This window comes from Streptosporangium sp. NPDC002607 (assembly GCF_053592655.1).
The window spans coordinates 1-102,846 of record NZ_JBSFWD010000036.1 but is presented as its reverse complement, the minus strand read 5'-3'; the positions used below and the strand labels follow the sequence as shown (position 1 = coordinate 102,846).

General features: G+C 70.5%; 93 protein-coding genes, 3 tRNA genes and 1 riboswitch. Of the genes, 59 read left to right on the top strand and 37 right to left on the bottom strand.

Annotated features, from left to right (window positions below):
* Nucleotides 1-143 precede the first annotated feature (143 nt).
* Complete coding sequence (locus ACWD3H_RS32860) at nucleotides 144-1,037, bottom strand: CAP domain-containing protein (RefSeq protein ID WP_451957740.1); 894 nt, start codon at nucleotides 1,035-1,037, stop codon at nucleotides 144-146.
* Nucleotides 1,038-1,371: 334 nt separating this feature from the next.
* Here ACWD3H_RS32860 and ACWD3H_RS32855 point away from each other — a divergent pair, with 334 nt between their 5' ends.
* Nucleotides 1,372-2,769 carry an MFS transporter gene (locus tag ACWD3H_RS32855; protein WP_451957739.1) on the top strand — a complete coding sequence of 466 codons (1,398 nt, stop codon included), beginning with the start codon at nucleotides 1,372-1,374 and terminating at the stop codon, nucleotides 2,767-2,769.
* Between the two features lie 64 nt (nucleotides 2,770-2,833).
* Here ACWD3H_RS32855 and ACWD3H_RS32850 read toward each other — a convergent pair whose 3' ends face one another.
* Nucleotides 2,834-3,382: a DUF1707 and FHA domain-containing protein gene (locus ACWD3H_RS32850; RefSeq protein ID WP_350914725.1), complete on the bottom strand. Its 549-nt coding sequence runs from the start codon at nucleotides 3,380-3,382 to the stop codon at nucleotides 2,834-2,836.
* An 88-nt stretch (nucleotides 3,383-3,470) separates the two neighbouring features.
* Here ACWD3H_RS32850 and ACWD3H_RS32845 point away from each other — a divergent pair, with 88 nt between their 5' ends.
* The 3 genes from ACWD3H_RS32845 (at nucleotide 3,471) to ACWD3H_RS32835 (ending at nucleotide 7,507) form a co-directional block, all read left to right on the top strand.
* Nucleotides 3,471-3,992, top strand: a complete 522-nt coding sequence (locus tag ACWD3H_RS32845; RefSeq protein ID WP_350966208.1) for a PadR family transcriptional regulator — start codon at nucleotides 3,471-3,473, stop codon at nucleotides 3,990-3,992.
* A 139-nt stretch (nucleotides 3,993-4,131) separates the two neighbouring features.
* The gene (locus ACWD3H_RS32840) at nucleotides 4,132-4,839 is read left to right on the top strand and encodes an ABC transporter ATP-binding protein (RefSeq protein WP_355568004.1); all 708 of its coding nucleotides are present in this window, start codon (nucleotides 4,132-4,134) and stop codon (nucleotides 4,837-4,839) included.
* A 40-nt stretch (nucleotides 4,840-4,879) separates the two neighbouring features.
* On the top strand, nucleotides 4,880-7,507 hold the full coding sequence (locus tag ACWD3H_RS32835) for an FtsX-like permease family protein (RefSeq protein ID WP_451957738.1): 2,628 nt from the start codon (nucleotides 4,880-4,882) through the stop codon (nucleotides 7,505-7,507).
* A gap of 89 nt (nucleotides 7,508-7,596) precedes the next feature.
* On the opposite strand, the gene ACWD3H_RS32830 is transcribed toward ACWD3H_RS32835, so the two are convergent.
* Nucleotides 7,597-8,451 (bottom strand): hypothetical protein, encoded by an 855-nt coding sequence (locus tag ACWD3H_RS32830; RefSeq protein WP_350914735.1) that lies wholly within the window; start codon nucleotides 8,449-8,451, stop codon nucleotides 7,597-7,599.
* Between the two features lie 232 nt (nucleotides 8,452-8,683).
* On the opposite strand from ACWD3H_RS32830, the gene serA reads away from it, so the two are divergent.
* Complete coding sequence (gene serA, locus ACWD3H_RS32825; protein WP_451957737.1) at nucleotides 8,684-10,273, top strand: phosphoglycerate dehydrogenase; 1,590 nt, start codon at nucleotides 8,684-8,686, stop codon at nucleotides 10,271-10,273.
* 595 nt (nucleotides 10,274-10,868) lie between these two features.
* Here serA and ACWD3H_RS32820 read toward each other — a convergent pair.
* A complete protein-coding gene (locus ACWD3H_RS32820) occupies nucleotides 10,869-11,465 on the bottom strand; it encodes a C40 family peptidase (RefSeq protein WP_355568163.1) in 597 nt (198 codons plus the stop codon).
* A riboswitch (cyclic di-AMP (ydaO/yuaA leader) is annotated at nucleotides 11,453-11,683 on the bottom strand. (Overlaps the previous gene by 13 nt.)
* Nucleotides 11,684-11,824: 141 nt before the next feature.
* Between ACWD3H_RS32820 and ACWD3H_RS32815 the strand changes: the two genes are divergently transcribed.
* Both ACWD3H_RS32815 and ACWD3H_RS32810 read left to right on the top strand, forming a co-directional pair.
* Nucleotides 11,825-12,871 carry a 3-isopropylmalate dehydrogenase gene (locus ACWD3H_RS32815; protein ID WP_451957736.1) on the top strand — a complete coding sequence of 349 codons (1,047 nt, stop codon included), beginning with the start codon at nucleotides 11,825-11,827 and terminating at the stop codon, nucleotides 12,869-12,871.
* A gap of 171 nt (nucleotides 12,872-13,042) precedes the next feature.
* Nucleotides 13,043-14,137, top strand: a complete 1,095-nt coding sequence (locus ACWD3H_RS32810) for a branched-chain amino acid aminotransferase (protein WP_355568156.1) — start codon at nucleotides 13,043-13,045, stop codon at nucleotides 14,135-14,137.
* A 318-nt stretch (nucleotides 14,138-14,455) separates the two neighbouring features.
* On the opposite strand, the gene ACWD3H_RS32805 is transcribed toward ACWD3H_RS32810, so the two are convergent.
* Both ACWD3H_RS32805 and ACWD3H_RS32800 read right to left on the bottom strand, forming a co-directional pair.
* On the bottom strand, nucleotides 14,456-15,049 hold the full coding sequence (locus tag ACWD3H_RS32805; protein ID WP_355568153.1) for a Uma2 family endonuclease: 594 nt from the start codon (nucleotides 15,047-15,049) through the stop codon (nucleotides 14,456-14,458).
* Nucleotides 15,050-15,151: 102 nt separating this feature from the next.
* Nucleotides 15,152-15,805 (bottom strand): O-methyltransferase, encoded by a 654-nt coding sequence (locus ACWD3H_RS32800; protein WP_355568150.1) that lies wholly within the window; start codon nucleotides 15,803-15,805, stop codon nucleotides 15,152-15,154.
* A gap of 277 nt (nucleotides 15,806-16,082) precedes the next feature.
* On the opposite strand from ACWD3H_RS32800, the gene cimA reads away from it, so the two are divergent.
* Complete coding sequence (cimA, locus tag ACWD3H_RS32795; protein ID WP_350914750.1) at nucleotides 16,083-17,657, top strand: citramalate synthase; 1,575 nt, start codon at nucleotides 16,083-16,085, stop codon at nucleotides 17,655-17,657.
* 153 nt (nucleotides 17,658-17,810) lie between these two features.
* On the opposite strand, the gene ACWD3H_RS32790 is transcribed toward cimA, so the two are convergent.
* Nucleotides 17,811-19,448, bottom strand: a complete 1,638-nt coding sequence (locus ACWD3H_RS32790; protein WP_451957735.1) for a heparinase II/III family protein — start codon at nucleotides 19,446-19,448, stop codon at nucleotides 17,811-17,813.
* Between the two features lie 256 nt (nucleotides 19,449-19,704).
* Between ACWD3H_RS32790 and ACWD3H_RS32785 the strand changes: the two genes are divergently transcribed.
* Nucleotides 19,705-20,301, top strand: coding sequence for an HD domain-containing protein (locus ACWD3H_RS32785; protein ID WP_451957734.1), 597 nt, complete (start codon nucleotides 19,705-19,707; stop codon nucleotides 20,299-20,301).
* A 102-nt stretch (nucleotides 20,302-20,403) separates the two neighbouring features.
* Here the strand turns inward: ACWD3H_RS32785 and ACWD3H_RS32780 are convergent, their stop codons facing one another.
* The 7 genes from ACWD3H_RS32780 to ACWD3H_RS32750 are packed head-to-tail and all read right to left on the bottom strand — an operon-like array spanning nucleotide 20,404 to nucleotide 24,047.
* Nucleotides 20,404-20,805, bottom strand: coding sequence for an antibiotic biosynthesis monooxygenase family protein (locus ACWD3H_RS32780; RefSeq protein WP_355569973.1), 402 nt, complete (start codon nucleotides 20,803-20,805; stop codon nucleotides 20,404-20,406).
* Between the two features lie 52 nt (nucleotides 20,806-20,857).
* The gene (locus ACWD3H_RS32775; RefSeq protein ID WP_355569970.1) at nucleotides 20,858-21,445 is read right to left on the bottom strand and encodes an alkaline shock response membrane anchor protein AmaP; all 588 of its coding nucleotides are present in this window, start codon (nucleotides 21,443-21,445) and stop codon (nucleotides 20,858-20,860) included.
* 5 nt (nucleotides 21,446-21,450) lie between these two features.
* The gene (locus ACWD3H_RS32770) at nucleotides 21,451-22,146 is read right to left on the bottom strand and encodes a DUF6286 domain-containing protein (RefSeq protein ID WP_451957733.1); all 696 of its coding nucleotides are present in this window, start codon (nucleotides 22,144-22,146) and stop codon (nucleotides 21,451-21,453) included.
* Nucleotides 22,143-22,742, bottom strand: coding sequence for an Asp23/Gls24 family envelope stress response protein (locus ACWD3H_RS32765; protein WP_451957732.1), 600 nt, complete (start codon nucleotides 22,740-22,742; stop codon nucleotides 22,143-22,145). The genes ACWD3H_RS32770 and ACWD3H_RS32765 overlap by 4 nt, the downstream gene beginning before the upstream one ends.
* Entirely contained in the window at nucleotides 22,739-22,927 is a 189-nt protein-coding gene (locus ACWD3H_RS32760; RefSeq protein WP_350914766.1) for a hypothetical protein, read from the bottom strand. Before ACWD3H_RS32760 ends, ACWD3H_RS32765 begins: the two co-directional genes overlap by 4 nt.
* A complete protein-coding gene (locus ACWD3H_RS32755; RefSeq protein WP_451957731.1) occupies nucleotides 22,924-23,493 on the bottom strand; it encodes a hypothetical protein in 570 nt (189 codons plus the stop codon). Before ACWD3H_RS32755 ends, ACWD3H_RS32760 begins: the two co-directional genes overlap by 4 nt.
* Before the next feature lie 53 nt (nucleotides 23,494-23,546).
* Nucleotides 23,547-24,047 carry an Asp23/Gls24 family envelope stress response protein gene (locus ACWD3H_RS32750; protein ID WP_433365859.1) on the bottom strand — a complete coding sequence of 167 codons (501 nt, stop codon included), beginning with the start codon at nucleotides 24,045-24,047 and terminating at the stop codon, nucleotides 23,547-23,549.
* A 261-nt stretch (nucleotides 24,048-24,308) separates the two neighbouring features.
* Between ACWD3H_RS32750 and ACWD3H_RS32745 the strand changes: the two genes are divergently transcribed.
* Together ACWD3H_RS32745 and gltX are read left to right on the top strand one after the other, a co-directional pair.
* Nucleotides 24,309-25,085 carry a fumarylacetoacetate hydrolase family protein gene (locus ACWD3H_RS32745; protein WP_350954330.1) on the top strand — a complete coding sequence of 259 codons (777 nt, stop codon included), beginning with the start codon at nucleotides 24,309-24,311 and terminating at the stop codon, nucleotides 25,083-25,085.
* 28 nt (nucleotides 25,086-25,113) lie between these two features.
* Nucleotides 25,114-26,445: a glutamate--tRNA ligase gene (gltX, locus tag ACWD3H_RS32740; protein WP_451957744.1), complete on the top strand. Its 1,332-nt coding sequence runs from the start codon at nucleotides 25,114-25,116 to the stop codon at nucleotides 26,443-26,445.
* A gap of 151 nt (nucleotides 26,446-26,596) precedes the next feature.
* Here gltX and ACWD3H_RS32735 read toward each other — a convergent pair whose 3' ends face one another.
* Together ACWD3H_RS32735 and ACWD3H_RS32730 are read right to left on the bottom strand one after the other, a co-directional pair.
* Nucleotides 26,597-28,270, bottom strand: coding sequence for a carboxylesterase/lipase family protein (locus ACWD3H_RS32735; protein WP_451957730.1), 1,674 nt, complete (start codon nucleotides 28,268-28,270; stop codon nucleotides 26,597-26,599).
* A gap of 108 nt (nucleotides 28,271-28,378) precedes the next feature.
* On the bottom strand, nucleotides 28,379-30,358 hold the full coding sequence (locus tag ACWD3H_RS32730; protein ID WP_451957729.1) for a M3 family metallopeptidase: 1,980 nt from the start codon (nucleotides 30,356-30,358) through the stop codon (nucleotides 28,379-28,381).
* Between the two features lie 174 nt (nucleotides 30,359-30,532).
* Between ACWD3H_RS32730 and ACWD3H_RS32725 the strand changes: the two genes are divergently transcribed.
* From ACWD3H_RS32725 to ACWD3H_RS32715, 3 genes are all read left to right on the top strand, one after another.
* Nucleotides 30,533-30,604, top strand: a tRNA-Gln gene (locus ACWD3H_RS32725).
* Between the two features lie 62 nt (nucleotides 30,605-30,666).
* Nucleotides 30,667-30,742 (top strand) — tRNA-Glu (locus ACWD3H_RS32720).
* 13 nt (nucleotides 30,743-30,755) lie between these two features.
* Nucleotides 30,756-30,828 (top strand) — tRNA-Glu (locus tag ACWD3H_RS32715).
* 247 nt (nucleotides 30,829-31,075) lie between these two features.
* On the opposite strand, the gene ACWD3H_RS32710 is transcribed toward ACWD3H_RS32715, so the two are convergent.
* The gene (locus ACWD3H_RS32710; protein ID WP_355564224.1) at nucleotides 31,076-32,815 is read right to left on the bottom strand and encodes a hypothetical protein; all 1,740 of its coding nucleotides are present in this window, start codon (nucleotides 32,813-32,815) and stop codon (nucleotides 31,076-31,078) included.
* A gap of 79 nt (nucleotides 32,816-32,894) precedes the next feature.
* On the bottom strand, nucleotides 32,895-33,611 hold the full coding sequence (locus ACWD3H_RS32705) for an IclR family transcriptional regulator (protein WP_030913609.1): 717 nt from the start codon (nucleotides 33,609-33,611) through the stop codon (nucleotides 32,895-32,897).
* A gap of 70 nt (nucleotides 33,612-33,681) precedes the next feature.
* On the opposite strand from ACWD3H_RS32705, the gene leuC reads away from it, so the two are divergent.
* The 4 genes from leuC to ACWD3H_RS32685 all read left to right on the top strand — a co-directional run bounded on the left by leuC (nucleotide 33,682) and on the right by ACWD3H_RS32685 (nucleotide 36,352).
* Complete coding sequence (gene leuC, locus ACWD3H_RS32700; RefSeq protein ID WP_451957728.1) at nucleotides 33,682-35,058, top strand: 3-isopropylmalate dehydratase large subunit; 1,377 nt, start codon at nucleotides 33,682-33,684, stop codon at nucleotides 35,056-35,058.
* Nucleotides 35,059-35,070: 12 nt separating this feature from the next.
* Nucleotides 35,071-35,658 (top strand): 3-isopropylmalate dehydratase small subunit, encoded by a 588-nt coding sequence (gene leuD / locus ACWD3H_RS32695; protein WP_451957727.1) that lies wholly within the window; start codon nucleotides 35,071-35,073, stop codon nucleotides 35,656-35,658.
* A complete protein-coding gene (locus tag ACWD3H_RS32690) occupies nucleotides 35,637-35,891 on the top strand; it encodes an SCO5555 family protein (RefSeq protein ID WP_350914783.1) in 255 nt (84 codons plus the stop codon). The genes leuD and ACWD3H_RS32690 overlap by 22 nt, the downstream gene beginning before the upstream one ends.
* A gap of 161 nt (nucleotides 35,892-36,052) precedes the next feature.
* Complete coding sequence (locus ACWD3H_RS32685) at nucleotides 36,053-36,352, top strand: HU family DNA-binding protein (protein ID WP_350914785.1); 300 nt, start codon at nucleotides 36,053-36,055, stop codon at nucleotides 36,350-36,352.
* 201 nt (nucleotides 36,353-36,553) lie between these two features.
* Here the strand turns inward: ACWD3H_RS32685 and ACWD3H_RS32680 are convergent, their stop codons facing one another.
* Together ACWD3H_RS32680 and cofC are read right to left on the bottom strand one after the other, a co-directional pair.
* On the bottom strand, nucleotides 36,554-36,760 hold the full coding sequence (locus tag ACWD3H_RS32680; protein WP_355564215.1) for a hypothetical protein: 207 nt from the start codon (nucleotides 36,758-36,760) through the stop codon (nucleotides 36,554-36,556).
* A 44-nt stretch (nucleotides 36,761-36,804) separates the two neighbouring features.
* Nucleotides 36,805-37,500 carry a 2-phospho-L-lactate guanylyltransferase gene (cofC, locus tag ACWD3H_RS32675; RefSeq protein ID WP_451957726.1) on the bottom strand — a complete coding sequence of 232 codons (696 nt, stop codon included), beginning with the start codon at nucleotides 37,498-37,500 and terminating at the stop codon, nucleotides 36,805-36,807.
* Between the two features lie 67 nt (nucleotides 37,501-37,567).
* Between cofC and ACWD3H_RS32670 the strand changes: the two genes are divergently transcribed.
* From ACWD3H_RS32670 to ACWD3H_RS32655, 4 genes are all read left to right on the top strand, one after another.
* The gene (locus tag ACWD3H_RS32670) at nucleotides 37,568-38,281 is read left to right on the top strand and encodes a lysophospholipid acyltransferase family protein (protein WP_451957725.1); all 714 of its coding nucleotides are present in this window, start codon (nucleotides 37,568-37,570) and stop codon (nucleotides 38,279-38,281) included.
* 293 nt (nucleotides 38,282-38,574) lie between these two features.
* A complete protein-coding gene (locus tag ACWD3H_RS32665) occupies nucleotides 38,575-39,585 on the top strand; it encodes an NAD(P)H-dependent glycerol-3-phosphate dehydrogenase (RefSeq protein ID WP_355622676.1) in 1,011 nt (336 codons plus the stop codon).
* 16 nt (nucleotides 39,586-39,601) lie between these two features.
* On the top strand, nucleotides 39,602-40,828 hold the full coding sequence (locus ACWD3H_RS32660) for a trans-sulfuration enzyme family protein (protein ID WP_451957724.1): 1,227 nt from the start codon (nucleotides 39,602-39,604) through the stop codon (nucleotides 40,826-40,828).
* A 50-nt stretch (nucleotides 40,829-40,878) separates the two neighbouring features.
* Entirely contained in the window at nucleotides 40,879-41,988 is a 1,110-nt protein-coding gene (locus ACWD3H_RS32655) for a D-alanine--D-alanine ligase family protein (RefSeq protein ID WP_451957723.1), read from the top strand.
* On the opposite strand, the gene ACWD3H_RS32650 is transcribed toward ACWD3H_RS32655, so the two are convergent.
* Nucleotides 41,971-42,417 (bottom strand): DUF3515 family protein, encoded by a 447-nt coding sequence (locus ACWD3H_RS32650; protein WP_451957722.1) that lies wholly within the window; start codon nucleotides 42,415-42,417, stop codon nucleotides 41,971-41,973. The two genes, ACWD3H_RS32655 and ACWD3H_RS32650, sit on opposite strands and share 18 nt — an antisense overlap.
* A gap of 28 nt (nucleotides 42,418-42,445) precedes the next feature.
* Entirely contained in the window at nucleotides 42,446-42,679 is a 234-nt protein-coding gene (locus tag ACWD3H_RS32645) for an Lrp/AsnC family transcriptional regulator (protein ID WP_350949356.1), read from the bottom strand.
* A gap of 51 nt (nucleotides 42,680-42,730) precedes the next feature.
* Here ACWD3H_RS32645 and ACWD3H_RS32640 point away from each other — a divergent pair, with 51 nt between their 5' ends.
* From ACWD3H_RS32640 to thiD, 3 genes are all read left to right on the top strand, one after another.
* Nucleotides 42,731-43,687 carry a thiamine-phosphate kinase gene (locus ACWD3H_RS32640; protein ID WP_355564193.1) on the top strand — a complete coding sequence of 319 codons (957 nt, stop codon included), beginning with the start codon at nucleotides 42,731-42,733 and terminating at the stop codon, nucleotides 43,685-43,687.
* Nucleotides 43,688-43,912: 225 nt separating this feature from the next.
* On the top strand, nucleotides 43,913-44,830 hold the full coding sequence (locus ACWD3H_RS32635; protein ID WP_451957721.1) for a hypothetical protein: 918 nt from the start codon (nucleotides 43,913-43,915) through the stop codon (nucleotides 44,828-44,830).
* Between the two features lie 183 nt (nucleotides 44,831-45,013).
* The gene (thiD, locus tag ACWD3H_RS32630; protein WP_355564187.1) at nucleotides 45,014-45,814 is read left to right on the top strand and encodes a bifunctional hydroxymethylpyrimidine kinase/phosphomethylpyrimidine kinase; all 801 of its coding nucleotides are present in this window, start codon (nucleotides 45,014-45,016) and stop codon (nucleotides 45,812-45,814) included.
* 120 nt (nucleotides 45,815-45,934) lie between these two features.
* Here thiD and rpmB read toward each other — a convergent pair whose 3' ends face one another.
* Entirely contained in the window at nucleotides 45,935-46,120 is a 186-nt protein-coding gene (rpmB, locus tag ACWD3H_RS32625; protein ID WP_012894387.1) for a 50S ribosomal protein L28, read from the bottom strand.
* Nucleotides 46,121-46,476: 356 nt separating this feature from the next.
* Here rpmB and ACWD3H_RS32620 point away from each other — a divergent pair, with 356 nt between their 5' ends.
* The 10 genes from ACWD3H_RS32620 to ACWD3H_RS32575 all read left to right on the top strand — a co-directional run bounded on the left by ACWD3H_RS32620 (nucleotide 46,477) and on the right by ACWD3H_RS32575 (nucleotide 55,180).
* Nucleotides 46,477-48,054: a DAK2 domain-containing protein gene (locus ACWD3H_RS32620; RefSeq protein ID WP_451957720.1), complete on the top strand. Its 1,578-nt coding sequence runs from the start codon at nucleotides 46,477-46,479 to the stop codon at nucleotides 48,052-48,054.
* A 131-nt stretch (nucleotides 48,055-48,185) separates the two neighbouring features.
* On the top strand, nucleotides 48,186-50,357 hold the full coding sequence (recG, locus tag ACWD3H_RS32615; RefSeq protein WP_451957719.1) for an ATP-dependent DNA helicase RecG: 2,172 nt from the start codon (nucleotides 48,186-48,188) through the stop codon (nucleotides 50,355-50,357).
* A 463-nt stretch (nucleotides 50,358-50,820) separates the two neighbouring features.
* Nucleotides 50,821-51,399 (top strand): 16S rRNA (guanine(966)-N(2))-methyltransferase RsmD, encoded by a 579-nt coding sequence (gene rsmD, locus ACWD3H_RS32610; protein ID WP_451957718.1) that lies wholly within the window; start codon nucleotides 50,821-50,823, stop codon nucleotides 51,397-51,399.
* 16 nt (nucleotides 51,400-51,415) lie between these two features.
* Nucleotides 51,416-51,892, top strand: a complete 477-nt coding sequence (gene coaD, locus ACWD3H_RS32605; protein ID WP_030913570.1) for a pantetheine-phosphate adenylyltransferase — start codon at nucleotides 51,416-51,418, stop codon at nucleotides 51,890-51,892.
* A gap of 66 nt (nucleotides 51,893-51,958) precedes the next feature.
* On the top strand, nucleotides 51,959-52,513 hold the full coding sequence (locus ACWD3H_RS32600) for a YceD family protein (protein WP_350914817.1): 555 nt from the start codon (nucleotides 51,959-51,961) through the stop codon (nucleotides 52,511-52,513).
* 1 nt (nucleotide 52,514) lies between these two features.
* Nucleotides 52,515-52,694 (top strand): 50S ribosomal protein L32, encoded by a 180-nt coding sequence (gene rpmF / locus ACWD3H_RS32595; protein ID WP_012894381.1) that lies wholly within the window; start codon nucleotides 52,515-52,517, stop codon nucleotides 52,692-52,694.
* 267 nt (nucleotides 52,695-52,961) lie between these two features.
* Nucleotides 52,962-53,633 (top strand): ribonuclease III, encoded by a 672-nt coding sequence (gene rnc / locus ACWD3H_RS32590; RefSeq protein ID WP_350914927.1) that lies wholly within the window; start codon nucleotides 52,962-52,964, stop codon nucleotides 53,631-53,633.
* A 22-nt stretch (nucleotides 53,634-53,655) separates the two neighbouring features.
* A complete protein-coding gene (gene mutM / locus ACWD3H_RS32585) occupies nucleotides 53,656-54,522 on the top strand; it encodes a bifunctional DNA-formamidopyrimidine glycosylase/DNA-(apurinic or apyrimidinic site) lyase (RefSeq protein ID WP_451957717.1) in 867 nt (288 codons plus the stop codon).
* Nucleotides 54,519-54,794, top strand: a complete 276-nt coding sequence (locus tag ACWD3H_RS32580; protein WP_350914822.1) for an acylphosphatase — start codon at nucleotides 54,519-54,521, stop codon at nucleotides 54,792-54,794. Before mutM ends, ACWD3H_RS32580 begins: the two co-directional genes overlap by 4 nt.
* 191 nt (nucleotides 54,795-54,985) lie before the next feature.
* The gene (locus ACWD3H_RS32575; RefSeq protein WP_084195478.1) at nucleotides 54,986-55,180 is read left to right on the top strand and encodes a hypothetical protein; all 195 of its coding nucleotides are present in this window, start codon (nucleotides 54,986-54,988) and stop codon (nucleotides 55,178-55,180) included.
* A gap of 90 nt (nucleotides 55,181-55,270) precedes the next feature.
* On the opposite strand, the gene ACWD3H_RS32570 is transcribed toward ACWD3H_RS32575, so the two are convergent.
* A complete protein-coding gene (locus tag ACWD3H_RS32570; RefSeq protein WP_355622856.1) occupies nucleotides 55,271-56,065 on the bottom strand; it encodes an alpha/beta hydrolase-fold protein in 795 nt (264 codons plus the stop codon).
* A 164-nt stretch (nucleotides 56,066-56,229) separates the two neighbouring features.
* On the opposite strand from ACWD3H_RS32570, the gene smc reads away from it, so the two are divergent.
* The gene (gene smc / locus ACWD3H_RS32565) at nucleotides 56,230-59,916 is read left to right on the top strand and encodes a chromosome segregation protein SMC (protein ID WP_451957743.1); all 3,687 of its coding nucleotides are present in this window, start codon (nucleotides 56,230-56,232) and stop codon (nucleotides 59,914-59,916) included.
* A gap of 306 nt (nucleotides 59,917-60,222) precedes the next feature.
* Nucleotides 60,223-61,404: a signal recognition particle-docking protein FtsY gene (ftsY, locus tag ACWD3H_RS32560; RefSeq protein WP_451957716.1), complete on the top strand. Its 1,182-nt coding sequence runs from the start codon at nucleotides 60,223-60,225 to the stop codon at nucleotides 61,402-61,404.
* Nucleotides 61,405-61,525: 121 nt separating this feature from the next.
* On the opposite strand, the gene ACWD3H_RS32555 is transcribed toward ftsY, so the two are convergent.
* From ACWD3H_RS32555 to ACWD3H_RS32545, 3 genes are read right to left on the bottom strand one after another with little or no spacing between them, the layout of a single operon-like run.
* Nucleotides 61,526-62,320 (bottom strand): ABC transporter ATP-binding protein, encoded by a 795-nt coding sequence (locus tag ACWD3H_RS32555; RefSeq protein WP_355553894.1) that lies wholly within the window; start codon nucleotides 62,318-62,320, stop codon nucleotides 61,526-61,528.
* Nucleotides 62,317-63,396, bottom strand: coding sequence for a FecCD family ABC transporter permease (locus tag ACWD3H_RS32550; protein ID WP_451957715.1), 1,080 nt, complete (start codon nucleotides 63,394-63,396; stop codon nucleotides 62,317-62,319). The genes ACWD3H_RS32555 and ACWD3H_RS32550 overlap by 4 nt, the downstream gene beginning before the upstream one ends.
* Nucleotides 63,393-64,445 (bottom strand): FecCD family ABC transporter permease, encoded by a 1,053-nt coding sequence (locus ACWD3H_RS32545; protein WP_451957714.1) that lies wholly within the window; start codon nucleotides 64,443-64,445, stop codon nucleotides 63,393-63,395. The genes ACWD3H_RS32550 and ACWD3H_RS32545 overlap by 4 nt, the downstream gene beginning before the upstream one ends.
* 100 nt (nucleotides 64,446-64,545) lie before the next feature.
* Between ACWD3H_RS32545 and ACWD3H_RS32540 the strand changes: the two genes are divergently transcribed.
* On the top strand, nucleotides 64,546-65,556 hold the full coding sequence (locus tag ACWD3H_RS32540) for an ABC transporter substrate-binding protein (RefSeq protein WP_451957713.1): 1,011 nt from the start codon (nucleotides 64,546-64,548) through the stop codon (nucleotides 65,554-65,556).
* A gap of 638 nt (nucleotides 65,557-66,194) precedes the next feature.
* Entirely contained in the window at nucleotides 66,195-66,794 is a 600-nt protein-coding gene (locus ACWD3H_RS32535) for a sigma-70 family RNA polymerase sigma factor (protein WP_355553882.1), read from the top strand.
* A 129-nt stretch (nucleotides 66,795-66,923) separates the two neighbouring features.
* Here ACWD3H_RS32535 and ACWD3H_RS32530 read toward each other — a convergent pair whose 3' ends face one another.
* A complete protein-coding gene (locus tag ACWD3H_RS32530; RefSeq protein ID WP_355553879.1) occupies nucleotides 66,924-67,760 on the bottom strand; it encodes an EamA family transporter in 837 nt (278 codons plus the stop codon).
* Between the two features lie 85 nt (nucleotides 67,761-67,845).
* Between ACWD3H_RS32530 and ACWD3H_RS32525 the strand changes: the two genes are divergently transcribed.
* From ACWD3H_RS32525 to ACWD3H_RS32510, 4 genes are all read left to right on the top strand, one after another.
* The gene (locus ACWD3H_RS32525; protein WP_451957712.1) at nucleotides 67,846-68,421 is read left to right on the top strand and encodes a helix-turn-helix domain-containing protein; all 576 of its coding nucleotides are present in this window, start codon (nucleotides 67,846-67,848) and stop codon (nucleotides 68,419-68,421) included.
* A gap of 248 nt (nucleotides 68,422-68,669) precedes the next feature.
* Nucleotides 68,670-69,605 (top strand): polysaccharide deacetylase family protein, encoded by a 936-nt coding sequence (locus tag ACWD3H_RS32520; RefSeq protein WP_451957711.1) that lies wholly within the window; start codon nucleotides 68,670-68,672, stop codon nucleotides 69,603-69,605.
* A 92-nt stretch (nucleotides 69,606-69,697) separates the two neighbouring features.
* Entirely contained in the window at nucleotides 69,698-70,219 is a 522-nt protein-coding gene (locus tag ACWD3H_RS32515; RefSeq protein ID WP_355553870.1) for an RNA polymerase sigma factor, read from the top strand.
* Entirely contained in the window at nucleotides 70,216-70,668 is a 453-nt protein-coding gene (locus tag ACWD3H_RS32510; protein WP_451957710.1) for a hypothetical protein, read from the top strand. Before ACWD3H_RS32515 ends, ACWD3H_RS32510 begins: the two co-directional genes overlap by 4 nt.
* Here ACWD3H_RS32510 and ACWD3H_RS32505 read toward each other — a convergent pair.
* Entirely contained in the window at nucleotides 70,610-72,043 is a 1,434-nt protein-coding gene (locus tag ACWD3H_RS32505; protein WP_451957709.1) for a hypothetical protein, read from the bottom strand. The two genes, ACWD3H_RS32510 and ACWD3H_RS32505, sit on opposite strands and share 59 nt — an antisense overlap.
* Before the next feature lie 153 nt (nucleotides 72,044-72,196).
* Between ACWD3H_RS32505 and ACWD3H_RS32500 the strand changes: the two genes are divergently transcribed.
* Both ACWD3H_RS32500 and ACWD3H_RS32495 read left to right on the top strand, forming a co-directional pair.
* Complete coding sequence (locus ACWD3H_RS32500) at nucleotides 72,197-72,853, top strand: response regulator transcription factor (protein ID WP_350914853.1); 657 nt, start codon at nucleotides 72,197-72,199, stop codon at nucleotides 72,851-72,853.
* A gap of 49 nt (nucleotides 72,854-72,902) precedes the next feature.
* Nucleotides 72,903-74,057: a sensor histidine kinase gene (locus ACWD3H_RS32495; protein ID WP_355553860.1), complete on the top strand. Its 1,155-nt coding sequence runs from the start codon at nucleotides 72,903-72,905 to the stop codon at nucleotides 74,055-74,057.
* A gap of 223 nt (nucleotides 74,058-74,280) precedes the next feature.
* On the opposite strand, the gene ACWD3H_RS32490 is transcribed toward ACWD3H_RS32495, so the two are convergent.
* Nucleotides 74,281-74,901 carry a superoxide dismutase family protein gene (locus tag ACWD3H_RS32490; protein ID WP_451957708.1) on the bottom strand — a complete coding sequence of 207 codons (621 nt, stop codon included), beginning with the start codon at nucleotides 74,899-74,901 and terminating at the stop codon, nucleotides 74,281-74,283.
* Between the two features lie 311 nt (nucleotides 74,902-75,212).
* Between ACWD3H_RS32490 and ACWD3H_RS32485 the strand changes: the two genes are divergently transcribed.
* From ACWD3H_RS32485 to ACWD3H_RS32465, 5 genes are all read left to right on the top strand, one after another.
* A complete protein-coding gene (locus tag ACWD3H_RS32485; protein WP_451957707.1) occupies nucleotides 75,213-76,421 on the top strand; it encodes a heparin lyase I family protein in 1,209 nt (402 codons plus the stop codon).
* A gap of 79 nt (nucleotides 76,422-76,500) precedes the next feature.
* Nucleotides 76,501-77,826: a discoidin domain-containing protein gene (locus tag ACWD3H_RS32480; RefSeq protein WP_451957706.1), complete on the top strand. Its 1,326-nt coding sequence runs from the start codon at nucleotides 76,501-76,503 to the stop codon at nucleotides 77,824-77,826.
* Nucleotides 77,827-77,950: 124 nt separating this feature from the next.
* Nucleotides 77,951-79,306, top strand: a complete 1,356-nt coding sequence (locus ACWD3H_RS32475) for a discoidin domain-containing protein (protein WP_451957705.1) — start codon at nucleotides 77,951-77,953, stop codon at nucleotides 79,304-79,306.
* A gap of 90 nt (nucleotides 79,307-79,396) precedes the next feature.
* On the top strand, nucleotides 79,397-80,614 hold the full coding sequence (locus tag ACWD3H_RS32470; protein WP_355553845.1) for an MFS transporter: 1,218 nt from the start codon (nucleotides 79,397-79,399) through the stop codon (nucleotides 80,612-80,614).
* On the top strand, nucleotides 80,611-81,603 hold the full coding sequence (locus ACWD3H_RS32465) for a hypothetical protein (RefSeq protein WP_451957704.1): 993 nt from the start codon (nucleotides 80,611-80,613) through the stop codon (nucleotides 81,601-81,603). The genes ACWD3H_RS32470 and ACWD3H_RS32465 overlap by 4 nt, the downstream gene beginning before the upstream one ends.
* 89 nt (nucleotides 81,604-81,692) lie before the next feature.
* Here the strand turns inward: ACWD3H_RS32465 and ACWD3H_RS32460 are convergent, their stop codons facing one another.
* Nucleotides 81,693-84,497, bottom strand: a complete 2,805-nt coding sequence (locus ACWD3H_RS32460) for a LuxR C-terminal-related transcriptional regulator (protein ID WP_451957703.1) — start codon at nucleotides 84,495-84,497, stop codon at nucleotides 81,693-81,695.
* Between the two features lie 208 nt (nucleotides 84,498-84,705).
* On the opposite strand from ACWD3H_RS32460, the gene ACWD3H_RS32455 reads away from it, so the two are divergent.
* The gene (locus ACWD3H_RS32455; protein WP_451957702.1) at nucleotides 84,706-87,477 is read left to right on the top strand and encodes a LuxR C-terminal-related transcriptional regulator; all 2,772 of its coding nucleotides are present in this window, start codon (nucleotides 84,706-84,708) and stop codon (nucleotides 87,475-87,477) included.
* Nucleotides 87,478-87,543: 66 nt separating this feature from the next.
* On the opposite strand, the gene typA is transcribed toward ACWD3H_RS32455, so the two are convergent.
* Nucleotides 87,544-89,397: a translational GTPase TypA gene (gene typA / locus ACWD3H_RS32450; protein WP_355553833.1), complete on the bottom strand. Its 1,854-nt coding sequence runs from the start codon at nucleotides 89,395-89,397 to the stop codon at nucleotides 87,544-87,546.
* A 179-nt stretch (nucleotides 89,398-89,576) separates the two neighbouring features.
* Here typA and ACWD3H_RS32445 point away from each other — a divergent pair, with 179 nt between their 5' ends.
* From ACWD3H_RS32445 to ACWD3H_RS32435, 3 genes are read left to right on the top strand one after another with little or no spacing between them, the layout of a single operon-like run.
* Nucleotides 89,577-90,356, top strand: a complete 780-nt coding sequence (locus tag ACWD3H_RS32445; RefSeq protein WP_451957701.1) for an alpha/beta hydrolase — start codon at nucleotides 89,577-89,579, stop codon at nucleotides 90,354-90,356.
* A 28-nt stretch (nucleotides 90,357-90,384) separates the two neighbouring features.
* The gene (pta, locus tag ACWD3H_RS32440; protein WP_355553827.1) at nucleotides 90,385-92,430 is read left to right on the top strand and encodes a phosphate acetyltransferase; all 2,046 of its coding nucleotides are present in this window, start codon (nucleotides 90,385-90,387) and stop codon (nucleotides 92,428-92,430) included.
* The gene (locus ACWD3H_RS32435; RefSeq protein WP_451957700.1) at nucleotides 92,427-93,563 is read left to right on the top strand and encodes an acetate/propionate family kinase; all 1,137 of its coding nucleotides are present in this window, start codon (nucleotides 92,427-92,429) and stop codon (nucleotides 93,561-93,563) included. The genes pta and ACWD3H_RS32435 overlap by 4 nt, the downstream gene beginning before the upstream one ends.
* Nucleotides 93,564-93,740: 177 nt before the next feature.
* On the opposite strand, the gene ACWD3H_RS32430 is transcribed toward ACWD3H_RS32435, so the two are convergent.
* Complete coding sequence (locus ACWD3H_RS32430; RefSeq protein ID WP_451957699.1) at nucleotides 93,741-95,174, bottom strand: aldehyde dehydrogenase; 1,434 nt, start codon at nucleotides 95,172-95,174, stop codon at nucleotides 93,741-93,743.
* Nucleotides 95,175-95,543: 369 nt separating this feature from the next.
* Between ACWD3H_RS32430 and ACWD3H_RS32425 the strand changes: the two genes are divergently transcribed.
* Both ACWD3H_RS32425 and ACWD3H_RS32420 read left to right on the top strand, forming a co-directional pair.
* Entirely contained in the window at nucleotides 95,544-96,455 is a 912-nt protein-coding gene (locus ACWD3H_RS32425) for a coiled-coil domain-containing protein (RefSeq protein ID WP_451957698.1), read from the top strand.
* A 149-nt stretch (nucleotides 96,456-96,604) separates the two neighbouring features.
* Nucleotides 96,605-97,036 (top strand): hypothetical protein, encoded by a 432-nt coding sequence (locus ACWD3H_RS32420; protein WP_451957697.1) that lies wholly within the window; start codon nucleotides 96,605-96,607, stop codon nucleotides 97,034-97,036.
* 76 nt (nucleotides 97,037-97,112) lie between these two features.
* Here ACWD3H_RS32420 and ACWD3H_RS32415 read toward each other — a convergent pair whose 3' ends face one another.
* Nucleotides 97,113-97,676 (bottom strand): tyrosine-type recombinase/integrase, encoded by a 564-nt coding sequence (locus tag ACWD3H_RS32415; protein ID WP_451957696.1) that lies wholly within the window; start codon nucleotides 97,674-97,676, stop codon nucleotides 97,113-97,115.
* A 135-nt stretch (nucleotides 97,677-97,811) separates the two neighbouring features.
* Here ACWD3H_RS32415 and ACWD3H_RS32410 point away from each other — a divergent pair, with 135 nt between their 5' ends.
* The 3 genes from ACWD3H_RS32410 (at nucleotide 97,812) to ACWD3H_RS32400 (ending at nucleotide 99,757) form a co-directional block, all read left to right on the top strand.
* Nucleotides 97,812-98,051, top strand: coding sequence for a hypothetical protein (locus tag ACWD3H_RS32410; RefSeq protein WP_451957695.1), 240 nt, complete (start codon nucleotides 97,812-97,814; stop codon nucleotides 98,049-98,051).
* Complete coding sequence (locus tag ACWD3H_RS32405; RefSeq protein ID WP_451957742.1) at nucleotides 98,011-98,562, top strand: tetratricopeptide repeat protein; 552 nt, start codon at nucleotides 98,011-98,013, stop codon at nucleotides 98,560-98,562. Before ACWD3H_RS32410 ends, ACWD3H_RS32405 begins: the two co-directional genes overlap by 41 nt.
* A 407-nt stretch (nucleotides 98,563-98,969) precedes the next feature.
* Nucleotides 98,970-99,757, top strand: a protein-coding gene (locus ACWD3H_RS32400) for an IS5 family transposase (protein ID WP_451957741.1) whose coding sequence is annotated in 2 segments (ribosomal slippage) — nucleotides 98,970-99,303 and nucleotides 99,303-99,757 — 789 coding nt in all. Because the reading frame shifts where the segments join, the coding sequence is not laid out codon by codon here.
* A 287-nt stretch (nucleotides 99,758-100,044) separates the two neighbouring features.
* Here the strand turns inward: ACWD3H_RS32400 and ACWD3H_RS32395 are convergent.
* The 3 genes from ACWD3H_RS32395 to ACWD3H_RS32385 all read right to left on the bottom strand — a co-directional run bounded on the left by ACWD3H_RS32395 (nucleotide 100,045) and on the right by ACWD3H_RS32385 (nucleotide 102,429).
* Nucleotides 100,045-100,407, bottom strand: coding sequence for a nuclear transport factor 2 family protein (locus ACWD3H_RS32395; protein WP_451957694.1), 363 nt, complete (start codon nucleotides 100,405-100,407; stop codon nucleotides 100,045-100,047).
* A gap of 760 nt (nucleotides 100,408-101,167) precedes the next feature.
* Complete coding sequence (locus tag ACWD3H_RS32390) at nucleotides 101,168-101,773, bottom strand: DUF1707 SHOCT-like domain-containing protein (protein WP_451957693.1); 606 nt, start codon at nucleotides 101,771-101,773, stop codon at nucleotides 101,168-101,170.
* A gap of 185 nt (nucleotides 101,774-101,958) precedes the next feature.
* Nucleotides 101,959-102,429: a hypothetical protein gene (locus tag ACWD3H_RS32385; RefSeq protein WP_451957692.1), complete on the bottom strand. Its 471-nt coding sequence runs from the start codon at nucleotides 102,427-102,429 to the stop codon at nucleotides 101,959-101,961.
* Nucleotides 102,430-102,846: the final 417 nt, after the last annotated feature.

Below are 102,846 nucleotides of genomic sequence, written 5' to 3'. Positions count from 1 at the left end.
CGACGAGTTCACGTCGCGGGGGCGCGGGCCGTTCCGGTGAGAGTGGCCGACCGGCCCTCCCGCCCTGGCCGGGGCGGGAGAGCCGGTCGGACGCCGGGTCCGGCCGGGCTGGGCGCCCGCCCGGATCCGGTGCCCGGTGGTGCTCAGTGCTTGGCGAAGTTCTGGGTCCAGTAGATGCCCTGGGAGCCGGTGGCCACGCCCACCCCGAGATGGGTGTAGGCGCAGTTCATGATGTTGGCCCGGTGACCGGAGCTGTCCATCCAGCCCTTCACCACTTCGGCAGGGGTGCGCTGGCCCCTCGCGATGTTCTCGGCCCAGGCACGCATCGGGCTGAACCCGCTCGCCTTGATGCGGGCGGTCATGTCCCGGCCGTCGAGTGAGGTGTGGCTGAAGTAGTTCTTGGCCGCCATGTCGGCGGAGTGGCCCTGCGCGGCCGAGCGCAGCTGGGGGTCGGAGACGAGTGGAGCGCAGCCGCCCTTCTGCCGCTCGGCGTTGGTCAGGCGCACCACCTCCTCGGAGACGGCGGACCCTCCTCCCGGTGCGGGGGTGGGGGCGGTGGTGGTGGGGGACGGTGCCGGTGTCGGCTTGGTGGTGGCAGTCGGGCTGGGGACCGGGCCGGGGGTCGGAGCGGTCGCGGTGGGGCTCGGGGCCGGGGTGGCCGCGGGGGAGCAGGCCAGCCTGGCGGCCTTGGAACGGCTGACGTTGCCCCGGTAGTCGGTGACGACGGAGTAGTAGACGCCGGGGGCGCACGCCAGTCTCACGGTCACCCGCCCGTTGGTCCCGCGCAGGGAGGCGCTCTTGACGACCGGGTCGGCGCCGGCCACGGCGCGCTTGATGCGGATGCGGACCAGCGCGGTGTCGTCGCAGCCCAGCCGGGCGGCGGAGGCCTGGATCCGTCCCGCCGCGGTGACGTACGGCTTGGCGGCGTACACGCGGCACTCGGCCGGTGGGGCGGCCGCGGCGTGCGCGGTGGCGATCGGCGTGCTGAGGGCCGCCAGGCTCCCGAGGCACAGCAGTACCCCTAGCGGTCTGCGCATGTCGGTTCCTCCAGTTGGTGAGACGCTGGACGGTTCCGCATTCTGTCGGGGACAGATCGGCCTTGTCAGCAAATTACCGACATTAATTATGGGCTCCAGGTAAACCGGAGTGATCACATAGGCGTCTGGGGCCGATGATGCACCGGTCCAAATTTGGGGCGATCTACCGTGGAAAGTCCCTTTGTGGCCTGCCTGAGCTGGACATTCATGACATCGGCCGGTATGGAGATCGACTGGGCCGGGTGCGGCGAAGGGTGCCCCTCGGAGCGGAAGGGAAAAATATTCACGTTGCCCGGGGCCTACCAAGCGGTCACTCGCTGCGATTGAATGTGGCATGATCTCCCCGGCGCCATCCCCCGCCGTCGTCACCGTGCCGCGCGGCGTGCGCATCGGCTACGGTGTCGGCTCAATCTGCACCGCGACCTTCTCCACCGTCCCCGGGCTGCTGCTGCTCTTCTACATGACGAACGTGCTGGCGGTTCCCGCCTGGATCGCCGGGGTGGTGGCCTTCCTCCCCAAGCTCTGGGACATGTTCATCAACCCCTGGGTGGGTCAGCGCTCCGACCGGACGGTCTCCCGCTTCGGGGCCCGCCGCCCGTGGATGCTGCTGGGCGCGCTCACCCTGCCGGTGACCTTCGCGCTCACCTTCGCGGGCCCTCCGCTCACCGGCCTGTCCGCCGCGCTGTACGTCGGCCTCTGTTACTTCCTCACCGCGACGGCCTATGCCTTCTACGAGGTGCCGTACAAGGCGATGCCGGCGGAGATGACCGACGACTACCACGAGCGCTCCTCCCTGCTGCAGTGGAAGATGGTCTTCGTCGGTCTGGGGATCCTGCTCTCCGGGGCCATCGCGCCGATGATCGCGGGCACCGAGGTCTCCGGCTACCGGACGATGGGGCTGGTCGTCGGCGCGGCGCTGCTGCTGTCGATGCTCGCCGCCTTCTTCGGCACGGCCCGCGCCCCGATGGTCGCGCGGGCCGAGGCGGAGCCGTCGCTCGGCGCCCAGTTCACCGCCGCCCGCTCGAACGGGACGTTCATGGTGCTGCTCGGCCTGAGCTGCGCCCAGATGCTCGCGGCCGGGATCATGCTGGCCGGCTCGCCGTACTTCGCCACCTACACGCTGGGTGATCCGGCGGCGACCACCACGCTCTTCCTGGGCATCGTCGGCCCGCTGCTGATCACCATGCCGCTCTGGGTCTGGCTGTCCAAGCGTTACGACAAGCGCGGGGCGATGATCCTGTCGTCGGCGCTGTTCACGGTGGGCACCGTCGGGATGGCCTTCTCGGGGCCGCTCGGCTCGGCGTACGCGCACGCCTGCGTGCTTCTCGTCGGCATCGGTTACGCGGGTTTCCAGCTGCTGCAGTTCTCGATGCTCTCGGACGTGATCGTCCATGACACGCTGGTCACCGGAAAGCGGCGTGCGGGGGTGTTCACCGGGCTCTGGACCGCCGCCGAGACCGTGGTCTTCGCGTTCGGCGCGCTCATCCTCGGCTGGCTGCTCGGCGCGACCGGATTCGTGGAGTCCGACCCCGCCACACCGGTCGCGCAGCCCGAGTCGGCGACCACGGCCGCGCTGTATGGTGCGACGCTGCTGCCCGCGCTGCTGATGGTGGTCAGCATCCTGCTGACCACGCGCTACACCCTGACCGCGGAGAAACTCAGGGAGGCCGGAGCCGGGGTGACCAAGGCAGCGGAGCCCGAGGCCGGAGCGGCGGAGACCCAGGCCGACTGAGGAAGATGACCGGGCCCGGTTCGGGGCGATCGCGGCCCGGCCCCGGGAGGGCCGGGCGGTGGGGTCATGACAACAGCTGAGGCGTGATCATCAGGAAGCCGCAGTCGCCGAAGGAGACGACGTCGCCCGGCCGGACCTTCGCCGGGCCGACCAGGCGCCAGTCGTTCAGCCGGGTGCCGTTCAACGAGCCGAGGTCGACGAGGACCCAGCCGTCCTCGTCGCGGCGGAGCTCGGCGTGCACCCGGGAGACGGTCAGGTCGGCGAGGACCAGGTCGCAGGCGGAGCCCCGGCCCACCACGTAGCGGGCCCGGTCGTCGGCGGGCAGTGCCAGCCTGGGCAGTCTGGGACGCCGCCAGGCCGACTCCACCCGCTTGGTGAAGTCGGAGGCCGAGGCGACGACCTCGGTGATCATGCGGCGGAACCGGCCGCGTTGCGGCAGGTCGGCGACGAGATTGTCGAGTTCACCCTGGTTGCGCGCGCGCAGGGCCATATCGACGCGACCGAGGAACGTGTCGTGCGACAGATGCCCCTCGACAGCACGGTCACGGAGCTCGTTGATCGCACGATCGCGATCCCCGTCGGAGGCGCGGGACGGGGGATGCGTCGAGCTCATCCTCCGAGTATCGGCCCCAAGGGCGGAACCTGTCCAGAATATGCAGATCTCTTGCAACTGACATACTGGGTATGCATACTCAGTATGTATGGCGATTCGACAAGGGCTCCTCGCCCTGCTGAGCCAGGGACCTCGCTACGGCTACCAGTTGCGCGCCGAGTTCGAGGCGTCGACGGGGGCGACCTGGCCGCTCAACATCGGTCAGGTCTACACGACGCTCTCCCGGATGGAGCGCGACGGCCTGGTGAGCCCCGGCGAGCAGGACGAGCAGGGCCGGGTCGTCTACTCGATCACCGAGGCCGGTCGGGCCGAGATGGAGCGATGGTTCGGCACCCCCGTCGTCCAGTCGGACCGGCCTCGGGACGAGCTGGTCATCAAGCTCGCGATGGCGGTCACCGCCGCCGCGGACGTACGGCCGATCATCCAGGCCCAGCGCACCGCGACCATGCGCACGCTGCAGGAGTTCGTCCGCGCCAAGCGCGCGAACGTCGAGGGCCCCGCCCAGCGGCTGGTGCTCGACTCGATGATCTTCCAGGCCGAGGCCGAACAGCGCTGGCTCGACCACTGCGAGGCCGTGCTCACGGCCACTGCCGAACCTCCGACCCCCTAGGCGCGGGCTTTCCGGAAACAGGCCCGGGAACGCCAGGTCCCGGCCACGGGATCTCGACGCGGGCCCTTCAGACGTAGGAGACAGACTTGACATCCTTCCCCCACTCGAATCCAGCGCTCCGGATGCCGGAGGGACCCAGATGACACTCGGCCCCGTCGTGCGGCTCGCCGAGGTGACCCGTACGCACGGTGAAGGCCCGCAGGCCGTGACGGCACTGCGCGGGGTGAGCCTCGACGTCGAGGCCGGAGAGCTGGTCGCGGTGATGGGCCCCTCCGGGTCGGGCAAGTCCACCCTGCTCAACCTCGCCGGGGGGCTGGAGAGGCCCACTTCCGGATCGGTGACCGTCGAGGGCACGCCGCTGGCGAGCCTGTCGGTACGGGAGCTCGCCGGGCTCCGGCGCAGGCACGTGGGCTACGTCTTCCAGGACCTCAACCTGATTCCCTCGCTCACCGCGCTGGAGAACGTGACCCTCCCGCGCGAGCTGGACGGGGTCGCCTTCAAGGCCGCCCGCCGAGAGGCGCTGGAGGTGCTCGCCGAGGTCGGCGTCGGCGAGGTCGCCGACCGCTTCCCCGACGAGATCTCCGGCGGCCAGCGCCAGCGGGTCGCCATCGCCCGCGCGCTGGTCGGGGAGCGGCGACTCCTCCTGGCCGACGAGCCCACCGGCGCGCTGGACACCCCGACCGGCGACGACATCCTCCGGCTGCTGCGCACCCGCTGCGACGCGGGAGCCGCCGTGCTGCTCGTCACCCACGAACCCCGCTACGCCGCCTGGGCCGACCGGGTGGTCTTCCTGCGCGACGGCGAGATCGCCGACTCCACCGCCGTCCCCCTGGAGAGCGCCCGATGAGCGCGCGAACGGACATCCGGCTGCGAGGCGGGAGGAACACATGAGCGCCCTCCTCGCCGCGTTGCGGATCTCCCGCAGGGACGCCCTGCGGGCCGGCGGCCGCAGCGCGCTGATCATGCTGATGATCGGTCTGCCCGTCCTCGTCATCACGGGTTTCCTGACCCTGGTCGAGACCGCCGACATCAACCCCCGCGAGGGCCTCGGCGCGGAGCTCGGCACGGCCGACGCCCTGATCCGGGTCGCCTCGGTACAGGGGGAGGTGAGGCAGGACATCAGAGGCCGGATGTGGTCGAGTAACGGCGAACTCAATGGCCGCGCACCGTTCTGGACGCCGGCCGAGCTAGGAAAGCTCCTCGGGCCCGGGGTCCGGTTCCTCCCGGCGAACGAGGGCAGCGTCGACTACCTGGCCGCCGACGGCCGCGACCACGTGAGCGCGCGCGAGGTGGACCTGCGAGACCCTCTGACGGCGGGAATGTACCGCCTGCTTGAGGGCCGGTTCCCGGCCTCCGCCCAGGAGATCGCGGTGACCTCGGAGCTACTGGGGCGGGGGGCTCGCCTCGGCGCGCCGCTGGGGGTCACGCGGGACAGGAAACCGATGAGGGTCGTCGGTGTGCTCGAGCACCCGCACCGGACCCGTGCCACGGAGATCGTCGGGCTCCCCGGCACCCTGCTCTTCGCCCGGCCAGGAACCCAGGGCACGAACTGGCTGGTCGACACCCCGGGACCGGTCACCGGGGCCGTCGTCCAGCGGCTGAACGCGGTCGGACTCCTGGTCCAGTCCCGCGCCGTCATCGAGAACCCGCCCGACCGCGACTGGCTCACGCTCACGCCTTCGGGCAATGAGAACCGGCCCGTGGCGATCGGACTCGCCGGGGTCATGATCGTGCTGGAGGTGGTGCTGCTGGCCGGCCCCGCCTTCGCGGTCGGCCTCCGGCGCCGCCACAGGGAACTCGCGCTGATCGCCGCCCAGGGCGGCTCACCGAGGCAGCTGCGCCTGATCGTCCTCGCTGACGGTGTCGTTCTCGGCGGCGGGGCCGCGGCGCTCGGTCTGGTCCTCGGCGTGGGCCTGGCGTCGCTCTCGGCCGCCCTGGAGGCGGGCCGGCTGATCGGCGCGATCGGCCCACTGGAGATCCCCTGGCTCCCGATCGTGGGCGTCACCCTGCTCGGCGCGGGAAGCGGGGTGGTCGCCGCCCTGGTGCCCGCCGTACAGGCGGCCCGGCAGGACGTGGCGGCGGTGCTCGGCGAGCGCCGGAGCATGGTGCGCGACCGGGTGGGCCGCCCGGTGCTGGGCCTGATCCTCCTCGCGGCCGGAGTCGCGGCGACCGTCCTGTCCATCAGGTACGACGTGGTCTGGGTCTTCGCCGCCGCGGTCCTCACCCAGTTCGGGCTGGTCGCACTGGCACCGAGGCTGGTCAGGAGTGCCGCGGCCCTGGCCGCCCGGCTCCCGCTGCCCTTCCGGCTGGCCGCCCGCGACGCCTCCCGCCACCGGGGCCGCACCGCTTCCGCCGTCGCGGCGGTGATGACCGCCACGGCCACGGTCGTCGCGGCCGGCATCGCGGTGAACAGTAACTTCGCCCAGAACCGGGACGCCTTCCAGGCGGTCGTCCCGGCCGGGAGCACGACGATCGAGGCCGGTGACCTCGACGACGACCGGTGGGCCACGCTGAGAGCCACCGTCGGGCGCGTGCTGCCCGGGGTGCCACTGGTCGAGGCCGCCGTGGTCAAGGACACCAGGGGGGCGTCCGTCTGGATGGAAATCCAGCCCACCGCTGAGAACGCCGAGGACGAGAGGAGACGCTTCTATGGAAATCTTCCCATCGGAGACGAACGGCTGCTCACGCTCGTGCAGGGACGGCGGGACCCCGTGGCGGCGGCCGCGCTCGCCTCGGGAAAGGCAGTGGTGTTCGATCCCCGCCTGGTGCGGGACGGGAAGCTCACCCTGAACCCCGTCGTGACGGCGACCGCGGCCCCCTTGGGAGAGGCCGTGGTGTTCGACGACGGAATCGCGATACCCAGGAAGATCGTGGTTCCCGCCGTCCTGGCCAGGGCCGCCGATCCCCGGCACGCCGTCGCGGTGCTGCCGCTCGCCGCCGTACGGAACGCCGGGCTGAAGACCGAGCCCCGCGTCCTGTACGTCGACCCGGCCGCACGCCGGCTAACCGAACGGCAGGGAGTGGCGCTGAAATGGGAACTCGCGGCAGTGGTTCCCGGGGCCGACCTCTACGTCGCCGTCGAGCGCGGATTCCAAGGCGACATCGCCCCCGAGATGTGGCTGCTCCTGGGCGCGGCGGTCATCCTGGTGCTGGGTGGCACGTTCGTCGCCACCGGGCTCGCGGCGGCGGACATGCGGCCCGACCTCACCACGATGGCCGCCGTCGGGGCGCCGCCAGGCACACGCAGGCTGGTCGTCGCCGGGCAGGCCGGGTTCATCGCGGGGCTTGGCGTGCTGATCGGCGCGGTGGCTGGCGCCGTGACGGGAGTCGCCGCGACCTGGCCTATGACGGTTCGGACACACGGGGTCTTCTCATTCCTCCCGCCGGGCGTGCCGACGGTCGAGATCCCCTGGCTTCTCCTCGCGGCCGTGGTGATCGGTCTGCCGGTGCTGGCGGCTCTGCTGGCGGGGGCGTTCACCCGTGCGAGGGTGACCCTGACCCGCAGGACCGGCTAGCGCCCGCGGCCTCTCGCGGCACGACGCGCTACCTGCCGGTCCCGACCCGTGGGACCGGCGGGAACGTGCGGTGTCCCGCGGGCCCGGAGTCAGTCGGTGACGTCGGCGCAGACCACGTGCGCGCCCAGCTCGACCATCCGCTGCTCGCTGCGGGCGTCGGCGACCCTGGCCATCAGGATCGGCGCCTCGCTCGCGGCGAGCTGCGGCAACCGGGCGCGCACCCCGCGATGGATGTCCCTGACCACGTCCTCGGCCGCCGACATGTGCACCTTCACGTGCAGCATGATTCCCGGGGCGCCGGAGGAGGTGCTGGCCTCGGAGATCCACACGTGATGGACGAGCGGGTAGTCGACGAGCAGGTGCGAGATCGCGGCGCGCAGCGCGGGCAGGATCGGGTGCTCGCACCGCCGGTAGCCGGGATCCACCATCTGCATCGGCCCCGACAGGTGGGGCCGGGGCGCGGGGATCCACGGCTGGGCGGGCGCGGCGGGCACCGGCGTTCTCTGCGGGCGCACCGGCGCGGGACGCGAGACCGTGGCCATCGCCCCGGTCGCGTACGCCGTCGGCGTCGCGCTCGACAGCACGGGCGCGGGGCCGCTGCGCTTCGAGAGCAGGTACCGCTGGAGATCCTCGATCGGCACGGCCGCGGCCGCGGGTCCCGCCGCGTCGATCACTATCTCCCGCACGCCGGTGACCCGCTGGATGTCGAGGACCGTGTCGGCGTCGCACGCCGACAGTGAGTGGCCGCCACGGTGCCGCGCGTAGGTGTCCGCCGAGGTGTACCCGAGCAGGACACGCTCACCGGCCTGCGTCGTGCCGAGCACGACGGAGCGGTCAGGTCGCACGGCGACCAGGAGTCCCCATTCGGCAAGCGCCGCCAGCAGCCGGTGCGGCTCGCCGTGCTGCGCGAGTACGTTGCCGAGAGCGGGGTTCCCGATGCTCATATGAGGAACGATAGGTAGTGACCCACGGCTTATCAGGGTAATCGCGAAGTTTTCTTAGGATCAAGACCAACTTGAATTTTTGGCGCATGGGATGCGTCAGGGGCGGGTACCGGCGTGCTGGATCATGGAGGCGGTCGCGTCTCGCATCTCGGGACACTCGTGAATACGTTCACAAGCGCCGATAGACTACGTGAGGTCCGTGCACCCTCACCGCCTAGTAAGGATCCAGCCTGTGAACAAGCCCGTCGTACTGGTCGCCGAGGAACTTTCCGAGGCCGGTCTCGCGGTCCTGGGCGCGGACTTCGAAGTCCGCCACACCGACGGCGCCGACCGTGCCCAGTTCCTGCCCGCGCTCGCCGACGTGGACGCGCTCATCGTGCGCAGCGCCACGCAGGTCGACGCCGAGGCGATCGCCCACGCGCCCAAGCTCCGCGTCGTCGCCCGCGCCGGTGTCGGTCTGGACAACGTCGACGTGGAGGCCTCCACCAAGGCAGGCGTCATGGTGGTCAACGCGCCGACCTCCAACATCACCAGCGCCGCCGAGCACACCGTCGCGCTGATCCTCGCCTCCGCCCGCAACGTCGCCCAGGCGCACTCCGCGCTCAAGGGCGGCGAGTGGAAGCGCTCGAAGTACACCGGCGTGGAGCTCGACGAGAAGGTCGTCGCCATCCTCGGTCTCGGCAAGATCGGCCAGCTGGTCGCGCAGCGCCTCCAGCCGTTCGGCGTCGAGCTGATCGCCTACGACCCCTACCTGCAGCCGGCCCGCGCCGCGCAGATGGGCGTCCGCCTGGTCACGCTGGAGGAGGCCCTGCGCGAGGCCGACTTCATCACGGTGCACCTGCCCAAGTCCAAGGAGACCATCGGCCTCATCGGTGACAGGGAACTGCACGCGGTCAAGCCGAACGTCCGCCTCATCAACGTCGCCCGCGGCGGCATCATCGACGAGAACGCCCTCTACTCCGCGATCAAGGAGGGCCGCGTCGCCGGGGCCGGCATCGACGTGTTCCCGAAGGAGCCGGTCACCGACAGCCCGCTCTTCGAGCTCGACCAGGTGGTCGTCACCCCGCACCTGGGCGCCTCCACCCACGAGGCCCAGGAGAAGGCCGGCACCCAGGTGGCGCGTAGCGTGAAGCTCGCCCTGGCCGGGGAGTTCGTGCCCGACGCGGTCAACGTCCAGGGCGGCGCCGTCGCCGAGGACGTCAAGCCGGGCCTGCCGCTGGCCGAGAAGCTCGGCCGGGTGTTCACGGCTCTCGCGGGCGAGGTCGCCACCAAGCTCGACGTCGAGGTACGCGGCGAGATCGCCGCCCACGACGTCCGCGTGCTGGAGCTGGCCGCGCTCAAGGGTGTCTTCACGGACGTGGTCGAGGACTCCGTCACCTACGTCAACGCCCCGCTGCTGGCCAAGGACCGCGGCGTCTCGGTCGAGCTGGTCACCAGCGCCGAGAGCCCCGACTGGCGCAACGTCGTGACGGTCCGCGGCGTCCTCGCCGACGGCCGTGCGGTCTCGGTCTCCGGCACCCTGTCGGGTCCGCGGCAGATCACGAAGATCGTCGAGGTCAACGGCTACCAGATGGAGATCGAGCCGACCGACCACCTGTCGTTCTTCACCTACACCGACCGCCCCGGCGTCGTCGGCGTGGTCGGACGCATCCTCGGCGACCACTCGATCAACATCGCCTCGATGCAGGTGGCCCGGGACGTCAAGGGCGGTAAGGCTCTCATCGCGCTCACCGTCGACACCGCCATCCCGGCCGACGTGATCGACCAGATCGGCGCGGAGATCGGCGCTGACAGCGGCCGCTCGGTCGACCTGGCCGACTAGGGCCTGTCCCGCGGATCTTGCCGTGGCGAGGATCGGCCAGGTGGTGTCTCGCAAGGCGGAGGAGGGAGCCGTAGCGTGCTGCGGTGACCGACGACAACGCGGCGAGGCGCCGCCTGGGCGACCGCAGTAGGCAAAAGATCCACCGAGGTGGCCGCCGCCCCGCACTGTGGGGCGGCGGCCACCTTTCGTCTCAATATGTGAGAAGTGTGTACGCCGGGCGAGACGGTGTTCCGGCCGCCAGGTAGCCTGGGATGAAATGCGCCAGGTCCCAGCCTGCCGCGACGGGGCCTGACAGGGGTGGGCCGGCAACTCTCCGGCGCCACGCCCCAGATCACCGGTCCGTGATCCGGACCCGTGACATCAGGCCTGGTCGGAGCCCTGATCGGAGTCTCGACCATTGCCCCTGCTCGCATGCGACCGAGACGAGATTCGCCATGTACGACATGTATCCCTGGAACCACGCCGAAGAGGTCAAGGACGAGGCCGCCGAGGCGCTCCAGACCGCCCTGGACCGCCGGGACAACGGTGGTTCCCCCATCCACTGAACCTGTTCCCAGTGCCGGCGGGGGTCCCGCGGCTGATCAGCCGGTGTGTCTCATCCGCCGGTCGCGATCTCGATCTGCTCGGTCGACTTGACCCCCTGCGGATCGGGGCGCACCGCGCCGACGAAGGAGGACCGGCGCCAGGCGCTGAGCTTCTCCTCCTTGACCACGTCGCCGCTTCGCGGGGCGTGGACCATGTAGCCGGGTCTGGTGATCATGCCGACATGGCCGAGGCCGCTGAAGAAGGCCAGGTCACCGGCCTTGAGGTCCTTCCAGGCGATCTTCTTGGAGAAGGCGGCGTACTGGTCGGTGGTGACGCGGGGCAGCTTGATCCCGGCGGCGCCGTAGGCGCGGAGCATCAGGCCTGAGCAGTCGAAGCCGCCGTTGCCGGTGCCACCCCAGACGTAGGGCGTGCCGCGCTTGGACATGGCCCACTTCACGGCCTTCTGCCAGGCGGGCCTGGGGGTCGCGCTTTTCAGTGCCGCCTTCAGCCTGACGGTGCCGAGCGCGGGAACTTCGGGGGAGGGGAGAGGGGAGGCGGCCAGGGCCGCAGTCGGCGCCATGGCCGAGGCCGCGAACACCGCGGCACCTGAGACGAGAATGGACAGGACGCGGGAGTACATCTTGCCGGACAGGATGATTCCTTCCATAAGGCCGGCCGGGTGAGCTGTCGGGCTCGGGCGTGGAGGCCGCCCTACGGCGCGAGAGTGCGCCGATTCGCCCCAAGGAATCCCGTGATGGCGGCCGGGAGCGCGCTCCGGGGGAGGAGCGGGTTCCCGGGGGCCCGGTGGATCCCGGAAAAAGTGGTTCCCCGGCTCCGTACGGGCCGGTAAGGGGATGGTCCGTACGGATTAGGCGTCGATGTGAATGGGGAGGACGATAACGAAACCTCGCGAAACGGTCAATAGGGAGCAAAAAAGGACAAAGTGATCACACGGGTGGACGCGCGGACACGTCCGAAGAGTGAGACCGGTGTTCGATCACCGAGACGGACAGGTAAGGTGCCTGCATGGATTCGCGTAACATTCGCCTGGCGGTCATCCCCGGGGACGGGATCGGAGTCGAGGTCGTCACCGAGGGCCTGAAGGTCCTCGAAGCGGTCGGCACCAAGGTGGAGACCACCACGTACGACCTCGGAGCCAAGCGCTACCACGAGACCGGCGAGACCCTGCCCGACCCGCTGCTCGACGAGCTACGCGGATACGACGCGATCCTGCTCGGCGCGGTCGGCGACCCCAGCGTGCCCCCGGGCATCCTGGAGCGCGACCTGCTGCTCAAGCTCCGCTTCCAGCTCGACCACTATGTGAACCTCCGCCCGGTCAAGCTCTTCCCCGGCGTCGAGACGCCGCTGGGCAAGGCCCGCCCCGAGGACATCGACATGATCGTCGTCCGGGAGGGCACCGAGGGCCCCTACGCCGGTGCCGGAGGCGCCATGCGCCGCGGCACGCCGTACGAGATCGCCACCCAGGAGTCGCTGAACACCGCCTACGGTGTCGAGCGCGTGGTGCGTTACGCCTTCGAGAAGGCGGTGGCCCGCCCCCGCAAGAAGCTGACGCTGGTCCACAAGACCAACGTGCTCACCTACGCCGGTGACCTCTGGGCCCGCACGTTCGACCGGGTCAGCGTGGAGTACCCCGAGGTCCAGACCGACTACTGCCACGTCGACGCGGCCTCGATGTTCTTCGTCAGCCAGCCGGAGCGCTTCGATGTGATCGTCACCGACAACCTCTTCGGTGACATCCTCACCGACATCGGCGCGGCGATCGCCGGTGGCATCGGCCTGGCGGCCAGCGGTAACGTCAACCCCGACCGCACCGCGCCGAGCATGTTCGAGCCGGTCCACGGCAGTGCCCCCGACATCGCGGGCCAGGGCAAGGCCGACCCGACCGCCACCATCCTGTCGGTCGCCATGCTCCTGGACCACCTGGGACTGGCCGACGAGGCGGCCCGGGTCGAGCAGGCCGTCGCCGACGACCTGCTCGAGCGGCTGGCCGGCTGGGCCGGCCGGACCACCCAGGAGATCGGTGACGACATCACCGCGCGAGTAGCCGGCTGAGGAAGCCGCCCCCTCGACCCCGATGCGCCTGGCGGCTCCTACGAGCCGCCGGGCGTTTTTTGTTTCCCACGCACTGCCGGTTTTCGGCATGGATGCAGTAGTTTCCCGTTACCCGGTCCAACGCAGAATGGACCCGAGGGTAAGCCAGACATCAAGATAAGGATCCGCGTCATGACCACCGCTCAGAAGCTCAGCTTCGACGTGCAGCTCTCCGACCACGCTCGCACCGCGGCCGAGCGCGAGCAGGTAATGGTGGCTCCGGGGTTCGGCCAGGTCTTCACCGATCACATGATCTCGATCGACTACACCGAGGGCGAGGGCTGGCACGACGCCCGGCTCATGCCGTACGGCCCGCTCAGCCTCGACCCCGCGACCGCGGTCTTCCACTACGCGCAGGAGCTCTTCGAGGGCATGAAGGCGTACCGCCAGCAGAACGGCGCGATCGTGACGTTCCGCCCCGAGGCCAACGCCGCCCGCTTCAACACCTCCGCGCTGCGGATGGCCATGCCCGAGCTGCCCGAGGAGACGTTCGTCGAGTCGCTGGAACTGCTCGTCCAGACCGACCGCGAGTGGGTGCCGACCACCCCCGGACACAGCCTCTACCTGCGCCCTTTCATGATCGCCACGCAGCCTGCGCTCGGGGTCAACTACCCCTCCAGGAGCTACAAGTACATGGTGATCGCCTCTCCGGCGGCGGCCTACTTCGGTGGCGGGCAGGCGGTCAGCGTCTGGCTCTCCACCGAGTACACCCGCGCGGCCCCCGGCGGCACCGGCTTCGCCAAGTGCGGCGGCAACTACGCGGCGGCCTTCGTGGCCCAGCGCCAGGCCGTCGAGCAGGGCTGTGACCAGGTGGTCTGGCTGGACGCGAGCGAGCACCGCTACGTCGAGGAGATGGGCGGGATGAACCTGTTCTTCGTCTACGGCGACCGCCTGCTGACCCCGGCGCTCACCGGCACGCTGCTGCCGGGCATCACCCGCGACTCGATCCTCGCCCTGGCCTCGGACCTCGGCCTGCGGGCGGAGGAGGGGCGGCTGTCGATCGAGGAGTGGCAGCGGGGCTGCGAGTCGGGCGAGCTCACCGAGGTCTTCGCCTGCGGCACCGCCGCGGTGGTCACCCCGGTCGGCTCGGTCAAGGGCGCCGACCGCGCCTGGACGATCGGCGACGGCACCCAGGGGCCGGTCACCGAGCGGATCCGCGAGGAACTCGTGGGCATCCAGTACGGTTCCCGCCCGGACCCGCACAACTGGGTCCACAAGATCTGCTAGTCCCGTTTTCCGCATGTGCTGCATCGTTGCAGGTCAGCAGCTATATCTGATCTCAGTGCCGCGGGTAATCACCCCGGGTCAACCGGGGTCACGTGCGGAACACAGGGCCAGTCCCGCGTGCGACCTTGATGGGTTTTTGCTCTTGTGTGGCACCTGACCTGTGACGGGATCCCCAGGTGTGAAGTGGGAACGATGCGGTGACAGGTGCTGCGTAAGGGGGCGAGGAGATCCGGCCAACACGTTCATGCCGGTCACCGTGGGGGCCCCAGCCGGAGGAGGCCCGGTCTCCAACTGGCCAGGCCTCCTCCGCGGGCAGGGCTATCCTTCGGGCAGTTCGTCGGTGTCGATCGTGAGGTTCCACGGCTCGGGAAGTTTCAGGGAGCCGCCGAACTTGACGATGTTTTCCTGCTGGTACCCCTTAGGGCTGGGGCTGCTGAGAAGCCGGATCTGCTCGTCGAAAGCATCGATGACGAGATAGAGCGGGACACCTGCCAACGCGCAGTTTTGCGGCTTGACGACGTGATCGTCGTTGACGCTGCTTGGGGAGACCACCTCCACCACGAGCAGCGTGACGTCACCGTAGACCTCGTTCTTGTCCCACATCCTTGGATTACGTGGCACGACGGTGAGGTCGGGGCGGTAACGTTCGGCTTGAGGGCCGAGATGGATCTTGATGTCGTTCCAGATCTTCCAGCCATGCTCGGTCACCGTGCCGAGAAGGTGGGTGAGAACCCAGAAGACGATGTTGTTGTGGCTGTCGGTAGGCAACTCCCTCACCACGATCCGGCCGTTGATGAGCTCGACGCGCCGGTCAGGCCATTGCTCGCACATCTCTGGGAGTCGCCTGACAAGTTCATCGCGGAGATCTTCTTGTGGTGCTCTCTCGGTTGGTCGATCCAGAACCTTGGCCATGCGGTCATCCTTCCCTCCGTGCGGATGGGCGCAACGTGTTTGCCATGTCGCTTAAAGTAATCGGAAAGATTCCCGCCCGCCCGGGATTCGGAAAAGTTCTCGTCAGTGCTTTCGAATCATGGTGAGGCCGTCGGCGATGGGGAGCATGATCGAGGTGACCCGCCCGTCGGCGCTGACCATGTCGTTGAACTCGCGGATGTGCCTGACCGTCTCGTCGTCCCTGCCGGGATCGGCGACGTGGCCGCTCCACAGCGTGTTGTCGACGAGGATCACCCCACCGGGGACCAGCCGCGACATCAGGATCTCGTAGTAGACGGGATAGTTGACCTTGTCGGCGTCGATGAACGCCAGATCCACCCCGGGGTGCTCGGGGAGCTCGCGCAGCCGCTCGGCCGCCGGGCCGATCCTCAGCTCGATGCGGTCGGAGACCTGCGTCTTCTCCCAGTATCTCCGGGCGACCGCCGTCCACTCCTCGCTCACGTCGAAGCAGGTGAGCCGGCCGCCGGGGGCGAGCCCACGGGCGAGGCAGATGGAGGAGTAGCCGGTGAAGGTGCCCACCTCCACCGCGTTCCCGGCGCCGCCGATCTGGGCGATCATGGTGAGGAAGCGCCCCTGGTCGGGGGAGATCTGCATTCCCGCGCTGTCGCCGGTCAGCTCGCGGGTCTCGACGGCGAGCGCGTCGAGGACGTCGTCGGGCAGGGTGGTGTGCGCGAGCAGATACTGCCCCACGGCGGGGTCGAGGTAGGTCGCCTTCATGGGCCTCATTCTGGTCGGTACGAGGTGGTCGCGGGGGGTGAACCCGAGCCGTGTCGGCGGATCGCGGGTCTCAAATCCTAAGATCGATGTGTCAGATGCTGTCAGCGTGTGGCAGACTCCAAAGCATCATGTTCTACGGTCTGCTCATTATCGGCAGGCGCGCTGGCTGAAAAGGGACACCGCCAGCGCGCAGACCTCTCACGTCCGTGAGGGGTTTTTTTGTTTCTCGGAGCCGAATGAGCGCGCGGCGAATCATCGAACCGCGAAGGAGAACGACATGGCCGACGACCGCTTCCACGTGTACGACACGACCCTCCGTGACGGAGCCCAGCAGGAGGGGCTCAATCTCACGGTGGCCGACAAGCTGGCCATCGCGCGTCACCTGGACGGCCTGGGCGTCGGTTTCATCGAGGGTGGCTGGCCGGGGGCCAATCCCAAGGACACAGAGTTCTTCAGGAGAGCTCAAACAGAGCTCGACCTGAAGCACGCGCAGCTCGCCGCGTTCGGCGCGACCCGCCGGGCAGGTGTGAAGGCAGCCGACGACCCGTTGGTGGCCGCGCTGCGCGAATCCGGCGCGCCGGTCGTGACCCTTGTCGCCAAGAGTCACGACCGGCACGTGGAGCTGGCCCTCCGCACGACCCTGGAGGAGAACCTCGCGATGATCCGCGACACGGTCTCCCACCTGCATGCGGAGGGACAGCGGGTCTTCCTCGACGCCGAGCACTTCTTCGACGGCTACAAGTCCAACCCGGCGTACGCGCTGGAGGTGCTGCGCACCGCCGCCGAGGCGGGAGCCTCGGTCATCGCGCTCTGCGACACCAACGGGGGCATGCTCCCCGACGAGCTGGCCGAGGTCGTGCAGGCCGCCGTCGGCACGTCCGCCAGGATCGGCATCCACTGCCACGACGACACCGGCTGCGCGGTCGCCAACTCCCTGGCCGCGGTGAAGGCGGGCGCGACACACGTGCAGGGCTGCGCCAACGGCTACGGGGAGCGCTCGGGCAACGCCAACCTGTTCACGGTCGTGGCCAACCTGCAGCTCAAGCGGGGATTCGACCTGGTGCCGAGGGAGGCGCTGGCCGACATGACCAGGATCGCCCACGCGATCACCGAGGTCACCAACGTCACCCCCAACTCCCACGCCCCCTACGTCGGGGTCTCCGCCTTCGCGCACAAGGCCGGGCTGCACGCCAGCGCGATCAAGGTCGATCCCAACCTCTACCAGCACATCGACCCCGCCGAGGTCGGCAACGACATGCGCATGCTCGTCTCCGACATGGCCGGACGCGCCTCGGTCGAGCTCAAGGGCCGCGAGCTGGGCTACGAGCTGGCCCCCGACACCTCTCGGGAGCTGGTGATGCGGGTCAAGGAGATGGAGTCGAAGGGCTACACCTTCGAGGCCGCCGACGCCTCCTTCGAGCTGCTGCTCCGCGACACCGTCGCGGGCGAGCGCAGGCGTCACTTCCAGGTCGAGTCCTGGCGAGTGATCGTCGAGCAGAACCGCGGCGGCGAGGTCGTCAGCGAGGCCACCGTGAAGCTGCACGCCAAGGGCGAGCGGATCGTCGCCACCGGCGAGGGCAACGGTCCGGTCAACGCCCTCGACCGGGCCGTACGGCAGGGACTTGAGCGGCTCTACCCCGAGCTGGCGGGGGTCGAGCTGATCGACTTCAAGGTGCGCATCCTGGAGGGCACGCACGGCACCGACGCCGTCACGCGCGTGCTGATCACCTCCAGCGACGCGGCCGGGGAGTGGTCCACCGTCGGTGTCGACGAGAACATCATCGAGGCGTCCTGGCAGGCGCTGGAGCAGGCCGTCACCTACGGCCTGCTGCGCGCCGGCCACACCGACTGAGGCGGCCCCCGAAGGGCGCGTACGGGAGACCCTCCGGAGGGCGTGGCCGGGCGGCTCAGGTCGGGGTCGCCCAGCCGGGCGCCCTCCTGACCCGGCGGGCGTGAGCGGCCCCGGGCGCCCCCGGCCGGGCCGGTCCTGCCGGGGGCGAGGCCGTCAGGAGAGGTCGGCGCCGCCGACGCGGAAGCTCACCGGGCCCTCGGAGGTCTCCACGCTGACCTTGCCGCCCGCGCAGGAGAGCGACGGCGTGCCGGTGCCGGGCACCAGCACGGTCAGCACGGAGTCGCCCGAGGCGGGGGCGACGACCGCGGGCGCGGGGTGCCTCTGCAGGTAGGCGGAGGAGACCCAGCCCTGGTAGGGGTTCTTCTGGCCGCGGATCACCTTGAGCCCGCCGACCGGCTTGCAGGAGGGCATCGAGACCTGCACGAGCGTCGCCTTCCAGCCTGCCTTGTCCTTCACCACGACCTGGCCGCCGCTGTTCGAGACGGTGGACAGGTCGCGGGAGAAGTGCCAGATGTTGCGGACCGAGGAGCCCTTGGGGACCGTGTCCAGCACGGCCATCAGGTCATTGCCGTGGTTGACGAGCACCGAGCGGGTCCTGGGCACGCCGTAGGCCCTGTCGGTCAGCCGGTAGCTCTGCCGCTCGGACCCGATCGAGGATCTGCTCAGGGTGGTGGCGGTCTTGCCGCGGAACCCGGCCCCGGACACGATCGAGGTGTTGTGCGCCTCGGCCGACATCGTCCAGTGCCGGTAGCCGCTGTTCTCGTACGAGTCGAAGCCGACGTCGACCAGGACGTCGCGGCCCTGGGCGTAGTAGGTCACGCCCAGGTGGTCCTCGTGGCCGTGGTACTTCATGCCGGGCCCGAAGCGGATGGAGTAGAACGCCGACTCGGGCTTGTCCCAGGCGGTGCGCCCGTAGACATAGCCGTTGCCGAACACCCGCACCGTCTTCTTCGGGTGGGAGTAGCCGACGGGCCGCACGTCCGCGCCGCCGTCGCCGATCGGGACCATGAACCCGTCGGGCTGGGTGGAGTGGGAGATGAAGTCCTCCAGCGACTCCCAGCGGCGTGCGATGTCGGCGGGCACCTTCCGCCCGCACGACTTGATGTTGTCCATCGCGACCTTCAGCCGCTCGTAGACGTAGATCGCGTAGCGGGGGGCCTGCTCGCGCAGCGCGCCCTGGGAGTCGACGTCGAGCTTCACGGTCTCGGTGAGCCGCCTGATCGCGAGGCTGGACCACTGATCCCGGCCATAGCGGCAGCCGATGCCGAGCAGCGCGATGTCCTGGTCGATGCCGTGGTTGTGACCCTTCTCGTACAGCTTCGGGTCCGACAGCATCTTGGCGTGCTCGGCCAGGCTGCGGGAGAGCCACGACTCGTTGACGTGCTTGCTGAGGCAGACCAGCGCGGGGGCGCGCAGCGCGATCGGGTGCTCCTGCCAGGCGTACGGGCTGGCCCCCGCGCCGCCGCGGGGGTTGTCGGCCACCCAGTCCTTGGCGATCTCGACGGCCCGCGCCAGGTACGCCTCGTTGCCGTTCGTCTCGTAGTCGGCGACGAGGCGGCCCATCCAGCGCAGCGAGTGGAAGACCATGCTCCAGGAGCGGTTCCGGTAGGGGTCGGTGCGCCAGTCGACGTTCTTGCCGATCTTCACCGGGGCCAGGTCGAGGAAGGCGACCTCGCCGTTCATGATGTCCGCCGCCGTCGGTGTGGCCGGTAGCCAGTCACCCTGGCACTCGGCGGTGCGTTTTACCTCCCGTGCTTCCGCGGTGCCGGCCGTGGCGCCACAGGTCGTCAAGAGGACAAGGGAGAGAGCGAGTGCTTGTGTGCGGCGGCGCACGCCAGTTCCTTCCGGGCCGAACGAGGGGAGTGGATCATGCTGTCCGAATCCCACCAAAACGGTCAAGTCGGGATGGGTGCTTCCGGGACATCGTTAGCAACTAGATGCGGGTTTCCCAGGTTTCCCAGGTTTCCCGGCGCGAGTGGCCTGATCCTGCCGGTCGATGTTCCTGCGGCCACTCGCGGGCGTAACCGCGTTTCGGCAGGCTGGGCATATGAGACTCACCGACATCGTGATCCCCGACACACCGGCCGCCCGCGGCGCGCTGGAGGTGGCGACCGCCTACTGCTCGCCCGCCCTGCTCAACCACTCCGTGCGCGCCTACCTGTGGGCGGCGGCCTACGGTGCGATGAACGACATCGCCTTCGACGCCGAGCTGCTGTACGTCGCGTCGATGATGCACGACATCGGCCTGGTCAAGGAGTTCGACAGCCACACCGTGCCGTTCGAGGAGGCAGGGGGCCATGTCGCATGGGTCTTCGCCGCCGGGGCCGGATGGCCCGTCGAGCGCCGCGTGCGCGCGTCGGAGATCGTCGTACGCCACATGTGGGACGGCGTGGACCCCGGGTGGGATCCCGAGGGGCACCTGCTCGAACTGTCCACCGGGTTGGACATTTCCGGGCGGGGGTCGGAGGACTTCCCCGCCGGGCTCCGGGCCGAGGTGCTTGAGCGTTACCCCAGGCTGGGGATCGGCCCGGAGTTCGCCGGGTGCTTCGCGGACCAGGCCGCGCGCAAGCCGGACAGCCTGGCCGGGCGGTTCGTCCGCTCGGGGATCGCCGAGCGGATCGCCGCCAACCCTCTGGACCGTTGAGCGGGTAGGCCCCGCTCCCGGAAACGAGGGGAGCGGGGCCTACCCGCTCAACGCGGACTCGGAACCCGGCCGGGGCCGGTCGGGCGCCCCCTCGGCGAGCGATCAGGCTCCGGGCGCGGGCCCGGTGCTCTGTACGACTTCAAACGACCACAGCTCGGCCCCGGAGGCTGCCGGGCCCTGCCCGTGGCCGTGCCCCTGGGCCGGGCCGGCCGCCTCCTGCCCATGCCCATGCCCGTGACCCTGGCCCTGACCGGCCTCGGCGGCGGCCTGGGCGTGGCCGCGCTGGAAGGCCTGGCTCTCGGTCCAGCGCTTGAAGTCCTCATCGGAACGCCAGCGGGTGTAGACCAGGTAGCGGTCGGTGCCGTCCACCGGGCGGAGCAGTTCGAACCACTCGAACCCGTCCGCGGACTCGACCACTCCCGCCCGCCCCGAGAAGCGGCGCTCCAGCTCCTCGCGCATCTCCGCGGACACTGTCAGCACGTTTATCTTCACGACCGAAGGCACATCGTCTCCTCGAAGCGTTGGTTTCCCTGATCACCCTATGATCGGCGCTCCGTCAGGTGACGGTCCTGCGGGGGTGCGGCGCGTCCCCCAGGCTCACCCGGGCGACGGCGGGTATGCGCTCGGTCTCCAGGGTCTGGCGCATGTGCGGGATGACCACCCCGCTCAGCTGCTCGCGGACCGCGCTCATCGGCGCGTCCTCGGCGACCGCCACCCGCATCCGGACGGCGGGGTGCTCGCTCGTGCCGATCATCGCGGCGGTGGCGCCGATGATCGAGGGGTGCGAGCCCGCCTCGGCGGCCGCCGCGTCGGTCACGCTGTGCGCGTCCACCTCGGTGATCCCGGCGGGACCGCCGTCCAGGCGGATGCCGCTCAGCCTCCGGCGGCGTCCCTGGACCAGCAGCCAGCGCAGGCCGAACAGCGCGAGCACTATCGCCGCCGCGGCGACCACCCACCACAGCCACGGGTCGTAGCGGGCGAACGCCGCACGCGTCTGGGCGTCCACGAGTGGTCCGCGGGCGGACGCCACGGCCGGAGGGAACGCCCCCGCGCCGCGCGCCATCACCAGGGCGCTCAGGGCCATCAGCGCCAGTCCCACGAGCAGCAGCCCCAGCCGGTTGCCCCGGGCGGTCTTGTCGTCCATGGCGCTCACTTCCCTCGCAGGTGCACGTGGACGGGATGGTTCCAGACGGGGGAGAGCGCGGCGATCCGCACGGTCACCGCCTCCCGTACGGCGTCGGCCAGTCCGGTGGTGTCCCGGACGCCGCTGCGGGCGTTCACTCGCACGGTCTTCCCCACCAGCCGTACCTTGGCCTGGTCCACCCCCTGCACCCGCTCGGCCGTGTGGGCCAGCGACCGGGCGAAGCCCCGGCGCTGCATGCCGATGACCAGGTCCTTGTCGCCCGTCCGCACCGGGATCAGCGTGGGCCGTCCCGGGATGAGCGCGAACAGCACCAGCAGCAGGCCCAGCAGGCCGACCAGGCCCGCGCCCGCCATCACCTGCCGGTCGCTCCACGGCGTCGACGACGCCCAGGTGAGCATCCGGTCGTAGGGCAGCAGGCGCAGCGGGTGGCCGACCAGCGCGGAGATGACCTCCAGCGCCACCAGGACGCCGATCGCCGTCATCACCACGGCGGTGATGACGGCGGGGACCACCCGGCGCGGGCGGAAGGCCCTGACCGCCGCGCGGTCCGCGGAGGCGTTCCTCGCCACCTCGTCGGGTGCCCGCGACGCGGACGGCTCCACGAACGCCGCGCCGGGTGCGGCCGGAATCTCCTCGGTCGGCCCCGTCTCGGAGACATGCTCGGAGAAGGGCTCAGCCGGGCCGGGGGTCTGGGAGGTCATTGCCCTTCCTCCCGCGACGGGACGTCGGTCCCGTGGGCCGCCGCGTCCGGTGTCCGGAAGTCGGGCCGGTTCCCGCCCTCGGCCGGCGAGGCCTCGTATGAGGTCTCACGCGAGACCTCATACGAGGTCTCGGGCGGGCTCTCCGGAGCGCGGATCACGTTGGTGACGTCGATGTCGATGTAGCCGACGTCCATGCCGGTCAGTGTCATGACCCGTTCGGCGACGTGGCGCCGGACCTCGTCGGCCACCTCGCGGATCGGGGCCGGATACTCCATGGTCACGTCCAGCTGGAGCGTCGCGAGCGTGCCGTCGACGGCGGCGCGGGTGCCTCCGCGGAGGGACAGCGGCCCCCGCTCGCCGACCTTCCGCACCCGTGCCACCTCCCTGGCCGCGCCGGCCGCGATGCGCGACACCACCCGGTCGGATATGTCGGTTCTGCCACGCAGCTCGGCCGGTACGGCCGACTGGGCGGGTACGGCGGGCGGCGCGGACCGCCCGGTCTCGGCGAGGGCGGAGCCCGTCCGGCCGGCGGGGAGGTCACCTGAGTCCGCGGCCGCTCCCGAGGAGGTGGCGTGGTGCTCGACGGGGGTGTTCATCGCCGTCTCGCCGAGATCCGGGACAGGTTGACCTCGCCGACCTCCGCGAAGTGGCCGAGGAGGAATCCGATGGCGCCGAGCACGAGCACCAGCAGGAATGCCCAGAAGCCGCCGAAGGCTCCGGCGAAGCCCAGCAGAACGCCGACGATCGTGCCGAGCACGGACCACACTGGGAACTTGTTCATGTCAAACCTCCGATATGGACATTCACCGGCAGGTCATCCGCCAGCGGGGCGACCGCCGCACGTACCTCGTCGGCGATCTCCGGCAGCGGGCGCCCCAGCCTGACGACCACCGAGATCTCGATCCCGTCCTCATGAAGCGCGACGCCGGGCACCCTCTCGCCGGGCAGGTAGGTCGCCACCGTCCCGAACGGGCCGCCCGAGAGGTCGACGACATCGGGGCAGCGCCGTACGGCGTCGGCTATCCCGTGCGCGAGACCCGCCTCCCGGCCGGCCGGTTCCCGCTCAGCGGCCGCGGCCGGTTCCTCGCGGGGCGGACTCGCCGTCTCGCCCGGTGTGGCGGCCGTCGTGCGGGCCGGGGCCCGTGGTCTCTGGGCGGGTACGGCCCCCGCCGGGGTCTGGGTGGCGGGCGGGTGGACCGGGTGCTCCGGTTTGTGCGCGGGCATGACGGTCGCCGGGGTCGGGTGCTTCGGATGCTCCGGTCCGTGCGCCGGGGTGGGCGGCCGGTGGGCCGGGTCACCCGGGTTGTTCGCGGGCGCGGCCGTCCGGCGGCCGGATCCCGCCGTCACCGGACGCGTCGCCTCCTCGCGGGCCGGGTCCTCAGGCCCGCGCGCCGGATCCCTCACTGGACGCGCGGCCCCGGCTCGGACGACTCCTCCGAGGAGTCCTTGTCCTGGCCGGGCATGTGGACGTCGGAGACCTTGATGTTGACCTCGGTGACCTCGAGCCCGCACATGCGCTCGATCGCCGTGATCACGTTGCGGCGTACGGCGGCGGCCAGGTCGGGAATGGCCATGCCGTACTCGACGACCACTTCGAGGTCGGCGGCGGCCTGACGCTCGCCCACCTCGACGGAGACCCCCTGGGTGATGTTCTGGTCGACACCGACCATGCCGCGTACCGCGCCCAGGGCTCGCGCGGTGCTCGCGCCCATGTTGTGCACGCCGGGAATCTCCCTGGCCGCCAGGCCCGCGATCTTCGCTACCACGCCGCTCTCGATGGTGGTGGTTCCCTTGGGAGTGACCAGGCCACCCTGGGATCCGGGACTGTCGGTGCGTGCCCGGGGCACGGATACCTCGTCGCCCTTGGGCCTGTTCACCGTGCTGGCTTCAGTCACGTCCATTCCTTCCCCCGAGGGAAGACCTTCTGGCTCCCCGATGCTGACAGAAACGGTCATACCCCCCATATGAACAGTAATCAGGACATACTTATTTTTAACTCAATCGTGGTCGTATCGGGAAAATAGGTTTTATGGGTATTTTTAGTTGCATATAGCCCAGATGGCTCGGCGATGTGATGGAGGAGGCCGGATGGGCGGAGGCGCGAACCTCCCGGAGGCGCGGGCGCGGTCAGCCGAGACCCGGAGCCCGACTAGCCTTGTCGTGTGCGTATAGCGAGGTTCTCCACAGGAGACGGTGTCGGGTTCGGGGTGGTCGAGGGTGGCCCAGGGGAGGAGTTCATCTCCGCGATCTCCGGTCATCCGTTCGGGCCGATCCAGTTCACCGGTGAGCGTCACTCGCTCTCCCAGGTCAAGCTGGTCGCGCCCATGCTGCCCAGCAAGGTCGTCGCGATCGGCAAGAACTACGCCGACCACGCCCACGAGATGGGCGGCGAGGTCCCCGACGAGCCACTGGTCTTCCTCAAGCCGTCGACCTCGGTGATCGGCTCGGGTGAGGCCATCGCCTACCCGACGACCCTGTCCCAGCGGGTCGACTACGAGGGGGAGCTGGCGGTGGTGATCGGCAGGCTCTGCCGGGAGGTGCCCCGAGAACGGGCCCACGAGGTCATCTTCGGCTACACCTGCGCCAACGACGTCACGGCGCGGGATCTGCAGAAGAAGGACGTCCAGTTCACCCGGGCCAAGGGCTTCGACACGTTCTGCCCGCTCGGCCCGTGGATCCAGACCGAGCTCGACCCGAGCGACGTCGGCATCGTCACGTCCGTGAACGGCGAGGTCAAGCAGAGCTCGCGCACCTCCAAGCTCATGTACGACATCCCCGCGCTGATCGCCCACGTGAGCGCGGTCATGACCCTGATCCCCGGCGACGTCATCCTCACCGGGACGCCGGAAGGGGTCGGCCCGCTCAGCGTCGGCGACGAGGTCAGCGTCTTCATCGAAGGAATCGGCACTCTCAGCAACCGGGTGGTCTCCCGTGATTAGGGTTCGTTTCGCCCCCTCGCCGACCGGCATGTTCCATGTCGGCGGCGCCCGCTCCGCGCTGTTCAACTGGGCCCTGGCCGAGAGGTCCGGCGGAAGGTTCGTGCTCCGCATCGAGGACACCGACGCCGCGCGCAACCGGCCGGAATGGACCGAGGGCATCATCTCGGCGCTCGCCTGGATCGGGATCAACGACGGCGCCCCGGCCTTCGAGGGACCCTACTTCCAGTCCTCGTACGAGAAGCAGCACCGCGAGGCCGCGGCCAGGCTGCTGGCCGAGGGCCGGGCCTACTACTGCACCTGCACCCGCGACGAGGTCAAGGCCCGCACCGGGTCCGAGCACCAGGGCTACGACGGCTTCTGCCGCGACCGAGGCCTGACCGAGGGCGCGGTCCGCTTCCGTACCCCCGACGAGGGCGTCACCGTGATCTCCGACCTGGTCCGCGGCACCGTCGAGTTCCCCAACAACGCGATGGAGGACTTCGTCATCGCGCGCGGCGACGGCTCCCCGCTCTTCGTGCTGGCCAACGTCGTCGACGACGTCGAGATGCGGATCAGCCACGTGGTCCGCGCCGAGGAGCACCTGTCCAACACCCCCAAGCAGCAGCTGCTCTGGGAGGCGCTCGGCGTCGCCCCGCCCACCTGGGCGCACGTGCCGGTCATCGTCAACGAGAAGCGCCAGAAGCTGTCCAAGCGCCGCGACAAGGTCGCCCTGGAGTCCTACCGCGAGGAGGGCTACCTGGCCGAGGCGATGGTCAACTACCTGATGCTGCTCGGCTGGGGCCCCGGCGACGACCGGGAGATCATGCCCTGGTCGGAGATGGTGCCGCTGTTCAGGCTGGAGGACGTCAACCCCTCCCCGGCGTTCTTCGACGAGAAGAAACTGCGCGCGTTCAACGGCGAGTACATCAGGGCACTGCCCCTGGAGGAGTTCATCACCCGCTGCGAGCCGTGGCTGGACCCGAGCTGGGACCGCGAGACCTTCGCCAAGGTCGCCGAGCTCGCCCAGACCCGTATCGCGGTCCTGTCCGAGATCACCGCGAACGTGGACTTCCTCTTCCTGGACGAGCCCGTCTTCGACCAGGCGTCGTGGGACAAGGCCATGAAGAGCTCCGCCGTGGAGATCCTCACCGGCTATCTCGCCCGCCTGGAGACGGTCGACATGGACCCCGAGTCGCTGAAGACCGCGCTGGAGGAGGTCGGCGTCGAACAGGGCCTCAAGCTCGGCAAGGCCCAGGCCCCGGTGCGCGTGGCCGTCACCGGCCGGACCGTGGGCCTGCCGCTGTTCGAGTCGATCGAGGTCCTCGGCCGCGAGCGCTCCATCGAGCGCCTCCGCGCCGCCCTCACGAAGCTCCAGGCCTGACCGGACCTCGCGGAGCGTCAAGGCCCGCCCCCGGGATTCACCGGAGGCGGGCCTTCGCTTTCGATCAACGGTCACCGGGTGGCCGGAGCCACGGGAGAAAGATCAGGAAGGGAACCCGGAGGAACGCCCTCCTCCCGAGCCCTGTCCGGTCTCAGCCTCCGGCCCGGCTTCCGTCCCCCCGCCCGGCGAGCTCGTCCCAGAAGGCGAGGTTGTGTGCCGAGGCCCGGTCGAAGGGCCCGACGCCGCCCTGCCCCGGGGCCAGTTCCTGCACGTACGGCGTGCCGTCGCCGGGGCGCACGCGCTTCCAGGAGGGCAGGCCCGGCCGGTTCGGGTCGCCGACGGCGGCGAACCGGGACCAGTAGTCGATCATCATGTCGCCGAGCCGCCGCTGCTCGGGGGTGAGCGGGGCGGACTCCCAGTTCACCCCGAACAGGAACGACAGCTCGGAGCCGTGTGCGGCCAGCGGCCTGATGCCGTGCTTCAGCGGGAAGAGCGCGGGCGCCGTACGGTCGGTGAACTCGTAGGAGAAGGTCGGCACGTGCCGGGCGAACTGCCGGTCGGTGTTGCGCGCCTCCCAGGCCCAGTCCAGGTCGCTCATGATGGCCGCCACCGCCTGGAGGGGCAGGCCGTCGTGGGCGTCCAGCGGATATCGGGCCAGGACGTCGGGGCCCGCGGCGCCGAACTTCTCGTTGAGGGCGGGCTCGTACCCCTCCGCCGGCATCGGCTCCTCGAAAATCAGCGACGTGAACATCGTGCCCTCGTCCCGGGTGATGCCCGTCAGCACCGGCACCCGGTGGAAGCGGCCCTCCTGGAGCACCTTCGCCGGATCCTCGGGCAGCACCGCGTTGCCGTACCCCGGGAGCGGGAGGGCGGGCTGGGCGAGCAGGTCGGCCACCGGCTTGTCCCGCAGGCAGGCGGGCGCGGTCCCCGGGTCGACGCATCCCACCAGGGTGGCCAGATACTGCCCGTAGCCCTCGTAGGAGGCCCTGGGCAGCCAGAAGGGGAGGTCCATGACCGGCCGCAGCGGGGTGCCCTCGAAGCTTCCCGCCCCGCACGGGGTGCTCTGGGTGATCGCCCGGTGGAACAGCCCCGCCGCCGAGGGGGAGGTGAGCTGCGCGCACACCGAGTGCGACCCCGCGGACTCGCCGAACAGGGTGACGTTGCGCGGGTCGCCGCCGAACGCCGCCGCGTTGCGCCGCACCCAGCGCAGGGCCGCCTGCTGGTCCTCGATCCCGAAGGCCCCGGAGTTCTCGAACCCGGGGTACCCGAAGAACCCGAAGATCCCCAGCCGGTAGTTGACCGTCACCACCACGACGTCGCCCCGCACGGCCAGCCTGCGGGCGTCGTAATCGCTGCCCGCCCCCTTCGTCAGGCTTCCGCCGTGCAGCCACACCATGACCGGCCTGGGACGGTTCCCGGCGCTTCGCGCGGGCGTGGTCACGTTGAGATAGAGACAGTCCTCCGCCTCGCTTCCGGGCAGCCCCCAGACGTCGGCGGTCTGCGCGCACCGGCTGCCGGGCGCGGTGGCGTCGCGCACCCCCTGCCACGGGGCGACGGCCTGCGGCGACCGCCAGCGCAGCTCCCCGACCGGGGGCGCGGCGTACGGGATGCCCTGGAAGAGCCGGTGGTCTCCGGCCTGCGCGCCCCGCACCCACCCGGCGTCGGTACGGACCGTCGTGTCCCTCCCGGTGGTGGCCGAGGTGGCGGCTCCCTGGGTGCCGTGGTCTTCCCGCCCAGCCGCGGCCGGGTCCGCGGTCCCCAGTAACAGGGCCCCTGCCAGACCGGCGACGAGCGCGGAGCCGATCCTGTTCCGTGGTCGTTTCATGACCTTTACGATGCCCGCCGCGGCCGCCGCGCGCATTGGCTCCGCGTTCATCGCCGGGATGTGGTTTCCTGCACCCCGGCGATGGACGAAGGGCCACGCGGGCGGGGGCTACGCCTGCAGTCCCCGGCGCTTCAGCAGGGGCTCGATGCGCGGGTCGCGGCCGCGGAAGTCGCGGAAGGCGTCCATCACGTCCCGCGAGCCGCCGACCGACAGCAGGGTGGAGCGGAAGTGGTCACCGTTGCCGCGCGTCAGGCCGCCGTTCTCCTCGAACCAGTCGACGCTCTCGGCGTCCAGCACCTCGCTCCAGATGTAGGAGTAGTAGCCGGCGCTGTAGCCGCCCACCCCGCTGACGAAGATGTGCGCGAAGTAGTTGGTCCGATAGCGGGTGCGGACCAGGTCGTAGGCGATCCCGGCGCGCTGCAGGGCCGCGTTCTCGAACGCCTCGGCGTCCTCGACGGTCTCGCCCCCGGCCAGCTTGTGCCAGGCCCAGTCCAGCAGTGCCGCCGCGAGATACTCGACGGTGGCGAAGCCCTGGTTGAACTTCTCCGCGGCCTTCATCTTCTCCAGGAGCTCCGCGGGCACCGGCTCGCCGGTCTGGTGGTGCCTGGCGAAGTTGGCGAGGATCGAGGGCCAGGTGGCCCACATCTCGTTGACCTGCGAGGGGTACTCCACGAAGTCGCGCGGCACGTCGGTGCCGGAGACCCGGGGGAAGCGCACGTCGGAGAAGAGGCCGTGCAGGGCGTGGCCGAACTCGTGGAAGGCGGTGTTGACCTCCTCGAACGTCAGGAGCGTCGGCCCCTCGGAGGGCTTGGTGATGTTGAGGTTGTTCATCACCACGGGCAGCTCGCCGAACAGGTGCGACTGGGTGACCAGGTTGTTCATCCAGGCGCCGCCGCGCTTGGTCGGCCGGGCGTACGGGTCGAACGCGAACAGGCCGAGCGGTGAGCCGTCCGCGTCGGACACCTCGAAGACCCGGACGTCCGGGTGGTACCCGGCCAGGTCGTCCCGGTCGGCGAAGGTGATCCCGTACAGCTCGCCGGCGGCGTGGAAGACACCGTCCCGCAGCACCCGGTCCAGCTCGAAGTAGGGGCGAAGGTCGGCGGCGTCGAAGTCGTAGCGGGCCTTGCGCACCCGCTCGGCGTAGAAGGACCAGTCCCACGGCTCCAGGGGGAAGCCGGCCTGCTCGCTCAGCGCCTCGGCCTCCCGGCGGGCGTTGGCCATCGCGGGGCCCACCAGCTTGCCGAGCATCTCCTCGACGGCGTCGGTGGTCTTGGCGGTCTGGTCGGCGACGGAGTAGGCGGCGTGGTTGGGAAAGCCGAGCAGGGCCGCCCGCTCGGCGCGGAGCGCCGCCATCCTGGCCGCCAGCTCGAAGTTCTCCGGCGCCCGGCCGACGGAGAGCTCGTACAGCCTCCTGCGGGTCTCCCGGTCGGTCAGCTCGGCCAGCGCGGGCTGGTTGGTGTAGTTGAACAGCGGCAGGACGTACCTGCCGTCCTTCTCGATCGCCTTGATCGTGCTCTCGGCGAGCCCGTCCAGCAGCTTGACGTCCTCGACGACCAGCGCGGAGGCCGTGGAGGCCGTGAGCAGGTTCTGGGAGAAGGTCGTGGCGAGCCTGGTCAGTTCCTCGTTGAGCGCCCTGAGGTGGTCCTGGTCGCCTTCGGACAGGTCCGCGCCGGCCCTGACGAAGTCGACGCGGTACTTCTGCAGCAGCCACGCCTCCTCGGGGTCGTCGGTGGCCACCTGTTTGATCCGGGCGTACAGGGCGCGGTCCAGGCGGATGGCGTCGGCGTGCTGGGTCAGCCTGGGGGAGACCTGGGTCTCGATCTCCCGGATGCCGTCGGTCGTGTCGGAGGCGGAGATGCTGCTGAAGACGATCACGGTCCGCTTGAGAATCCGGCCCGAGCGCTCCAGGGCCTCGATCGTGTTGGCGAACGTCGCGGGCTCCGGGTTGTCGGCGATCTCCCGCACCTCGCGCAGCTGGTCGGCCATGCCACGTTCGAAGGCGGGAAGGTAGTGCTCCTCCCTGATCAGGGCGAACGGCGGCAGCCCGTACGGCAGCGTGCTGGGTTCGAAGAACGGGTTCTCGGCCAAGGCTGGAACTCCTCTCAGGTGGACGGATCTCTCAGCAGGGTCGCACAGCGGACCTTCGTTGCGGCAGCCCGGTGATACCGCGATTCGGCCGCCGGCAATCGTTTTGGTCTTGACCCCCAACCTGGGCTATTCTTTCGGAGGCGCCAGCGAGTCCCGCAAGGGAGTCCGGTGCGGTGGGGTATGGTGTAATTGGCAACACGGCTGATTCTGGTTCAGTTGTTCTAGGTTCGAGTCCTGGTACCCCAGCTGCATCTTCTTAGGAAGATGCCGCAGATTCGGCTCCCTCCGAATCTGATGACAGTGTGTAGGGTCCCGTCGTCTAGTGGCCCAGGACGCCGCCCTCTCAAGGCGGTAGCGCCGGTTCGAATCCGGTCGGGACTACCACTGTCTCTTGCAAGGCTCCGTCGTCTAGTGGCCTAGGACGCCGCCCTCTCAAGGCGGTAGCGCCGGTTCGAATCCGGTCGGGGCTACAAGTGCGAAACCCCCGGGAGCAACGGTTCCCGGGGGTTTTTGTCATTTCAGGGGCGGGTGAAGCCCCACCCGGCATGGATCTCTCAGATCGCCTTCCCGCTCGGCGCCGCGGCCGGATTCTCTCTCCCGATCGAGAAGAACCCTCCGCCGTCACCCGATGTACGGCCAGGTGGCGCCTGAACGCTCCCCGCCATGGCGGAACCGGAAAGGGACGGGGCGCCGCCCCGTCCCTTTCCGGTTCCGTTCCTAGTTCTGCCCCGAGCGGGCCTTGAACAGGGCACGCTTGGCGGCCTTGCCCACCTGCTTGTCCGGATGCGCCTTGCCGATCGCCTCCAGCAGCTCCTCCAGGTGCGGGTGCGGCACCTTCCAGATCACTTCGAGCAGGCTGACCAGGTTCGGCACGTTGCCGATGTCGTCCAGGCTGCTGACGAACTCGGGACGGCCCAGGCCGGCGGAGATGGTCAGCATGTCGAGGATCAGCCAGTGGGTGTCGGCCTGGGTGGGCGTGGGAGCGTCCTCGACGCCCAGCTGGGCCAGGTGGGTGGCCGCGTACGGGCGCAGGGACGGCTCGTCGAGGGCCTCCCGCCAGGCGGGTATGGCCACCTCACCGAGCGAGCCGACCATGCTGGCCGCCTGGACCCGGATCAGCGCGTTCGCGTCGTCCTCGGCCGCGGCCTCCAGCAGGTCCCTGGCGGCCTGTTCGGGGGCGCGCAGCTCCATCCAGGCCTCGAACTCGGCGTCCGCCTCCTCCTCGGGCAGCTCGGAGCCGAAGGAGAGCAGGTCCAGGGCCGTCATCGCGTCGATGGCGGGCCGGGCGTCCAGCTCGATGTCGGCCTCGTCCACGAGGTGGACCACGCCCTCCATGCCGAGCGGGGTCAGCCGCACCTGGTCGTGCTCGACCTCGACCATGCCGTACCCGGCCAGCCAGTCGAGCACCGGGTTGAGCGGGTCGCCGTACTGCGCGGTGGCGGCGGCCCAGGCCTCCGCGCCCAGGTCGTCGTACTCGGCGGCGGCCTCGGCCAGCTCGGTGCGGAGCTCGGCCAGCGGCTTGGAACCGGTCGCCAGCAGCACCCGGACCAGCAGCGCCCTGGTCAGCCCGGACAGGGCGATCGTGGCCTCCTCGTCCGCCAGCTCCGGGTCGCCGTAGTCGATGGAGTGCAGACCGGCCATCCACGCGTCAAGGGCGTCGTCGTCCTCCTCGAAGGGCCACTCCGCGGTGTCGGCGTCGATGCTGACCGTGTCCTCCCCCTCGGGCTGGAGGAAGTCGAGGTCGATCGCGAGGTTCCAGATGTTCCAGAGCGCGGGGACGGAGTCGGCCAGCGACTTGTCGCCCTTCTCGGGAAGCGGGATGCCGAGGACGGCCAGGGCCTCGGTGATCTCGGTGTCGTCGAGCAGGTTCGTCTCGCCCACCCGGCGCTCAGAGCCGACCCAGATCGCGAGGTCGCGGGCCTTGGAGATCAGGGGTGTCCTGCGGGTGGCCTCGGCCAGCTCGGAGTCCGGGCGGAGCCTGATCGTCGGCAGCTCGGAGAGCTCGTCGGCGAACGGCTCGAAGTCACCGAGCCCCTCGGACTCCTCCTCGTCGTACTCGTCGTCCTCGTCCTCCTCGACGACGAGATCCTCCATGGCGTCGACGAAGTCGTCCTCAAGGCGGTCGAGCTCGGCGAGCAGGTCCCCCAGCGGGGCGGAGCCCTTGGCCAGGCGGTCGGACTCCGACAGGAAGGTCAGATAGGCGCGGACCGCGGGCACCATGCCGTCGGCGGCGGCGTCCGGATCCTCGACGACCTGGGGCATCCGATCGAGGAGAACCGTGCGCAGGTCGGACTGCCGCCACCGGCCGACGTCGTCGGAGGCGATCAGCCGGTGCCACAGCGCGACAGAGCCGACCAGGTTGGAATCGCTGCCGGGCGCGTTCTCACGCGCCCACAGGATGAAGTTCTGGAGCAGGGGACGCAGTTCAGCCGCGGCTGCCTCGATGCGATCTGTCACCTGCCCAGCCTAGGGGGCCGCAGGGGTGCTCGCCTCCTCATATCGCCCACAGGTCGATCGGTGTCAGCCGCCGCGGAGGTCAGTTGGCGCGGCGCATCGACTCGGTGATCCGTTCGGCGGCGGTGACCACGGGGGCGGCGTGCAGCCTGCCGGGGGTGCGGGTCAGCCGCTCGATCGGGCCGGAGACCGACACCGCGGCGACCACCTTGCCGCCCGCGCCCCTGATCGGCGCCGAGACGCTGGCCACGCCCTGCTCGCGCTCGCCGACGCTGTGCGCCCAGCCCCTGCGCCGCACGCTCGCGAGCGTGGCCGCGGTGAACTTGGCCCCGCGCAGGCCCCGGTGCAGGCGGTCGGGCTCCTCCCAGGCGAGCAGGATCTGCGCCGCGGACCCCGCGAGCATCGGCAGGGCCGAGCCGACCGGCACGGTGTCACGCAGTCCGCTGGCACGCTCGGCGGCGGCCACGCAGACCCGCTCGTCACCCTGGCGCCGGTAGAGTTGCGCGCTCTCCCCGGTCAGGTCCCTCAGCTGGGTGAGAACCGGTGAGGCGACGGCCAGCAGCCTGTCCTCGCCGGCGGCGGTGGACAGCTCGGACAGGCGGGGGCCCAGGACGAAACGGCCCTGGGTGTCGCGGGAGACGATGCGATGGTGCTCCAGAGCGACGGCCAGCCGGTGGGCGGTGGGGCGGGCCAGGCCGGTGGCGTGGACGAGCTGTGCGAGGGACGCCGGGCCGGCTTCAAGGGCGTTGAGCACGAGGACGGCCTTGTCCAGTACGCCGACTCCGCTAGAGTTGTCCATACACCGATACTGCCGTCTCGACATATGAGAAAGCAAGTGGGTGCGGGATAGCCGATCGCAAGGAGGCGACATGGGCCGCACGCTCGCGGAGAAGGTCTGGGAGCAGCACGTCGTGCGACGTGCGGAGGGAGAACCCGACCTGCTCTACATCGACCTTCACCTCGTTCACGAGGTCACGAGCCCGCAGGCGTTCGACGGCCTGCGCATGGCGGGTCGCCCCGTCAGGCGGCCCGACCTCACCATCGCCACCGAGGACCACAACGTCCCGACCGTACGCGGTCCGATCAACGACCTGGTGTCGCGGACGCAGGTGGAGACGCTGCGTAAGAACTGTGCGGAGTTCGGCGTCCGGCTGCACCCGATGGGTGACGCGGGGCAGGGCGTGGTTCACATCATCGGCCCGCAGTTCGGCCTGACCCAGCCCGGCATGACGATCGTGTGTGGTGATTCTCACACCTCCACCCACGGCGCCTTCGGCGGCATCGCGTTCGGCATCGGCACCTCCGAGGTGGAGCACGTGCTGGCCACCCAGACGCTGCCCGCCTACCGGCCGAAGACCATGGCCATCGAGATCTCCGGCGAGCTGCCCCCCGGCGTCACCGCCAAGGACCTGATCCTGGCGATCATCGCCAAGATCGGCACCGGCGGCGGCCAGGGCTACATCGTCGAGTACCGGGGCGAGGCCATCCGCAGGCTCTCCATGGAGGGCCGGATGACGGTCTGCAACATGTCCATCGAGGCGGGTGCCCGCGCGGGCATGATCGCCCCGGACGAGACCACCTTCGAATATCTCAAGGGCCGTCCCCACGCGCCGTCCGGCGCCGACTGGGACGCCGCGGTCGAGTACTGGAAGTCGCTGGTCAGCGACGAGGACGCGGTCTTCGACGCCGTCGTGGAGATCGACGCCACGACGTTGACCCCGTTCGTCACCTGGGGCACCAACCCGGGCCAGGGTGCCCCGCTGGGCACGTCCGTGCCCCGTCCCGAGGACACCGACGACCCGGCCGCCGCCGCGCGTGCCCTGGAGTACATGGGCCTGACCGCGGGCACCCCGCTCCGCGAGGTCAAGGTCGACACGGTCTTCGTGGGCTCCTGCACCAACGGCAGGCTGGAGGACCTGCGCGCCGCGGCCGAGGTGCTGCGCGGGCGCCAGGTCGTGACGCGCACGCTGATCGTGCCCGGTTCGATGCTGGTCAAGCTCCAGGCCGAGCAGGAGGGGCTGCACGAGGTCTTCAAGGCCGCGGGCGCCGAATGGCGCGAGGCCGGCTGTTCCATGTGCCTGGGGATGAACCCCGACACCCTCGCCCCCGGCGAGCGCAGCGCCTCGACCTCCAACCGCAACTTCGAGGGGCGGCAGGGCAAGGGCGGCCGTACCCACCTCGTGTCCCCGCAGGTCGCCGCCGCGACCGCCGTCACCGGCAAACTCACCGCGCCCGCCGACCTGTAAGGAGTCCTCGCGATGGAAGCGTTCACCACCCACACCGGCCGGGCCGTGCCGCTGCGCCGCAGCAACGTGGACACCGACCAGATCATCCCCGCCGTCTGGCTCAAGCAGGTCAGCAGGACCGGGTTCGAGAAGGGCCTGTTCTCCGCCTGGCGCGAGGACCCCGGCTTCGTCCTGAACGACCCCGTCCACGAGGGCGCCACGATCCTGCTGGCCGGCCCCGACTTCGGCACCGGCTCCTCCCGCGAGCACGCGGTCTGGGCCCTGCAGCAGTACGGCTTCCGCGTCGTGATCGCGGCCCGTTTCGGAGACATCTTCCGTAATAATTCCACCAAGATGGGCCTGCTCCCGGTCGTCCTGCCGGGCGGGATCGTCGAGGCGCTGCAGGCCGCGGTCGAGGCGGACCCGACCCTTGAGATCACCGTTGACCTGGCGGGACGCCAGGTCCGCTGGGGCGCGGAGGCCGTCGCCTTCGAGATCGACGACTACACGCGCTGGCGGCTGATGGAGGGCCTGGACGACATCGGGCTGACCCTGCGCAACGCCGATGCCATCGGGACATACGAGAATGGTCGGCAGCCATGGCTGCCGACGACCGTCTGACGAGTTCAGAGGACGAGCTGGCGTGGCGGCTGCGCGAGGCGCACCGCCGCGTCCGGTCCCTGCATGTCTCCGTCGAGGAGAGAAAACGTCTCACCAGGCGCCTGCTGGCCATCTGCGATATGGCCAAGCGCGACCTCGATCACGCCACAGGGCGTCTTGATTTGTTCCTTCTCAGTATTGATGTCTTGGTTTCAGATACGCCGAGCACTGGAAACATTGCGGAAGGTGATTGAGTCATACGGCTCCGTCCCCTAATTTCAAGCGAGCAGGGGGTTTCTCATCGTGATCGTTGATGAGATCTGTGATGAGACCCCTCGCCGTGACAAATCGGGTGAGACGGGTTTTCTGCCCCGTGACCCACTCCCGGACATCGGTAAGCAGGGGGAGCAACCTTATGAACAAAAAGGAACTCGTCGACGCCATCGCGGATCGGGTGGGCGACAAGAAGACGGCCACCGAAGCCGTGAACGCGGTGCTCGACACGATCCAGGCCACCGTCGCGAGTGGCGACAAGGTCTCGATCACGGGGTTCGGTGCCTTTGAGATGGTGCACAAGCCGGCCCGCACCGCCCGCAACCCCTCGACGGGTGCCGAGATCCACGTCGCCGAGAGTTGGGGGCCGAAATTCCGGCCCGGTTCCGACTTCAAGGAACTCGTCAACAACGGCGGCAAGAAGGCAGCGAAGAAGAAATAGGCTTCGGCGTAGGCGCCCGGACTCCCGAAGCGGGAGCCCGGGCGTCCGGCTTCCCGGCCGGCGCCGATCGGATCCAGATCCCCTGCCGGGGCCGCCGAAAGTGCCCCGTGCGGTGTTCGGCCACGTTCACCGGATTCGCCGGCGGGCGCCGCGGAGATGATTTCGGCTCGGGCCGTCGGGGAAGCCGGTTTCCCGGCCGCCTCACCGGCCGGGTACGGGGAAGGTCGAGAGGGTGATGTAGGAGACGTCGTCGCCGTCCATGACGATGTTGACCCGCTGACCCGCCCTGAGCAGCCGGAGCGGCCCCGCGTCGAACGCCGCCGCGCCGAACGGGATCTCGGTCCCGTCGTCCAGGAAGACCGACCCCGACCGGGTCGCCTCCTCGAAGCTCCGCACCGTCGCCTGCACACGCCCAGGGTAGCCTCCGGACGGGAATCCCGCCCGAATCGGGGCTATCGGTCCCTGTCGCGTTCCTCCGGCTGCGAAGACCCGCCGGACACCGCGATCCTTTCCGCCATGGCCAGCGTGCGGGGGCCGACGCCCAGGACCAGCGCCCGGCGGAGATCGTCCGGGGTGTCCACGTCATGGCGGACCGACTCCACCCCCGCCACGCAGAGCTCCTTGGCGCCGCGCCGCAGGTGCCGGTCCCGCGACTCGCCGCCGAACCCCGGCGTGAACGGCATGCCGGGCCGTACGCCGTAGAAGGTCGTGCCGATCTCGGAGGCGTCGGGCAGGAACATCTGGTCGAACTCCGCGGCGGCGGTCAGCACGCGGGCCAGCTCCGCGGGGCGGAGGGCGGGGAGGTCGGCCTGGAGGGCGCCGACGGCGTCGCCGGGCGCCAGCCGTACCGCTTCCAGGGCACCGTGTCGCAGGGCGGCGTTCAGCCCCGCCTCCGGGTCGCCGACCACGTGCGCGCCGACCCCGCCGAGCGCCTCGGCGGCCACGGGGTCGCCCGTCACCACGACCACCCGTGTGACGAGCGCGCACCTCAGCGCCGCCTCGACGGTGTCACAGGCGATCGCCACGGCCAGCGCGGCCCGGTGCGGGCCCGCCGCCGCGGACAGGCGGGTCTTGGCGGCGACCAGCGTTTTGACCGGGACGACAAGGGTCCAGGCGGAACTTTCCTGAGCAGCCATAGCGTTAAGCATCCCGCCTCGACATCCCGGGGAGCCAACCGGGAGACTTAGTGCGCAAACCGCTCATACGGAGGAGCCCATGAGACGCCCCGGCTGGCCCTCGCGATTCTGGGTCGCCTTCGCCGTCGCGATCGTCAAGCCGATCTCATGGCTCCTGGTCAGGAAGGACTGGCGTCGCAGCGACCGGTTGCCCAGGACGGGCGGGATCATCGTGGCGACCAACCACCTGTCGTGGCTGGATCCGATCCTCATCTCGCACTTCCTCTACAACAACGGCCGCTGGCCGGTGATCCTGGCCAAGTCGGGTCTCTTCTCGGTGCCGCTGCTCGGTCCCCTGCTGAGGGCGCTCCAGGTCATTCCCGTCTACCGGGGGAGCTCTGACGCGGGGCGCTCGCTGGAGGAGTCACGGCGCCGGTTCGCCGCCGGGGCGTGCGTGATGTTCTATCCGGAGGGCACCTGCACCCGCGACCCGGACCTCTGGCCGATGGAGGGCAAGACCGGCGCGGCCAGGCTGGCTCTGGAGACCGGCGCGACGGTGATCCCCGTCGCGCACTGGGGGGCCCAGGAGATCCTGCCGTACGGTGCCAGAAGGCCCCACCTGCTGCCACGCAAGACCTTCCGCGTGCTGACCGGGCCACCGGTCGACCTGTCGAAGTACCAGGGACAGCCGCTCCAGGCCGACGTGCTGCGCTCCGCGACCGCCGACATCATGTCTGCGATCACGGCCCAGCTGGCCGAACTCCGCGGGGAGAAGGCGCCCAAGGCGCCGTTCAAGCGACCTTCCGACAACTGACTTCGGCGTACGGTGTTGACATCCTCCCCTCCCCCGAAGGGAGGGGATTCCCACGGTCGCCCGTGAGAGTTCCTGATTCACCGCCGGTCGCCCGCCAGGAGAAATCCCTTGAGGTCCTACACCAGCTCCACAGGCGTTTCACCTCTCCGCCAGCCCGGCGGTGAGGACCTAGCCGGTCACGCTCGTAGTGGCCTGGTTATCGCCACCGCCGGACACGGTACCGAACCGTACGGCATCGCGCCGCGTTTTCTCCCCCGCCCGGAGGCGGAGGTTTCCACGCCCAAGGAGAACCGATGACCAAGGCGGCTGTATTCGGCACGGGTTCGTGGGGAACGACCTTCAGCATGATCCTCGCGGGGGCGGGTACCCGGACGATCCTGTGGGGCCGCAGTGCGGAGGTCGTCGAGGCGATCGACCGGCGGCACGAGAACCCCGTCTACCTGCCGGGCGCGGCGCTGCCCGAGACGCTGCGCGCCACGACCGACCCGGCCGAGGCTCTCGACGGCGCCGACTTCGTGGTGCTCGCGGTGCCCTCCCAGACCCTGAGGGAGAACCTGACCCGCTGGAAACCGGACCTGCCGCCGGAGGCGGTGCTGGTCAGCCTGATGAAGGGCATCGAGCTGGGCACCACCAAGCGGATGAGCGAGGTGATCTGCGAGGTCGCCGGGGTGCCCCAGGAGCGGGTCGCGGTGGTGTCGGGGCCCAACCTGGCCGGGGAGATCGTCCGGGGCCAGCCCGCCGCCACCGTGGTCGCCTGCACCGACGAGCGGGCGATGGAGCGCCTCCAGGAGGCCTGCTACCTGCCGCCCTGGTTCCGCCCCTACACCAACCCCGACGTCGTGGGGGTCGAACTCGGCGGGGCCGTCAAGAACGTGATCGCCCTCGCGGTCGGCATCTCGGCGGGGATGGGGCTGGGCGACAACGTCGGGGCGATGCTGATGACGCGCGGGCTGGCCGAGATCTCCAGGCTGGGCACGGTACTCGGCGCGGACCCGCACACCTTCGCGGGGCTGGCCGGCATGGGCGATCTGGTGGCGACCTGTACCTCCCCATTGTCGCGGAACCGTACTTTCGGGGAGAATCTGGGGCGGGGCATGACCCTGGCCGAGGTCATCGCCGCCACGAAACAGACCGCCGAGGGGGTCAAATCCTGCGAGTCGGTGCTCGAACTGGCCAGAAAGCACGACGTGGAGATGCCGATCACCGAAGTGGTGGTGGCCGTCGTCCATGACGCAATGCCTCCCAGCGAGGCCGCGGTGCTCCTGATGTCGCGGACTCCCAAGCCGGAACGGTACGGCCTGTGAAGACACGGTGTGGCCCATGAACAGACGGATGCGCAGGCGCAGGGGGGAGAACACCCGGTCGGTGCACCTGCCGGCTCCCGAGCCGCCCCCGCAGAGACCCCTCGGCCTTCCCGTGTGGCGCAGCTCCGCCTGGGGTTTCGGCGACTCCGCCGAGTACGCCGAGGTGTTGGAGGGGAAGGGGTCCGGCCACGCCTACGGCCGGATCGACAACCCCACCACCGCCGCGTTCGCCTCGGCGGTGGCCTCTCTGGAGGGGGCCGCGGCGCCCGAGGACGTGGCCGGGCAGGCGTTCGCCTCGGGGATGGCCGCCGTCAACGCCGTCCTGATGACGTTCCTGCGCGCGGGCGCGCACCTCGTGGCACCCACCCCGCTGTACGGCGGGACCCACTCGCTGATCACCAACGTGCTGTCCAGGTTCGGGGTCAGCGTGGACTTCGTCGGCTACGACGACCTGACCAGGGTGCAGGCGGCGATCAGGCCCAACACGAAGATCATCTATGCGGAGACGCTCTCCAACCCGACCATGGCGGTCTCCGACATCCGCGGCCTCTACCGGATCGCCCGCGCCGCGGGGGCGCTGCTGGTGGTCGACTCCACCTTCGCCACCCCGATCGTGTGCCGTCCCCTGGAACACGGCGCCGACCTGGTGATCCACTCCGCGACCACGTATCTCGGCGGCCATGACGACTGCGCCGGGGGCGTCGCGGTGGGCCGTCCCGACCTGATCTCCCAGCTGCGCGAGGTCAGGATCGACACCGGGGGCACACTCTCCCCCGACGACGCCTTCCTGCTCCGCCGGGGGCTCGCGACCCTGCCGCTGCGGGTCCGCCGGATGTGCTCCACCGCGATGGTCTTCGCCGCGGCCGTGGCCAAGCACCCCGCCGTGCGCCGGGTCGACTACCCGGGGCTGCCGGGACACCCCGGACACCAGCTCGCCAGGCACCTGTTCGACTCGGGGCCAGAGGGCACCAGGTACGGCGCCTGTGTGACGATCACTCCGCGCGGTGGCTACGACGCCGGTGTGGCTCTGGCCGACGCCCTCAGGCTCGCCTCGATCGCCCCCTCCGCCGGAGGAATCCACACCAAGGCCGCGCACGTGGCCTCGACCACCCACCGGCGGCTCGGCGAGGCGGCGGGGATCGATGAGGCGGCCGTCCGGTTCTCCATCGGGCTTGAGGACGCGGAAGATCTCATCATGGATGTGACCAAGGCACTCGACTCACTACCCGCATCGAGTAGATAGGCGCGTCTAACAGCCGGATTGCCCCCTAACAGGGGGTAGATTCGGGCATCATGAGTGAGCAGCACGAACCTCTACCGAGGGTCGCCGTCGTCTTCGGCGGTCGCAATTCCGAGCACGCCGTCTCCATTCTCGGAGCGGGAAGCGTGCTGGAGGTCATCGACAGGTCCAAGTACGAGGTGGTCCCGATCGGGATCGCCCAGGACGGCCGGTGGGTGCTCGCCTCCGGGGAGCAGCAGTACGGGATCGAGAGCGGCGAGTTGCCCGCCGTCGACGCGGCGAGCGCGACGCTGGCGCTGACATCCGGTAGTGGCTCGCTGGTGGCGTACGACCCCGGCAGCATTCCCGTCGAGCTCGGCCACGTCGACGTCGTCTTCCCGGTGATGCACGGCCCCTTCGCCGAGGACGGCACCATCCAGGGGCTGCTGGAGATGGCCGGGGTCCGCTATGTCGGCTCCGGGGTGCTGGCCAGCTCCGTCGGCATGGACAAGGCGTACATGAAGATGGTCCTCGCCGCCTCGGGCCTGCCCGTCGGGCCGTATGTCGCGATCCGCGACCGCGACTGGCGGACCGACCGCGGCCGGGTGCTCAAGGAGGTCCAGGAGCTCGGCTGGCCGGTCTTCGTCAAGCCCGCCCGCGCCGGGTCCAGCCAGGGCATCTCCAAGGCCGCCGACCTGGAGGAACTCGAGCGGGCCATCGAGTTCGCCCGCGAGCACGACCCCAAGGTGCTGGTCGAGGCCGCGATCACCGGCCGCGAGATCGAGTGCGCCGTGCTGGAGTCGCCGGGCGACGAGGCGCCCCGCGCCAGCATGCCTGGTGAGGTACTGGTCCACGGAGACCACGAGTTCTTCGACTTCGAGGCCAAGTACATCGGGGATGACATGTCCCTGTCGGTGCCCGCGGACATTCCCGAGGAGACGGCCGAGCAACTGCGGGCGATGGCCGTGCGCGCCTTCGAGGCGCTGGGCTGCGAGGGCCTGTCGCGGGTCGACTTCTTCTACACCACCGACGGGCGGCTGGTCGTCAACGAGATCAACACCATGCCCGGCTTCACCGCGATGTCGGTCGCGCCGCAGCTCTGGGCCGCCACCGGGGTGCCCTATCCGGAGCTGGTCGACCGGCTGATCCAGCTCGCGCTGCGCCGCTCACCCGGTCTGCGGTAGCGCTGCCCTGATCGGTGCCGCGAGATCGACCAGCACGCTCTGCGGGGTGTGCTCCCGCGCGACCGTCACCTCGACGTAGGCCGCCCTGCCGATCGACGTGAACAGCGTCGGTCGGGCCGGGTCGGCGTACCACGCCACTTCGTTGATCTCGGGAACCTGGTCGGTGGGCGACATGGTCACCGGCCGCGGCACCCCGCAGCGCAGGGCGATGCGGCCCTGCCCCCACACGGCGACGTAGGGGGAGGCGGGGGTGGACTCGACCCGGTCCGCGCCGTCGAGCCTCCGCGGGAGCCGCTCGGCGAGCGCCTGGCACGCGGCGGCGGCGGGCCCCTCGGGGACGGGCGGCTCGACCCGGACGGCGCCACCGCATCCCGCCAGGATCAGCAGGGCGCAGGCGCACCCCGCCAGGCGGATGAACCGCAGTGGCATGTCACGTTCCCGACGGTCAGATACGGACTCAGATGTGGACGATGGGACACGTCAGTGTACGCGTGATCCCCTCCACACCCTGAATCTGCGCCACCACGAGCTTTCCCAGCTCATCGACGTTGCGGGCCTCCGCCCGTACTATCACGTCGTAGGGCCCGGTGACGTCCTCGGCCTGGGTGACACCAGAGATGCCGGAGATCTCCGAAGCCACGTTCGCGGCCTTGCCGACCTCGGTCTGAATAAGGATGTAGGCCTGCACCACAACGACCTCCGGGGCGATTGGATCAGTGCCGAAGGGCCACCGTACCCTGTGATGAACGGGAGGTGTGTCATCACAGTCGGAGATCTCGGCGAATTCGGGGTTGTTGCACGTATTGCCGGACGCTTGCCACAGGGAGGGACCGTATTGCTCGGTCCCGGGGACGACGCCGCGGTGGTGAGCGCTCCCGATGGGCGGGTCGTCGTGACGACTGACCTGTTACTTGAGGGTAGGCACTTCCGCCGTGATTGGTCCAGCGGTTACGACATCGGGCGCAAGGCCGCGGCGCAGAATCTCTCGGACGTCGTGGCGATGGGAGCCGACCCCACCGGCCTCGTGGTCGGCCTCGGGCTGCCCGCCGACGCCGCCACCGGCTGGCTGGACGATCTCACGGACGGCTTCCGCGACGAGTGCGACCTCGTCGGCGCCAGCGTGGTGGGCGGCGACATCACCCGCTGCGATCTCGTCGTGATCGCCGTCACCGCCCTCGGCGACCTGGGCGGCCGGGCGCCGGTCACCAGATCGGGGGCCCGGCCCGGTGACGTGGTCGCGGTCGCGGGCCGCCTCGGGTACGCCGCCGCGGGCCTCGCGCTGCTCCGTGCGGGTCTGGCCGGGCCGGTGGAACTGATCGACGCCCACCGCCGCCCGTGCCCTCCCTACCCGCGCGGCCCCGAGGCCGCCGCGCTGGGTGCCACCGCCATGCTCGACGTGAGCGACGGCCTGCTCCAGGATCTCGGCCACGTGGCGGCCGCGGCCGGAACCGCGCTCGTGCTCGACCCGGAGGCGTTCGACGTCCCGCCGGTGATGCGGGAGGCCGCCCGGCTGCTCGGCACGGACCCGCTGGAGTGGGTGCTCTCCGGCGGCGACGACCACGCCCTCGCCGCGACCTTCCCGGACCGGGTACGGCTCCCGGAGGGCTGGAACGTGGTGGGTCATGTCATCGAGGGTGAGGGAGTGCAGGTCAAAGGCCTGCTGCTGGACCGTGGAGGCTGGGACCACTTCCGGGAGTGACCTTTACCACTCGTTGTTACATCTGCGAAAATTGCGACAAACGGTTATTGAACTGGTATGAAGTTGGGCGGTCGAGATTCCCTCCGAGAAAGGGGCGATATGGGCCGCCATGGTGGAAACGGGGAAGCGGCTTCCCCGGATCGGGGGAAACGCCGGCCGGAGCCCGCTCCGGCACCCGGTCACGGGGACGAGCCGATCGGGCGCCGGCTCCGTCCCGAGGAGTCGATGATCACCGAGACCCAGACGGGTTTCCTGGGTTCGGGATGGACGTCGGAGTCCGAGCCGTCCGTCACGTGGCCCGAGGACGAGGAGAGGTCCGGCGGACGGATCAAGACGACCTTGCTGATCGTCGCCGCGGTGGCGGTGGTGCTCGGCGGGACCGTGTTCGGGATCCGGGCGCTGGCCGGCTCCGAGGGTTCCGCCGCCGACTGCCCGCCCGCCGGTTGTGTCACGGCGGCGTCGAACCAGCCGGAACCGCGGCCCGACCCCGTCGGTGGGACCGAGCTCACCGAGGAACCCGTACCGGCCGACGAGCCCGAGGAGACGGGTGACGAGACGGCGGAGGCCACGCCCACCCCGACTCCCACCTCCACCCGCGCGGGAGGCGGGGTCACCTCCATCCCCAAGCCCACCGCGACGAGAAAGGCCACCCGCGCGCCCCGGGCCTCCGACGAGCCGTCGCCCACCGGCGAGCCGGAGCCCACGCCCACCTCCGAACCCCTCATCGTCGGTGACCACCGAACACCCGCCCCCGAGCAGTCCCCGAGCACCACGGCGCCCGCCCCCGTGCCCACCGACACCTTCGAGGCGCCCGTGCCCGCCGCGGGGGGCGCCATGATCATGGTAGGCGCCGCCCTCGTGCGGAGCAGGGTACAGTCGTACACGGTCAAGCTCGTGGTCGCCGCGGACGAGAGCGTCGAGAACCTGAAGGTGAGCGTGCCGGTCAACGGGACGGTCTCCTCGGTGAGCGGAGCCGACTGGGAGCAACTCGACGGCAGCCTGGTGATCGACTCGCCGGAGGGTCTGCAGGCAGGCGAGGAACTCGTCGTCGTCTTCACCGCGAGCGGTGACGCGGAGATTCCGGAGACCTGTCAGAGCGACAGGGGAGAGTGCGCCGTCGTCCGACCCGGCGTCCCGGACTGAGCCGGTGCCGTCGCCCGATCCGGCCGGTGATTCCGGCCGGTGATTCCGGCCCGTGATCCGGTCGCTGGTCCGGTCGGGCCTCGCGCCCGAGCCGGTGCCGTCGCGGCGCTGCGCGGCCGAGGAGTGGCGGGGAGTGGGCAGGGGGCGCTCAGCCGGTCGGCGCGGGGCTGGTTGGATGGGGGCATGACCGTTCTGGCTCCCCCTCGCGTGCTGACCGTCGCCGGCTCCGACTCCGGAGGCGGTGCGGGCATCCAGGCCGACCTGAAGACCATGCTGGCCCTCGGCGTCCACGGCATGAGCGTGATCGCCGCGGTGACCGCCCAGAACTCGGTGGGCGTGCAGGGCTACTGGGAGCTTCCCCCGGAGGCGGTCCGTGCCCAGCTCGACTCGGTGCTCGGTGACATCGGTGCCCAGGCGGTCAAGACCGGCATGCTCGCCTCGCCCGTACTGGTGGAAACGGTCGCCGAGGTGCTGGCAGGGCTGGACGTGCCCGTCGTGGTCGATCCGGTGGGAGTCTCCAAGCACGGTGACACGCTCCTCGCCCCCGAGGCGGTGGAGACGGTCAGGTCGAGCCTGCTGCGCACGGCCACGGTGGTCACCCCCAACCTGTGGGAGGTTCTCCAGCTCACCGGAGTGAAGGTCACCGACGAGGCCGACCTGCGCCGGGCCGCCGACGCGGTCCTGGCGCTCGGGCCCGAGTGGGCGCTCATCAAGGGCGGCCACCTACCTGGGGCTCCTGTCGATCTGCTGACCGACGGCACGCGGGAGTTCCGCTTCACCGCGGAGCGCCACGACAACCGGCACACCCACGGCACGGGCTGCACCCTGGCCTCCGCGATAGCCTCCCACCTGGCCCTCGGCGAGGACGTCCCCGCCGCCGTGGAGAAGGCGAAGGCGTACGTCACCGGCGCGATCGAGCACGGCTTCCCGCTGGGGGCCGGCATCGGCCCGGTGGACCACGCCTGGCGCCTGCGCTCCCGCTGAACACGGAGGACCCGCTCCGAGCCGTCCTTGGCGGAGCCCGCCAAGGACGGCTCGGAGCCCGTCGGGAACGGCGAAGCCCGCCGCCCCGTCGAGGGGACGGCGGGCTTCGCGGAAGTCCGACTAGCGGGTGACCTTGCCGGCCTTGATGCAGGAGGTGCAAACGTTCAGCCGCTTCGGCGTGCCGTTCACCACTGCGCGCACGGGCTGGATGTTCGGGTTCCAGCGGCGGCGGGTGCGGCGGTGCGAGTGGGAGACGTTGTTGCCGAAGGTCGGCTTCTTAGCGCAAACGTCGCAGACGGAAGCCACGGTTCGCTCCTTAGATCAGTCGAGAGGCTCGATCCGCCGCACTGGCGGGCGGTCATCGGGCATGCCGGGACGACCGGCTGGCCACACGAGGATACCCGATGTTCGGCCCTACAGGCGAACGTGAGCCGCCGTGAACGGTCGAACGGGGATAATCTCCGGAGGCAACCGTAGCGCATCCCGGGAGGCGCCATGGCGGGTCGCGTCCGGCGGGCGACGATCAGCCGGTGAGATCGGGGCCGGCCGGGCCGTGCGGACGGGGAAGCCACCGGTGACGGCATGCCGGTCGTGGCGCCGGGACCTGCCCGGGAGATCGATGAGGGCGCCCGGCGGGCGCGAGCAGGAGCAGGAGGGCAGGAATGCTGCAGGTTCTCGACCCGCCCTCGGTGCGGAGGTGGTCGCGGCTGGCCGCGGAGACGCTGGGGAAGGCACGCGAGGAGATCGACGCGCTCAACGTCTTCCCGGTGCCCGACGGCGACACCGGCACCAACCTGCACCTGACCATGCTCTCCGCGGCCGAGGCACTCGACGGGCTGCCCGCGGACGCGGGGACGGCGGCCACCTGGCAGGCGCTCGCGCAGGGAGCGCTGCTCGGCGCGCGGGGCAACTCCGGGGTGATCGTCAGCCAGGCGCTGCGCGGCCTCGCCGAGGTGTTCAGGGAGGCCGAGGGGCGCGGCACGGACCTCTGCCGTGGCCTGGTCAGGGCCGCCGAGCTGGCCCGTGCCGCGGTGGCCAGGCCGGTCGAGGGCACGATCCTGAGCGTCCTGACCGCGGTGGCCGCGGCGGTGCGCGACGGCAGGGGAGATCTCGTCTCGATCGCGAGAAGGGCGGCCGAGGAGGCGCGCTCCGCGCTCCGCCGTACCCCCGGGCAGCTCGGCGTGCTGGCCCGCAACGGGGTGGTCGACGCGGGCGGCGCGGGGTGGACGATCATTCTGGAGAGCCTCGCCGCGATCGTCACCGACTCCTACACCGAGCGGGTGGACATCCCCGCCCCGGCCCACCGGATCGGCGCGGAGGTCGCGGAGGAGAGCGCGGACGGGCCCGGCTACGAGGTCATGTATCTCCTGGAGGCCGGGGCGGCACAGGTCGCGGCGCTCCGCGCGGAACTCGACGCGCTCGGCGAGTCGCTGGTGATCGTGGGTGGGGACGACCTGTGGAACGTGCACGTCCACGTGGACGACGCGGGCGCGGCGATCGAGGCGGCGGTCCGGCTGGGGCGGCCCCACCGGATCAGGGTGACGTATCTGGTCGGCTCGGGCAGGACCCACCCGGCCGCGCGGGGCAGGGGAGTGGTGGCCGTGGCGGCGGGACCCGCGCTGGCCACGCTGTTCGAGGAGTCGGGGGCCGTGGTCGTCCGCCGCGAGCCGGGCTCCAGCCCGCCGCTGGCGGCGGTGCTCGCCGCCATTCGCGAGGCCGGCTCGGAGGTCGTGGTCCTGCCCAACGACAGCGGGACGCGTGAGGTCGCCGCCGCCGCCGCGGAGATGGCCAGGGAGGAGGGCCTGGTGGTCGGCGTACTCCCGACCAGGGCCTCGGTGCAGGGCCTGTCGGCGCTGGCCGTGCACGATCCGCTGCGCCGCTTCGACGACGACGTGGTGGCCATGACCGAGGCCGCCGCGCACACCCGCCACGGGCACGTCTGGGTGGCCGACCGCGAGGTCATGACGAGCGCGGGCCTGGCCGGGCCCGGTGACGTCCTGGGAGTGGTCGACGGGGACGCCGCGCTGATCGGCAGGGATCTCGAGGCCACCGCCCTGGAGGTCGTGGGCCGCATGGTGTCCTCCAGCAGCGAGTTGGTGACCGTTCTGGAGGGCGTCAACGCCCCCGAGGGGCTCGCGCGCGCGGTGCTGGACCATCTGGCCGAGACCAGGCCGGACATCGAGGTGGTTCTGTACGAGGGAGGCCAGGGCGGCTACCCGCTGCTCATCGGCGTCGAATGAGGCCGGTGTCGAATGAGGGCGTCGCGAGGCCCGGCGTCAGGCGCGCCTGCCGGTGACGTTCGCGGGCGACGCGGGTGAACCGTTCCGTGGGCCGGGCGGTTTCTGTCTCCCGCACACGGTAGAAAGCTGTGGTGACGAGCTTCGACGAGCCGCTGGCGAAGGCACTGGACCCCAAAACCGCCAGGTTGCTGGAGAGCGTTCTCGACCTGCGCACCGTCGGCGACCTGCTGCGGCACTACCCGCGGCGCTACGCCGAGCGGGGTGAGCTGACCGACCTCGACGACCTGCGGGTCGACGAGCACGTCACGGTGGTGGGCGAGGTCACCAGGGCGATGCGCAGGCCGATGCGGAACAAGGGCGGCACCTGGCTGGAGGTCGAGGTCGTCGACGCCCGCCGCAGCAAGATCTACCTGTCGTTCTTCGGGAAGGCGTCCCACATCGCGGAGACGCGGCTGCGGCCGGGCAGGCGCGGCATGTTCGCCGGGAAGGTCGGCGCCTTCGGCCAGGGCGAGAAGCGCAAGTGGCAGCTCTCCCACCCCGAGTTCGAGATGATCGAGGAGAACGAGACGGGGGCCGAGGAGTTCGCCGCCGCGCTCGTGCCGATCTACCCGGCGGGCAAGGACGTGACGCCCTGGGCCATCCGCAGGGCGCTGGGCGTCGTCCTCGACACGATGGGCGAGCTCGACGACCCGCTTCCCGAGGAGCTGCGCGCCCGGCACCGGCTCCCCGGTCTGTCGGACGCGCTGCTGACCGTCCACCGGCCGCGCGACCACGCCGACGTGGCCAGGGCGCGCAAGCGGCTCAGGTTCGACGAGGCGTTCCTGCTCCAGGCGGTGCTGCTGCAGCGCCGGATGGCCGCGGCCTCCTGGCCCGCCACCCCCAGGCCCGCGATCTCCGACGGGCTGCTCGCCGACTTCGACAAGCGGCTGCCGTTCGAGCTGACCGAGGGGCAGCGTGAGGTGGGCGAGGAGGTCGCGGCCGATCTGGCCATGGCCCACCCCATGCACCGGCTGCTCCAGGGCGAGGTCGGGGCGGGCAAGACCGTCGTCGCGCTGCGGGCGATGCTCCAGGTGGTCGACGCCGGGGGGCAGGCCGTGCTGCTGGCGCCCACCGAGGTGCTCGCCCAGCAGCACCACCGGTCGATCTCGGCCATGCTCGGCGACCTGGCCACCGGCGGCATGTTCGGCGGCACCGCGGTCGCCCTGCTGACCGGCTCGCTGGGCGCCGCGGCCCGCCGCTCGGCCATGCTCGACGCGGCCTCGGGCGCGGCGGGCATCGTCGTCGGCACCCACGCGGTCCTGCAGGAGCGGGTCCAGTTCGCCGATCTCGGCCTGGTCGTGGTCGACGAGCAGCACAGGTTCGGCGTCGAGCAGCGCGACGCGCTCCGCGAGAAGGCCGGGGGCGGTCGCCCGCACGTGCTCGTCATGACCGCCACCCCCATCCCCCGCACGGTCGCCATGACGGTCTTCGGTGATCTCACGGTCTCCACGCTCTCCCAGCTGCCCTCCGGGCGTGCCCCGATCACCACGCACGTGGTTCCCGCCGCGGAGAAGCCGCACTTCCTCGACCGAGCCTGGACCCGGCTGCGCGAGGAGATCGGGCTGGGTCGCCAGGCCTACATCGTGTGCCCGCGCATCGGCGACCTGGAGGGCGACGAGGGCGACATGTCGAAGGCCGACGACGAGCGCAGGCCGCCGCTGGCGGTGCTCGACGTGGCCGAGACGCTCTCGCGGGGGCCGCTGCTGGGGCTCCGCACGGAGGTGCTCCACGGCAAGCTCCCTCCCGAGGAGAAGGACGCGGTGATGAAGGCGTTCACCAGGGGAGAGATCGACGTGCTGGTGGCGACCACGGTCATCGAGGTCGGCGTCGACGTCCCCAACTCCTCGGTCATGGTCATCATGGACGCGGACAGGTTCGGCGTCTCGCAGCTCCACCAGCTCCGCGGCCGGGTCGGCCGCGGCGGGCTGCCCGGTCTCTGCCTGCTGGTGACCGACTCCCCCGGCGGCACGCCCGCCAGGGCGCGGCTCGACGCCGTGGCGGCCACCCTGGACGGCTTTGAGCTGTCCCGTGTCGACCTGGAACAGCGCAGGGAGGGTGATGTGCTCGGGGTGGCCCAGTCGGGGCGCAGGTCGTCGCTGAAGATGCTCAGGCTCCTCCGCGACGAGGACGTCATCCACGCCGCGCGCCTGGACGCCGAGGCGATGCTGGAGGCCGACCCCGAGTTGGCGGGGCACCCCGTGCTCCGCGCGGAGATCGACAGGCTCCTGGCGGACGAGCGCGCCGAGTACCTGGAGAAGACCTGACGACCGGCGGAGGCGATGCCCGGCGGGGCGGTGGACACCGCGGGGTTTCGCGGCTGTAGCCGGCGGACGCTCTGTGCCCAACTGCGGGGACGGCCTCCCCCCGAATGCCGTCCCCGCCTGGGCCCACTCCCGGGTCAGGTGCCGAGAGCACCGGCGTGCGGAAGGGCTCACGATCACGCCGGTCGGCCTCCCCCTGGGTCACTTGGAGGCCGCAGGAATCATCATGCAAGGGACCGGCACCTGACGGAACGACCCTTACGCTTTCGTCGCCACTCCTTGCCCACTCTTGACCTAGATCACCTACCAGGACCCTTTTGACCTGCGGTTATGTGATGCGTCGCGACACGCCGTGCTGCGCCCGGCGCACCTGGGAGCCTCCGGGGACCGGCGTCGGAACCGGTGCCGGGGACGGGTGCGGGCGGTGGCCGACGGCACCGGGCGGCGGCACTGAGAGGATGGCCGGGTGAGCCGAGTCATCGCGGGAAGCGCAGGGGGACGGCGGCTGGCAGTGCCGCCGGGGCGGGGGACCCGCCCCACGAGCGACAGGGCCAGGGAGGGGATCTTCTCCACGGTGGGGTCGCTGATCGGCCCGCTGGAGGGGTGCCGGGTGCTCGATCTCTACGCGGGCTCGGGCGCGCTCGGGCTTGAGGCGCTCTCCCGGGGGGCCGCCCGGGTGCTTCTCGTGGAGTCGGACGCCAGGGCGATCCGGACGATCAGGCAGAACGTCACCTCGCTGGGGCTGCCCGGGGCCGAGGTCGCCGCCGACAGGGTTGAGCGGCTGCTGGCCAGGGGTGTCGGGGACACCGGGGAGCCGTACGACCTCGTCCTCGCCGACCCGCCGTACGCGCTGGGCGACGAGGAGGTGGGGACGGTGCTCGAACTGCTGCGCGACCGAGGCTGGCTGGCCGAGGACGCGCTCGTCGCGGTGGAACGGGAGAGCCGGGGAAGGGACCTTCGCTGGCCCGCGGGGTACGAAGAGGAGAGGGTCCGTCGTTACGGCGAAGCGTCCGTTTGGTACGGTCGCGCCGCCGGGAATCCTTAAGAGCAGGGAGTCCACCTTGCGTCGCGTTGTCTGTCCGGGATCCTTCGATCCCGTCACGAACGGTCATCTGGACATCATCGGCCGGGCTTCCCGGCAGTACGACGAGGTCGTCGTAGCCGTACTGATCAACATCGAGAAGAAGAGCCTCTTCACGGTGGACGAGCGTATCCAGACTCTCCAGACGGTCACCAAGGAGTACGGGAACGTCCGCGTGGACAAGTTCCACGGCCTCCTGGTCGACTACTGCAGACAGCAGGAGATCCCCGCCATCGTGAAGGGCCTGCGCGCGATCAGCGACTTCGACTACGAGCTCCAGATGGCGCAGCTCAACTACCGGATGTCAGGGGTGGAGACCCTGTTCATGGCCACCGGGCCCGAGGTCTCCTTCCTGTCTTCCAGCCGCATCAAGGAGATCGTCAAGTATGGTGGGAGTGTGGCCGGGCTGGTTCCCGATCTTGTCCAGGAACTCCTGGTAGAACGGCTCAGGGGCTAGGCCCTGCTATTCTCTTGTTTCGGCCTTGCACGATGGCGATGATGCGCCATGCCTAACGAGAGCGAAATGACTCATCCCAACCTTGACCCCCGAGCCCCATGGGTGATCTCTACCCATGACCTGGGGCGACGACCAGGGTCGATGCGGCGGATGGACCTCGTTCTCCCGGCACCGGCGGACATCGGCGTCGACATGATCGGCGTTCCCAAGGACGCCGAAGTCGAGCTGGACATCCGGCTTGAGGCGGTCATGGAGGGTGTGCTCGTCACGGGCACTGCGCAAGCCCCGCTGCGGGGGGAGTGCGCACGCTGCCTGGAGCCGGTCATCTCGCAAGCCGAGGTGGGCTTCCAGGAGCTGTTCTTCTACTCGGCAGAGGATGCTGCCGAGGGTGACTCGCTTCTCGACGGTGAACTTCTCGACCTCGAACCCGCGTTTCGCGACGCGGTGGTGCTCACACTGCCGTTGAGCCCGGTCTGCAGTGAGGACTGCGCCGGACTCTGCGTGGAGTGCGGGGTCAGGCTGGCAGACGCCGAGCCTGATCACGGCCACGAGGTGATCGACGCCCGCTGGGCGAAGCTGCAGGGTCTGATTCCGGAACATAACAACGATCAGGAGAGCTGACGTGGCTGTCCCCAAGCGCAAGATGTCGCGGAGCAACACTCGCTCCCGCAGGTCGCAGTGGAAGGCCGCCGCGGTTTCGCTCGTGAGCTGCCCCCAGTGCCGCTCGCCGAAGCGTCCGCACGTGGCGTGCCCGACCTGCGGCACCTACAACCGCCGTCAGGTGATCGAGCCCTCCGCCTGATCGCAGTCTGACAGACGGATGCCGGCCGGGCTCCCGGCCCGGTCGGCGTCACCGTCCGCCCACCCTGCGATGGCGGTCCGCCCGCGGTTGTGGTGGACGCCGGGGTTCGCGGTAGAACGCGTGCCCTCCCGGCGCCCACCACATCTTCGGGCATCTCTCGTTTCTTCGCCATCGCGCATTCGATGAGAGAGCGTGCGAGGAGAAGCCGTGGGTACGAGTGTCAAACCGGTCGCCGTCGAGTTCGTCAGGGACGAGCTTGAGCGCCTTCTGTCGGTGCGTCTGGACGTCGCCATCCTGGAGCGTGCGCTGACGCACCGCTCCTACGCGTACGAGAACGGCGGCCTGCCGACCAACGAGCGCCTGGAGTTCCTGGGCGACTCGGTGCTGGGCCTGGTCGTCACCGACACCCTCTACCGCAACCACCCCGACCTGCCCGAGGGGCAGCTGGCCAAGCTCAGGGCCGCGGTGGTGAACATGCGCGCCCTCGCCGACGTGGCCCGCTCGCTGGGCCTGGGCCGCTTCCTGCGGCTCGGCCGGGGTGAGGAGGGCACCGGGGGGCGCGACAAGTCCTCGATCCTCGCGGACACCCTTGAGGCGCTCATCGGCGCGATCTACGTGAACAGGGGTCTGGACGAGGCGTTCCGCGTCGTCCACCTGCTCTTCGACCCCCTCATCACCCGCTCCGCCTCGCTCGGCGCCGGGCTCGACTGGAAGACCTCCCTGCAGGAGCTCACCGCGTCCGAGTCGCTCGGCGTGCCCGAATACCATGTCGAGGAGAGCGGCCCCGACCACGCCAAGTCCTTCACCGCGGTCGTTCGCGTCGGCGGAGAGGGGTACGGTTCGGGATCCGGCCGCTCGAAGAAGGAAGCCGAGCAGCAGGCCGCAGAGGCGGCCTGGAACAGGATCCGCCAGGACCGCGACAGACGCGAAGCCGGCTGACCCGTCGACCAAGGAGGGGTGCATGCCCGAACTGCCCGAGGTCGAGGTGGTACGCCGTGGCCTGGAGCGGTGGGTTTCCGGCAGGGTCGTCGCCCACGCCGAGGTGCTCCACCCGAGGGCGATCAGACGGCACCTTCCCGGAGCGGAGGAGTTCTCCACCCGGTTGAAGGGCCGCACCGTCGGTGCGGCGGAGCGCAGGGGTAAGTACCTCTGGCTGCCGCTGGACGGCCCCGACGCCATCCTGGCGCACCTCGGGATGAGCGGCCAGCTGCTGGTCGTGGAGCCGGACACGGCGCCGGAGAAGCACCTGCGCGTCCGGATCGGCTTCACCGACGGTGGCCCGGAGCTGCGCTTCGTCGACCAGCGGACCTTCGGCCACGTGCTGGTGACCGCCATGATCCGGGCCGGCGGCCGGACGGTGCCCGAGCCGATCGCGCACATCGCGGCCGACCCGTTCGAGGGGCATTTCGACGACGAGGCCTTCGCCCGCCGGCTGCGTGCCCGGCAGACCGAGGTCAAGCGCGCGCTGCTGGACCAGTCGCTGATCAGCGGTGTCGGCAACATCTACGCCGACGAGGCTCTCTGGCGGGCCAGGCTGCACGGTGCCCGGCCCACCGGAGCGCTGACCAAGCCGAAGATCGCCGAGTTGCTGGGCGCCGCCAGGGAGGTGATGTCCGCCGCACTGGCCGAGGGCGGCACATCTTTCGACAGTCTTTACGTGAATGTCAATGGTGAGAGCGGTTACTTCGACCGTTCCCTCGCGGTCTACGGCAGGCGCGACGAGCCCTGCCCGCGGTGCGGTGCCCCGATCGTTCGCGAGTCGTTCATGAACCGTTCCTCCTACAGCTGCCCTCGCTGCCAGCTCAGGCCGAGGAGGGCCGGGGCGTGACGGACGTGCGACTGACCGCCTGGGTCAGGGGTCATGTGCAGGGTGTGGGTTTTCGCTGGTGGACGCGGTCCAGGGCGCTGGAGCTCGGCCTGGTCGGCTGGGCGCGCAACACGGCCGACGGCCGGGTCGAGGTGGTCGCGCAGGGGCCCGAGAAGTCGTGCGCGATGCTGCTTGAGCTGCTCAGGGGCGGTGAGACGCCCGGCAGGGTGGACGGGGTCGTCGAACGTTGGAGCGAGGCCAAAGGCGGTCTCGAGGGTTTTGTCGAGCGCTGACCACTTTCCTAAACCGCCCAAAATACGGTATAGTTGACTGTCGAGAGTGCCTACTGGTGCATCCATTCGGAGCGTTCAGCTTGACCGCCTCCCTCACCGGTGCGACTCTTGACAAAGAACCACGCGCACCCCTCCCGCGGCAAAGAAGTGCGCGAACCAGTCTGGTCACTCAGCGTGGAGGACCCTTTACTATGGCGAAGGCTCTACTAGGCCACGTCGGCGGTCCCGACCCTCGTATGGTCTCGGAAATGCGTCGTCTCCAGCAGCGCATCCGTGATCTCGAGGGAGAGCTCACCCGGCTCCAGGCCCAGAACGACGAACTCGCGGCAAGTGCCCGCGACGAGGAGTTCAACCGTCTGCAGGATCGCGAGCCGGCTCTCACCTAACGGGGTCGGGGCGGAAACACACTGTCCGGGGACGCCTCACCGGGGCGTCCCTTGTCATATATGTTATTTACGTCATATATGTCCTATCTGTCATATATGTCGTGCGAGGAAGGCCAGCTGCTCGGGTAACACCCTGCGGCGATAGGCCGTGTCCTGGCATCCTTCGCTGATCCCTCCCTCGGCGGTGGCACCCAGTGCCTTCAGGGCCTTCAGCATGGTCTGGGTCTGCCGTGCCCACGCGTCGCGCTCCCCACACCCCAGCCAGACCGGGATGTTCACGAGTTCGCGCAGCGGCGCCTGCGCCGCGCTCACCGCCGGCGACGCCGCGACGACCGCCCCCACCTGTGCGGGGCCCAGCTCCGCGGCCAGCCTCAGCGCCCCCGCGCCGCCCGCCGACCAGCCCATCAGCCCGATCTTCGCGGTGTCCATCCCGTTCATGCTCAGGTAGGGCAGCAGGGTGCCCGGGATGTCGGCGGAGGGCCAGTCGTCGATGGAGGCCAGCGCGAAGCGCCCGCCCCCGGCGGCCAGGTAGCGGTCGATCGCGTAGACGTCGAACGGCGTGCGCGCGTCACCCGCGGCCCCGTGAAGCATGATCACCACAGGCAGCCCGTCCGTCGCCCCCGGAGGCATCCCGACGATGACCCGGCGCCGGTCGACCTGGCTGCGCTGGAGCGTTCCAGGAGACGTCACCGGGGGCGCGGGGACCGCGCCGCAGACGATCTGGGCGTACGCCCCCCTGATGCCGTCCGGACCGGCCGCCAGCGCGGCGCCGCCGAGGCCCAGCGCGGTCAGCCCGCCGCCCACCAGGAAGGCGCGCCGCCCGAGATGACCCCTGCCGCTCGATGGGCGTGACGGAGCTCCGTCAGCACCGCGTTCCGCGTTCATGCAGGGCACCATAGGCGGTGTGCGGGCGGGTGCGGGTGAAGAACGGTAGTCTTCCCGCGTTGGCGAAGCCGTGGGGTGACAGGGAAGACGCGTTCATCGGCGCCCGGGGCACGGCGCGTGATACGCGGGCCGGCGCGGCCACACCGTGAATGGGGGGCTCTCTTTTGTATCTCAAGACCCTTACCCTGCGCGGTTTCAAGTCCTTCGCCTCGGCCACCACGCTCCGCTTCGAGCCGGGCATCACCGCGGTCGTCGGCCCCAACGGATCCGGCAAGTCCAACGTGGTCGACGCCCTGGCCTGGGTCATGGGGGAGCACAGCGCCAAATCGTTGCGCGGCGGCAAGATGGAGGACGTCATCTTCGCCGGCACCTCCTCGCGGGCACCGCTGGGCCGCGCCGAGGTCACGCTGACCATCGACAACACCGACGGCATGCTCCCGATCGACTACACCGAGGTGACGATCAGCCGCCTGATGTTCAGGGCCGGCCAGAGCGAGTACGCCATCAACGGCGACACCTGCCGCCTGCTCGACATCCAGGAGCTGCTGTCCGACTCCGGCATCGGCCGCGAGATGCACGTCATCGTCGGCCAGGGCCAGCTCGACCAGGTGCTGCACGCGGGACCCGAGGAGCGCCGGGCGTTCATCGAGGAGGCCGCGGGCGTCCTGAAGCACCGCAAGCGCAAGGAGAAGGCGCTGCGGAAGCTCGACGCGATGCAGGCCAACATGACCCGGGTACAGGATCTCACCACCGAGCTGCGCCGCCAGCTCAAACCGCTGGGCCGCCAGGCCGAGATCGCCCGCAAGGCCGCCGTCATCCAGGCGGACCTCCGCGACGCCAGGCTCCGGCTGCTCGCCGACGACGTGCTCACCCTGCGGACCACCCTGGAACGGGAGATGGCCGACGAGGCGGCGGTCCTCGCCCGCCGCACCGCTGTGGAGACCGAGCTGGAGCAGGGCCAGGCCGCCGAGGCCGAGCTGGAGGCCGCCGAGGCCGAGGCCCAGCCGCGGCTGACCGCCGCGCAGGAGACGTTCTTCCGGCTCTCCTCCCTCCGCGAGCGCCTCAGGGGCCTGGCGGGACTCGCCGCCGAGCGGCACCGGCACGCCACCGACACCGCGGTGGAGCGGCGGGGGCGCGACCCGGAGGACTTGGAACGTGAGGCGGAGGAGGTCCGCGAGCAGGAGCGGGTCCTGGTCGAGCTGCTCGAGGGGGAGCGGGAGTCGCTCGCGGAAACCGTGGCCAGGCGCACCGAGACCGAGGCCGCACTCGCCGCGGAGGAGCGGCGGCTGGCCGCGGAGGCCAGGGCCGCCGCCGACCGGCGCGAGGGCCTGGCCAGGCTCAGGGGGCAGGTCGGGGCGGCGCGCAGCCGGGCGGGGGCCGCCGAGGAGGAGATCGGCCGGTTGCGGCGCTCGCTGGAGGAGGCCGAACAGCGCGCCGAGGAGGCCCGCGCCGAGCACGACAGCCAGGAACTGGCCGAACCGGCCGCCGATCCGGCCCTCGCCGAGGAGCTGGAGATCGCCCTGGAGACGGTCGAGCAGGCCAGGGAGTCCGTCGAGTCGGCCAGGGCCGGGGTCGAGGAGGCCAAGGCGGCCGTCGCGGGCCCGAACGCCGCGCTCGGCGCCGCCCGGGCCGCCCTCGCCGCGGCACGCAAGGCCGACCAGCAGGCGCAGCGCCAGGTGGCCGCGCTGGAGGCCAGGTTCGAGGCGCTGGAGATGGGCCTGGCCGGTGGTGCCGACGGTGGCGCCGCGCTGCTCGCCGCCGACCTGGCCGGGGTGCTCGGGCCGGTGGCGACCATGCTGTCGGTGCGGCCCGGTGCCGAGGTGGCCGTCGCCGCCGTGCTCGGGGCCGCCGCCGAGGCCGTCGCCGTCGAGTCGCTGCAGAGCGCGGCCGACGCCATCGAGTTCCTCCGGGGCCGCGACGGCGGCCAGGCCGGCCTCGTCATCGCCGCCGGTGAAGCGGCGGTCCCGCCGGGCCAGGTGCCGCAGGCGGGCGCGGAGTGGGCGATCGACCTGGTCACGGTCTCCACCGAGCTGCGGGCCGCCACCACCCACCTGCTAGCGGGCGTGCTGGTCGTGGACGATCTCGCGACCGCGAGGAAGACGGTCGAGCAGTATCCCGGGCTGCGGGCCGTCACCCGCTCCGGCGACCTCCTGGGTGCCCACGCCGCCGCCGGCGGCGGTTCGGCGGGCGCCACCTCCGCCATTCAGATGCGGGCCGCGCTCGACGAGGCGACCGCCGACCTGGCCGAGGCCAGGGTCGCCGCCGAGCTTGCGGCGACGGAGCTGGAGGAGACCGCGGAGGCCGAGGGAGAGGCGCAGCTCGCGGTCGAGACCGCCCAGGCGCGGGTCGCCGAGGCACAGACGGGAGTGCAGAACAGGCAGGCCGGGGTCAACGCGGCGCAGGCCGCCCTGGACCGGGTCAGGGCGAGGCAACGCGACGCGGACCAGAAGGTCGCCGCGGTGGCCAGGCGGCTCGCCCAGCTGGACGCCGCCGCCAGGGCGGCCCGCGACGAGTGCGAGCGCCTGGCCGCGGGCGTACGGGCCGCCGAGGAGGCGCGGGACCGCGACGCGGCCGGTCTCGCCGAGCTGGAGGAGCGGCTCGCCGCGGCCGTGGGTGCCGAGGAGCGACAGAGCGAGCCCAGCACCGACCTGCGTGACGAACTCGCCGAGATCTGCGCGACGGCCAGGCAGGACGAGATGGAGGCCCGTCTCACGGTGCGGACGGCGGAGGAGCGGGTCAGGGGCATCGACGGCAGGGCGGAGGAGCTGACGCGCGCCGCGGAGCGTGAGCGCGAGGAGAGGTCCAGGGCGGCCGAGCGCAGGGAGCGGCGGCGCGAGCAGGCTCGGACGGCCCAGGCGGTCGTCAGGGGCGCGGAACTGGCGCTGCGCACGCTGGAGACCTCCCTGGCCGCCGCCGCGGGAGAGCGCGACGAGGCGGAGCGGGCCCGCGGGCAGATCGACGCCTCGCTCAAGGCGGTCAGGATCCGGGTCCGTGAGCTCACCGGTGAGCTGGACAAGCTGGTCAACCGGGCACACGGCAGCGAGGTGGCCCGCACCGAGCAGCGGCTCCGCCTGGAGCAGCTCCAGGAGCGGGCGGTGGAGGAGTACGGCGTCGAGGCGGACACCCTCATCGCCGAGTACGGCCCCGGCGAGCCGGTTCCGACGGCGGACGGCGAGCCCGTCCCCTACGACCGCGAGGAGCAGCTCAAACGGGCCAGGGTGGCCGACCGGCAGATGGCCCAGCTCGGCAAGGTCAACCCGCTCGCGCTCGAGGAGTTCGCGGCCCTTGAGGAGCGGCACTCGTTTCTCACCTCGCAGCTGGAAGACCTCAAGAAGACCCGCCGCGACCTGCTGCTCGTGGTCAAGGAGGTCGACGAGCGGGTCGAGCAGGTCTTCGGCGCCGCCTTCGCGGACGTGGCCCGCGAGTTCGAGACGATCTTCACGCGAGTGTTCCCCGGCGGTGAGGGCAGGCTGCTGCTCACCGACCCGGAGGACATGCTGACCACCGGTGTCGAGGTCGAGGCCCGGCCGCCGGGCAAGAAGGTCAAGCGGCTGTCGCTGCTGTCCGGTGGCGAGCGGTCGCTGACCGCGGTGGCGTTCCTCGTGTCCATCTTCAAGGCGCGGCCCTCGCCGTTCTACGTGATGGACGAGGTCGAGGCCGCGCTGGACGACACCAACACCCAGCGCCTGCTCACCCTCTTCGAGGAGCTCAGGCAGACCTCGCAGATCATCATCATCACCCACCAGAAGCGCACCATGGAGATCGCCGACGCGCTGTACGGCGTGTCGATGCGTGGGGACGGCGTCACCCAGGTCATCAGCCAGCGTCTGAGGGAGAGCGAGTCCGCCTGAATCCTCCGGGTTTCCGGAGGGGCCGTGCGGTGGTCCGGGGCCGCCCTCGGGATGAAGCGGTGGGAGGTCGTGAGCCTGCCCGGGTTTCCGGGGGTGGTCCCGGAGGGCCGGGGCGGTGCGGGGCCGGGAGGTCGTGAGCCCGTTCCGGTGCTCGGAGGCGGTCAGGGGCCGCGGGTCCGTCCGGGTTTTCGCGGACGGTCCAGGGCGGGCCGCGCGATGAGGTGGTGACCGACGGTGAGGAACCGCGAACCCGTCCGGACCCCTTGAGGTCGGAGCATCCCGGGGCGTCTGGAAAACTGTGGTCTTGTGGAAGCCTATCTCGGCATAATCGCGATCATCGTCGTCGTCGCCCTGCTGGCGGTCGGCGGCATGCTCCTGCTGTTCAGGAGGGGGGGCACCAGCGCGCCGCCGCGGGTCGAGGCGCCCGAGGCGCCGCCGGCCCCCGAGGAGACGCGGGCCCCCGGCAGGGGCGCGGTCATGGACGACGAGGCGACGACCACCGTGCCGCCGCCGGCCAGGCCGGTCGAGCCCGAGGCCGCCGTCATCCCGGAGATCGAGATCCCGCCGCCGTCCGCCGGCCGGATGGTGCGGCTCCGCGCCCGGCTGGCCCGGTCGCAGAGCACCCTGGGCAAGGGGCTCCTGGAGCTGCTCTCCCGTGACCGTCTCGACGACGACGCCTGGGACGAGATCGAGGAGACCCTGATCACCGCGGACGTCGGTGTGGCGCCGACCCGGGCGATGGTCGACGAGCTGCGTACCCGGGTGAAGGTGCTGGGCAGCCGGACGCCCGAGGAGGCGCGCGCCCTGCTCAGGGAGCAGCTGCTCGCCCAGATCGGTACCGACATGGACCGTACGCTGCACGTCAAGCCGCACGGTGAGCGTCCCGCGGTGGTTCTCGTGGTCGGGGTCAACGGCACCGGCAAGACCACCACCACAGGCAAGCTGGCGCGCGTCCTCATCGGCGACGGCGGCAAGGTCGTGCTGGGCGCCGCCGACACCTTCCGCGCCGCCGCCGCCGACCAGCTGCAGACCTGGGGAGACCGGGTCGGAGCCGCGGTGGTACGCGGCCCGGAGGGCGGCGACCCCGCCTCGGTGGCCTTCGACGCCGTCGCCGAGGGCATCGGCGAGAAGGCCGACGTGGTGATCGTCGACACCGCCGGGCGGCTGCACACCAAGACCGGCCTGATGGACGAGCTCGGCAAGGTCAAGCGCGTCATCGAGAAGAAGGCCACCGTCGACGAGGTCCTGCTCGTCCTCGACGCCACCACGGGCCAGAACGGCATGCGCCAGGCCCAGGTGTTCGCCGAGGTGGTCAACATCACCGGCATCGCCCTGACCAAGCTCGACGGCACCGCCAAGGGCGGCATCATCATCTCCGTCCAGCGCGAGCTGGGCGTCCCGGTCAAGCTGGTCGGTCTCGGCGAGGGGCCCGACGACCTCGCCCCGTTCGACCCCGAGGTCTTCGTGGACACGCTCCTCGGGGGGTGAGTCCCGCCGGGCCGGTCGGTCTCATGGGGAGGCCGGCCGGCGTGGTCCGGTTCGATCCCGAGGTCTTCGTGGACACGCTCCTCAGCGGGTGAGGCCGGCCCGAGCCCCGCCGCGCCCGCCCTCAGCGCGGGGCGTGGGACCGGGTGCCGATGGGGACGACCAGCGGGGTGCCGGCCACCGGGTCCTCGATGACCTTGGCGTCCAGCTCGAAGACCTCCGCCAGCAGGGCCTCGGTGAGCACCTCGGACGGGGGACCGGCGGCGACGACCCTGCCGTCCCGCATGGCCACCAGGCGGTCGGCGTAGCGGGCGGCGAGATTCAGGTCGTGCAGGACCATCACCACGGTGCGGCCCAGCTCGCCGTGGAGCCTGCGTACCAGTTCCAGCACCTCGATCTGGTGGGCGAGGTCGAGGAAGGTCGTCGGCTCGTCGAGCAGCAGCAGGTCGGTGCCCTGGGCGAGGGCCATGGAGATCCAGGCCCGCTGCCGCTGCCCGCCTGACAGCTCGTCCAGCGGGCGGTCGCCCAGGTCGAGCAGGCCGGTCATGGCCAGAGCCGCGCCGACCGCGGACTCGTCGTCGGACGACCACTGCCGGTACCAGGTCTGGTGCGGATGCCGTCCCCTGGAGACCAGGTCGGCGACGGTCAGCCCCTCGGGTGCCGAGGGGGACTGGGGCAGCACGCCCAGGATCCTGGCGACCTCCCTGCTGGGCATCCTGTCGATGCGCTTGCCGTCCAGCAGCACCTCGCCGCCGGACGGCTTGAGCAGCCGCCCCATGGCGCGCAGCAGCGTGGACTTGCCGCACCCGTTCGGCCCGATGACGGCGGTCACCGTCCCGGTCTCGATTCCGAGGTCGAGGCCGTCGACGACGACGCGGTCCCCGTACCCCAGCTTGAGGTCAACGGCCTGGAGTCTCACGTACGGGCCTTCCTGCGCACACGGATGAGGAGATAGATCAGGTAGGGGGCGCCGATGACTCCGGTGACCACGCCCACCGGCAGCTCGACGGGGCTGAACGCGGTCCTGGCGACCAGGTCCGCGCCGACGGTGAGGACCGCGCCGGCCAGGGCCGAGACGACCAGCGGGGGCTGTGCCACCCCGGCCAGGCGCAGCGCGATCTGCGGTGCGGCCAGGGCGACGAACGCGATCGGCCCGGCGGAGGCGGTCGCCGCCGCCGCGAGGAGTACGGCCGCGAGGATCATCAGTCCCCTGGTGAGGTTCATCCGCACGCCCAGGCCGGTCACGGTGTCGTCGCCGAAGCGCAGCGCGCCGAGTGAGGCGGTGCCGAGCAACGCCGGTGGGACGAGCACGGCCAGCGCGATCACGACCGGCACCACGTGCTCCCAGCCCCGGCCGTTCAGCGAGCCGCTGATCCAGACCATGGCCCGGCTGCTGTCGTTGACGTCGCCGACGGTCAGCAGCCAGAACTTGAGGTTGGTGCAGATCGCCGAGACGCCGATGCCGACCAGGACCAGCCGGTAGCCGTCCATGCCTTTGCGCCAGGCCAGCAGGTAGACGGTCAGCGCGCCGATCAGGCCGCCGAGCAGGGCCGCCGCGGGGACGCCCGCCTCGGCGAGGACGCCGCTCACGCCGCCCCAGGTGTTTCCCGCCGCCACGATGACCGCGACCACGGTCACGCTGGCGCCGGTGGTGACGCCCAGGATGTCCGGGCTGGCCAGCGGGTTGCGGGCGATGGCCTGGATGATCGCCCCGGACAGGGCGAGCGCCGCGCCGACTCCGGCGCCGGTCAGCGCGCGGGGAAGCCGGAGTTGCATGACGACGAAATGGTCGGGCCCGTCGCCGGTGATGGCGCGGAAGACCTGGGAGAGGCTCATCGGGATGTCGCCGAGGCGCATGCTGAGCGCCATGAGCAGCACCGTTGTGCCCAGCAGCGCCAGTGCGGCGGCGACGGAGCGCGGCCGGAGCAGCCAGGAGGCGGGACCGATGCGCAGCGCTCGCCTGCTCACGAGGTCCGGGGGCGCGGTGGAGGTCACAGCCGCACCGGCCTTCTGCGCCGTACCAGGGCTATGAAGAACGGCGCGCCCGCGAGGGCGAGGACCACACCCACCTCCAGCTCGCCGGGATGGGCCACCACGCGGCCGATGACGTCGGCGAGGAGCAGGGCCGAGGCGCCCGCCAGGCCGGAGTACGGCAGCAGCCAGCGGTGGTCGGGGCCGGAGAGCGGCCGGGTGAGGTGCGGGACGATCAGGCCGACGAAGGCCAGCGCGCCGCAGACCGCCACGGAGGCGCCGCTGAGCAGGGTGATGGCGATGATGCCGACGGCGCGAGTCAGGGCGATGTTCTGGCCGAGCGCGCGGGCGACGTCCTCGCCCAGGGAGAGCGCGTTGAGGCCGGGCGCGTTGACCAGGGCGGCGATCAGGCCGACGGCGATGAAGGGGAGCACCTGCCAGGCCACGTCCGCGCCCCTGGCCGCTATCGACCCCAGTTGCCAGAAGCGGAAGGTGTCCATGGCCTGCTCGTCCAGCAGCACCAGCGCCGAGGTGAGCCCGTAAAGGAAGGCGCTGACGGCGGTGCCCGCGAGGGCCAGGGTCACCGGCGTGGGGCCGCCCCGGCCACCGGCCATGCCGAGGGCGAACACCCCGGCGCTGGCGATGAGGGCACCGGCGAGGCCGAACCAGATGTAGCCGTACGGGCTGCCGACCCCCAGGACCACGATGCTGAGGACCATGGCGAAGGCCGCACCCTGGGTGACGCCGAGCAGTCCCGGGTCGGCCAGCGGGTTGCGGGTGTGGCCCTGCATGAGGGCGCCCGCGACGCCGAGGGCGATCCCGGCCATGACGCCGATGGCGGTTCTGGGGATGCGCAGCGACCGGACGATGATGTCGTTCTCGGTGCCGGTGGGGCCGGTGAGCGCGTGCCAGACGTCGGCCGGCGGGATCGGTTTGGCACCGAACGCGAGGCTCAGCGTGACCGTCGTCGCCAGGAGCGCGAGCAGTCCGCCCAGCACGAGGAGGCGGCGGTTGTGGATTCTCCGGACGGTGCCGGGCGGGGCGGCCCGTGGGACGGACGTCGTATTGATCACCTGACCTCCCCTTTTTTGCGTGATCGATGCCGAGTATGCCAGTTTAGGTATGGCTAAGCTAAATAAGGCTTGCCTAAACTTTGTGAGGAGATCCAGGAACATGAGAGCACTGCGCGCCCTGGCCGTCGGAGTGGTGGGAGTCGCGCTGTCCGCGGGTCTCGCCGCCTGCGGATCGAGCACCCCGGAGACCTCCGTGGAGACCTCCGGCGCGTCCGCGGCCCCCGCGGCGAGCGACACGGCGGCCTTCCCCAGGACCGTGAAGCACGTCATGGGAGAGGCGACGATCCCCGCCCAGCCCAAGCGGGTCGTGGCCCTCGACCAGAGCTTCGTCGACGCGGTGCTGACCCTGGAGACCGAGGTCGTCGGTTTCACCAGTTACCGGGGGATCGAAGGGGAGCTCCCCGACTACCTGACCCCGGTCCTCGGCCACGCCAAGGAGGCCACCTCGGTCGGGACCCTGGAGCAGCCCAGCCTGGAGCGGATCCTCGCGCTCAAGCCCGACCTGATCGTCTCGGCCAAGGTCCGCCACGAGGCGCTGTACGACAAGCTGTCGCAGATCGCGCCGACGGTGTTCAGCGAGACCACCGGGGCCATCTGGAAGGAGAACCTCAGGCTCGTGGGCCAGGCCCTGGGCAAGGAGGACCTCGCCGAGCAGAAGATCAAGGAGTACCAGGACCGCGCCGGCCGGATCGGTGAGTCCATCAAGGCCAAGGAGGGCAAGCTGCCCACCGTCTCCGTCGCCCGCTTCGCGGGTGAGCCGACGGTCCGGCTGTACGTGGAGAACTCCTACTCGGGCCTGGTGCTCAAGGACGTCGGCTTCCCGCGCCCCGAGGACCAGCCGACCGTGACCGACACGATCATGGTTCCGATCAGCCAGGAGAACATCTCCCAGCTCGACGCCGACCACATCTTCGTCGCGGCCTACGAGGACCCGGCGGTCGGGCCGGTCAAGGAGAAGTTCGAGGCCAACCCGCTCTGGGGCAAGCTCAAGGGCGCCAAGCACGACGTCAGCGACACCGTCTGGATGAGCGCCGTCGGCACCCAGGGCGCGCACGCCATCCTCGACGACCTCGCCAAGATCTTCGAGGTCGACCCGGCCAGGGCCGGCTGACCGGCAGGGAGGGGCGGGACGCCTGTCCCGCCTTCCGACGCCGGGACCGGCGCGGGGCCGACGAGCCGTGCCGGTCCCCGCCTGTCGCGGCCGGTTCGCGACGGGAACGCGCCCCCGAGCGGCGCCTTCTCAAACACTGATCAATTTCAGGTACCCGCGCATCACATACTCGGAGGCGACCACGGTACGAGCCGTGTCCGCCAGGGAGAGCGGGCGGTGAACCGCCAGGGGCGCCGGGCCGTCTTCCAAGTGGTGATTAAGTCCCCAACGCGTGGGAAGCGGGGAGACGTGGAGATGGGTCTCGGAACTTCTGCGGGCGCAGGCCCCGGCCCGGTGGCGGGTCCAGGGGGCGTGGTGGTTGACATTTTTCCTAACCCGAAAGTTATTGCTACCTGGGGTTATGTGATGATAGACACACCTTCGACTGAATCCGGAGAACGATGTTACGATATTGATACTTGTTCGGCTGTAGGGCGTGTCGTACCCGCCGTTGGCGCAGTCAGCGAGCAGTCTCCCGATCACGCAGGGCTTTTAACGGCCCCCTTACGGGGTGCCTGCGAGCATCGGCTACGCCGTCAGAAAGGGTGTAGCACAGTCTCGCCGGGCGGTAGCGGGGGGAAAAGCACGAGGGGGATCCAATGATCACGATGACGGAAGAGCAGCGCCAGGACTGGTTCGAGCGTGACGTCGTGCCGGTCACCAGCCAGCTCTACGCGTCCGCGATGCGCCTGACCCGCAACACCGCCGATGCGGAGGACCTGGTCCAGGAGACCGTCACCAAGGCGTTCACCTCGTACCACCAGTTCCGCGAGGGCACCAACCTCAAGGCGTGGCTGCACCGCATCCTGACCAACAACTTCATCAACGACTACCGCAAGAAGCAGCGCTCGCCCAAGCTCTCGGCCGCCGAGGAGATCGAGGACTGGCAGCTCGCCGCCGCCGAGTCCCACACGTCCAGCGGTCTCAAGTCCGCCGAGACCGAGGCGCTGGAGCAGCTGCCGGACAGCGCGGTCATGAACGCCCTGCGTGCCCTGCCCGAGGACTTCCGGGTCGCCGTCTACCTGGCCGACGTCGAGGGCTTCGCCTACAAGGAGATCGCCGAGCGGATGGGCACCCCCATCGGCACGGTCATGTCCCGCCTCCACCGGGGTCGCCGCCAGCTCCGCACCATGCTTGAGGACTACGCCCGCGAGGAGGGCGGCCTCCGCTCCGCCATCGAGCAGGCCCAGGTGGCCTGAGTCGTTTTTCGCGGTGGCGACGGGGCGGACGGGCCTGTCGGGCTCGGCCGTCGAGCGTGTCCAGGTGGCCTGAGTCGCTCATCCATCGAGCAGACCCAGGTGGCCTGAGTCGTTGACAGGGCGGACGGGTCAGCCGGATGCGATCAGCGCGACCGCGGCGAGCGTGAAACCGATGCCCACGGTCTGCACGGTGTTGAGCCGTTCCCCCAGCACCTGACGGGCCAGCAGCAGCGTGCTCGCCGGGTAGAGCGAGACCAGGACGCCGACGAGGCTCAGCAGCCCGCGCTGCTGGGCGAGCATGAAGAGCACGTTGGCGACCATGTCGAGCGCTCCGGCCGCGATGATGACGCGCAGCGTGCCCGGCCCGGGACGCAGGGTGCGGCCGGTGGTCAGGGTCAGCAGGACGATGAGAGTGACCGAGGCCAGGCGTGCCCCGACCAGAGGCCACACGCCGCCTTCCGCCGGGGCCTGGGCGAGCAGGATGAAGAAGCCGCCGAAACCCGCGCCCGCGGCGAGTGAGGCCAGGATCGGGCCGTACCCGCTGCCGCTTTTCCCGCCGGAGGAGTCGCGGCTCACCAGTAGCACCGCCAGCAACGCGAGGACCACGCCCACCAGCGCGATCGGCTCGGGGCGTTCCCCGACGGCCAGTCCGAACAGCACGGGCAGCACCGCCGAGACGGTCGCGGTGATCGGCGCCACCACCGACATCACGCCGGTGGCCAGTGCCCGGTAGAACAGCACCACCGCCGCCGCGCCGCAGATCCCGGAGGCCGCGCCCCAGGCCAGCGTCACGGGCGCGGGGGTCCCCGGCAGGATCGGCAGCAGCGCGACGGCCACGGCCAGCCCCGCGGTCTGGGAGAGAACCACCACGGCGAGCACCCGCGACCGGCGGGTGGCCATGCCGCCCAGGAAGTCCGCGGTGCCGTAAACCATCGCGCAGGCCGTCGCCAGCACCACAGCGGTCACATGTCACCTCAGTTCAATGAAATGTACTCCTAGTACAATATATGGAGTGCAATGGAGTGCAAAACAAGTTAACTAGACTGAACTTATGGACCCAGAGACGATCACCGCCGCGGTCGCCAACAACGTGCGGGCCCAGCGGGCGCACCGGCAGATGACCCTCGACGAGCTCGCCGCGCGCTCCGGGGTGAGCCGGGGCATGCTGGTCCAGGTCGAGCAGGGCAGGACCAATCCGAGCATCACCACGCTCACCCGCATCGCCGACGCGCTCGGGGTGACCGTCGCGCGGATGGTGGAGGTCTCCGACACGCCCGTGGTCCGGATTGTCCATAGCATGGACGTGGTCACCTTCCCGCACGGTGACTCCAGCACCGCGCGCCTGCTGGTCGGCACCGACGCGCCCGCCATCCTGGAGCTGTGGGACTGGCGGCTGGCCCCCGGCGACCACCACGACGGCGACGCCCACCCGCCGGGCACGCGCGAGATGCTGACCGTACTGGAAGGGCGGCTCACCCTTTCGGTGTACGGCAGGAGCCACATCGTCGAGGAGGGTGACGCGGTCGTGTTCAGCGCCGACCGCCCGCACCGGTACGCCAACGAGGGGGAGGTCCCGCTGCGGTTCGTGATGGTCGTGACCGAGCCCCGCGAGACGCCGGATCGCTGACCGATATGAGATGTTCGCCGGAAGGAGCCCTTTTAAGGCTCTAACTGGTCTCATCAGATGAGACGTCGCCCCCGGGTGCGCATCTCATTCGATGTGGCGTCGAAGTGCGCGTCGGTACGGGCCAATCGGCAGTCTATGTCCCATCCTGGGGGAAGACCCGGCCATGACCTTGCGGGGGACACGGCCGGGGGCCGCTCGCCGTCCCCGCGTTGCTTTCGGGGGGAAGCATGCGGGTACGGATGGTGTCGATGGCCTTGCTGCTCGCGGCGGCTGGGTGCGCTTCTCCGAGCACCACGACAGGCGCGCCCTCGCCTACCGCGACCATCGCGCCCACCGGGCGGGCCACGCCGATCGGGCCGAACGAGCCGACCGCTCCCATCGTGCCCATCGTGCCCGCCGGGCCGACCGGACCCCCGGGGCGTACCGCGCCCGCCGGTGTCCCCGCCGGTGTCCCCGCCGCCGGCGCGCCCTCAGCGACCGCCTCGGGGACGGCGGGCGCGAGAAGGGCCGAGGCCCGGCCGGACTGGCCGGTGGGAAACTTCCCCGCTCCGCATCCGGCACGCAGGATCAACTGCGAGCGGGTCAGATGCGTGGCGCTGACCTTCGACGACGGTCCGGGGGCCTACACCAATGCCCTGCTCGACATGCTCGCCAGGCACCGGGGCAGGGCGACCTTCTTCGTCGTCGGGCAGATGGTGCCCGGGGACGGCGAGCGGATCCTCCGCAGGATGGTGGCCGATGGGCACGAGCTGGGCAACCACAGCTGGAGCCACCCGGAGCTGCCCGGGCTGTCGGAGGCCGGTATCAGAGAGCAGCTGAACCGTACCCAGTGGATCGTCAAGCGCGCGACGGGGGTGACGATGGACCTCATGCGCCCGCCGTACGGGGCGACCGATGCCCGGGTCGCCGCGGAGAGCCGCCACCTGGGGCTCGCCCAGATCCTGTGGGATGTCGACACGCTCGACTGGCGTGACAGGGACTCCTCGATCGTCGCCCGCCGCGCGGCCGAGGCGAAACCGGGCTCCATCGTGCTGATGCACGACATCCATCCCTCCACCGTCCAGGCCGTTCCGCGGCTGCTGCACCATTTCGCCGCCAGGGGCTACCGGCTGGTCACGCTCTCCGAGCTGTACGGGAGGCGCCTGGTGTCGGGCAGGAAGTACCCCGTCGACAGCGGCTTCTGAGATCCTCCGAGCCTGTCCTCGTGCCGGGTGGGGGCCCGGGGAGCGTGAACCTCCCGCCCCCGTTTCCCGACTGTTCCGGTTGAGGAGGCAGGGTGACTGACGAACTGCTGGTGGTCCGGTGCCGGCTCGGCGAGCGCGAGGCGTTCGCCGAGCTGGTGAGGGCCTGGCACGATCCGGTTTGGAACTACGTGCGGCGCATGCTGGGGCCCGCGCAGGCCGACGACGTGGCCCAGGAGGTCTGGGTGGCCGTGGTGCGCGGGCTGCCACGGCTGAGGGAGCCGGGCCGGTTCGCGCCCTGGCTGTTCACGATCGCCAGGCGTGCGGTGGCCGACCGGCTCCGCGAGGAGTACGCCAGACCCGAGGTCCTGGCGGAGGAGGAACGCGCGACCGGCGACCCGGCCGACGCCCTCGCGGACCGCGCCGGCCTGCTGGCGGGCCTGTCGGAGCTGCCGGTCAGGGAGCGGGAGATCCTCGTGCTGTTCTACCTGCACGACCTCTCCCTGGAGGACTGCGCGCAGATCTGCGCCGTCCCCGTCGGCACCGTCAAGTCACGCCTGTCCCGCGCGCGGCGCATGCTGCGCGACCGGCTCACGGAGAAGGGATATCGAGAATGAACCCCGACGACATGATCGGCAGGCTGGCCGGGCCACTGTCGCTGCGCCGCCGGATCGGCAACGTCGTGGCACTGCTCGGCGGGCTGGGCGGGGCGCTGTTCACCGGTCTGCTGTGGGCCACGGAACCCGCCCTGCCGGGTCGTACCCACCTGGCCTTCGGCGCGATGGTCGCGCTCGGCCTGGCCTGGGCCGGCTACGGAGCCTGGGCGCTGACCCACAGGACGCCGCTGTTCGCCCTCGACCGGGTGGTCGCCGCCTGGCTGGCGGTGGCCGCGACCGTCCTGCTGACGGCGGGAACGGCCGCGATCGCGATCACCAGGGGGACCTGGGCGGGTGCGGCGGGGGGCGCCGTCGCCGCGACGCTGGCCATGCTCGCGGTGGCGTTCCTGCTCAGGGCCCGCGCCGACCGCGCCGCCATGCTGCGACGCAAGCACGAGCTCGGTGGCTGAGGCCCGCCGCGGCCAGGGCCGCGGCGAGGCAGGCCATCGGGATCGACGGCAGCACGTAGCGGTGGTCGAAGTCCAGCGCGGCGATCGGGGCGACGAGCAGGAAGACGGCCGCCGCCCACGGCAGCAGGGCCGGGCGCCGCCGCCCGACGGCTCCGAGGCCGCCCAGCAGCAGGAGCGCGCCGAGCAGCGGGCCGTGCAGGACCCCGGGGTAGGAGTAGGCGCCGAGGAGGTTCCCGTAGGGCTCGACCGACGACATCCCCCGGATGTCGCCGTCGTACTCCCGGCGTACCTGGTCGATCAGCGGGAAGGCGGGCAGCGGCCAGGAACCGACGGGGAACGTCAGGGCGGGGGAGATCCGCAGGGGGTGGCGCACCGGGGTCGCCGCGAAGGTGAGCGAGGTGTCGCGGGCGACCTCACGGAGGTAGTCGAGCGGCTGCGCGGCGATGGCACGCAGTGCGAAGGACCTGGCCAGGTCGTTGTGGGCGAACCGCCCTCCAGGCAACCTGTTGAGTGAGGCGTCGGCGGCCCAGACGTACTCGGACGCGGCGTCGACCACCGTGCCGTTCGGGCAGAGCACCGCCTCCCGGGCCGGTGGTCTGATCACCGAGCAGTCGGCGAACGTCATCGTGCGCGCCCACAGCGCCACACCGTCGGAGCCGCTGAGCGCGAACCGCCCGTGATGCTGCTGATACCAGCCCGCGTAGGCGGCGAGCGGCAGCGTCCCGGCGACGACCAGCGCGACCACCCGCTTCCAGCCGGCCCGCCGCAGGAGCAGGTGAAGCAGGACCAGGCCGAGCAGCGGCACCGCGACCGTGCGGGTGAGCCCGGCCAGCGCCAGCAGCAGACCCGTGGCCGCGGCCGCCCGCGCCGAAGGGCGCTCCCGCCACATGAGCACCGTCAGGGCGGCCGTGACGAGAAAGATGACCTGGGTGTCGGAGAGCACCGCGTGTTCGAGCCGCAGGAACGCGGGGTTGAACAGGATCGGCAGGGTGGCCAGGGCCGCCCCCCAGCCGGGGAGTGCGTGGCGGCGCAGCACCAGATAGATCATCAGGGCCGTGCCCAGGCCCATCAGGTGCTGGAGGCCCGCGATGAGCTGGACGCTGTGGAAGGGCAGCAGCAGCCGGAGCAGGAAGGGGTACCCGGCCGGATGGAACGCGCCGGAGGGCTCCAGATGGACCGCGGTGTTGAGGTAGGTGAAGGAGTCGTACCAGTAGAGCTGGGCGGTGTCGTAGCCGAGCATGACGAGGACGCGGAGCCCCGCCGCCAGCGCGATCGCGACGGCGAACGGCAGGTGACCGCCGAGGAGCCGGTCGCGCGGCCCGTTCCGGCCGGGCGCGGTGGGCATGGTCGTGACGCCGCCGGGTGAGGCGAGCATGGATGGTTCCCCCGTTCCGGGGCCGGGGGAGTCCCGGCGCGGTGGGAGCAGTCCAGCGAGTGATCGATAACCTTGACGTCACCGAATCCGGTTATGCCCGCGTTATGCGGCCTGTGGCAGGCTGGCGCGACTCGGAGCCAGGGGAGGCACGTTTTGCGGGTGTTGGTGGTCGAGGACGAGAGAATGCTCGCCGACTCGATCGCGGAGGGGCTGCGCGGGGAGGCGCTCGCCGTCGACGTCGCCTACGACGGGGAGGCGGCGCTGGAACGGCTGCGGATCCACGACTACGACGTGCTCGTCCTGGACCGGGACCTGCCGGGCCTGCACGGCGACGACGTGTGCAGGGCCGTGGTCGCCGAGGGCGGCCTGGTGCGGATCATCATGCTCACCGCGGCGGGTGACGTGCGCTGCCGGGTGGCGGGACTGTCCCTGGGGGCCGACGACTACCTGCCCAAGCCGTTCGCCTTCGAGGAGCTGACGGCCCGCGTCCACGCGCTGGGCCGCCGGGTGCGCCCCGCCGACCCGCCGATGCTGGTGCGGGCCGGCATCAGCCTGGACCGGGCGCACCGGCAGGTGTTCCGCGACGGCCGCTACGTGCCGCTCGCCCGAAAGGAGTTCGGCGTGCTGGCCGAGCTGCTCCGCGCCGACGGGGCGGTGGTCTCCAGTGAGACGCTCCTGGAGAAGGTGTGGGACGAGCACACCGACCCGTTCACCAACACCGTGCGGACCACGATGATGAAGCTGCGCCGCAAGATCGGCGATCCACCGGTCATCGAGACCGTCACGGGCGTCGGGTACCGCATCCCTTGACCTTCTCCCCATGGCCGGAGCCAGGGGGCCCCACGCTGAAGGAGATTCGATGAGGACGAGCGTCCGCCTCAGATTCGCGCTGGCCTGCGGCGCGGTCTTCCTCCTGGCCGGAGCCCTCCTGCTCGTCGCGGTCACCCTGGTCGTACGGCAGAGTCTGGAGCCTCGCGACGGGTTGCGGCATCCCGCCTACATCCGGGTATCGAACTTCGTCCTCATGCCCGAACATCCCTCGTACGGGGCGGCGGAGCAGCGGGTCGCGCAGGTCAGGCGCATCTACCAGGCCGACACGATCAAGAACGTGCTCACCGTGGGCGGCCTCGCCCTCATCGCGACGGCCGGGGTCGCGACGGCGGCCGGCTGGCGGGCCGCCGGCTGGGCGCTCCGTCCCATCAGGTCGGTGACCACGAGCGCGCGGCGCGTCGCCCAGAGCCACGACCTCACCGGGCGGATAGCCCACGACGGGCCGGATGACGAGGTCAAGGAGCTCGCCGACATCGTCGACGTCATCCTGGCCCGCCTGGCCCGCTCCTTCGACGGCCAGCGGCGGTTCGTCGCCAACGCCTCCCATGAGCTGCGCACCCCGCTCACCATCAACCGCACCCTGGTGGACGTGGCGGTCAGGCGGCCCGACGCGACAGAGGACGTCAAGCGGCTCGGCGAGTCCCTGCTGCTGGTCAACGCCCGCCACGAACGGCTGATCGACGGCCTGCTCGCCCTCGCCGAGGGCGAGCAGGCCGTCCTGGACCGCCGTCCCTTCGACCTGACGGACGTGGTCGAGCACGTGCTCGACCTGGCGGGCAAGGAGGCCGAGGAACGCGAGGTGACCGTACACAGGCTGCTGGACCCCGCACCGACCGCGGGTGAACCGGTGCTGGTCGAAAGGCTCGTGCAGAACCTCGTGGAGAACGCGATCCGGCACAACCACGGCGGCGGCCAGGTGTGGGTGTCCACCCGGCATCGCGCCGACCGGGTGGAGCTGGTGGTGGCCAACACCGGGCTGCCCGTCCCGCCCTACGAGATAGAGACCATCTTCGAGCCGTTCCGGCGGCTCCACGGCGACCGGCTGCGCTCCGATCGCGGCAGTGGGCTGGGACTGTCGATAGTCCGGGTCGTCGCCGAGGCGCACGGCGGTGTCGTGATCGCCGGCTCCAGGGAGGAGGGCGGCCTGACGATCACCGTCGAGCTGCCGTACGAGAGCCCCTGACGGATCCGGTACGGCCTCCGTCCCCCCGGGCGGAGGCCGTACCGGGCGTGCTCTCAGGTGAGCAGTAGTACGAGCGCGGCGAAGGCCACCCACGCGCGGCCGGTCATGACCTGCATGGCGATGATTCCCCTTATCTATGGGGAAATCCTGCCCGGCCGCTCTTGGAGGACGGTTGGAAGCCGCTGGAGCCTGCGACCGGCGACAACGCGGCGGGCAGCGGATCCTAGTTTCTGGTGATCACGCCGCAGGCCACGCGTCCGCCGGAGTCTCCCGCCTTGAGGGTCTCCGCGTCCGGGCCGCTGCCGCCGGCCGGGTCGCCGGGATCGGCGGGGCGGTAGCGGTCCGGGATGTTGGCGTGGTTGTCGGGCAGCGTGTGGATGACGATGGAGCTGCCGTCGGAGTCGAAGAGCTGGCCCACCCGGAAGCGGTCGGTCACGACCGTGGTCTCGCCGGTGCCGTCCTCGGCGACGAGGAGGTTGGGCAGGTCGCCGGAGTGCTCGCCGTGCGTGGCCGGGTGGATGGTGAAGTGCGCGCCCGCGCTGGAGAAGGGGCTGCCGGTGACCGGGTCGACCGCCTTGGGATCGCAGACGCCCCTGGTGTGGATGTGGAAGCCGTGATAACCGGCGTTCAGGCCGCTGACGGTGACGGTGAGCCTGGACTTGTTGTACAGCCTGTGGTCGATGCTCAGAAAGCCGACGTTCTTTCCGGCCGTGTCCTTGATGACGGCCTCGGCCGACGGCCAGGGCCGTCGCGGTACGTCTGAGGTCGCCTGGGCGTTCGCGTCGCTGCTGGCCACCGGTGTGCCGAGTGCGATGGCCAGAATGAGACAGATCCTGCGAAACATGAGAGATCCCCCGTACGATTTCCAAGCTCCCCCGTTGTGGAGGGGGAGCGGCCCCAGCACAGGTTCATATCCCAACGAGGGCAGGCGCCCGCGTCACCACGCCGCCCCTGGAGGCACTCGGGACGATTGCCGGTTCGTCGTGTTTACCCGGCGCCGTCCGGCGTGTTCTCGGCGAACGGCGCCCGAATGAGCATCGCTTACTCATGACCGCCACGTGGCGCTCCGGAACGCTGTGCCCAACGGATACCGGCAAGCCCGCGGCCCGCGCTGGAGTGGCGGGGGCACGGGTCGCCACTGGGGAGTTGACGACAATGATCTGGAAGAGAGTCGCGGCGCTGACCGCGGCGGCGCTGGCACTGGCGCTCGGGGCCTCGACGCAGTCGGCGAACGCCGATCCCGCGGGCGTCTTCAGGACGCTGAACTGGGAGAACGCCGCCGATCGGACCATGCCGGGAACCACGCCGACCGGCTTCATCAAGCAGTGGGCGAGCAGTCACGGTGCCACCGTCGTGACCAGCCCCGTACGGGACGGCTCCCATGCGGCGCGGTTCCAGCTCAACAAGAACGACCCTCTGATCTCCAACGGCAAGCGCGCCGAGATCAGCCAGAGCAACAAGCAGCCCGTCAACGCCGAGCGGTGGTACGGCTTCAGCGTCAACCTGCCCGCCGGCTGGGTCCACGACCCCTCGGCCGAGATCGTGAGCCAGTGGCACCAGTGCGACGAGATCAACTGCCCGAAGGGCTCGCCGCCGCTGGCGCTGCTCACCGATGAGGGACGCTGGAAGATCGACTTCCGGGGGAACATCATCGACCTCGGCCCCTACGCCACCGGCAGGTGGACCGACTGGGTCTTCCACGTCAAGTGGCGCACCGACGACAAGGGAGTACTGGAGGTGTGGCGCGACGGGCAGGTGGCCCTGCAGCCGTATACCGGCGCCACGCACGCGGGAGGCCCGTACTCGCCGTACTTCAAGTTCGGCATCTACAAGTGGGACTGGAACAAGGACCGGTCACAGTCCACCACCACCCAGCGGGTCATGTTCTACGACGCGCTGCGGCTGGGCGACGAGCGGGCCGACTACGAGGACGTGGACCCGGCCGGTGGCGGCACGGGCTGCGCTACGACCCCACTCCCGATAGCGGCCGCGTCCGCGACCACCTTCGAGCCGATCAACCCGCCGGCGCAGGCCGTCGACGGGAACCTGTCCACCCGCTGGTCGGGGCAGGGCTCCGGAGCCTCGCTGTTCCTGGAGCTGAGCTCGGTGCGCCGCCTGTGCGGCACCCGGGTCGCCTGGCACCTGGGCGACGAACGGTGGAACGACTACACCGTCTACACCTCGCTGGACAACATGACCTACACCAAGGCGTGGGAGGGCCGGAGCTCGGGCACGACGACCGGGCTTGAGCAGAGGCTGTTCACGAACGGCCCGCGTGACGCCAGGTACGTGAAGATCTCCTTCTGGCAGAACCCGCAGAACGACTGGGCGAGCATCACCGAAGCGGTCGTCCTCGGCTCCTGACCGGCGCCCCACGCGATCCCACCGCTCCACTGCCGCCGCCGCGCGGCAGGTGAAATCCCCCACGGAGAGGCGACTCCCGATGCGACGACTTTCTCTGATGATCGCGCTGGCCGCCGCCGGCACCCTGTCCACCACCGGGTTCACCACCGGTGCCCCCACCCTCGCCCCGGCCGCCCCGGCCGCGGCCCTCGCGCCGGTGGTCGGCCCCGACCCCGTCGACGGGGTGAACATGATCTATCCGACCAAGGCCGGGGGGCAGGTCTGGCACCTGTCGAAGACCCCCGCCTCCGACCCCCGTCTCGACGGGACGACCTTGGCGCCCAACTCGGACGGCACCTTCACCGTGCGGGACACCGCCACCCGGATCGGTGTCTCCACGACCACCTACGACCAGGACGAGCACGAGGACGACCTCGTCTGGCGCCAGCCCGAGCTGCGCTCGCGGGGCTTCATGCATGACAGCAACGACTGGCGGAACGTGGAGATCACCGGATACGTCCGCTACGTCAGCGGCACCGATGACGGGGACGCCTTCACCTGGTACGCCCGCGGTGCCCGGCACACCGGCAGCGGCCAGACTCCCGAAGCGTGCTGGGGTACCGCCTACAAGGCGGACCTGCGCTACGCCGACGGGGCCGTCAAGGTGGAGAAGGAGATCTACCACCGCAAGGGCGACGGATACGCGAACGGCACCTACACCGGTGGCGGTGCCTCGATCAAGGGCAAGACGGTCGGCTTCAAGGTCGTCATGTACGACATCCCCGGCGGGGTGCGGGTGGAGGCGTACCTCGACCGGGCTGGGAACAACACCTGGACCCGCGTCACCTCCCGTGACGACACCGGCGGATGGTCCATCGACACGAACAACCCCTGCGGTGGCACCCGTACCGAGAAGGTGACCTGGGGCGGCCCGAAGGCGGCGTTCCGCTGGGACGACGCCACCAGGGTCGACGTGAGCAAACTCAGCGTCCGGGAGATCGACCCCGCCGGCCAGGCGGAACCCTGCCAGGTGAGACTCACCCCCGCCGGCGCGACCGCCAGCACCTGGGAGGCGGCCAACCCGCCCGCGAACGCGATCGACGGGAAGCCGACGACGCGCTGGTCGGGCCAGGGGTTCGGTGCGAACCTGGTGCTCGACCTGGGCGCCTCGCGGCCGGTGTGCGGGGTCGACGTCGCCTGGTACCAGGGCGACGGACGGTGGAACGACTACACCGTCTACACCTCGCCGGACAACGTGACCTATACCAAGATGGCGGAAGGCCGCAGTTCGGGCACCACTTTGAACGCGGAACCGTACCGCTTCCCGCAGCACCAGGCCCGGTTCGTCCGCGTCTCGTGGTGGAACAGCTCCGCGGGCAACGGCTGGGCCAGCATCGCCGAGGCCACCGCCGTCGGCGCTTCCTGACCCCTCGCGTCCGCGCCTTCCGGACCCCGGCCGGTGTCCCGAAGGCTGGCTTCCCGGCCGCCCGGCCCGGTGTCCCAGGACCCCGATGTCCGGGCGGCCTCCACCGCCGACAGGGAGATCACACATGTCACGAAGGAAACCCGCGCGGGCGGCGCTCTGCGCCCTCCTCCTGCTGTCGGCGCTCGGCACCGGAGGCACCGCGCAGGCCGATGAGCAGGTCCGAAACCGAGCCGTCGCCGTCCCCTCCGACGTCGTCCCGGTCATTCCCGGGTGTACCACCGCCCAGCCGGTCTCCGGCGTGACGGCCAGTACCTGGGAGCCGGTGAACCCGCCGCGGCAGGCGGTCGACGGCGACACCTCCACCAGGTGGTCGGGGGAGGGGTTCGGCGCGAACCTGGTGCTCGACCTGGGCCAGGCGCGCACCATGTGCGGCCTGAAGATCGCCTGGCACCGGGGTAACCTGCGGTGGAACGACTTCGACATCTACACCTCGCCGGACGGCACGACCTACACCAAGGTCTGGGCCGGCCGCAGTTCCGGGAGCACCGCGGGCTTCGAGAGCTACCCGTACGCCGCGCCGGTCAGCGCCCGCTACGTGCGGATCTCCTTCTGGCAGAGCCTGGAGGGCTCCTGGGCCAGCATCAGTGAGACCGCCGCGCTCGGCCCCGACGGAGGGCAGGGCGGCGAGCAGGTGGTCGTGGCGGCGGGTGACATGGTCACCACCTGCCAGGGCGGCGACTGCATGCACGCGCGCACCTCCGACCGGGTCCTGGCCATCGACCCCGTCGCCGTGCTGACCCTGGGCGACAACCAGTACGAGAACGGCACCTATCAAGAGTTCACCCGCTACTATGCGCCGACCTGGGGACGGTTCAAGGCGAAGACCAAGCCGACGCCGGGCAACCACGAGTACGGGCTCGGTGATGGGGCGGCGGGCTACTTCGAGTACTTCGGCGCGGCGGCCAAACCCGCGGGGAAGAGCTGGTACAGCTTCGACCTGGGCGACTGGCACATCGTCTCGCTCAACTCCGAGACGAGCCGGACCGCGGGCAGCGAGCAGGTCACCTGGCTCCAGGACGATCTCGCCCGCAACACCAAACCCTGCGTGCTCGCCTACTGGCACCGCCCGCTCTTCAGCTCCGGCTCCTCACACGGCAACTTCCCCAACATGAGGCCGTTCTGGGACGTCCTGTACGGCGTCCGCGCGGACCTGGTACTCAGCGGCCACGACCACGACTACGAGCGGTTCGCGAAGCAGAAGCCGACCGCCGAGCCCTCCTCATCGGGGATCCGGCAGTTCATCGTCGGTACCGGGGGCGTGCCGACGACCCCCTTCGGCACGATCCGGGCCAACAGCGAGAAGCGCCTGCTGGCGAACGGGGTGCTCAAGCTCACCCTGGCCGCGGGCGGCTACTCGTGGCAGTTCGTGCGGTACGACGGCGCGGTCCTCGACAGCGGGGGCCCGGTCTCCTGCAACTGACCGGGCCTTCGCCCATGCACCCCACCCGTCCATACCCGCGGGTGACCGGCCCGGTCACCGCTCCACCGCTCGCAGAGGAGGCGGTTCCACGTGTACCTGTCGACCGCCAGGTCCGCGCCCATCGCACGGGAGGGCGGTCCGGTCCGCCGCCTGCTGTCGGGCAACGTGCTCGCACTGGGCCTGGTCAGCCTGGTGACGGATGTCTCCGCCGAGATGGTGGCCGCGGTGTTGCCCGCCTATCTCGTGCTGGGGTTACACCTCGGCATGGCCCAGTACGGTGTGCTCGACGGGCTCCACGCCGGCATGACCACGGTGTTCAGGCTCGCCGGCGGCTACGCGGCCGACAGATGGCGTCTGCGCAAGGCGGTCGCCGGTTTCGGGTACGGCCTGTCGGCCCTGGCCAGGCTCGGCCTGCTCGCGGCGGGGCCATCCGTGGCGGGGATCGGCGGCGCGCTGGCGGCCGACCGGATCGGCAAGGGGCTGCGCACCCCGGCGCGCGACGCGCTGATCACCCTGTCGGTTCCGGAACCCATGCTGGGGCGGGCCTTCGGTATCCACCGCACGATGGACGCGGTGGGGGCTTTTCTCGGGCCGCTGGCCGCGCTCGGGGTGCTGGCCCTGGCGGGCTCCGGCCAGGCGTTCCCGGCGGTGTTCGTGGCGAGCTTCTGCGCCGCGACCCTCGGCGTGCTGCTGCTGGCGCTGTTCGTCCGGGACCGGCGCGAGCCGGCTCCGCCCGCTGAGCGGCGGGCCCGGACCTCACCGTGGGAGTCGCTCCGGGCCCCGGGAATGCGGCAGGTCTGGTCGGCCGCCGTGCTCCTCGGCCTGGTCACGATCGGCGACGGGTTCGTCTATCTGATCCTGCAGCGCCGCGAGGATCTGTCGATCATGTGGTTTCCCCTGCTGGCGGTGGGGACGAACCTGGCCTACCTGCTGCTGGCGACGCCGATGGGCTGGCTCGCCGACCGGGCGGGCCGCGGTACGACGGTGATGGCCGGATGCGCGGCCCTGCTCGGTGTGTACGTGCTGCTCGCGACGGGAGGCGGGTCCATCCCGTTGGTCCTGCTGCTCTACGGAACCTTCTACGCCGCGACGGACGGGGTATTGATGGCGTGCGCCGGGCCTGTCATACCCGAACGGTGGCGTACCAGCGGAATGGCGGTCGTGCAGACCGGGCAGGCGCTGGCCTACCTGGTCTCCTCGGCGGCCTTCGGCGTGGCGTGGCAGGTGTGGGGACCGGCCCCGGCCTGCTGGGCCGCCGCGGGGGCCGTCGCGCTCGCGCTCCCGCTGTGCGGGCGGTGGCTGCGATGAGGGTCCGCGTCGTCGGCGCGATCCTGGCCACCGCCGTCCTGGTGGCGGTGGCGGTCGGGTTCGCGCTGCTGTCCGGCGCCGCGCGGCCGGACACGCCGGCGACACCGTTCACCGCCTCGCCCACCGCCCCGCCCGGCACCGGCCTGCCGGTCGGGCCCGGCGTGCTGGTGCGCAGCACCGCCGACGGGCCGGAGCACGGCAGGCTCGTCGTCGCGGGCCGGGGCCGGCGCGACGTCCTGGCCCTGGCCTGTGTCCGCGCGTACGCGGCGGGCGGCACCGGCGTCTGCCTGCGCGAGGAAGTGGACGCGCCGGGCTCCTACGAGACCGTGCTGTTCGACAGGCGCCTGCGGCAGACCTGGTCCAGCCCGTTCGCCGGGGTGCCCAGCCGCGCCAGAGTGTCGGCGAGCGGGCGAATGGTGTCGTGGACCGTGTTCGTCCAGGGCGACTCCTACAACGACGCCGGTGCGTTCTCCACCCGCTCGGGAATCCTCGACACCCGTACCGGGGACGTGGCCGGAACCCTGGAGACCTTCGCCGTCACCCGTGACGGCCGCCCGTACGAGGCCGCCGACGTGAATTTCTGGGGCGTCACGTTCGCCGCGGACGACAACCGCTTCTACGCCACCATGTCGACCGGCGGCCGGACGTACCTCGTCGAGGGCGACTTCGCGGCGCGGCGGGTGCGGACCCTCCGCCAGAACGTGGAGTGTCCCTCGCTGTCGCCGGACGGTACCCGGCTGGCGTTCAAGAAACCCCAGCCGGACGGGACGTGGCGGCCTGCCGTCCTGGAACTGGCGACCATGTCCGAGATCCCGCTGGCCGAGACGCGCGCCGTCGACGACCAGCCCGCCTGGCTCGACGACCGGACGGTGATGTACGGCGTGACGAGGGACGCGCGGCACTCTGATGTCTGGGCCGTTCCCGCGGACGGCGGGGGCCATGCGCACCTGCTGGTCCCCGACGCGGAGTCCCCCGCCCCGCTAGGCTGACCCGCCCGGTCCCGCCGCGCAGGCCGGGGCGGGTTCCGTCACGGCACCCGCCCCGGCCTCCTCTGTCAGGGCCGCTGCCGCCGGTCCTGTCAGGAGAGCCGGCCCCGGCCGGTCACCTCGCCGTGCGGGTACGGCGTGAGCCAGGTCGGGCCCACCGGTGGGACGGGGCGGGGCAGGCCGAGGGCCTGCGGCAGGTCCTCACGTCCCCGGGCGCCGAGCTTGCCGTAGGCGCGTTGCAGGTGGTTGGCGACCGTCCGCCTGGACAGGCCGAGGTGCTCGGCGATGGCGTCGTTGGTCATGCCGCCCGCCGCGAGCTCGCACGTCTCGCGCTCGCGCCTGCTCAGCGCGGCCTGTGGCTCGGCCCGCACCGCCCACGGCGGCCCGTACCCCTCGCACAGCCGGGCCAGGTCACGCCCCTGAATCCGTAACCGGGCCACCAGGCGTTCCGCGCCCTGCCGGGCGGCGAAGTCGGTCGCGGTCGACAGGGCCTCCCTGGCCAGGCTGTTGTACCCTCGCTCCGCCAGTTCGTCCGCCACCGAGACCAGGTCGTCGACGTCCCCGGCGACGGCGGCTCGGCCGTGCCGGTCGAACAGCCTGAACAGCTCGCTGTCGCAGCGGGCGACGACCTCGTGCAGGGCCTCCGCGACGGCGCGCGAGGGGCGCAGCCGTACCGAGTGGTAGAACGCCTCGACCGCCTTGGTGAACCACCCCGCCGACCGGTAAAGCATGCCCAGCGAGGCCCCGGCCTCCGCGACCTCTGCCCGGCCCGCCCCGGTATCCGGTTCTCCGCCGCTCCCGATGCTCGCCCGTTTCCCGTCGGCCAGGGCGTCGACGCGGAGTCTCGCCAGGTCCAGGTGGCTGTGCAGGTTCGACGTGGCGGGCAGCCGGCGAGTGATCTCCTCCAGTGTCCGGCGACTCTCGTCGAACCGGCCCACGGCGGCCAGGCAGGCGGCGTGCTCGGCGAAGACGTAGACCTGGATCGGAAAGGGCACATGGCGGTCGAGGAGCGTGCACGCCTCCCGGAAGTGGGGTAGCGCCCGGTTCGGCCGTCCCGCCCACACCTCGCAGATGCCCAGCTCGAAGGTGAGCAGCGCGGCCTCGGCCGAGGCCTCCCGCTCGACGGCCGCCCGGTAGCCGGAGCGGGCCACGGCGAACGCCTCGTCGAGCCGGCCCGCCAAGGCGAGGGCCTGCACGTGGCAGGCCGCCGTGGCGGCGCCCATCGCGCTCCACACCCGGGGCGCGCCCAGCCGCCCGGCCGCGTAGCCGTCGGCCACCTGCGAGGGCCGGCCGAGGTAGATGTTCAGGTACGCCTGGAGCGGATCGCAGACGCTCGCGATCACGCTGTCCCGCACTCCGGCGGACAGCCTGGCCAGGTCGTCCGGGGCCAGATCGGAGACGAGCCCCGTCGCGCCGTCGCCGAAGGCGATCAGCGCCAGCTCGGCGACGGCGAGCTCGGCGGCGGCCTCCCCGTCCAGTGGACCCGCGGCCCGGGTCTGCCGGACGACCTCCGCCGCCTCGATGGGGCAGCGCAGGTTCCAGAACAGGTTGAGCGCGCGTAACGCCGCCAGCTTGGCGAGTTCGTCCGGCGAACCGGTCCCGCCGGACATGCGCCTGCCCAGCAGGTACTCCGCCTCGGTCGCCTTGTCCTGGGCGACCAGGGCCCGCGCCAGCACATCCGTGCCCGCGGTGGTGCCGGCGTGGCGTGCCAGCCGTTCGGCCAGCGGGGCGTCACAGCGGACCAGCGCGTCGGAGGCGGCGCCCACCACCTGGTCGCCGGGCACCGGGTCGCCCGCGGCCAGCCGCCAGGTCACCGCGCGCAGCCGCGCCTGGCCCGCGGCCGCTCGGCCGTGGGTCACCGCGCGGGCGAGCGTGCGGTAGAGGCCCCGGCGCTCGTCCTCGCCGGCTCGGGCCCGGATGGTCTCGCCGTACAGCGGATGTCCCAGCCGGACCACGAGATCACGACGTATCCGCTCGACCGCGATCAGTGAGCGCCGTTCCAGCTCCATCAGTACGGACGTGTCCACGAGCGCCTCGATCACGTCGAGCGACACCGGTTCGGCGTGCGCCACGTACGACAGCGCGCGGGCCTCGTCACCGCTGAGGCTGCCGAGCAGGCCCGCGACCAGGTCGCGCAGCCCGTGCTGGGACGGTATCCGGCCCTTCCAGCGCCACATCTCGCTGACTCGGCGCAAGGTTCCCGAGGTCAGGCAGGCCTCCACGAGATGGCGAAGGAACAGTGGGTTGCCTCGTGTGACGCGCCACAGCCGGTCGACGGTCAGCCCGTCGACCGGCCCGTCCAGCGCCGCGCCGAGCAGGGCGCCGACCGTCGCGCGGTCCAGCGGTTCCACCGCCGACGTCTGGACGAAGGGACGGCGCAGCAGCGCCGCGACGGCCGGCGCGCCGGTGAAGCCGGTCCTTGCCGTGGCGAGGACGCGCGCTCCCGCGGTGGCGGCCAGATGCTGGACCAGGGTGACGGACACCTCGTCGAGGTGATGCACGTCGTCGATGACCACGACGCACGTGCGGCCGCCCGCGACCTCGCACAGCACGTCGGCGGCGGCGGCGAAGACGTTCGCCGTGTTCCGGTGAGCCTGTTCGGGCAGCAGGGCCGCCATCGTCGCGAACGGCAGGCCGCTCGACACCTCGGCCCCGGCCGTCACGACGACGTGCATGCCCTCGTCACGGCAGCCGAGCATGATCGGGTCCAACAGCCGGGACTTGCCGACTCCGGTCTCGCCGACGAGCAGCACGCCCGGTTCGCCCTGCCGTCCGAGCCGGGCCACGGCGGCCCGGATCTCGGCCGCCCGCCCGACGAAGGGCCAGGCGGGGCGGTGGCCGCCGACGCCGCGTCCGTCGTGGGGCATCGCCTCCGTCGCGTCGCCGTACGGGCGCACCTGACCCTCCTTGACACCGGAAGTTCATCAGGAATCGACCTTTACCCATTATGGTCAGGAACCGCTTGGAATTCATGCACGGCCATGAATAATCCAACTCACCGGCGCCTGGAGCCGGTGCGGAGAACGGCGATCGGCGATGAACCGGTGCGGGGGCCGATCGGCGGGGAAACGGCCAGACGGAAGTAAGCCCGGACATCCGGAGGTCATGATCGACGATTCCGGAGCCATCGACGCCCTTGGACCCGTCGCCGGCGGAGTATGGCCCACGGCCGGCAGGGAGAGGGAGGTACGCGAGATCCTCGCGGCGCTGGCGATGCCGCCGGGATCGGGGGTGCTTCTCACCGGTGAGCCGGGGGTGGGCAAGACCCGCCTCGCGGACCTCGTCCTGGATCTGTCCGCCGCGGCGGGCACCCTGATCATCCGGGGCGCCGCGACCGAGGCCACCCGGGACATCTCCGGGGTGGGGATCGCCGCCCTGCGCGTCTCCGGTGGTTCCACCGGTTCCTCTTCCGGGCTTTCCGTCGTTTCCGGCCTGCTGGCCGGGGTTCGCGACGGGACTTTGAGGGGTGTCCCCGGGGGCGTTCACGACGCGGCCCCGGACAGGGCCGAGGGTGGCGTTCGGGACGGTGTTCCGGAGGGCACCGGAGGCGGCGTTCACGGTGACGCTCCGGCTCGGCGGATCGTGCTCGGCATCGACGACGCCGACCAGCTCGACGCGGCCTCGGCCGCCGTCGTGGGCGACCTCGTCAGGACCGGGGGCGTCACGCTGCTTCTCACCGCGCGCTCCGGGGCGCCTCTCGACGGCCCCCTCGCCCGGGTGTGCGGCAGGGGACCGCTGGTCGTGCTGCCCGTGGCGAACCTCTCCCGTGCCGTCGTCCTCCACCTGCTCGCCGACGTCCTGGAAGGGCCGGTCGACGGGCTCACCGCCGACGTGCTGTGGCGGATCACCCGCGGGAACCCGCTGCTGCTCCGGCGCGTCGTCGGCATCGGCCTCGAAACCGGGGACCTCGCGCGATCGCGCGAGGTCTGGTCCTGGCGCGGGTCTCCCGGCGGCCACCCCCGCCTGCACGAGCTCGTCGCGGCCGACCTCGCCACGCTCGGTGCGGGGGAGACGAGGGCGCTGGAATACGTCGCCCTGACGGGGTCCCTCCTCCGGGCGACGGCCGAGCACCTGGTCGGACCCGCGATCGTCGGGGAACTGGCGCATCGGGCCGTCATCACCCTCACCCCACGCGGGGGAGCGGACGAGGTCACCATGTCCCATCCGCTTCACCGGCAGGCCCTGCTCGCCGGGATCGGACCCCTGCGGCGAAGGCAGAGATACCGGGAGCTGGTGGCCGCCGCGGGCGAGGCCGGTGTGCCCGACCCCGGCGACCCGGCGGCGGTGCTCTGGCGGCTGGAGGCCGACCTCGACGTCCCGGCGTCACAGGCGCTGGTGGCGGGTGGGCGTGCGCTCGCCTCGGGCGACCCCGTGCTCGCCGAGAGTCTCGCCCGTCACGTCCCCGGCGCGCCGGGCGCGGTCCTCCGGGGCCAGGCGCTGATCGCCCAGGGACGGGCGGCGGACGGCGAGCGCCTGCTGGCCGACCACGGGGGAGGCACCGCCGAGACGGTGGCGCTGCGCTCGCTGAACCTGTTCTGGGGGCTCAGCCGGCCCGACGACGCGCACGAGACGATGGCACGCCATCCGGGCACGGAACGATCCGCCGACCTCCGCGTGGCCGAACTCGGACTCGCGCTCTTCACCAGAGCCACCCCGGCGACCGAGCCCACCCCGCTCGCCGGAACCGCGGCGCCCCTCGCCGGGACCACATCCGAGACCGGGCCGCCCACGACCCCCGCTCGCGGCCCGTTGAACCCGTTGGTCGCCGATGCCGCCACGGTCCTGCGGGCCTACCGGCTCACCTTCCGCGGCAGGCCGGCGCGGGCGGCGGAGGACTTCGACCGGGGGCCGCTGAGACTGCCGGCGCGGTGGCCCGCCATGCGGGGCTCGGCCGCGGCCTGCCACGTTCACGCGCTCGTCCTGGCGGGTCGGCTCCGCGAGGCGCTTCTCCTCGTCGACACCTACTACGAGGAGGCCGTACGGCGCGCGGAGCCGTCGGAAGTCGCCATCGTCGGGCACGTGCGGGGTCACTGTCGGCTGTGGGCGGGCTCGCCGCGGCGGGCGCTCGCCCCGTTGCGGGAGGCGCGAGCGCTGGTCGACGAGCACGTACCGTTTCCGATGCGGGTCTTCATCGGCTGCGAGTACGCCGTGTGCGTCGCCGCCCTCGGACGCTCGCAGGAGGCCTTCCAGGAGCTGGACCGGCTCCGCGAGCTGATACCCGGCGATCTGGGACTGCGCGACAGGCTGGAGTTCAGCCGGATCCGGTTGCTCGCCCACTCCGGCAGGCCGGCCCACGCCGCCGATCTCGCCAACCGGCTCGCCGACCGCTACCTACGCGACTCGCGGCTCACCACCGGGGTCGAGTGCGCCTACTACCACGTCCGTCTCCGCCCGTCGTCCAGAGCCGCGGCCCGCCTTCGGGAGGCCGCGGGCGCCTGCGACAGCCCGCTCTTCGAACTCTTCGCCGACCACGCCGAGGCGCTGACCGCGCGCGACGGTGCGGTGCTGCGCGGCATCGCCGACCGGTTCGCCGAGCTCGGCTATCTGGGACTGGCCCTGGAGGCCGCGAGTGCGGCGCCCGGCGGCGGCCACGCGGCGCGACGGCGCCTCGACGACCTCGTCGAACGCTGTGACGGCCACCGTCCCCTGTGGCCCCCGTCCTTCGCGGGCTCTACGGTCCTGACCAGCAGGGAGCGGGAGATGTGCGAGCTGGCGGCGGCGGGGCTCAGCGACTCCGCCATAGCTGCGAACCTCGGCGTCTCGGTGCGTACCGTGACCAACCTGCTGGGGAGGGCCTACCACAAGCTGGGCGTCCACAGCCGCCGGCAACTCGGCGCCGCACTCCCGCTGTCACCGGACCGGGAGGGCGGCGGGTGACGGTGCCGCAGGCCCCGACCAGGCCCGGCCCGCGTGGTGACGCGGGCCGGGCAGGGCCGGTGGCGATCAGTTGGCGCGCTTGGCGCGGGCGGTGGTCCTGGCGCGGGTCGAGGCGTCGAGGACGACCTTGCGGATGCGCACGTTCTCCGGCGTGATCTCCACGCACTCGTCCTCGCGGATGAACTCCAGCGCCTGCTCCAGCGAGAGCTGGCGCGGCGGGATCAGCGTCTCCGTCGTGTCGCTCGTCGAGGAGCGCATGTTGGTGAGCTTCTTCTCCTTGGTGATGTTCACATCCATGTCGTCGGAGCGCGAGTTCTCACCGACGATCATGCCCTCGTAGACCTCGGTGGTCGGCTGGACGAACAGCACGCCGCGCTCCTGCAGGTTCAGCATGGCGAACGGGGTCACCGGGCCCGGCCGGTCGGCCACCAGCGAGCCGTTGTTGCGGGTGCGCAGCTCACCGAACCACGGCTCGTAGTTCTCGAACACGTGGTTCACGATGCCGGTGCCGCGGGTCTCGGTCAGGAACTCGGTGCGGAAGCCGATCAGGCCGCGGGCCGGGACCACGAACTCCATCCGGATCCAGCCGGTGCCGTGGTTGGTCATGTGCTCCATGCGGCCCTTGCGGACGGCCAGCAGCTGGGTGATCGCCCCGAGGTACTCCTCCGGGCAGTCGATGGTCACCCGCTCGACCGGCTCGTGAACCTTGCCGTCGATGAGCTTGGTGACGACCTGCGGCTTGCCGACGGTCAGCTCGTAGCCCTCGCGGCGCATCTGCTCGACCAGGATGGCCAGCGCCAGCTCGCCGCGGCCCTGCACCTCCCAGGCGTCGGGGCGATCGGTCGGCAGGACGCGCAGCGACACGTTGCCGACGAGCTCCTTGTCCAGCCGGTCCTTGACCATGCGGGCGGTGACCTTGGAACCCTTGACCCTGCCGACCAGCGGCGAGGTGTTGGTGCCGATGGTCATGGAGATCGCGGGCTCGTCGACCGTGATGAGGGGCAGCGGGCGCGGGTCGTCGGGGTCGGCGAGGGTCTCGCCGATCATGATGTCCGGGATGCCGGCGATCGCGATGATGTCACCGGGACCCGCCTCCTCGGCGGGCTTGCGCTCCAGCGCGTCGGTCATCAGCAGCTCGGTGATCTTCACTCGCTGGATGGTGCCGTCGGTGCGGCACCAGGCGACCTGCTGGCCCTTCCTGATGGTGCCCTGGTGGACGCGGCAGAGCGCGATCCTGCCCAGGTAGGAGGAGGCGTCGAGGTTGGTGACGTGCGCCTGCAGCGGGGCCGTCGGGTCGTACGTCGGCGCCGGGATGGTGTCCTTGATCACCTCGAACAGCGGCTCCAGGTCCTCGGAGTCCGGCATGGCGGCGTCCTCGGGACGGTTGAGCGAGGCGCGGCCGGCCTTGGCCGAGGCGTAGACGATCGGGAAGTCGATCTGCTCCTCGGTGGCGTCCAGGTCGATGAAGAGCTCGTAGACCTCGTCCACGACCTCCTTGATCCGGGCGTCGGGGCGGTCGACCTTGTTGATGCACAGGATGACCGGCATCTTGGCGGCGAACGCCTTGCGCAGCACGAACCGGGTCTGCGGCAGCGGGCCCTCGGAGGCGTCGACCAGCAGCACCACGCCGTCGACCATGGACAGACCCCGCTCGACCTCGCCGCCGAAGTCGGCGTGGCCGGGGGTGTCGATGATGTTGAGCGTCATACCGCCGTGCTTGACCGCGGTGTTCTTCGCGAGAATGGTGATGCCCTTCTCGCGCTCGAGGTCGTTGGAGTCCATGACACGGTCGTCCACGTCCTGGTTGACGCGGAATGCGCCCGACTGCCAGAGCATGGCATCCACGAGAGTGGTCTTGCCGTGGTCGACGTGCGCGATGATCGCGATGTTCCGCAGGTCGTCGCGGCTGTTCAAAGGCATGATGGAGTCTCACTCTGTGATCGTGGAGGCGGCCGCGGAACCTGCGGCTCCCCCATTTTAGTTGATCCGGACAATCGCTCTCACGCCTCTGACAGATGAAGTGCGGCAATTCACGCTCCGAGCCGCCTGCTCGCGCCGGATGAGGTCGGTCGGGACGGGCGATCCCTAAGCTCGGATCCATGCCCTACGCACCGTCGTTCCCCGTGATGCTCATGACCCGGGACAATCTGCGGATCGATGCCGCGCACACCCCGCCGCGCGGGGCGGCCGACCTCGGGATCGTGCTGGCCCACGGCTTCACCGGATCGCACAGGGAACGCGCCACCCGCCGCATCGCCCACGTGCTCAGCGGGTTCGGCGGGGTGGTGGCGTTCGACTTCCGGGGGCACGGCCGCTCGGGGGGACTGTCGACGGTGGGCGACCTGGAGATCCTCGACCTGGACGCGGCGGTGCGGCACGCGCGGGCGGTCGGCTACCGCAAGGTGGTGACCGTCGGGTTCTCCCTGGGCGGGGCGGTGGCCCTGCGGCACGCGGGGGTGCTCGGCGGGGTGGACGCGGTGGTGTCGGTGAGCGCGCCGGCGCGGTGGTACTACCGGGGGACCCGGCCGATGCGCCAGGTGCACTGGGCGATCGAGAGGCCGGTCGGGCGACTGTTCACCCGGCTGGGCAAGAACACCCGGATCATGAAGGGCGTGTGGGATCCGTTGCCGCTGGCGCCGTACGCGGCGGCCGCGAAGATCTCACCGGCGCCGCTGCTCGTCGTGCACGGGGACGCGGACCCGTTCTTCCCCCTCGACCACGCGTACCAGATCTACGGGTACGCGAGCGAGCCGAAGGAGCTGTGGGTCGAGCCCGGGTACGGCCACGCGGAGTCGGCGGCCACCCCGGAACTGGTCCGCCGCATCGGTGGGTGGGCCGTCGCCCGTTTCGGTCCGCCGGAGGGTGTTTACTCCTTTTGAGGATCGGTTACAGCGGGGGATGGGGCGCATGCGGAGCATCTATGTGGCGGGTCTCGGGCGGGGAGACGGCAGGCAGATCGTCGAGCTCGGCCTGATGGAGCTGCTCACCCGGAGGGCCGGCCGCACGGGGGTGTTCCGGCCGATCACCGGGGACGGCGAGGACCGCATCCTGGAGCTGCTCAGGAGCAGGTACCGCCCCGCCGCCGCGGTGACGGGGGTGAGTGCCGAGGAGGCCGCGGAGATCTACGCGGAGCGGGGAGTCGAGGAGCTCGTCGGCCGGTTGGTCGCCCGCTTCCACACGCTGGAGCGGGAGTGTGACGCGCTGCTGGTGCTCGGCAGCTACTTCGACACCGACGACCTGCCGCGCGAGCTGGGTTTCAACGCCCGCCTGGCCGCCGAGTTCGGCGCCCCGGTGATCGTGGTGGTGGGCGCGCACGGCGACGCCGCCGAGGAGATCGCGGCCGAGATGCGCACCGGCTACCAGGTCTTCTCCGACCTGGGCTGCACCGTGCTCGCGGTGATCGCCAACCGGGTGCCCGAGGGCACGGTCGTCGACTGTGAGCTCCCGGTCCCCTGCTACGCCATCCCCGAGCGGCCGTCGCTGTCGGCGCCGACCGTCGGGCAGGTCATGCGGGCGGTGGAGGCGGAGCTGATCCAGGGCGACGAGGACAGCCTGCTCCGCGACGTGTTCGGGTTCGTGTTCGGCGGTGCGACGCTCCCGGTGTTCCTGGAGCACCTGGCCGACGGCGCGTTGGTGATCGCACCGGGCGACCGCGCGGACCTGCTGCTGGTCTCGCTGGCCGCCGAGGCGGCCGGTGCGGTGAGACCGGCCGGGGTCGTGCTCACCGTGGGGGAGCGGCCCACGGCGGCCGTACGGGCGCTCACAGCCCGCCTGGCGCCCAGCATGCCGGTGCTCGCGGCCGACGGGGGCAGTTTCGAGGTGGCGACCATCCTGGCGGGCCTGGAGGGGCGGCTCACCGCGGACAACCCCCGCAAGATCGAGACGGCGCTGGGCCACTTCGACGCCCACGTGGACGCCGCCGCCCTGGCCGACCGGATCGAGCTGACCCGCTCGAAGCGGGTCACCCCGATGATGTTCGAGCACACCCTGCTGGAGCGGGCGCGGGCCGACCGGCGGCACATCGTGCTGCCCGAGGGCGAGGAGGACCGCATCCTGCGGGCGGCGGACATCCTGCTGCGGCGCGGCATCGTCGACATCACCCTGCTGGGCAGGGAGGACGTGGTACGGCGGCGGATCGCCGACCTCGGCCTCGACCCGTCGGGCGTGACCGTCGTCGATCCGCTGACCTCGCCGCTGCGCGAGTCGTTCGCCCAGGAGTACGCCGGGTTGCGGGCGCACAAGGGCGTCACCTTCGAGCGGGCCATGGACGTGGTCGCCGACGTCAACTTCTTCGGCACGATGATGCTGTACCGGGGCCTCGTGCACGGCATGGTCTCCGGGGCCGCGCACACCACGGCCGCGACGATCCTGCCCGCCTTCCAGATCATCAGGACGGTCCCCGGCACCTCGATCGTCTCCTCGGTGTTCTTCATGTGCCTGGCCGACCGGGTGCTCGTCTACGGCGACTGCGCGATCAACCCCGACCCGGACGCCGAGCAACTCGCCGACATCGCGATCTCCTCGGCCCGTACGGCGGAGCGCTTCGGCGTCGAGCCGAGGGTCGCGATGCTGTCCTACTCCACCGGCGAGTCGGGCAGCGGCGCCGACGTCGACAAGGTCCGCGCCGCCACCGCCCTGGTCGCCGAGCGCGCGCCGGACCTGCTGGTCGAGGGGCCCATCCAGTACGACGCGGCGGTGGACGCCCGCGTCGCCGCGGCCAAGCTGCCCGGGTCGCGGGTCGCGGGCCGGGCGACCGTGCTGATCTTCCCGGACCTGAACACCGGCAACAACACCTACAAGGCGGTGCAGCGCTCGGCCGGGGCCGTCGCGGTCGGGCCGGTTCTGCAGGGACTGCGCCGGCCGGTCAACGACCTGTCACGCGGCGCCCTGGTCGACGACATCGTGAGCACCGTCGCCATCACCGCCATCCAGGCACAGGAGGTCAAGCTGTGAGCCGGGTGCTGGTCCTCAACTCCGGGTCGTCCTCGGTGAAGTACCGGCTGCTGAGCGGTGCCGAGCACCTGGCCTCGGGAGTGGTGGAGCGGATCGGCGAGCTCGGCTCCCCGGTGCCCGACCACCGGGCGGCCCTGAAGGTGGTCGCCGACCTGCTCGCCGCCGAAGGGCTGGGGCTCGACTCTCCCGAGCTCGTCGCGATCGGGCACCGGGTGGTGCACGGCGGCACGACCTTCGCCGAGCCCACACTGATCACCGACGAGGTGGTCAGGAAGATCGAGGAGCTCATCCCGCTCGCCCCCCTGCACAACCCCGCCAACCTGATGGGCATCGAGGTGGCGCGGCGGCTCCGCCCCGATCTGCCGCAGGTGGCCGTCTTCGACACCGCCTTCCACGCGACGATCCCCCCGGCCGCCTCGACGTACGCGATCGACCGGGGGGTGGCCGAGCGGCTGGGCGTGCGGCGCTACGGCTTCCACGGCACCTCACACGCGTACGTCTCCCGCCAGGCCGCGCTCCTCGCGGACCGGCCGGAGGCCAACGTGATCGTCCTGCATCTCGGCAACGGGGCCAGCGCCTCGGCGGTGTCCGCGGGGCGGTGCGTGGACACGTCCATGGGCATGACCCCGCTGGAGGGCCTCGTCATGGGCACCCGCAGCGGCGACCTGGACCCGGCGGTCGTCCTCTATCTGGCGCGTGCCGGAGGCATGTCCCTCGACGAGATCGACGTGCTGCTCAACCGCCGCAGCGGGATGCTCGGCCTCTGCGGTGACAACGACATGCGCGCGGTGGCGGAGCGGGTGAGCGAGGGCGACCCGGACGCCGAGCTGGCCGTGTCGGTCTACTGCCACCGGCTCCGCAAGTACGTCGGCGCCTACTACGCGGTCCTCGGCACCGTCGACGTCATCGCCTTCACCGGAGGGGTGGGGGAGAACTCCGCGCTGGTCAGGGAGCGGTCGCTGGCCGGTCTCGGGGCGCTCGGCATCACCGTGGACCCGGCGCGCAACGTGCGGGGCGGCACGATCATCTCCCCTGACGGGGACGGTGTGCGGGTCGCGGTGATCCCCACGGACGAGGAGTTCGAGATCGCCAGGCAAACTCTGCTGGTGGTTTCGCGAACCAACGGGAGATAAGGCACGTCTACCCATGGTGGACGTGCGAAATCCGCCGTGACTGGTCCGGGGACACGGACCGTCGTTCGACGGGCCGTGGGACGGTCAGGCGGTTGCCCAGCGTCGCGGGGGCGTGCTGGGCCGTACGTCCGGCGGGGGTGCCCGTACGGCTTACGGGCACCCCTCGAAGGCTCCGGATCAGCCCAGGCGGGCGATCGACTTGTACTCCAGGAAGGACGACAGTCCCTCGGGGCCCAGCTCGCGACCGAGGCCGCTGCTCTTGAAACCGCCGAAGGGCGAGCTGGTCTCGACCATGTAGAGGTTGACGCCGTAGGTGCCGGCGCGCACCTGGCGGGCGACGTCCATGCCGTGCTCGGTGTCGGCGGTCCACACCGTCCCGGCCAGGCCGTAGTCGCTGTCGTTGGCGATCCGGATCGCGTCGGCCTCGTCCTCGTACGGGATCACCGCCAGGACCGGGCCGAAGATCTCCTCACGGGCGATGCGCATCTCGTTGGTCGCTCCGGCGAAGACGGTCGGGGCCACGTACCAGCCGCGGTCGTGGGGGCGGTCGAGGCCGCCGACGACGGCCTTGGCCCCCTCGTCGATGCCGATCTTGATGTAGCCCTCCACCCGCTCCTGCTGCCGCTTGGCGACCAGCGGGCCGATACCGGTCGCCGGGTCGGACGGGTCGCCGACCGGCATGCCCCGCACCATCGCCGAGACCGCGTCCACGACCTCGTCGTAGCGGTTGCGCGAGGCCAGGATGCGGGTCTGGGCGATGCAGGCCTGGCCGTTGTTCATCAGCGAGGCGATCGACAGGAAGCCCATCGCGGAGGGCAGGTCGCAGTCGTCCAGGATGATCGCCGCGGACTTGCCGCCCAGTTCGAGCGTGCAGCGCTTGAGCTGCTCGCCGCAGATCGCCGCGATGCGGCGCCCGGCGGCGGTGGAGCCGGTGAAGGCGACCTTGTCCACGCCCGGGTGGGAGACCAGGTGCTCGCCCGCCTCGCGTCCGGCGGCGACGATGTTGACGACGCCGTCGGGGATGCCGGCCTCCTTGACCATCTCGGCCAGCGGGTAGGCGTCGAGCGGGGTCTCCGGCGCGGGCTTGACCACGATCGTGCAGCCCGCGAGGAGGGCGGGGGCCAGCTTGATCATGATGACGAACTGCGGGACGTTCCACGGGACCACGGCGGCCACCACGCCGACCGGCTCGCGGCGTACGGTCACGGAGCCGAACGTGCCCGGGCGCTCCTCCTCGACGGGGAAGGTCTTGCCGAGCTCGGCGTAGTACTGGAGCATGCCGAGCGGCTGCGGGGCCTGGGCCATCTGGGAGAAGGTGATCGGGGAGCCCATCTCCAGCGTGATGATCTCGGCCATCTCGTCCTGGCGGGCCGCGTAGAGCTCGGCGAGCCTGGACAGGACGGCGGCGCGCTCGGGCATCGTCATCCGGGGCCACGGGCCGTGGTCGAACGCCCGGCGGGCGGCGGCCACCGCCCGGTCCATGTCGGCGGCGGTGCCGTCGGGGACCCGGCCGACGACCTCCTCGGTGTGCGGGGAGATGACGTCGATGGTGCCGGTCCCGGAGGGGGCCACCCAGTCGCCCCCGATGAAGAGCGTGTCGTGCTGGCGCATGATGTGTTGCCTCCTGGTGGGCGGGCCAGAGTCACAATTTGAGCGAATGCTTGCTTGGATAGTGTCATCCGCAGGGAAGGGCGCCACAAGCCCCACCGCTGCTTGAGACCGAATCATGTTCTGTCGCTGATGGCAAGGGTGACAGAAGTCTCCGCCGGAGTCTCTGTCGAATGGGCGAGGTGGGGCGCCCTGTGCGAGGATTCATCAGGGTTAAACCAGTGACACGTCAGGAAATGTTTACTCAAATCACCCTAAATGGGCAGATGGTTCGTCAATGGTGCGCGAGTTCCTCCGTTCCGGTGGCGAGCTTCAAGATCGTCTTCTATAGTTTCGCTCCGTCCATGAGGGGGCGCCGGAGGTGAGCGAAGCGTGAGACCGACTCGCTCAGCGATCCTGGCCGCCCTGCTCGCGGTGCTGCTCCTGTCACCGGCCGTGGCGGGGGCGGCCCCGCTCCGCACGGTCAGGCCGAACCCGGAGGCCGAGCTCAAGAGGCTGACCCAGGAGGCGGCCGAGATCAACAAGAACTACCGCGGCCAGGTGCAGAGCCTGGAGGAGACCCGGGTCCAGGCCAGCAAGGCCACCGTCAACGCCAGAGGCCTCAAACGCGCCCTGGTGGCCGCCGAAGCCGACATCGTGCGCTTCGCCCAGACCGCCTACATGGGCGGCGCTCTGGACGACGGCAGCCTGCTGAGCTTCCAGGGCGACCCCAGCATGGCCCTCAGCCAGGCCGCCACCATGTCCTACCTGGCCAGCCGCCGCGCCACCCAGCTCAACCGGGTCAAGAGCCTCATCAAGAAGGCCAAGACCGCGGAGAAGACCGCCGACGCGAAGATCGTCGCGCTCAAGAAGGACATCGCCGACCTCAAGCGGCAGCGGGTCAGGATCGAGGGACTGCTGGCCAAGTACGGCTTCCAGACCCCCTCGGGCAACGGCGGCCTGACCCCCCGCACGGTCACCATGCGCAACGTCGTGCTGCAGACCTTCCCCATGCCCTACGGCTACGGCTGCCTGCGTCCCGGCGACCCGGGCGACCACGGCACCGGCCGGGCCTGCGACTTCATGATGAGCACCGGTGGCCGCGTCCCCACCCCCGATGCCCTGGAGCGCGGCAACCGCCTCGCCCAGTGGGCCATCGACAACGGCAACAAGTACGGGGTCATGTACATCATCTGGCAGCAGAAGTACTACGACGTCCGCACCGGCGCCGGCTGGAAGATGATGTCCAACCGAGGCGGCAACACCGCCAACCACATCGACCACGTGCACATCTCGATGTTCTGAGCCGCCAGGCGCCTGACCTGCGGTGATCTCGTCATGTGGGGCCCTCAGGGCACATCCAGGGCACTTCACGCTTGATGATCTTCAGCTGGCACGCGATAGAAGGTAGGGGCGGGCGCGTGCCCGGAGAACCTCGCCCGAGGAGGATCGCGGTGCCCCTGATCTCTCGCAGCGACTGCGAGCTGAACGCCTACGACCGCACGTTCTTCGTGGTCGATGTGACGTTCGCCTACGATCCCGGTGACTTCCCGGGTGGCGGCTGGTTCGGAGCGATCACGAACTGCTGCCGCGTCTCCGCGGACGACGACCGCGTGGGCATCCGGCTTGAGGCGTGGGACGACGTACCCGAGGAGCAGCGCGAGCCTTGGGCGGACGTCGCCTCAGGCGTGTTCCGGTCGGAGACCGGGGAGATCTGCGCGGTGGAGCTCTACACGGACGTGCAGGACGGGTTCCTGATCCTCGGGGAGCCGGACCGGGACTGGCACGTGCGGGCTCACACTCGCACCGACGACGAGGCGGATCCGAGGGAGGAGTTCCTCTTCCAGTTCTGGCCGGCTCCCGTCATCGAAAAGCCTTCCTTCTAGGACTTCGGCGTCGCGTTGCCCGAGGGCGCCCATATGTCTTCGATGACCTGTCTCATGCGCTCCTCGCTGGAGGGCATCAGGTGCGTGTAGGTCCGCAGGGTGAAACCGGGGTCCGCGTGCCCCAGGAAGTCGTGATGGATACGCCTCGCTCCAGGAGCACCGAGGCGAAGTGGTGGCGGAGCATGTGGAAGCCGTTCTCGCGGGTCGCCGGGATGCCCGCCTTGATCAAGGTCGGCTTCCAGACGAAGCGGTTGAACTCGGTCCGGTTGATCAGGCTGTGCAGCCTGGTCGTGAAGATCAGCGCCGCCGAGTGCGGCGGCCCTTCCGGTGCCCGCCAGGGCAAGATGATCTCGACCGGCGGGAAGGTCAGTTGGTGATCGGAGAGACGCAGGGCAAGGCTCTCCGGCAGGGGAACGTCACGGACCTTCCCGCCTTTCGGGAGGGCGAAGAGCGTCTGACGACCGTTCAGTATCTTGACCTGCCGCCGGATGTGAACGACTCCGGCCGCCAGGTCGATGTCATCGACGGCCAGGCCGAACGCCTCACCTTGACGGAGCCCGAGTGTCGCAGCCGCCTGGGTCGTCAACGCTCCGGCCCTATTTTCGAGCGGGATACGGCCGAATTGCTGTACAGCCGCCATGATTGGTAACGGTTGAGTTGTGTCCAATGATCAATCGTTCATAGCTGAGCTGTGGTTCATCATGAAGACATGAGCTCTAGGTGGCGAGTGCTGTTATGGGGCGGCGGAGCGGCGGTGGCGCTTACGTGCACGGTGGTGGGCGTGCTGCTGTTCCGGGCCGGGTTAGATGACGCCGACAAGTGGGCGAGCATTATTGGGATGAGCGTCACGGTGATCAGCTTTCCGGTGTCGGTGTACGGAATCGTCCTGGCTCGACGTGCCACGGTTTCCAATGCGCCGCAGCCGTCGGACATGGTGCAGGTGATCGCTTCCGGATCCCGATCTATCGCGGCGCATACCCTATCCGGCTCGGCCTCCACCGGGGGTAACCCTTGAAGAGCTCCACCCGCAGCAGCAGACCAGCAAGTACCAACTACTCAGCACGCACGTTGAAAGCCTGACCCGCCACTACTCGGTCACGTCTGCAACCGGTGAACACGACTGGGTCTTTCCCGAGGCTGCCTCTTTCGAATACAAGCAGGGTAATTATGGCCGCGCCGAGTCGCTAGGCCGGCATGCTGTGGCCCTCATGTCGGCCAGCTGGGGTAAGGAGCACCCCGATACGTTGACCACCCGCAATAATTTGGCATTGGTGTTGCAGGAGTTGGGGCGGTTAAAGGAGGCCGAGGCTGAGCATCGAGCCGTGCTAGAGATTCAGCGACGGGTACTGGGTGAGGAGCACCCCGATACCCTAACCAGTCGAAACAATTTAAAAGACATCGTTCGTGAGCGAACTAAACGACAGAGAATTGAGACGCGTAGTCGTTTGGGGGACCTCGATCGCAATGCACCCTGTTCATGTGGTTCAGGGAAGAAGCGCAAGCGCTGTCATGGCAGGGGGCAGTAATGCCGGATTGGCATAAAGTAACAACTGGTCGTGGGGGGCTCGGCGTCGACACTATGGTCGTTAAGCGTGACATTCTTCACAAGAAGCTTGCACGCTTTTGTCTATTTCTCTGCCATGCCCTACGGCTTTACATCGAAAGTCGGGGATTAAAGAATTGTAGATCAGAAATTCGTTCATCACTCAAGTGGCATGGTAACAGGCTCAAAGCTTGCGACGGGTGTGGAGTATATGCGGGATGATCTTGTGAAGAGTGTGGCCTGTTCGAGATATTTGTGCAGCTCATATCGCATAAGTCCGCCATGCGGCTGCCGCTCCCCTAAGAACTCCTAACAGAATGGGGTTGGCCGCGTCCGGGGACATGATCGGTCGTTGGACCGGGTGTGAGGAAGGGCGAGCAGCCACCGTGGATCGTGCCCGATGGGCTCTGGCAACGGATTGAGCCGTTGCTTCCGACGATCGAAAGCCGCTACCGCAACCCTGGGCGCAAGCGGATCGACGACCGCAAAGCACTGTGCGGGATCTTGTTCGTGCTCTACACCGCGATCCCGTGGGAGTTCCTGCCCCAGGAGCTGGGGTTCGGCTCGGGCATGACGTGCCGGCGGCGACTGCGTGACCGGCACCAGGCCGGCGTCCGGAACCGGCTTCACGAGCTGCTGCCGGCCGAGCTGCACGCCGCTGACCGGCTGGATTGGTCCAAGGCGGTGGTCGGCAGCTCCCATGTACGGGCGCTCAAGGGCGGCCCGAAACCGGCCCGAGCCCGGTCGATCGAGGCAGGACCGGCTCGAAGCACCATGTGATCACCGACGGGAACGGCATCCCGCCGGCGGTCAGCCTCGGCGGCGGCAACCGCAACGACATCTTGCAGCTCATGCCTCTCTTGGAGGCGATTCCGCCGGTCCGCGGCAAGGTCGGCAAACCTCGCCGACGACCCAGAACGCTGTACGCCGACCGCGCCTACGATCACGACCGCTATCGCCGTCAGCTGCGGGACAAGAGAATCGAGCCGATCATTGCCCGCCGGAGCACTCCGCACGGCTCCGGCCTGGGCGTGCACCGGTGGGTGGTGGAGCAGACGATCGCCCTGCTGCACTGGTTTCGCCGATTACGCATCCGCTGGGAAATCCGCGACGACATCCACGAGGCTTTCATGACCCTCGCCTCCGCCATCATCTGCTGGCGACGCCTCAACCACTGATCGCATTCTGTTAGGAGTTCTTAGGCGTCGCCGAACTCTGCGAGCGCCCGGGCGCCGAGGACCGGTCCCAGCCCAGGCTGCGATAAGACAATCTTCCCGGCCGGATGTCGGTCGAAATTTCCTCCACCTGCCCGTGCAGGGCCTTGATCTGTTCGCCCGGCACGGTCTCAGGACCGCCACCGCCGAGCCGACGGTGGCAGCGTAGGCAGCGGTCACGGCCGCATGCTGCCCCAGGTGCGCAGTGCGTAATGTGCGGCGTGGACCCCGCGGTGGCATACCGCGGAGCTCTAGATCATGTAGACGGGGGCGAGGTCGACGAATATGCGGTAGTCCGTGATCAGGCCGTCGTCGCGGGTGCGCCAGATCGATACGGCTACGACGCTGGCGTCCTTGCCGTCGAGCCGCCGGTAGGTCACCTCGGTCTCGGCGATGATGTCGGCATCCACCTGCCAGTTCCTGACGATCCGGTGCCGCAGGCCGCCGATGGTGGAGAAGAAGGCCTGCAGCCCGGCGGCGATGGTCTCACGTCCCGTCATCGGCTCGGCGTTGCCGAACACCAACGTGGCGTCCTCGGTCAGCAACCGCACGAACTCGTCGGGGTCGAACGAGTCGACTATCTGGAAAACGCGTCGCACCACATCGTCGGTCATGTCGATCCTTCCTCACGCAGTCGGGATCACTGGTGGGGACGATACGGGGCGAAGGGCGACGCGCAACTATCGCGAAAGTGGGTATCTCGTCGCCGTAAGGCTCGCCGGAGATCTTCGAACCTGGGGTGCGGCGTCGTGGTCGGGCCCGGCGCGGTGGCCGTTCGGAATCACTCAGATCGAGGAGGGCAGGGCACATCCAGGGCACATGGGCACGAGAAGCAGCACGAGATGCTGAGAGCCAGTGAAGGCCAAAAGTCCGGCTCAGAACGCCTTCTAGGGGATCACCGCAGGTCAGCCACCAAGACGGATCAGATCTTGATGTTCTGAAGTGGAAGAGGGACCCGGATCGTTGATTCAGGCCCCTTCGCCGTGCCGGGGTCGTTTCCCTGCCAGGTGGCCGACGCGGGTCAGGCGTAGCGGAAGATGATCAAAAAGGTGCCTACGGCCATCAAGAAGATGGCCGTCGCACCGATGATCAGGCTTCGGAGCCGGTAGTGCCGGTGACCGGCGCATGAAACGCAGCCTCCGGGAGTTCTACGTGATCATCGTCATGTCGCGTCGTCGTGCTGTCCTGGACGCCCATGCCGGTGACCGGGGCATGATGGGCGCCGCCGGAGAACCCTGTGTGATCTCCACGACAGCTTCGAGTTCGCGACCACGAGGTCTCCCGCTTCGGACTACGAACACCGGTGCCGGACGATTGCGGTGCTCCAGGACGTGGTTACGTCCTGACGCCTTCGAAGTGCCCCAGGCGCGTCGCTCAGCGCTCGCGCCGGCGCCGGGCCTTACCGCTCACTCCGCCGAACAGCGCCAGGCCCCTCACCACGACCACCGGCGCCGACGGGTCGACGTCCGGGCTGCTGTGCACGTCGAAGCCGCCGAAGATGCCGATGCCGTGGCAGCGCACCTCCGTCCCCTCGGGCACGATGATCTCGGCCCCACCGAAGATCGCGTTGATCGTGATCTCGACCTCTTTTGCCTCGAACTCGGCCCCGGTCAGGTCAAACCGCAAGCCGCCGAAGAGGGCCAGCGCTTTGGTTCGCCGCCGCACCCGCCAGCGGCCCTTGCGCTCGGCACCGCCGAAGATGGCGACGATGTTCTCGGGCTTGGAGCTCGCATCCGGCAGGTAGGACACCGGGTTCGCGGCCGGACGGTGCCGGTCGACCTGTAGGTCGCGGGTGAGGACCTCGAGCTCCCCCACGGTCTTGGCCTGGTAGAGCCTGTCCAGGCGCTCGGAGTACTCTTCGTGGCTCAGCTGACCGGTGCTCAGGGCTTCACCGAGCATGGTGCTGACCTGCTCCCTGTTGCTGTCCGAGGCGCGCAGGTGCGACATCTGGGAGTCCCTACGCTGAGGGGGATTTTCCATGCTGGCCACGATAGTTCTCATTCATCCTGACGGGGAGCTTGCCAAGGGGTGCTCGGTCACGTCCGGCTCGCCCGCGGCCTCGACGATCCGCTCGGCGGCCTTCAGCCTTACGCGATCACACGGCACCGACCCGTATCTACCTCCTGACCAGGGAACGAGCCGTGTGACATGCATGCCGCCCTTCCCTACGGATTGTTAGAAGGTGCCTGGCTGGTGTTCTGCTTGTCCCGGCTCCAGATTTCGGTGCATCGAGGGAGGTCCTCGATGCCTCCGCCTTCAGGGATCATGCCCCAGAGGAAGGGGATCAGGTACTGAGGCGGTTCGCCCAGGAGCACGGCCAGTTCGTCCTCGGTGACGGTGAGGGTGAATGCCGAGCCCGGTTGTTCGGGGTTCCATCCCTGTTCGATGGCTCGCCGGATGCATCCGGCGACGAGGGCGGGGCGGACTGCGATCGTTCGTTCTCCGAGCCAGTTGTCCGGCCGAGCGCAGGGAAGCGACACCACGAGAAAACGCCCCGGCTCCGCGGTCCGCTCAACGGTGACGGCGAGGGGACTCCAATTGTTGCCCTGGTGGTAGGTGGGCTTGTGCCGGATCCGCCAGCGGAAGGCGGTGCCGTCGACGCTGATGAGCCGTGAGCCCTTCCTGGGCATCGTCACGGGCGCCTCCAAGCCTCTGTTCTGTTCCGTCGCTGTTCTGTGGGAGTACCAAAAGCAGTGAGAAGTGACGCGAGACGCCCGCAAGCGTAACCGCTGCTCATCCCATGATCGAATTGTTTTCCCAGGTGCCCTGATCACGCATCGGAGATCACCCAGATCTACGAGCGCAGGGCAACTCAGGGCACATCTGATCGATTGGATGCCGCCGAAGGGCCGGCAGCGTGGCGGCAAGCCGGGGAGCGGGCTCGGTCTGGCAGAGAGGGCGGGTGCGGCGAGCGGGTCGGGGAGACGGGCTGGCCGTAAGGCCGGCACCGCGCCCCGACCCGACTCAACCGGCAGGTTCCACCGGACCGAGCCGGATGCCCTTACTCCGGCGGACGGCCGGAAATCGTCAGGACCGCCAATTGAGGGATCGGG

Coding starts and splice junctions, on each gene's coding strand:
- ACWD3H_RS32860 (WP_451957740.1), bottom strand. CDS start 1,037: ATGCGCAGACCGCTAGGGGTACTGCTGTGCCTCGGGAGCCTGGCGGCC.
- ACWD3H_RS32855 (WP_451957739.1), top strand. CDS start 1,372: ATGATCTCCCCGGCGCCATCCCCCGCCGTCGTCACCGTGCCGCGCGGC.
- ACWD3H_RS32850 (WP_350914725.1), bottom strand. CDS start 3,382: ATGAGCTCGACGCATCCCCCGTCCCGCGCCTCCGACGGGGATCGCGAT.
- ACWD3H_RS32845 (WP_350966208.1), top strand. CDS start 3,471: ATGGCGATTCGACAAGGGCTCCTCGCCCTGCTGAGCCAGGGACCTCGC.
- ACWD3H_RS32840 (WP_355568004.1), top strand. CDS start 4,132: ATGACACTCGGCCCCGTCGTGCGGCTCGCCGAGGTGACCCGTACGCAC.
- ACWD3H_RS32835 (WP_451957738.1), top strand. CDS start 4,880: ATGAGCGCCCTCCTCGCCGCGTTGCGGATCTCCCGCAGGGACGCCCTG.
- ACWD3H_RS32830 (WP_350914735.1), bottom strand. CDS start 8,451: ATGAGCATCGGGAACCCCGCTCTCGGCAACGTACTCGCGCAGCACGGC.
- ACWD3H_RS32820 (WP_355568163.1), bottom strand. CDS start 11,465: ATGGAAGGAATCATCCTGTCCGGCAAGATGTACTCCCGCGTCCTGTCC.
- ACWD3H_RS32815 (WP_451957736.1), top strand. CDS start 11,825: ATGGATTCGCGTAACATTCGCCTGGCGGTCATCCCCGGGGACGGGATC.
- ACWD3H_RS32810 (WP_355568156.1), top strand. CDS start 13,043: ATGACCACCGCTCAGAAGCTCAGCTTCGACGTGCAGCTCTCCGACCAC.
- ACWD3H_RS32805 (WP_355568153.1), bottom strand. CDS start 15,049: ATGGCCAAGGTTCTGGATCGACCAACCGAGAGAGCACCACAAGAAGAT.
- ACWD3H_RS32800 (WP_355568150.1), bottom strand. CDS start 15,805: ATGAAGGCGACCTACCTCGACCCCGCCGTGGGGCAGTATCTGCTCGCG.
- cimA (WP_350914750.1), top strand. CDS start 16,083: ATGGCCGACGACCGCTTCCACGTGTACGACACGACCCTCCGTGACGGA.
- ACWD3H_RS32785 (WP_451957734.1), top strand. CDS start 19,705: ATGAGACTCACCGACATCGTGATCCCCGACACACCGGCCGCCCGCGGC.
- ACWD3H_RS32775 (WP_355569970.1), bottom strand. CDS start 21,445: ATGGACGACAAGACCGCCCGGGGCAACCGGCTGGGGCTGCTGCTCGTG.
- ACWD3H_RS32770 (WP_451957733.1), bottom strand. CDS start 22,146: ATGACCTCCCAGACCCCCGGCCCGGCTGAGCCCTTCTCCGAGCATGTC.
- ACWD3H_RS32765 (WP_451957732.1), bottom strand. CDS start 22,742: ATGAACACCCCCGTCGAGCACCACGCCACCTCCTCGGGAGCGGCCGCG.
- ACWD3H_RS32760 (WP_350914766.1), bottom strand. CDS start 22,927: ATGAACAAGTTCCCAGTGTGGTCCGTGCTCGGCACGATCGTCGGCGTT.
- ACWD3H_RS32750 (WP_433365859.1), bottom strand. CDS start 24,047: ATGGACGTGACTGAAGCCAGCACGGTGAACAGGCCCAAGGGCGACGAG.
- gltX (WP_451957744.1), top strand. CDS start 25,114: ATGTTCCATGTCGGCGGCGCCCGCTCCGCGCTGTTCAACTGGGCCCTG.
- ACWD3H_RS32735 (WP_451957730.1), bottom strand. CDS start 28,270: ATGAAACGACCACGGAACAGGATCGGCTCCGCGCTCGTCGCCGGTCTG.
- ACWD3H_RS32705 (WP_030913609.1), bottom strand. CDS start 33,611: ATGGACAACTCTAGCGGAGTCGGCGTACTGGACAAGGCCGTCCTCGTG.
- leuC (WP_451957728.1), top strand. CDS start 33,682: ATGGGCCGCACGCTCGCGGAGAAGGTCTGGGAGCAGCACGTCGTGCGA.
- leuD (WP_451957727.1), top strand. CDS start 35,071: ATGGAAGCGTTCACCACCCACACCGGCCGGGCCGTGCCGCTGCGCCGC.
- ACWD3H_RS32690 (WP_350914783.1), top strand. CDS start 35,637: ATGGCTGCCGACGACCGTCTGACGAGTTCAGAGGACGAGCTGGCGTGG.
- ACWD3H_RS32685 (WP_350914785.1), top strand. CDS start 36,053: ATGAACAAAAAGGAACTCGTCGACGCCATCGCGGATCGGGTGGGCGAC.
- cofC (WP_451957726.1), bottom strand. CDS start 37,500: ATGCTTAACGCTATGGCTGCTCAGGAAAGTTCCGCCTGGACCCTTGTC.
- ACWD3H_RS32670 (WP_451957725.1), top strand. CDS start 37,568: ATGAGACGCCCCGGCTGGCCCTCGCGATTCTGGGTCGCCTTCGCCGTC.
- ACWD3H_RS32665 (WP_355622676.1), top strand. CDS start 38,575: ATGACCAAGGCGGCTGTATTCGGCACGGGTTCGTGGGGAACGACCTTC.
- ACWD3H_RS32660 (WP_451957724.1), top strand. CDS start 39,602: ATGAACAGACGGATGCGCAGGCGCAGGGGGGAGAACACCCGGTCGGTG.
- ACWD3H_RS32655 (WP_451957723.1), top strand. CDS start 40,879: ATGAGTGAGCAGCACGAACCTCTACCGAGGGTCGCCGTCGTCTTCGGC.
- ACWD3H_RS32650 (WP_451957722.1), bottom strand. CDS start 42,417: ATGCCACTGCGGTTCATCCGCCTGGCGGGGTGCGCCTGCGCCCTGCTG.
- ACWD3H_RS32640 (WP_355564193.1), top strand. CDS start 42,731: ATGAACGGGAGGTGTGTCATCACAGTCGGAGATCTCGGCGAATTCGGG.
- ACWD3H_RS32635 (WP_451957721.1), top strand. CDS start 43,913: ATGATCACCGAGACCCAGACGGGTTTCCTGGGTTCGGGATGGACGTCG.
- thiD (WP_355564187.1), top strand. CDS start 45,014: ATGACCGTTCTGGCTCCCCCTCGCGTGCTGACCGTCGCCGGCTCCGAC.
- ACWD3H_RS32620 (WP_451957720.1), top strand. CDS start 46,477: ATGCTGCAGGTTCTCGACCCGCCCTCGGTGCGGAGGTGGTCGCGGCTG.
- ACWD3H_RS32600 (WP_350914817.1), top strand. CDS start 51,959: ATGACTCATCCCAACCTTGACCCCCGAGCCCCATGGGTGATCTCTACC.
- mutM (WP_451957717.1), top strand. CDS start 53,656: ATGCCCGAACTGCCCGAGGTCGAGGTGGTACGCCGTGGCCTGGAGCGG.
- ACWD3H_RS32575 (WP_084195478.1), top strand. CDS start 54,986: ATGGCGAAGGCTCTACTAGGCCACGTCGGCGGTCCCGACCCTCGTATG.
- ACWD3H_RS32570 (WP_355622856.1), bottom strand. CDS start 56,065: ATGAACGCGGAACGCGGTGCTGACGGAGCTCCGTCACGCCCATCGAGC.
- ACWD3H_RS32540 (WP_451957713.1), top strand. CDS start 64,546: ATGAGAGCACTGCGCGCCCTGGCCGTCGGAGTGGTGGGAGTCGCGCTG.
- ACWD3H_RS32535 (WP_355553882.1), top strand. CDS start 66,195: ATGATCACGATGACGGAAGAGCAGCGCCAGGACTGGTTCGAGCGTGAC.
- ACWD3H_RS32525 (WP_451957712.1), top strand. CDS start 67,846: ATGGACCCAGAGACGATCACCGCCGCGGTCGCCAACAACGTGCGGGCC.
- ACWD3H_RS32520 (WP_451957711.1), top strand. CDS start 68,670: ATGGCCTTGCTGCTCGCGGCGGCTGGGTGCGCTTCTCCGAGCACCACG.
- ACWD3H_RS32510 (WP_451957710.1), top strand. CDS start 70,216: ATGAACCCCGACGACATGATCGGCAGGCTGGCCGGGCCACTGTCGCTG.
- ACWD3H_RS32505 (WP_451957709.1), bottom strand. CDS start 72,043: ATGCTCGCCTCACCCGGCGGCGTCACGACCATGCCCACCGCGCCCGGC.
- ACWD3H_RS32495 (WP_355553860.1), top strand. CDS start 72,903: ATGAGGACGAGCGTCCGCCTCAGATTCGCGCTGGCCTGCGGCGCGGTC.
- ACWD3H_RS32490 (WP_451957708.1), bottom strand. CDS start 74,901: ATGTTTCGCAGGATCTGTCTCATTCTGGCCATCGCACTCGGCACACCG.
- ACWD3H_RS32485 (WP_451957707.1), top strand. CDS start 75,213: ATGATCTGGAAGAGAGTCGCGGCGCTGACCGCGGCGGCGCTGGCACTG.
- ACWD3H_RS32480 (WP_451957706.1), top strand. CDS start 76,501: ATGCGACGACTTTCTCTGATGATCGCGCTGGCCGCCGCCGGCACCCTG.
- ACWD3H_RS32475 (WP_451957705.1), top strand. CDS start 77,951: ATGTCACGAAGGAAACCCGCGCGGGCGGCGCTCTGCGCCCTCCTCCTG.
- ACWD3H_RS32465 (WP_451957704.1), top strand. CDS start 80,611: ATGAGGGTCCGCGTCGTCGGCGCGATCCTGGCCACCGCCGTCCTGGTG.
- ACWD3H_RS32455 (WP_451957702.1), top strand. CDS start 84,706: ATGATCGACGATTCCGGAGCCATCGACGCCCTTGGACCCGTCGCCGGC.
- typA (WP_355553833.1), bottom strand. CDS start 89,397: ATGCCTTTGAACAGCCGCGACGACCTGCGGAACATCGCGATCATCGCG.
- ACWD3H_RS32445 (WP_451957701.1), top strand. CDS start 89,577: ATGCCCTACGCACCGTCGTTCCCCGTGATGCTCATGACCCGGGACAAT.
- pta (WP_355553827.1), top strand. CDS start 90,385: ATGCGGAGCATCTATGTGGCGGGTCTCGGGCGGGGAGACGGCAGGCAG.
- ACWD3H_RS32430 (WP_451957699.1), bottom strand. CDS start 95,174: ATGCGCCAGCACGACACGCTCTTCATCGGGGGCGACTGGGTGGCCCCC.
- ACWD3H_RS32415 (WP_451957696.1), bottom strand. CDS start 97,676: ATGGCGGCTGTACAGCAATTCGGCCGTATCCCGCTCGAAAATAGGGCC.
- ACWD3H_RS32395 (WP_451957694.1), bottom strand. CDS start 100,407: ATGACCGACGATGTGGTGCGACGCGTTTTCCAGATAGTCGACTCGTTC.
- ACWD3H_RS32390 (WP_451957693.1), bottom strand. CDS start 101,773: ATGGAAAATCCCCCTCAGCGTAGGGACTCCCAGATGTCGCACCTGCGC.